The sequence below is a fragment of the Dyadobacter pollutisoli genome, from assembly GCF_026625565.1.
GTDB classification, from domain to species: Bacteria; Bacteroidota; Bacteroidia; order Cytophagales; family Spirosomataceae; genus Dyadobacter; species Dyadobacter pollutisoli.
The window spans coordinates 6,400,857-6,516,199 of record NZ_CP112998.1 but is presented as its reverse complement, the minus strand read 5'-3'; the positions used below and the strand labels follow the sequence as shown (position 1 = coordinate 6,516,199).

Below are 115,343 nucleotides of genomic sequence, written 5' to 3'. Positions count from 1 at the left end.
AGCCCTCTCGCCATGTAAACATTTCCTATCAACCCGTCACGCAAGTGTTTTACAGCCTCTTTTAACGCTTCTGAACTTCTCAATTGCACCCCGTGCTGCACCACTCTCTTGTATTTGTGTGCCGCCTCTACCAGCTTTCTGCCTTCGTGTAAATTATGGGAACCTGGTTTTTCGACATACACATCCTTCCCAGCCTGGCAAGCCCAGATAGCAGCCAGCGCGTGCCAATGGTTTGGCGTAGCTATACTAACCGCATCAATCGATTTATCTTCAAAAACCTTACGCAAGTCATTCTCAGTCTTCACTTTCTTGCCGGTTTTTTCTTCAAATTCTTTGGCCCGTTTCTGAACAATGTTGTTGTCGGGGTCGCAAAAAGTAGCTACTTCAACATTACTTAAATTATTAAAACCTTTGATATGGTCCTGTCCGCGCCCATTCACACCCAATACCGCTACACGGACCCTATCATTGGCACCGAATGCCTGAGCAGGAATAATGTAGGGAATGGAAAGCGCGACTGCCGCACCTGTTGAGTTCTTGATAAAGTCCCTTCTCGAAACTTCGTTTGGTTTTTGCATAAGAATAAGATTTAGGATTTCAGACTGGGGTTGATCATAGCTTTGGTCTGCAATCAGTTAGACGATAATTGTTACAAATGCCCTTATTGCCCCGTATTAAAAAATACTACTAAATTGCCTTTAAGTACTATACCGCTTTATATAATTTGTACAAGCCCATAGCCGCTGACAACAAGAATGGAGGCCACGCTGAACCAAAAAAACAAATCATATGTCGCTGAGGGAGAAAGCAAAACGGGTAGTTCGCGATAGCGGAACACCAGGGAAACGTAAACGATCAGGATCAATAAAATAGAGGTGGCGATTCCGCCCATAATAACCATCATGACCGGTGCCTGCAAAAACAGGAATAGAATGCACCAGACTGCCGGAAGAACCCACGAAAGTATTGCGATTGCCTTTCGCTGCTCGGCCGGCGTATCAAATTTCATCCACCCGAGCTGGCCAAACGCATCGCCCCAAACCCTCGCCCAGCTTGCCGTAGCGGTAAATAACGTGGAGTACAACACAAAAAACGCCCCTACCAGAAACAACGTCTTCGCCCAGGGACCCAATGTTTCAGTAAAAATGCGCGACAGCACTTCCACCATATGGTAACCTTCCGGCACACTTCCTCCACCATGTAAAACAGCCGCGCCCAGCAAATAAAATGCCGCAGTAACGATGGTATATACGACCATAGAAAGCACCGCATCCAGGTACATTACTTTAAACCAACCTTTTGCCCGCTCAGCCCATTGCAAGCTGCCGTCATTTGGTCCCGCATAAGCCGCATACCCCTTTTCAATGCACCAGTAATTGTAGTACATAATCTCGTCGCCGCCCACACCGGTAATGCCAAATGCGCCAAAAGCCATGGCCACCATACCCACCGGCAGTGAAAATTGCAGGCCCGTTTTCAGCTGGTCCCAGTGAATAGCGTATTTCGTTTCCTGCAAGAGCAGCAATGAGAGCAGAATGACCACTGTAAACAGAATAATCATTACCAGAGCCCCCTTTTCAATGGGCCCATAGTTACCGCGATATACCAGAAAAGATGTTACAAGTACGGCGATAATCGCCCAGATATTGACAGAAATAAACGGGAAACCCATATTCAGTACGATGGCTACTCCCCCAACGATACCGCCTACCTGCAACAATTTCAACCCTTGTAAAGACAGCCACAGCCAAATGCTCCAATGTGATTTTCCCCATTTTCCGCCAGGCAGCTGATTGAAATTATGCATGATAAAAGTGCCTGTATAAATGGCATTTTTACCGAATTCCAGCTGTAATGCCACTTTCGCAAGGCAGCTTACTATGATTAGCCAAAACATAACAAAACCTGCTTTGGCACCTAAGGCAGTAGTAGCGATGAGTTCCCCCGAACCTACAACGGCGGCGGAGAGAATAAAGCCAGGACCAAGGTAACGGATTCTTTCTGAGATGGTTGAGGGAGGTGTCAGTATCTGAGCCATGGAGAAATGATTTATAGCCAAAAGCCATTTCTCCGTCGGGGTTACTGTCTGGGGATTTGTTTTTCATTCCAATTCCCCAGACAGCTAAATCTCAAAGATTCCCTACTGCCTGATGGATCTGCTTGACAGTATCCACGTAATTATCTTCACTAGGCAGACCAAAAAGTGACTTTTCTTTAATGATCTGGGCTACATTTTCGGGTACGAGTTTTTCCCAGCCGGGCTCCCCTCTTTTTATTTTTTCAAGCACACTGTCGGTCGTAATGTGCATGTGCTCTTTGTTATAATTCACAATATCCTCGATTTTGTCATTAATGATCAGATATTGAAACAATGGCCGCAGGTGATCAGGTACAATGAAGTTTTCACAACTGTAAACCGATCCGTCAGGCTGCAATGTAGGGTAAATGAACAACTTTACCTTCCGGCTGAACAAAGTTGCAAAGGATTCAAGGATACCTCCCGGAAGAAATTCATAATGCTTTTCTTCAAAAATATCCTGCAAACTCGGGCTGCCAAGCAAAAGGCCCGCTTTCAACTTGGTCAATCTCGACAGATAGGCCACCAGACGGTAATATTCGTGGTGGTTGGAGATCATTACCATGTGCCCGAGCGAGCACAGAATGTCCACACGGTCCAGAAAATCCTTTTCGTCAATATCCCGGTCACCGCCTTTCAGATTGTGCAAAGTAAGCTCCGAGATCAGTACAACTTTGGATTCATCAACATCGGGCTCTGCCAGAAATTGCTTCTGTCCATTGCTGATCAGGTCAATGTGCACATTGGTGATCGGCCTCAGGCGGCCACGCAACATGAGAATGTGCTTTTTGTACAATGCCTCCGAAGGTTGCAGCACCCCACCGTCACTACCAAACAATGCAGCATCCGTAAAACCGTTTTTCACCAATCTCAGGCTCATCAGACGGTTGTCCACTTTCGAGAAATCCGGCCCGCTGAAACGTACCATATCAATTTCAATCCGGTCGGTCGTCAGGTTATCCATGAGCGACAGCAACAGAACCTCAGGTGATTTATAGTAGAAAAAGCAGCCATACATCAGATTGACCCCGATAATACCAAGTGCCTGCTGCTGAAGAACATTCTCATCGTCACGCATTCGCACGTGGATCACCATATAATTGGTAGGCCCCATCGGTGTGAGCTGAAACTGCAACCCGATCCATCCGTGAGACTCATTGGTCTTCTGAAAATTGAGCGCAACAACTGTATTGGCAAAGGCAAAAAATTGACTGTCAGCGCCCCGCTTTTCCGAAAGTCGCTTTTCAACCAGATTATATTCCCGGTTCAACATTTTCATCAACCGGGACTCCACTACATATCTTCCTCCCTCTTCGGTCCCATATATTGCATCACTGAACGTCATGTCATAGGCAGACATCGTTTTGGCAACTGTACCAGACGCCCCGCCGGCCTTAAAAAAGTACGCAGCTGTTTCCTGTCCCGCGCCTATCTCAGCGAATGACCCGTAAATCCTGCGATCTAAGTTAATTCTCAACGCTTTCTGTGTTGTACCAAGGTTCTTTTCGTACATAACTTTATATTAGTAAGTTGAAAAGCTTTACATGTAAATATAAGAAAAATACACTTATCACATAAGCACATCTACCTCTCTTCTGGTAGAAGAATGGAAAAGTTCTATAATTTATTACTATAAACAATTTGCCTTACAGCTTCGTTACCATGACTTCCGATCCTTGCTATTTATTTACTTATGGCACGTTAATGCGGGGATTCAGCAACCCTTTCGCTGAAAAACTGCATGCGCTTTCCTCCTACGAAGGCAAGGGTTATTTCAATGGTCTTTTGTACCGGATTACCTGGTACCCCGGCGCCATTTATGAAGAAAAATCTGACAGTAAAGTGTACGGGGAGATTTATCGGCTCACACCAGGTACCGAACTGATCAAAGATCTGGATGAATATGAGGATGTTTTTGAAGACGAAGCAGCGAGCTTGTATGTTCGCCGGGTCGTTCCGGTAACCACGGAATCGAAGTCCGTCATTCCTTGCTGGGTTTATTTATACAATCAGCCGGTTAAAGATTGTGCATTGCTCAGCGACGGCCTTTTTCGCGGCTAGCCTCTGATACTTTCTCCAATCACGCGCAGCCCGTCGAGCGTCAGTTTTCTGTCTATTTCAACAAATTCATCCCGCAATGTGTCGATAATGGAGGACAGCCCACCCGTGGCGACTGCGATGCATTCACCGCCAAGCTCAGTTCGGATGCGATGCAGCAATGATTTCACCAAACCTTCATATCCTAATAAAATACCAGCCTGAATGGCCTCTGTCGTGTTTTTCCCAATAGCCGAAGAAGGAAGTTCCAGAGGCACCTCGGGCAGTTGCGCGGTGTTGGCAAACAATGCTTTTACCGCCGTAATCAGGCCCGGCAGAATGGCAACTCCCAATATTTTCCGGTCCTTCGAAATCGTTGTGAAAGTAAGTGCCGTACCAAAATCAACCACGACGCAATTTTCTTGGTAACGGTTCATAACGGCTACTGCATTGGCGATCAGGTCCGCGCCGATTTCATGCGGATGGTCTATCGCGATGGAGAGGCCCGGGTAAATGTCCGGCCCGACTACGATAATATCCTCTCCGAAAAGTGACCGGAGCATTTTTAGTATTGCCGGGGTCAATGCCGGTACTACGCTACTCAGCACAACCGTCTCCACGTCACCGAACCAAAGTCCTGCTTCCAGAAAATGCAGCCTCAGTTTGGATTCATAATGTACCTCATTCTCTTGTACAAGCGATCTGGTGCGCCAAATATAATCCCAGTCACCGGATTGATATAGCCCAAAAACAGTATCTGTGTTTCCAACGTCGACGGCTAAAAGCATAATGAAGAATTTACATCCGCAAGCAAAATAAAGGCATTATTCAAATAAAACTTCATGATGATATTGATTTACATCTGTTTCTTTTTGATTATCCATAATTTTAACAAAAAAATGAAGCCGCAGATAAGACCTGCTAATTCATGTCGATCGCTAAATATCTGTTATCAAGAAGTTATATGCACCTTTCCATTCGTTATGGGTCTATTTTACTGAGTTTCTTACTTGCTTATCTTCCTTTCAAAGGTCATGCTCAGGCTATTCCGGAGTGGCAGGACCCGCAGGCGATCAGTATCAATACGGAAAAACCGCGAGCTGATTTCACTCCATACCCCAGTGAAAAAGCGGCGCTGCTCATGGATAAAAAGACCCCATATGTACGCTCATTGAATGGTACATGGAAATTCAAATGGGCATCGCATCCTTCCAAAGCACAGCTTAATTTCTACGATCCCAAGGTTTCGGATGCCAACTGGGAAACTATTCCGGTACCGTCCAACTGGCAGGTCTTTGGTGCCAGGGAAGGCCGTAATTACGACCGTCCGATATTTACCAACATCAAACATCCATTTAAAGCCAATCCTCCCCGCATTACCGCCGATACCAACTCGGTAGGGATGTACAGAACTTCGTTTACAGTTGGTGAAGACGCAAAGGAAAAGCAGATCTTTTTACAGTTTGGAGGAGTTCAGTCTGCCTGTTATGTGTGGCTCAATGGTGAGGCGATCGGCTACCACGAGGACGGAATGACCCCGTTTGAGTTTGATGTAACTGCGGATATTAAGCCTGGGATTAATCAGCTGGCAGTGGAAGTGATCAACTGGTCGGACGGAAGCTACCTCGAAGACCAGGATTACTGGCGGTTATCGGGCATTTTCAGGGATGTTAACCTGCTTGTCCGGCCGAAAGTAATATTGACAGACTATTCGGTAAGGACCATCCTGGATGCAAATCATGAGCACGCAACATTGAAATTAAGTGCTTTTGTGAAAAATTACGGAGCCGAAGCCATTCATGCACACCAGGTCTTATTTACACTTTATGACGCTAATAAATCAGTTGTAGCAACTCCGGTAAGTCAGATGCTGGGAACTTTGGAACCATCCAGGGAGGGATCTGTGCGGGTAGAAATACCGGTTTCCAATCCAGCCAAATGGAGTGCGGAGATACCAAACCTGTATACCCTCTCGATCCAGCTTATGAATTCAGATGGTAAGGTGATCGAAGCAGCGAGCCAGCGCGTAGGGTTCAGGGATGTGAGGGTCAAGGGCGGGCAGCTGCTCGTTAATGGAAAAGCGATTACCATTAAAGGCGTAAACCGCCACGAATTCGACCCGGAAACGGGCAGGGTGATCAGCCGCGAATCCATGATCCGGGACATTACATTGATGAAGCAAAATAACATTAACGCCGTACGGACGTCACATTATCCCAACACCTCGGAATGGTACGATCTCTGTGACCAGTACGGCCTTTACGTAATCGATGAAGCCAACATTGAAAGTCACGAACTATGGAGCCGCAACGTGATCCTGGCCGACAATCCGCAATGGCGGTCGGCGTTTCTCACACGTGGAAATGCAATGGTGGAGCGGGATAAAAACCATCCTTCGGTGATTATCTGGTCTTTGGGGAATGAATCGGGAATGGGGCAGAATTTTGCTGATATGGGTGATTTTATCCGTCTCGCCGACCCTACCCGACCTATTCACTACGAAGGTAGAAAGGATTACAAACCCACTACATTGAGCAGTTTCGACATTATTTCGGTCATGTATCCTTCCACACAGGATATGATCGAGTTAGTGAAAAAAGATAAAACGCGGCCATTGATCGTGTGCGAATATGCGCATGGGATGGGTAATAGCATCGGTAATCTGAAAGAATACTGGGACATAATCGAAAAGTACCCGACTATGCAGGGCGGCTTCATCTGGGACTGGGTGGATCAGGGGTTGAAATTGAAAAAAGCAGACGGCAGCACTTATTGGGATTATTTCAATTACATCGACGGCGCCAATGCAGGTGACGGACTGGTAAATCCCGACCGTACTCCTCAACCCGAGCTGAATGAAGTTAAAAAGGTGTATCAATATGTAAAATTCGAGGCTGCTGACACATTAAAGCCCGGCCAGAAACAGATCACCATTCATAATACCTTCGACTTTCAGACTTTACAGGGTTACGAGCTGGTGTGGACATTGCAGGAAAACGGCAAGGCGGTGGGCAAAGGAGGTACCATTGCAAATCTTAACATTCCGGCAAAACAAAAACAGCAGATCACCATTCCTTACGAACTGCCAGCCAATGGCAAACCACACGGTGAGTATTTTCTTAATCTGAGTTTAAGATTAAAAGACGCTAATCTCTGGGCGCCAAAAGGGCATGAAGTCGCCTGGCACCAGATACCAGTTGTTAAACCTTCTACACCGCTGCCTAACCTGAGCCTATACAGCGAAAAACCGCTCCGGGTTGCTCAGATTAGTTCGGGAAAAGTTCAGATCAGCGGGCAGGATTTTTCTGTAACGTTTGACAAAAGTGCCGGAAGAATGATCTCTTTCAAAAATAAGAAGGAGGAAATGCTTGAAAAAGGCCCTTTCCCTAATTTCTGGCGGGTACCTACTGATAACGATGAAGGCGGCGGAGCCAAAAGTTACGCAACGCGCTGGCGTGAAGCGGGTCTGGACACATTGGAAATAGCTTCGTCCGATATTAAAACACAAAGACTGACTGCCCAGATTTACAGAGTTACTCTTAACCAGACATTGAAGAGCCTGAAAGGACAACTGGAAGTCGTTTCGGAGTATATGGTTTACGCCTCCGGCGACATTTACGTAAAAAATAGCCTTACACCGACTGGTGAATGGCCGGTACTTGCCAAAGCCGGCATGCAGTTTCAAATGCCTGCTACTTTCAACAAAACACAATGGTACGGCAATGGTCCGCACGAGACCTACGCTGACCGGAAAACCAGCGGAAGAATAGGCCTGTACCTAGGCTCGGTGGCAGATCAGCATTTCCCGTACATTACACCACAGGAAAACGGCAACAAGACCAATGTCCGCTGGGCAACCGTCACCAATCAGGAGGGGCTTGGATTAATGGCGATCAGTGACTCGGTATTCAACTTCAACGTTCATGACTATACGGATAAGGATTTGCTTGCTGCCAAAAAACGCGGCGCAACGCTTAGCCGGGGCACCGCCACAACCGTGAACATTGACATGGCACAAATGGGGCTTGGCGGAGACGACAGCTGGTCACCGCGTGTACATGAGGCTTACTTGTTACCCGCCAAAACATACTCTTACGCATTCAGATTGAGGGCCATTGAAAGTACCAGCAATATTGATCAGCTGGCCGGGACGAAGCTTCCTTACACCAGCAAAACTTCCTCCGGTGAAACGGTAAGCGCGGACAATGATGCGACTGCGGTTACCGAAGAGGAGCTTGCCGAAGAGGAGGAAGTGAAAGCGCCTGTTAGGAAAACAACTGTCAGAAAGGCTCCTGTTCGTAAAAAAGTGGTTAAGAAGAAGTCTTCTCGCAGGCGCCGCCGGAGATAATAAAAAGACTTGCCAAGTCTTGGAGACGGGGTCGCCTAGACTTGATAAGTCTCGTTCCTTTCGCTTTACTTTTTATAGGGAGTCAGCACGTAATTCGCTTTCACGCTGATCACCTGTGCAATTTTCACAAAAACAACACTGGGAACTTCGATATTGTGGTCAACCAGCGCCACATTGAAGTCAGAAGTAATGGAGATCTTACCTCCTTCGATCTTCATTTTACCATTGATCGTCCTTTCTTTCGTCACGCCATGAACGGTGAATTTGCCGGTCGCGGAGAGATCATATTGCCCGTCTTTGGTATAATCCGGTGCCTTATCGACCTTCCCGCTGAATGTTGCCGTCGGATATTTCACCGATTCAATGTAGTTTTCATTGAAATGCTCCTGCATCAGCTTATTGGGAAATACAAAATCACGCATGTTCATCCTGATCGCAATCTCATTGTTCGCGGTGTTCAGTATGGCCTGCGACTTTTTATTCTCTGCCTCGATATTTTCCAAAGGCGTCGATGCCGAGAAACGGGTACTCCCTGCGGTAGTTGCGAACATGCCTCCCTGCGCCGAAACCTGAACTGAATGCAAAGTGATACCTAGCAGGGTTGCGAAAACCATGCGAAAGAAATACGTTTTCATAGTATGTTATTCGTGAGTTGGCTTCTTTTTATTCTTTTTGTCAAAACTGAAAGTCCGGGAAATATTAAACCCGTAGTGGATATCCCCTTTGCCCCAGGTACCGGCTGTTTCGCCAATAAACTGTTTTTCGATCATCCCGAGGGAATTGGTAAAATGAAGCTGAAAAACGTGGCCGCCGGTCTCTATATCCACTCCAAAAGACATTGAATCGTAGTAGGGAGCATTCACAGTGTTTTTCTCCCGGGCAGTATAAAAGTACTCTCCGTTGAGGGAAACACGTTTTGAAAGCTTAAACCTGCCTCCTATGCCTACCGCCAGCAACACTTTTTCATCGCCGGTCACATCCGGGTGATTGCGGTGCAAGTAGGTTGGCGACAATTGCAGGGAAAGCCTTTCGCCAAATTTCCGTGCGATCAGGACTTGGGCCGTATAATAAAGTTTGTCCTGAAATTCCAGCTCTTTATTCACCGTCGTGATACCCATTCCTCCAAACAGCGTGACCGAAACAGGTATGTTCCTGGCGCCGCTGCTTTGTTTCAGCAATTTATATTTACCAAAAAAGTCATAGACTTTCTGAGATGTACTTCGTCCCACGCCGATCATCAGATCGTCGGTGAGCCCGTATTCAAATCCCATACGCATGGAAGCCTGGTCGAGGCCGAAGAACTGATAAGCTCCTGAATTAAGCTTTCCAAAACGGTGAGATATTCGGAAATCAAGATGCTTTTTCTTCATCGTTTCAACCGACTGCCCATTGACCACCCTGGTGGATTTGAACGTGGCCGTCACCGGGATCGTTTGAGCGCTATCCTGCTTGGAAAGCTCGCCCAGCAAATCATCCTGGGCATAGAGTATGGTTGAAGTTGAACAAATCAACATCATTACGAGGCGGAGAATTTTCATAATAATAGGTGACTAGGCCTTCACTGTCAATGTTTTTCCGTCGGCGGAAAGGGTTACGGTATAAGTTTTAAGGGGTGCCGGGGCCGGGCCCTGAGTCACAGTTCCTGTAATCGAATATTCAGAGCCGTGGGTTGGACACATAATGTCGTTCGAGGACTTTCTGTATTGCACCGGATTTCCCTCATGCGTGCATATCTTGGTCAGGGCAACATATGTACTATTCGTAGTAAATGCAACCAGAACGTCTCCGAATATCTTATATTCTCCCGCTGTTTTGAGTGAAGAATTGATCGTGAGGTCCACAGTAAAATTAATTGAGCCGCCCGTGGTAGTGCCCGTTACGCCTGTTCCTCCTCCCGGATTTGGGTTCGGATCGACTGGATCGGGATCGTCGTCTTTGGAGCCGCAGGCTGTCATAGTGGTTCCGAGGCAGTAAAATGCCATTAATGTTGAGGTGCTCAGCCCAAGGCTTCTCAGGAACTGGCCTCTTTTCATTTTGTCTTGCGTTGTAGTCTCCATAGTGAACAATGAATGGTAAAAAAATTAGCAGATATAATTCGGCAATCGGATTGCGCCAATCGGATTGCGGCAATCGCATTGCGGCAATCGCATTGCGGGATTATCTAAAAGCAGGCGTGTAGCGCAGGGATAGCCACATACCGGTAGTAATGAGGTTGACTTTACCGTAGCCAACACCTTTCAAGGGAATTCGAATGTACGGCTCGGCAAGGATAGAAAGTTTTCTGGTAATCGTTCGTTCATAACCGACCGAAGCATTTAAATGACTAAAAAGGGACCAGCCGGTATTCTTATCTTCCCATCCGTGTTTCTGGCCATAAACATATTTCTTATATCGGTATGCATACTTTTCTTTTTGAAAATAGTAAGACGAAAATCCGGTACCTGCGAACCACCTTGAATGGGCCTTTTGAACAAAATCGTAGCGAAATCCTAGTGGCACTTCTATCATCGTGCAAGTTCCATCTACGCCATAGGGTGTATTGATCTGAGTGACATATGAACTCAGTTCGTATTCGCTGCCTAATGCATAATAGTCTTTCACACTCCTGGCTACTCCCGTCTGGAGATACAGTTTTTTTGAGATGCCATATTCAAACAACAGCGAAAAAGCGGATCCGGGCTTAACGAGGTTTTTAAATCCAACCGAAGTCAAATCGGGGGAATAGCCAAGCCTTACAGCCCATTTAGGAGATTCTACAATCTCATCCTCTTTCGATTTCTCCGCATATGCGTCTTTCAATGCTTCATCCCGGACTGGCAGTGCGATAATCGCCGGATATGGAATCGTGTTGTCCAATTTCAACGCCCTGTTATTCAGGTTCGCTGCGGAAATCAATGTTCTTTCATTTTGCTCCACATTGGTAACCCCATTGGAACCAATAGCCTGCCTTGCCCCAAGTTCGGAGGCACTGGTTCCGCTGGAGTCATTTTTGCGAACCTTATTAGTTACTTCGAGTGAAAGAGCCCCGTCGCCTCCTTCCACCTTTGAGCGGTTAGGCTCTAAGTACACTCCGCCTGCCTTAGATAGGCTCCGGGGCAATAATGTCCTGCTTTTTTTAACAGCAGCCTTTAAATCTGATTCTGAGGAGGATTCCGGAGTACGGTTGTCCTTTGCAATTATTCTTTTACGCGTTACTTTCTCTGTTAAAGTTGCTTTTTCAAGATTCGAGGTGGCATTTTTCAAATCTGAAACCTTGCTTTCCTCTGCAATAATGTCACTGCTTACCGGCTGCTCTTCGCTGGCAATAGCTGTTCCTTTTTCCGGTAAAACTTTTTCTTCTGCCTCCGAAGGAATGTCCTCATCCTGACTTGCTATTTTCTGGCCATGTTTTTCTACATCCGCCAGTTTCGGCTCAGTCAGCCCGGAAACCGTTTCGATCTTATTTTTCGCTTCACTCTCACCATCATTACCCAGCAAATAATAGGATGCGATACCGCCAGGGATCATTAGCAGCAGTAGCCCCAACGGCCACCACTTCCTGAACCACGCGGCCGGAGTCCTTCCATCCGTCTCATCCAGACGTTTTTTCAGGTTATTCCAATCTTCCGGATCAAATTGTGGATCAAACTCTTCTGATGACTTTCTGAAGAGTTTATCCAGTTCGTCATCTGGTAACTCTATCATAATTGTCAATATTAATTTTGGACAACATCTCTCTCAATTTTTCCCTTGCACGCGACAAATTTGATTTTGACGCCCCCACTGAAATGTTCAACTGTTCTGCAATTTCTTCGTGTGTATAGCCGTCAATCACAGATAAACTAAAAACAATCCGGTAAGAGGGTGTAAGTCTTTGAATCAAAGACATCAGCTCATCATGTGAAAGCTTGGCTATCACGGTTTCGTCCACAGAAACCTGTTCCGCTACTTCCACGTCGTCAAAAACGTCTCTGCGAACTTCCTGTCTGTAATGGTCCAGCGCTGTGTTAATCATAATTCTTCCCAACCAGGTTTTAAAAGAACGGCTTGAATCAAAACTTTCCAGTTTTGTAAAAACCTTCATAAATCCATCGTTGAGAATCTCTTTTCCCTCTTCCCTGCTCCGTGTATAGCGTAAACAAATGCTCATAGCATAGCCGTAAAACTGTTTATACAACAGCTCCTGACTGCGGCGGTTTCTCTGTAAACAGCCGTCGAGTAGTTCAATAAGAACGGCGGAGTTATACTCGGGCATGCTATTTGCTTTTTTACCCTAATACGACTGAATTAAAAACAGGGTTGCTTGAAAACACAAGAATTTTAAAATATTTTATAATCTCCTGATTTTTTGTTCATAACGCAATGCGCAAACCGAAAAAACTCAAAATCTGACCGGCGGAAAAGTGGGCCAGTTATTCCGGAGTCGGAGGGAAAGTTGATATTATATTCAGCGGATCCAATTTAATCCAAACCGTCCAACCGGCCCTGAATGTACACACACACAACTACCGACTTTCAAAAAAAAGCACCTGCCAGGCTTCATGAATTAGATGCACTTAGAGGTATCTCAGCGTTCAGCGTTATGCTTTTCCATTTTACGATCAACGCGAACAAACAAAAGCTTGGGTGGGCATTCAACTCCGGCGTCACAGGGGTAGATATTTTCTTTATGATCAGCGGATTTGTCGTATTTCTTTCAATTTCAAAAATTAAAAATTGGCAAGACTTTGTAGTCAAGCGATTTGCCCGATTATACCCGGCATTCTGGTCTTGCTTACTGATCACTGTTTCCTTTGTCCTGCTCTTTGAACCAGAGAACATCAACGCGTTCAGTGTGCTTGCCAATGCGACGATGGTACCTTCCTATTTTAGTGTGGAAGATCTGGACGGCTCGTACTGGACGCTTGTGATCGAACTTACCTTCTATTTCTGGATATTGATTATTCATATTTTCAAAGGAATAAATCGCATTGAGTACATTGGTTTCTTCACGATTTGGGCTGTGATTGCCTTTCACGAATTTACATTGTTTTATCCCAATAGCTATCTCTCAGTAACCCAAAAAGTCCAGTTAGTCAATCATTTTCCCCTATTCTATTCCGGAATATTGTTTTACAACATGAAAAACAAGCCGAATTGGCAAAGGTATATTCCCCTGATACTTTGTAGCCTATTTGCTTCATTCTATCTGCACGACAAAGGCGGCAGGTCGCAATATATAGTGTCAGCCCATTTGCACTATCTCCTGATCACTTTGTTTCACCTGATTTTTGCCCTTTTCTGCCTGGACAAGCTTCGTTTCTTAAAATTTCCGCCACTCTTATTTTTGGGCAAAATTTCCTACTGCCTGTATCTCATCCACCAGTATGTCGGACTCCGGCTAATTTCAACATTCACGGATGATTTTCGCATCAACATTTACTTCTCACTCTCTCTAAGTATCACGATATGCATTTCGATAGCCTATCTGGTCAACCGTTTCGTTGAGAAGCCTTGCAATCGGCTCATCAGAAACTATTATAGTAAAAAGTTTGCGGACAACATTCGAGAAAACAATATCAAAGAAATGCGTTTGCCGCCGGGATGCGCATGACGCCGCACATCCTTACCTACTCACTTGTTTGAGTTAATTGTCTATTTTTACCTTCAGATTCTTGTGAAGTCCACACAATTGGACCAGCAAATACAATATTGATCTCGAATGGCCAACAGTGAAAATGACAGTGATCGGATTTCTCCTTTAAAAATAAGGAAAATGAGCTGGCAAGGGTTGAAAATCACCCTAGACCTTTTTAAATACCTGAGACCTTACAGAGGTACATTCATTGTAGGGCTAATATTTCTGGCCCTTTCGACCGGTACTTCACTCGCTTTTCCAAAACTCGTCGGCAGCATTATTGAGGTCATCGAGGGAAAGTCGAAATACACGATCAACCAGATCACCCTCTTGCTTTTTGTAATCCTGATCTGCCAGGCCGTATTCTCCTATTTCCGGATTTATTTGTTCACCAAAGTCAGCGAGCTGGCGATGAACAATATCCGTTCTGATGTTTTTAGTAAAATCATCACATTACCCATTTCATTTCTGGAACAGCGTCGTGTCGGGGAACTCACAAGCCGCATTACTTCCGACGTTTCGCAGCTACAAGGCCTGCTATCATTCACATTGGCTGAAATATTCCGCCAGGTAGCGACATTAATTGTCGGAATATCGATCCTGTTTTACACTTCCTGGAAACTTACGCTTTTCATGCTTGCTACCTTCCCTGTACTGGTGGTAGCCTCGGTATTTTTCGGGAGGCATATGAGAAAGCTTTCCCGCAAGGCGCAGGACGAGCTCGCAGCCGCCAATGTGGTGGTCGAGGAAACATTACAATCTGTGAATGTCGTAAAGGCATTTACCAACGAACCTCTCGAAATAAACCGTTACAAAACTATTCTTCAACGCGTGGTGGACTTGTCGCTCTACGCGGCTACATTCCGGGGAGGTTTCGTTTCATTTATCATTTTTGCATTGTTTGGCGGTATCGTCGGGGTGGTATGGTACGGCGCCGCGTTGGTTCAGGCGGGGGAATTCGGTCTTTCGGATCTTTTTACTTTTATCCTGTATACCACATTCATAGGCGCATCCATTAGCGGAATGGGCGATTTGTACGCACAGATCAACAAAACCATCGGAGCGTCGGAACGTATTTTCGAGATCCTGGAAGAAACACCCGAGATTTCCGTCGAGGAAGCATTGAATGCACAGCCCAGCCTCATCGAAGGAAATATTACTTACGACAACATCCACTTCTCTTACCCATCGCGGGCCGATCTGCCGGTACTGAAGGGAATATCGTTTCACATTAATGCAGGAGAAAAAATAGCGCTGGTAGGATACAGTGGCGCAGGTAAGTCGACAATCATCCAGCTGCTCATGCGTTTTTATGACTACCAGTCTGGTGAAATCCTCGTCGACGGCAAGTCGATTCATGACTATGGAATTTCCGAGCTGCGGAAAAACATTGCCATTGTTCCACAGGAAGTAATGCTTTTTGGAGGGACTATCTACGAAAACATTGCCTACGGAAAACCCACAGCTTCCCGGGAAGAGATTCATGACGCGGCCCGAAGAGCGCACGCATCCGAATTCATCAACACATTTCCCGAAAAATATGAAACCATTGTGGGCGAGCGGGGGATCAAGTTATCAGGCGGTCAGCGCCAGCGCATTGCCATTGCGAGGGCGATCCTCAAAGACCCCAAAATCCTTATTTTAGACGAAGCCACAAGCTCTCTTGACGCAGAATCAGAAAAACTGGTACAAATTGCGCTCGACGAGCTTATGAAAAACCGTACAACCATTGTCATAGCACACCGGCTGGCCACTATCCGCAAGGTGGACACTATTTATGTTATCCGGGAAGGACGTATTGCAGAGTCAGGTTCACATCAGGAATTAACGCTTTTGGATAACGGTTTATATGCAAACCTGATCAAATTGCAGTTTGAAACCGCTGAAAGTAATTAATGGAAAATAAATCAGATTCAATTTCTTCAAAGCAATTCTTTGAAACCGAGCTTCAAAAGGCTGGCATAGCAGAGACCGAAGCCCATAAAAAATTTAATATGCTCGCGATTGCCCGGCTTTCGGTATTTGCCGGAATGCTGGTTGTGGGCTGGCTTTGGAATAAAACCGGTCAGCCGTGGTTTGCAGTAGCGATTTTTATTTTGCTTGTCGCATTCCTCGTCCTGATGCGTCGCCAGCAGGCTGCCAAAAGAAAAAGGGATTTCCAAAGAAACCTGCAGTCCGTGAATGAGGACGAGCTGGAAAGGCTTGCATTTCGATTCAAAAGGCCGGATACAGGCATTCAGTTTCAGGAAAAAGACCATGCTTACGCCTCCGACCTGGACATATTCGGTGAATACTCGCTCTACAAACTTCTGAACCGTACCCGAACCGCCGAGGGAAGCCGCAGGTTATCAAACTGGCTAAAAAATCACGCAACACCAGAGGAAGTATCGTCTCGCCAGGCTGCCGCAGCGGATTTCAAAAAACATCCTGAACTTATCCAGGAGTGGGAAGCGACTGCGCTGTTACACGAACACGCAGCTGCGCAGGTAGGAGCGTTCCGTGCGTGGGCAACCGAAGTGCTTCCCGCCAACCTTACATCCACATTACGCTTGCGATGGCTCCCGCTGGCAACGCTGGCGGTTGGCATACTGGTACTGGCCAAAATGGTCCCAGGTTATCTCTTTTTACTCGGGCTTGGCGTTCATCTGATCATTCTCAAACGATTTCAGGCCGAAATACAATCCATTACCAATCGCACGACATCACTCGGCCAAACACTGGTTGCATATTCTGACCTTTTGCAAAACGCTGAATCGGCACCTTATGATAGCCCCTGGTGGCAGCAAAGAAAAGCATCCATTCACGGTTCCGCGCAGGCATTAAGCAAAGCCGGAAGCCTTTTTGAAAAACTCGATTACCGTAATAATCCATTCTTTTCACTTTTTGTAGGCATACCCACGCTTTGGGACGTACATTGCCTGGCCGGACTGGAAAGCTGGAAAAAGGCCAACCATGCAAAGTTGGCCGACTGGCTGAATGCTTTGGCTGATACCGAAGCCATGAACAGTCTCGCCGGACATGCTTTTGCTAATCAGGATTATGTGATACCAAATGTCGTTTCTCAAAACGATACATGGATAGAGGCCAACATCATGGGACATCCGCTGATCCCGTCCGAAAAACGGGTCAGCAACAGTTTTGCCATGAATGGTACAGGTCATACGATTCTGGTTACGGGTTCCAATATGTCAGGTAAAAGTACATTTTTAAGAACGATCGGCTTGAATATGGTGCTCGCGCAGATGGGCGCCGTAGTGAGTGCGGCAAGTTTTACGTGTTCGCCTATGCGTGTGTTCAGCAGCATGCGTACGCAAGACTCGCTGGAAGAAAGTACTTCATCATTTTACGCAGAACTGAAAAGGCTTCGAAAACTTCTGGAACTGGCCGATGAGCATACCGACGCACCGGTTTTCTATTTGCTGGATGAGATTTTGAAAGGTACCAATTCCTCTGACCGTCACCGCGGGGCCGAAGCACTGATCCGACAGCTGCATTCCAAAAATGCATCCGGGCTGGTATCGACACATGACCTGGAATTGGGTGAATGGGGTGCTACTGAAAATTATGTGCACAACTACCACTTCCGCTCGGATGTAGAAAACGGTCAGCTGCACTTTGACTATCGGCTGCATGAAGGAATTTGCAGGAGCTTTAATGCTTCCGAATTGATGCGTATGATGGGCATTGACATTGATTTACCTAATAAAAATGCACTGGCTTAGTCTAAACAGGCATTTTTAATGATATAACAGGATTTACGTAACTTTACTGATTACATTTACGTTTTCAATGCTGAGTAAAGTGACTGCGGCGAAGATGAATGACATGAGTGCCCGAAAAATAAACCAATAACGATTACAAAAACCTGGATGGAAGTATTAATAATGGCAGGACAGCTCATTCTGGGCTTGTCAATTTTGGTAGGATTGCATGAGTGGGGCCATATGGCTACCGCAAAGATGTTTGGAATGAGGGTTGAAAAATACTTCATAGGTTTCCCCCCAAAAATATTCAGTATCCAGAGAGGTGAAACAGAATATGGAATAGGTGCAATCCCGTTAGGAGGGTTTGTCAAAATATCAGGGATGATCGACGAATCCATGGACACTGCGGCGATGAGCCAGGAACCACAACCGTGGGAATTCCGCTCAAAACCAGCCTGGCAGCGTCTAATCGTGATGTTAGGGGGTATTATCGTCAATGTCATTGTAGGGATCTTCATTTTTATAGTGATTGCTTACAACGAAGGCGACAAATTCCTTTCGATGAACGAGGTAAATAAGTACGGAATTGTGGCGGGTGATATGGCTGGTGAAATTGGCCTAAAGACCGGCGATAAGATCGTTAAAGTGAACGGTAAACCGATTAAAAACTTCAATGAAGTGATCAGTTCGGAGGTTTTCCTGGGCAGCAACAGCTCTTACACCGTGAACCGTGACGGAAAAGATGTTGAAATAGACATTCCTAATAATTTTATTGAAAAGCTTTCTGATCCTGAAGAAAAGGGAAATTTCATCCGTCCGCTCGAACCATTTGTGATTGGCGAACTGGTACCGTCATCTCCTGCGCAAAAAGCGGGCATGCTGACCGGCGACAAAGTAGTATCTATCGATGGCAAGCCCGTTCACTTCTTCCATCAGCTTCAGGAAGAACTGCAGCGTCTGAAAAACAAGAAGACGACCCTGATCGTACAACGTGGTTCTCAGGAAAAAACATTGACCCCGACCATTTCGGAAGATGGGACATTGGGTTTTTACCCAAAAAGCCTTCTGAATTACACCGCGGTGGAATATACCCTGGGTCAAGCGATTGTAGTGGGGACCGAGGATGCATTCGGAGTGGTGTTTAACTATGTAAAAGGATTTGGCAAGATATTCCGTGGCGAAGTATCTGCGTCAAAAGCATTGAGCGGCCCTATCGGTATTGCGAGAATGTTCGGCGGCGTTTGGGACTGGGGACGGTTCTGGAGCCTGACTGGCTTACTTTCCATTGTACTCGCATTCATGAATGCGCTTCCTATTCCTGCACTGGACGGCGGTCACGCGGTAATTCTTTCTTACGAAATAGTTTCGGGCAGAAAACCATCTGATAAATTCCTTGAAAATGCGCAGAAAGTCGGTATGGTACTGTTACTGGGACTAATGGCTTTTGCAATTTTCAATGATGTTTGGAAAGCAGTATTTTGAGTGATTTGAAAGGGAGAATGAAAATAGGAACCAAGGGATTGATGTTAAAGCCGGGACATTTTGGTCTTTTCAGGCGGGTATCACCCTATTTCTTATTTGCATTCTCCCTTCTTCTTTTTTCGGCAGCGCCAAAGCATGACTACCATGTAAGTGTCACGCAAATGCAATATAATCCGGCGCTCAAATCTTTCGAGATCAGTATCCGGCTATTTACTGACGATCTCGAAAAGGGTTTGTCACACAGTAATGGCATGCAACGTATCGTTATAAAAAACGGCGATAAGAACGATGCATTGATAGAGCAATATATCCGAAAATCATTTGTACTTACGGATAGCCAGAAAAAACCGGCCAGCATACATTATATCGGGAAGGAACAAGAGGAGGATGCAACGTGGGTTTACCTGGAAGTGCCAATACACGGCCCCTGGGATGGTTACAGGCTGCAAAATAGCACTTTGATGGAAGTATTTGATGACCAGGTCAACATGACCAATGTAAAATACGCTTCTGAAAAAAAGACTTTCCTCTTCAAAAAAGGGCAAACCGTTCAAAATATTTAGACGTTTGTCCATTAACTAAATGGGCCTGACACGCTGATTGTGGCATGGCTATTTTGTTATATATTCCCTTTCTTTTGAAAGTCATTATTTATATATTGGGAAAAGATTATCTGTCAAATTGACAGAATGCCTATGAAATTTGAACCTTCTGACTTGTATAGTCGGCTTCTCATGTCTGATTCAGATATGGACAGCCTTGAAATTGTCCCTCTCGGTGGCCCTGATGGCTCCGATGAACCTTTTGAACTTCCAAATGAACTTGCGATACTGCCTATCAGGCAAACAGTGCTCTTTCCCGGAATGGTTATCCCCGTTACGGTAGTACGTCAGAAAGCCATCCGTTTAGTAAAAAAAATATACCGGAATTCAGACATAAACCAGCGTATCCTGGGTGCAGTAACCCAGGCCATCCCCAATAAAGAGGACCCTACGGCCGAAGACCTTTATAATATAGGAACCGTTGCCCAGATCCTTAAAATGATCACGCTGCCTGACGGAAATGTGACGATCATCGTGCAGGGAAGGCAGCGTTTTGAGATTAAGGCCATCATTAGCGAAGAACCTTATCTCACCGCGGAAGTGCGTGCGATCGAGGATACTTTTGTGGGACCTACCAAAAAGGAATCCAAGGCACTATTGCAGTCACTACGCGACGGTGCGCACAAGATCATGCGGCTGAACCCGGAAATTCCCCAGGAAGCCCGGATCGCCCTTGATAACATTGAAAGCCCTATTTTCCTGATCCACTTTTTGTCTTCCAACATTAATGTTGAAGTGGCTGACAAGCAAAAACTGCTGGAAGAAAGAAATGGTCATAGGCAGGCCACGCTTTTGCTTCAGTACATGATGCGGGAGATTGAAATGCTGGAATTGAAAAGAGAAATCCAGACCAAAGCCAGTTCGGATATAGACCAGCAGCAGCGCGATTATTTCCTTCGCCAGCAAATCAAAGTGTTACACGATGAACTGGGAATGGATAGTCCTGAGCGTGATCTGGATGAAATCCGCTTGAAAGCAAGTCAGAAAAAATGGTCTGACAGCGTGCGCAGCCATTTTGACAAAGAACTGAATAAATTACAGCGCATTAATCCAATGGCACCGGAGTATCCCGTGACCATGAACTATCTGGAAACATTAGTGGATTTGCCCTGGGGCCAGTATACGAAAGATAATTTTGACCTGATAAGAGCGCAAAAAGTACTTGATGCCGACCATTTCGGACTCGAAAAGGTAAAAGAACGCATTATCGAATACCTGGCTGTCCTTAAACTGAAAGGTAATCTCAAAGCTCCGATTCTTTGCCTTTATGGCCCTCCCGGTGTTGGTAAAACATCATTGGGGAAATCCATAGCAAAAGCATTGAACCGTGAATATATCCGTATGGCATTGGGCGGTGTTCATGACGAAGCGGAAATCCGCGGGCACCGCAAAACCTACATTGGTGCTATGCCCGGAAAAATAATTCAGAATATCAAAAAAGCTGGTTTTGCTAATCCCGTCTTCATTCTCGATGAGATCGACAAAGTAAGCTCCGACTATCGCGGTGATCCTTCTTCTGCATTGCTCGAAGTACTGGATCCTGAACAAAATTCTTCATTTACAGACAATTACCTGGAAGTAGAATACGATCTTTCAAAAGTATTGTTTGTAGCCACCGCCAATGCATTGGATACCATTCATCCCGCTCTGCGCGACCGGATGGAGATCATTGAAATGACTGGTTACACCATTGAAGAGAAGTTGCAAATCGCCAAGCGTTATCTGGTTCCGAAGCAACGGAAAGACCACGGACTAAAATCAACTGACATTAAAATCGATGATTCTGCCCTTTTGCGGATTATTGAAGGATATACAAGAGAATCAGGTGTAAGAAACCTGGAACAAAAAGTAGGCAGCGTTGTCCGTAAAATTGCCAAATCAGTGGCAATGGAGCAGGATTACCCCAAAACGGTAAAACCCGAACACATTGAAAAATACCTGGGAGCAGAAATTTTTGACAAAGACCTGTACCAGGATAACGACTTCGCAGGTGTAGTAACGGGCCTGGCCTGGACCTCGGTTGGAGGAGAAATCCTGTTCATTGAAACCAGCCTGAGCCGTGGCAAAGGAGGTCTGACGTTGTCTGGCCAGCTTGGCGATGTGATGAAAGAATCGGCCGTGGCGGCATTATCCTACCTGAAAGCGAATGCCGATCGTATGGGTATCGACTACCGGATTTTCAATCATTATGACCTGCACGTTCACGTACCGGCAGGTGCCGTTCCCAAAGACGGTCCTTCGGCAGGTGTAACTATGGTAACTTCCATGGCATCTATTTTCACACAGCGGCGTGTGAAACCATTCATCGCTATGACGGGTGAGATAACCTTGCGCGGAAAAGTGTTGCCGGTTGGAGGTGTAAAAGAAAAGATCCTTGCCGCCCGCCGCGCTGGTGTGAAAGAAATTATTCTTTGTGTTAAAAACCGCAAGGATGTGGAAGAAGTACCGGCCAATTATATCAGGGACCTTACATTCCATTATGTGGATCAGATCGATGAGGTACTGGCGATTGCGTTGCTACCCGAAAAAGTGAAAAATGCGACTACCTTCATTTTCCCGAAAGAAGAGAAAGAAAAAGAAGAGAGCGGTTTTGTTACTTTGAGTGTGTAACTATTTCCATTTTACGATATTTCCAAAAGAGACGCTCGACGGCGTCTCTTTTTAATTAAGGGTTTCGATTTCAAAATTGCGTCATAAATGGTGAACATATCATCTACTAAAATGTCTTTACCGCTGCTCTCCCCCACTCTTCTGAACGAACGTTCAGAACTTTTGCCGAATCATCAGCAACTTCTCGCATTGCCGGAAAAAATCATCCAGTTTGGTACCGGTGTACTGCTGCGCGGCTTGCCCGATTATTTTGTCAACAAAGCAAATCAGCAGGGTGTATTCAATGGCAGGATCGTGGTTGTGAAATCTACAAACACCGGCGGTACTGATGCCTTTGCAGATCAGCAAAACATTTTTTCACACAGTATCCGTGGTATCGAAAATGGCAGCCAGGTTGATGATTTCGTCATTAACAGCTCCATCAGCCGCACGCTTTCCGCCGCAGGAAACTGGGCCGACATTCTGCAATGTGCCCATAATCCAGAGCTGCGAATTGTAATTTCAAATACAACCGAAGTTGGAATCCAACTGACCGACGACGATATATTTGCCTCACCCCCTGCCTCATTCCCTGGTAAGTTAACCGCTTACCTGTACGAACGCTACACTGCATTCAATGGCTCAGAAGCCTCAGGAATGGTCATAGTACCTACCGAACTGATCGTTGGTAATGGTCCAAAACTCAAATCGATAGTGATCGAGCAGGCTCGCCGACACAATCTGGCTGAGAACTTTATCCAATGGTTACAGGAAGCAAACCATTTCTGCAGTTCGCTGGTAGACAGGATCGTCCCCGGTAAACCAGACGCGGAAACCATTCATGCGCTTTCTGAAAAACAAGGTTTTCGTGATGACCTTCTGATCGTGTCCGAGGTGTACCGGTTGTGGGCAATTGAGGGAGATTCTTATGTGCGCTCTGTACTTAGCTTTGCGGATGCCGACAAAGGAGTGGTCATTGAACCGAATATTGACCTTTTCAGGGAATTGAAGCTGCGCTTACTGAATGGTACGCACACGCTCGCATCAGGACTTTGCTTTCTGCATGGCCTTGATACTGTGAGTGAAAGTATGGAAAACCAGGAAACGGCGGAGTTTATTGCCAACATTATGCTTAGCGAACTGGCGCCTGCCATTCCTTACAATGTGGATCCAAAACAAGCCCAGGAGTTCGGTAATCAGGTACTTGACCGTTTTCGTAATCCATTCATCCGGCATCAGCTGATCGACATTACGGTTCAGTATACTGCCAAAATGAAAATGCGTAACATTCCTACATTATTAAGTCATTATCAAAAAACGGAGGATGTACCGGTGCTTTTTGCAAAAGGTTTTGCTGCGTTTTTAACATTCATGAAGCCGGTCGTTCATAAAGACGGAGCATTTTACGGCGAGCGCAATGGTCAACCTTACTCGATCCGTTGCGATTCCGCCGCCTATTTTGATGAAAAATGGAAGAATGCAGCCTCGCCAATTGATCTGGCCAACCAGGTACTAAGCGACGTTACGCTTTGGGGCACAGACCTGACGTTACTACCAGGATTTGCGGATGCCGTGAAGGAGAATATGGTCGCGTTAGTAGCTAGCGGGACATCCACGCTTTAATTTTGTTATACAGCTCTGGCGAAGAGATTTCGTCGGAGCTGTAATATATTTCATCCGTTTTGGTCTTGATCAGCAAAAACGGATCTGCTTTTTTATTGACAAAAAGTTTGATCGTCCGGCCATCTTTGGTCTTAAAGCTTCCTTTTGAAAAGTCGCCCGCAGCAAATCCATTTGACTTGAAAGAGATCGGCGGTATGTCTGCAACAACGTCGATTTCCGCAACATCGGCTTTTTTCAAACTCAATCCGTAAATACCCTTTATTTCCAGTTTGTTGTCTGTCAGGAGTATTTCGCTATTCCTGAAACTGCTGTACAGCTGAATTCCCACAGCAACCGCAACAACAAGTATAATCGACATACCCACATACGTCCCTGCCCTCTGCCCCTTTGTTCCTTTATAAAACTTATTTCCCTTCGCGATCAGGAAAACGTACGCCAGCAGCGGGTACATGATCATGAAAGTTCCGGCCCAGTTCATGTTGAAGGAACTTAGTACCAGGTACCCGGCGATCAATGTAACCCCCAAAGTAATATGGAATTTCTTGAAGAACCTCAGGTAACCCTCAATATCCATTTTCGCCCGATCTGCCTCGGACATGGTATTGTATCCTGACAAAATATACTTGGCATTGCCGCTGGTTACAACAAAACCAAGCGAAGTAAATACGACTGATAATATGATTGCGGCAGTAAGCATTTAAGTCAAAGAAATGTACCCCAAAAGTTACAACAGATATCGCTAAACATTGCATTCCTGGTAGTTATTTTATGCCTCTGGGCCGTTTACTCATTGATACACCCCGGACGCTGGTTGAATGACATTAAGCTGATCTTGTGTCTATATTTAAATAATAAATTCAGCCATGATGATTCCGTTAAACATGCCGGTACACAAATTCCTTAACGACGAAGAATTGATAGCATTTAGCGTCGCTAATCCCGAATTGTCGATAGAGCGAGACGAAGAAGGGCAGTTATTCATCAACATGACACCTGCTTTCGCAATAAGCAGCTCCAATAACAGTGAATTGATCACCGAACTCGGGATCTGGAACCGTAAATATAAGGCAGGTAGGGTTTTAGAATCTAATGGCGGTTTCTTTCTGGCCGACTCGTCCATGCGGCTTCCTGACGTAGCATGGATAAAACTGGAACGCTGGGATGCATTGAGCATGTCCGAAAAAAAGTCTTTTCCGCACCTGGCGCCTGATTTTGTAATTGAGCTGAAATCTGAGACCGACGGTGTTGCAGATCTGCAATCCAAAATGAGTAAATGGATCGAGAATGGTGTAAGGCTTGCCTGGCTAATATGTACTGATCAACAAATGACCTACATATTCGAACCAGGCAAACCCACTTTTACAATGAAATTTGAAGAGACGCTATCGGGCGGAACGGTGCTGAATCATTTCTCCGTCCGCCTGAGTGATATATTGGAATACTAATCAGCTATTTTGTCTGAATTCCTTTACCAAATTGATGCTTTCAGCAACTTTTTGTTCGATCCAGGAATAGTTGCCTTCGGCAATCACATCTTTCGGAAACAGGTTTGAGCCAAGTCCTACTGCGTAAGCTCCTGCGCCGAACCATTCACCGATACTTTCACGGGTTGGCTGAACACCTCCCGTCACCATGATTTTTACCTTTGGCATAGGTCCGCGAATCGCCCTCACAAATTTGGATCCTACTACTTCCCCGGGGAAAAGTTTCACAACTTCGGCCCCTGCTTGTTGTGCATTATAAATCTCTGTGAGCGTGGAAATACCTGGTATCCAGGGAATATTTGCTATTGAACAAGCGCGGCCTACTTCCGGATTCAGGCATGGCGTTACAATAAAATCGGTTCCGGCATCAATAAATTTCTGAGCCGTTTCCACATCATAGATCGTCCCGATCCCTAATGAAAGTCCTGGCAGGCTTTCTTTTACGTGCGCCAAAAGCTCAGTGAATACATTGAATGCATTTTCTCCGCGATTTGTAAATTCAAATGCCCGGGCACCGCCTCTGTAACTGGCGTTGATCACTTCCTTTGCGATCTCTATATCTGCATGATAAAAAAGTGGCAAAATCCCCACTTCATTCAAAAGCACTAATGTTGTTTCTTTGTCCATAGTTTTTGAGCTGTTAGCTTTGAGCTATTAGCATTTAGCTTTTGTTAGTTATAGGAGTTTAATTCACTCCTACTCAATTACAATTACCGCTTGATTCTTCCAGAGGTCTCTCCCTGCCTGATCGCCTCCACTTCTGCAATCGTTGAAATCAGGGCATCTCCTTCAATAGTATGTTTCAATGCAGACGCCGCTACCCCGAATTCCAATGCCCTTTGCTGGTCATCAAAACTGATCAGACCGTGGATCAAGCCGGCGATAAATGCATCGCCTCCGCCTACCCTGTCAATAATCGGGTTAATTTCGGTATCCGCAGTTTCAAGCAATTCTTTACCATTCCAAAGATAGGCTCTCAACAGGTTGTGAGACGCGCTGAGAGAGGTCCTTTTGGTATCCACCACCGTACTTACCTGTGGATAAGCCTTTTGTAAATTGACGCAGGATTCCTTAAAATCGTTTCCTCCAATGCCAAAAATCTCTTTTATATTTTCGCTGTTAGCAATCACAATATCGGTCCCGGCCGTTAGTTCAGGCAGGATTTCGGAAGGCTTCTTACCATATTTCCACAAATTAGCCCTGTAAAAAATATCTCCTGATACCGTAATACCTCTCTTCCTGGAAGCGTTAATTCCGTCGAGCAACGCATCCGCAGCGCCCTGCGAAAGTGCGGGGGTAATGCCCGCCCAGTGAAACCATTTTGCATCTTTTAAAATCTCATCCCAATCGATTTCCTTCGGATCAATCTCCGCCAGGGAGGAATTCGCTCTGTCGTACACGATCTGGCTTCCCCGCAATGCCGCTCCTGTTTCCAGATAGTAAACAGCCATACGCGGCCCTCCATAGATAATATGTGAAATATCCACGCCATGAAAGCGAAGGTACTGAGCCGCCGCCCTTCCAATCGGAGAATCGGGAAAACGGGTTACGTGGGCAGTGTGATGACCCCAATAAGCGAGCGCGGTAGAAACATTTGCTTCGCCGCCAGCATAGGTCACATTCAATTGCCGGGCTTGTTCAAAACGGGAAAAACCGGGAGTAGAAAGTCGCATAAGGACTTCTCCGAAAGAAACAATCTGAGCCATATTTTAAACTGATGCCCGTATACCAAAGAATCGTCTTCTCCGGGGGCTTTTGATAAAATTAATAAACAGTCAAAAGTAAGTATTAAACATTAAAATAGCCCACAACCTAAAAAGTCTGGGCTATTCTTTTCTTTAATATCAGTGAAATATAAACCTACCTCAAAAACCAAAATAATTATTTGCATTGTTGTAGGAGATGTCCTCCACCAGTTTCCCCAGCCAGGGAATATCATTGGGCAGCTCTCCGTTTTCCACATCGTTCCCGATCAGGTTGCAGAGGATCCTGCGGAAATATTCGTGCCGCGGATATGACAAAAAGCTCCTTGAATCCGTCAGCATACCCACAAAACGGCTCAGCAGCCCCATGTTGGAAAGTGCATTCATCTGCCGCTCCATTCCGTCTTTCTGATCCAGGAACCACCAGCCGGAGCCAAATTGCATTTTACCGGCAACGGTACCGTCATTATAATTCCCGGTCATCGTCGCCAATACTTCATTGTCGGCCGGATTGAGGTTGTAAAGTATTGTTTTGGCCAATTGATTGGTAGAATCCAGCTTATTGAAAAACTTGGACAATGCCTGTGCCTGGCTGTAATCACCTATTGAATCCCAGCCAGTATCAGGGCCTAGTTCGCGCAGCATGCGTTCGTTATTGTTACGCAATGCGCCCAGGTGAAACTGTTGCGTCCATGATTTTGCATGATCCAGTTTTGCCAGATCAAAAAGCAATACCGATTTGAAAGCGCTTCGCTGTTCTGCTGTTGCAATTTCATCATTCAATGTCAAAGCAAAAGCTTCCTTCGCCAGTTTTTCATCAAAATCGGAATAGATATGTTCAAGACCGTGATCGGAAAGTCTCCCGCCCATTGACGCAAAAAAGTCATGACGGCTTCCTAAAACAGCTAGCAGTTCTTCATAAGTACCAATTGTGCCACTACCCGATACCTCGGATAATTTGGCGAGATATTGTTTAAATTCTTCGGGAGAATCGATCAATAGCATTGATTTGTCAGGACGGAAAGTGGGTAACACTTTTATACCTAACCCACTTTTACTGATCTGCTGGTGGTAATGCAATGAGTCCGTCGGGTCGTCAGTAGTACAAATAACCTTGACATTCATTCGTTTGAGCAAGCTTTTTACAGAGAAATCAGGCTGTTTCAGTTTTGCATTACATTCTTCGTAAATCTCTCTCGCCGAGTCTTTATTCAGCAAAATATCAATGTCGAAATACCGCAGCAGTTCCAGGTGCGTCCAGTGGTACAATGGATTACGCATGGTGTAAGGCACCGTGGCTGCCCATTGCTCAAACTTTTCCCAGTCGCTGCCATTGCCGGTACAATATTTCTCATTGATACCGTTCGCACGCATCGCCCGCCATTTGTAGTGGTCGCCATACAGCCAGATCTGAGTCAGGTTTTCAAACTGCTTGTCCTCCGCGATCTGATCGGGCGGCAAATGGCAATGGTAGTCGATAATAGGCATTTCCTTGGCGTAGTCGTGGTAAAGAATACGCGCGGTCTCTGAGCGCAGCAGGAAATCTTCTGTAATAAAAGTCTTTTGTACGGTGGTGCTTGTTGTTGTCATTAGTAGGTGAGCTTCAAATTGATATTGCTCTGTTAAAATTCAAGGGTTACTCCTCTCAATTCCGTATTCCAGTCCGCGCAATTCAGCCAGTCCGCGAAGACGTCCAATGGCCGTGTAGCCCGGGTTGGTCCTTTTGGTAGCCGAAAGGTCGTCAAGCATGCGATGTCCGTGATCAGGACGGAAAGGCATTCTCAGATCTGTTCGTCCTTCATTCCTTCTTCTTTTTTGTTCCGAAAGCAATGCCTTCATTACACCATACATATCCACATCTCCATCGAGGTGATCGGCCTCGTAAAAACTTCCGTCATGCTCTCTTTTGGTGGCACGTAAATGGATAAAATGAATGCGGTCACCCAGTCTTCTCACCATTCCGCTCAGGTCATTGTCCGGTCTCACACCGTAGGAACCGGTGCAAAAACAAATTCCATTGGTCTGATGATCATAGGCTTCCAGCAAAAGCAATGCGTCATTTTCAGTACTTACCACGCGCGGCAGGCCAAGGATCGGATACGGAGGATCGTCCGGATGTATCGCCAGCCTGATACCCGCCTCTTCAGCCACAGGGCCGATCGCCTGAATGAACTGATAAAGATGCGTTCTCAGTTCAAGATCACCCACATGTTGATAAGTAGCCAGTACTTTTCTGAATTGTTCTATCGTAAAACTTTCTTCCGAGCCGGGTAAGCCCGCAATAATGTTGCGTACAAGTCGCTGAACACTTTCCTCGGAAGCATTGTCCAGCCAGTTTTTGGCCTTTTGCTTTTGTTCTTCCGAATACAATTCCTGCGCCTCAGGCCTGTCTAAAAGATAAAGGTCAAATGCAGCGAAATGTGTTGCATCAAACCGTAATCCGGTAGAACCGTCTTTCATCGGAGCGTCCAGATCCGTGCGCGTCCAGTCCAGGATCGGCATAAAATTATAGCAAACCGTATCAATGCCGGATTGGCCGAGATTGATGAGGCTTTGCTGATAATTTCTAATGTATTTTTCAAAATCGCCTGTACGAGTCTTGATCGCTTCGTGCACAGGCACACTTTCTACCACCGACCAGGTAAGGCCGGCCTCTTCGATCAGGGCCTTCCGTTTCTGAATTTCTTCCGTGGTCCAGATCTCCCCGTTCGGAATGTGATGTAATGCTGTTACAATTCCTGTTGCTCCGGCCTGGCGGATATCCTGTAATGAAACCGGATCGGCAGGCCCGAACCAACGCCATGTTTGTTCTAATGCCATTGTTTTATGGCTGTCGGCTATCGGCTGTCGGCTGTCGGCAATGCCGTCAGCTCGATCCCGCTGGCTTCAAGCAATTTTATGGTTTGTTACTAAAAAATCTAAAAAAAGCTGACAGCCGAAAGCCGACTGCCGAAGTAAATCAAGCCACCAACCTATGCTCCGGTACGCGCTCGCGCAATACCTTCAATGCACGGCTCATTTGAGTTTCTACCGTTTTGACAGAAATTGCAAGCTTTTCAGCAATGTCGCGGTACCGTAGACCTTCTTCTCTGCTCAGCCTGAAAATGATCTGGCATTGCCGCGGCAGCGCCTGAATGCAGCCTTCCACATGTTCGTAAAATTCATTGAATGACATTTCCTCAGCCGGTGAAAAATGATCCGCGTGGGTCATATTCCATTGCACCGATTCCAGTGATTCACGCTCGTTCTGACGGTGGACTCTCAGTTTAAGATAGTCCAGGGCCTGATTTCGCACTGCTCTGTAAATGTAAGCCTGAAATGAAGTGTGCACCTCTATTTGCTCACGATTTTTCCAAAGTTTCACGAATACATCGGAAACAACCTCCTCAGCAATTTCACGGGTAACTACCACGCGCATGGCATAGTTGCAGAGCGACCTGTAATGGTGCGTAAATAACTCGCGGAAAGCATGGTAATCTCCGGTAGTAACCACTCTGCCAAACAAATTTTCCAAAACATTTTTCTGGGAATAAACAGATGGTAATGCGTTGGTAAATGATCTTGCTTCCATTTAAAATTTGAGCTAGGTAAATTATAGAAAAATTCCTGGATATGTAGTGGTGTAAGGTATACTGACCTCGTCAACAATTAACCTAGTTTAAACATTGATTCGGTGATACACAAAAATAAATCTTGAAAAAAAGCTATAAATCTACGCAACCGTTCCCGGAACCGTTCCCGATAGCGCAAAATTTCCCGGAACCAGAGTCGATTTTTAGTAACTTGTGCAACGATTCACATTTGGTGCATTTCCTAGAAAATATAATAACATTGCATTATTCTCATATTATCCCATGAAAAAGGTATCCATCACGATTAAGGAAATTGCCAGGCAGCTCAATGTCTCGAAATCCACGGTCTCAAGAGCGCTCAGGGACAGCAGCGAGATCAGTGAGGAAACCAAGAAAAAAGTCATAGACCTGGCTGAGCAGCTGAACTATTATCCTAACCCGATCGCGATAAGCCTTCTAAAGAACCGCACACAGACGATCGGGGTGATCGTACCGGACATTGCCAACAGGTTTTACTCCTCCGCGATCGGGGGTGTAGAGGACATCGCGTATAGCCGAGGTTATCACACGATGATTTACCAAAGCCATGAGCAGCTTGAACGCGAACGCTCAGCATCCAGGCACATTGCTTCCCGCAGGGTCGACGGACTGGTCGTGGCTATTTCAAGCCAGTCTATTAATATTGATCATTTTGTATCTCTTCAGGAACAAGGCATTCCAGTTGTTTTCTTCGACCGTGTAAGCGACGCCATGCAGACGCATAAGGTACGTGTGGATGATTACAAGGGAGCTTTTGAGGCTACGGAGCATCTCATTAAAAGGGGATGTAAGCGAATCGCGCACATTGCCGGCCCTAAACCGGTATCAATCACCCGGTTCAGGCTGGAAGGCTACAAAGATGCATTAAGGAAACACAACATTGATTTCCAGGACGAATGGGTACTCCACAGCGAAATCACGCAGCAGGGCGGAACGGAACGTACTTATCAGCTGATGGCGCTGCGCGAGCGGCCTGACGCTATTTTCGGGGCAAGTGACCGAATTACGATGGGTATACATTGGGCGCTCAGGCAGCTGGGCTACCGCATGCCCGACGATGTGGCGGTAGTAGGGTTCTGCGACCTGGCCATGTCATCGCTCCTCGACCCACCCGTCAGCTCAGTGACCCAGCCTTCTTTTGAAATGGGGCAACAGGCGACATCATTGCTGCTGGATCTCATTGAAAGCAAAAATACCCCGGCCGAATTTGAGACCAGGGTATTGCAATCGAATCTTGTTATCAATAAGTCCTCATTGAGGTGACGTAGTTAGCCGGTAATCGTTTTCAGTTTTCTCTCAAATTCCGAAAGGATACGCTCTTTCATCTGCACCTTGCGTTTCTGAATGTTGATACGACCTGCGGCTTGTTTGTCCACCTCAGGATCGCCGGTCGCGGTTCTGTCAAATTCCAGTATAGCGAATTCCAGATCGCTTTTTTCTCTTTTGGCAAGCCATTCGAGTTCACGATATTTAGTTCTCAACTGTTCTTCCTGACTTTTAAGATCAAATGCCGGGTACTTACGGCTGATCACACGGGCCAGGTAGCTTAGTTCAAATATTTTATCACACACCATCCGGAAACGTTCTGCCAGTTCCTTGTCCGCCATTTTGAAGGGAATTTTGATCTCCTTCCATTTGCTAAGCAAAACCTTGGCTTCCTGCGAAGCTTCTACAATATCCTGTTGTCTTAAAAGTACTTCCGCCTGCTGAAGCAATTTCTGCTGCTCTACGATACGCGGGTCAACACGTACTTTCGGCTCGATTCCTTTGGCGAGATTATACTTGTCATAAAAAAGCTTCAGAAAATGCCTGTAAGCTTTATTGACTTTGAAAAAGCGCTTCGGAGGGACTTCACCCACATTGTTCCATGCATTGCGCACATCCCTTGCTTTCGCATATGCATCATCCAGGTCACGAGAGTAGCTAAGCGTCTTGGTGATCTTGATCAGCTTCTCATACTCCTCTATACGATGCTGGTTAATTTTATTCTGTTCATCAAAATAATCACGGCGACGCTGGAAGAAATCGTCCAGGATCTGTTGGAAAGTAGTTTCCACTTCATCCTGAAATTCTTTTTCGACCGGACCCGTCCTGATCCATTTTGCTTTAATCTCCTGTATCTGGTCTGTTGCCGTCGTGTAATCATCAACGGCAGCAGCAACTTTCACGTCTTCAATAAGCGCGCGTTTGATTTCAAGGTTTTTCAATTGATTAACCTCGATCAATCCTTTCAGATATTCCTCTTTCTCTTCCAGTCTCCGCAAAAGTGGGACAAAATCCCCCAGTGCATCAAAACCTTTCAGCTTACGTTGCAATTGAATCAGCTTGGTCAGATAGGAGCCCTTATTAAGTGCTTCATCTATTTCCTGTTCCAGTTGTTCCACCTTGTTAAGGACAATGTTAAAACGATTCTTGAAATAATCTATCGCTTCCTGCTCTGTCCTTTTTACTTCTCCAATTTGCCGGTCGGGGAATTCCAAATACCCCTTTAAAAATACTTTGCTGTCTTTAACGTAGCCGTATTCATCATTCAATGTGGCATTTTCCATTCTTTCAATTTTTTTATCTGCTAAGTGTAGGGATATATAACGATATTTGTTACGCACAAATTAAACAAAAAATGAGTAACGAAACCATTATTTTCTCAATGTCGGGGGTTAACAAAATCATTCCTCCCAACCGGCATATTATTAAAAACATCTATTTATCCTTTTTCTATGGTGCTAAAATCGGGGTTTTAGGTTTAAACGGTTCAGGTAAATCAACACTTTTGCGCGTAATAGCAGGCATTGATAAGGATATTCAGGGTGACGTAGTTTTTTCTCCCGGGTATTCTGTAGGTATGTTGGAACAGGAACCCAAGCTGGATCCTAACAAAACCGTACGAGAAGTTGTAGAAGAAGGCGTTCAGGAAATTGTCAATCTTTTAAAGGAATTTGACCAGATCAATGAGGCTTTCGGAGAAGAGGATGCAGATTTTGACAAATTACTGGAACGGCAAGGCGAAGTTCAGGAGCAACTGGACGCCTCTGACGCGTGGAATCTCGACAACCGGCTCGAAGTAGCTATGGATGCACTTCGCTGCCCACCTTCTGATTCATTGGTATCGACATTATCAGGAGGGGAAAAACGCAGGGTTGCCTTGTGCCGCCTTCTGCTTCGTCAGCCGGACGTGTTGCTGCTCGATGAGCCCACCAACCACCTGGACGCCGAGTCGGTACTCTGGCTGGAAGAGCATTTGAGACAATATAAAGGAACCGTCATTGCCGTAACCCACGATCGTTATTTCCTTGACAATGTGGCTGGCTGGATCCTCGAACTGGATCGTGGCGAAGGAATTCCGTGGAAAGGCAACTATACTTCCTGGCTGGAACAAAAGCAGGAACGTTTGAAAAAAGAAGAAAAAACCGAATCGAAACGTCAGAAGACATTACAGCGTGAGCTGGAATGGGTACGAATGGGCACGAAGGGCCGACAGGCAAAATCCAAGGCGCGTTTGGGTGCATATGAGAGACTTCTGGGTGAAGAAGGAAGGGAGAAGGAGGACAAATTGGAAATCTTTATTCCGGCTGGACCAAGGCTTGGCAGCAAAGTGATAGAAGCACATAATGTGTCCATGGGCTTCGGTGACCGGTTACTATACGAAAACCTGAGTTTTGCATTGCCTCCTAATGGCATTGTGGGAATTATCGGGCCCAATGGTGCCGGAAAGACGACACTTTTCAAACTGATTACAGGACAATTAAAGCCGCTTACCGGCCATTTTGATGTAGGCGAAACAGTTCAGCTGGCATATGTTGATCAGGAACACGACAACCTCGACCCTGTAAAAACGGTATACCAAAGTATTGCCGACGGTAATGACTGGATCATGATCGCCGGGAAACAATCCAATGCAAGGGCGTATGTCAGTCGGTTTAACTTCGGCGGCGGCGATCAGGAAAAGAAAGTGGGAACGCTTTCGGGTGGAGAGCGGAACCGGGTACACCTTGCCATGACATTGAAAGAGGGTGGAAACCTTCTTCTGCTGGATGAGCCTACCAATGATCTCGACATTAATACATTACGTGCTTTGGAAGAAGGTCTGGAAAATTTCGCTGGCTGTGCCGTGATCATTTCCCACGACCGCTGGTTCCTGGACCGCGTTGCTACCCACATTCTCGCCTTCGAAGGCGACTCACAGGTTTATTGGTTTGAAGGTAACTTCTCGGAGTACGAAGAAAACCGTAAAAAACGCCTGGGAACAGAAGCAACTCCAAAAAGGATCAAGTACAAAAAACTAGCGTAGCAACTATTCTAGTATAATATCTACAAAAAAAGCGTGTTTGCTCGCATAGCAAACACGCTTTTTTTGCATTACAGACTCGAATTGCTTCTCAATTTCTTGCAATATAATTTTATTATAATACCTTTCTACCAAATTATCTTGCTTTAATGATGTTTTTGATCCCACGGGCTTGAATTTCGAATTTAAATTCTGACATTGGAGTTTCTCAACTACCTCCTGTACTTCTCTCTCAAAACATTCCCAGAAAGCACGTCTGCGAAACGGGAAAGTCGCGTTCAAAAATTTCTACATTTTAATATAGTACATCTACTACATTTTTGTAGTAGTTTTAGAATCCGAAATTTATATGCAACAGAAAAAAAAGTCTATGCACTTCGAACACTGTCTACCAGTTTACACAAGAGAGATTTTTAATTTTAAGCGTTTATCAACCCATTTAGCCCTTTTAATGGCCTGCATGCTTTCCATTCAGGTTTTCGGGCAAAGGGAAATTGTTTTGAATACCACCGGATATGGCTTTGATGCCACCGCAGCAAACGGAATCAATCCCGGTCAATGGGACTACATCAAGAAATTCGCAACCCTGAAATATAACGGAAAAGACGCCAGTGTAACGGCAGTTCGGCTGCACGTACAGTGGGAACAGTACGAGCCTACACTTGGCAATTACCAGCGCCAGAAGATGGCCCTCGCTGTAAAAGCCATTCTTGATCTGAACCCTAATATTAAAGTTGCCCTCCACTTTTCTTACCTCCGCCCCGGCTACTGGAATGATGCTTATCTGTCCACTGTCGACATTGCACAAACCTCGGGCGGAGTACTCGTTCGTGACGCTATCGCACACACCAGTCCGTCAGTATTTTCTGAATACACGACTGGCCGGTTCCTATCATTTGTAAACGATGCATTATCTCAGATTGGAGGCTATTCTTCGAGGATCTTGTATGTTGCGATGGGCAACAACGGTTCCGAAGAGTTTTACATGCCCAGAAAAATCATCAATGATATCAGCTACTCCGGTATGTTCGAGACAAAGGCGCTGGCTGCGTGGCGTACCAAATTCCTACCGCTGCAATTTCCGAACCAGGCTAATGCTACCTGGGGCCGCCAAAGCTATCCTATCGGCTCCGCACCACAGCCTACTGATGGCAACTACAATTCAGAAATGGGCCGCGACCTGCACCGGTTTGCAGGATGGGGCCTTTTGAAGCTTTTTAAGGGATTTTACGATACCGTAAAAAGCCGTAATTCTTCCATTAAGGTACTGCATTTCGTTTCTGATTTTGGCTCGGTACAAGGCAATAACTGGCATTTACACAGCAGCACATTATTGCTGGCCCTGGAACTGTCCGATGGAATGTACCATACTGACGGTACTGACCAGTTTGATCTCTGGAAAAAGATCATGGGTATTGATGTGATCAAAGGCACTTACGGCAACAAAATAGCCGCCCTGGAATTTGACCCGATCGACCTCGGTCAGCCCAATGGTGGATCTGGTATCAACGGGGCAATTCCCGCCGAATGGTTTCCGAGGGCATTCAAGCATGGTACCAATTATCTGCATCTCGCCATGCATTTCAACGACAATGAGATCCAGCTGGTGGCCCCTGCCATTGCTGCCTGCAAAGAATTGTACCTTAAACCGGATTATCAGCCACCTGCGCGTTCGGCCCCGGTGACCGTCAATATTTTCCCAAATGTGTTCACCAGTCAGTTTCTTTTCGAGCCGTGGAAGCAAATAGGCGGACAGAATTTTGCCGTTACAGATTTACAGCCCAAATCCATTAAAATGACGGACCTTGGGTATTGGGACAAAGTATGGAATACCTCGAATTACCTGCCCTGTAATTTTTCTGTCAGCGCGAATACTTCACAACCCAAGCCGGTTACAGGGAGTCCCGTCACGTTAAGCGTTAACTGCGCCGGTCAGGAATGTGATGCTGCCGGTTTTACATGGAGTGGCCCGGGCATCATTAATCAAACATCTAAGTCATTTAATATCAGCGCTCCGGCAACGGCAGGTACATACACTTATTCCGTAACCTCCAACCGAAGCGGCTGCAGCCCGAAATCTTCTTCCGTAGCAATAGAAGCGACACCATCGCTACCTGTTAAGCTGATCAGTTTTAAGGTAGTCAAAGAAAACACTACTGCATTGCTCAGTTGGGCGACTTCTGAGGAAGTAAACAGTGAAAGTTTTAAAATAGAGCATAGCACGGAAGGCAAAAAATGGCGGACCATCGGAACGGTAGCAGCGAGCGGTGAGACCAAAAACGCCACAACGTACTATGCATACACCGACATTTATCCTGCCAAAGGGCAAAATCTTTACCGGTTGAAAATGGTGGATCGCGCGGCGAACCGTCGCGACCAGCGTTTTGCGTACAGCCGGATCGTTAGCATTAATTTCAATTCCGAGGCCATGGTGACGACCTATCCGAACCCCGCGACGGACAAGATTACCATCACGGCCAATGACTGGGAAGATGTAAAATCTGTACGGATCGTGAACGTTTCGGGAATCACAGTTTATCATTCTGACCGCCCCGAAACTGAAATTAATGTCCAGAATCTTTCGTCCGGTTCATATGTCATTGGTCTTACCCGCACCAATGGAGAGCAGGAAAATGTCAAGTTTGTGAAAGAGGGCAGCCGATAAAGAAAAAAGCCCGTCAGGTGTAATTTGCCCGAAGATCAATTCTTGCTAACTTTCGCACAGAATCAGTTAATTTTTATCAATGAGCCAAATTTCATCTTTGCATAAAATACATTTTATATCGATAGGTGGCAGTGTGATGCACAATCTTGCCATTGAACTTCATTTAAAGGGATTCGTAATAACCGGGTCTGACGACGAAATATACGAGCCATCATCTAGCCGTCTCGCTAAATATGAGCTCTTGCCAGCCATTTCGGGATGGTTCCCAGAAAAAATCACTGCTGATCTTGACGCCGTAATTCTTGGAATGCATGCGCGTCAGGATAATCCGGAACTGGCCAAAGCGAGGGAATTGGGCATTAAGGTGTATTCCTATCCCGAATATATTTTTGAGCAAAGCCAGAATAAACAGCGTGTAGTGATTGCCGGAAGTCATGGTAAAACCACCATTACTTCGATGATCCTACATGTGCTGAAATATAATAACCGTATTTTTAACTACCTGGTAGGAGCGCAGATCGAGGGCTTCGATAACATGGTGAAACTTTCGGAGAATGCCCCGTTGATCATTATAGAGGGTGATGAATATTTTACGTCGCCTATCGATCCTACACCCAAATTCATGCATTACCAGCCACACATTGCGCTGATCAGTGGTATCGCCTGGGATCATTTTAATGTATTTCCAACCTGGGAATCTTACGTAAAGCAATTTGAGCTCCTGGCCGATTCTCTCCCCAAAGCCGGATCCATTATATTCGATGAAACAGATGATATGCTGGATGTAATCGGCCAAAAAGAAAGGACAGACGTGGTAAATACTCCATACAGCGCCCACCCGAGCGAAATCGTCGATGGCAAGACCATACTGATTACGGCCGAGCAGGGTGAAATTCCGGTGTTGGTATTTGGAAACCATAACATGAAAAATATCAGCGGTGCCCGGGCAGTATGCGAAAGGTTAGGGATTACTGACGAGGAATTTTATCAGGCCATTCAATCATTTAAAGGCGCGTCCAAGCGGCTGGAATTGCTGGGGAGTAACGATTCTGTCAATATTTATCGTGATTTTGCCCACGCTCCTTCCAAAGTAGAAGCGACGACAGCTGCATTAAAAGAACAATTTCCTAACCGCACATTGGTCGCCTGCGCAGAATTGCATACATTCAGTAGCCTTAACAAAGCATTTTTGAAACAATACCGAAGAAAGCTGAAAGCGGCGGATATTGCTGTTGTTTACTACAATCCGCTGACCATTGAGCACAAACGGCTGGAACCTATCACGGCAGAAGATATCCGCGAGGCATTCAAAAGGGACGACCTGAAAATATTCACCGATTCCGACGAGCTGGCTACATTTTTGAAGTCTTTCGAATGGACAGACAGCAATCTGTTGTTGATGAGTTCAGGGACATTTGGCGGTCTGGACCTGAAAGGCCTGGCTGAGACTGTTCTTAGCTGAAACAAAGTGATTCTAACACCACACATTTTATTAAATCATATTTCCAATGCAATCCATCGTTGTTTACTGCGGTTCTAATCCAGGTAAAAAAGCCCTTTATGCGGAGGCAGCCTATGCTCTCGGAGGGGAACTGGCTAAGAGAAATATCAAGCTTATTTACGGCGGAGGTAACATGGGCCTGATGGGGCGCGTGGCCGACGGCGCCATTGATAACAATGGATTTGTGACCGGGATCATCCCGAATTTTCTGGCCAAACTGGAAGTTGCGCACAAAACGTTGTCCGAGCTTCATTTTGTCGATACCATGCACGAACGAAAAGCGAAAATGGTATCCATGTCCAGCGGTGTTATTGCATTACCGGGCGGTTATGGAACATTTGACGAGCTTTTCGAAATCCTGACATGGGCACAGCTGCAAATTTTTGTTGGTCCCGTCGGCTTGCTTAATGTCAATGGCTTTTATGATCTGCTGCTTTTACAATTAGATAAAATGGTCGAAGAAGGCTTTTTGAGATCTGAAAACCGTGATCTGCTGATCGTCGCTGACAGCGCACAGGAGCTTTTAGATAAAATGGAAACATTCAGGCAGCAAAATCCGGAAAATAAGCCACTGGATAGGTCGTTATATGTAGATAATAACTAGTCACCCTTCCGGAAAGCAATGCGTATTTCATTACTTTTAATGGTCACCTTTTCCGTTTCATTCTCGGCCTCTGCCCAGTTGGAAAATCTTGGAAAAACGGTCAATACCGAATATAACGAAATCAGCCCCATCATTTCTCCTGATGGGAAAACGATCTATTTTTCAAGGGTAAGCCATCCCCAGAATACGCGGGGGCCAAAAGGGAGCCAGGATATCTGGTTTTCTGAATTGAAAAATGATAAATGGACGATGGCCAGGCGCCTGCCCGCTCCGATCAACAAAGAAGATTACAACAGTCTTTACAGCATTACTCCCGACGGTAACACGCTGCTGATCAAGGGAGCATACAAAAACGGGGTGTACGAAACACGGGGTTTTTCTACCAGTAAAAAGACTACGAGGGGCTGGACTGCGCCCAACAAGCTGGATATTCCGGGTTATGCCAAAATCAGTAAAGGACAGTTTGACTGTGGTTACTTATCTACCGATGGCAAGGTGCTGGTAATGTCTTTCAGCGAAAAGAAGAACAGCAAGACGGACGATATGTATGTCAGTTTTAAGCAAAAAAACGGTACCTGGTCCAAGCCATTGAACCTTGGTACGGAGATCAATACAGAAGAATTTACTGAAACCACTCCTTTTTTAGCACCAGATGGCGTGACACTTTATTTTTCAAGTGATCGCAAGGGTGGACAAGGCAGTAATGACATTTATTACAGCAAACGCATTGACAAATCCTGGAAACGATGGAGCAGGCCTGTAAATCTTGGTCCAGCTATCAATTCGGATGGTTATGATGCTTATTATACGATTTCAGCGCTCGGTGATTTTGCATATATGGTTTCATTCAAGGATACCGAAGGCAAAGGTGATATCGTGCGGTTTAACCTGCAACCCAAGCCGGCTGTTGGCGATACTACCGAGGCCCCTGTTGCATCCCTGCCTTCCGCAGACCCCGTCGTGATGATCAGCGGGAAGGTGATCGATTCCAAAACGGGTAAACCGGTAGAGGCTACGATCATTTATGAGGATCTGGCCGACGGGGAGGAAATTGGGACTGCTACCACCAATCCAACTACCGGCGAGTACAAAATTATCTTACCTTACGGGCACAAATACAGCATGCGTGCGGTCGCTCCCGACTTTATTGCGGAAGGTGAAAATATTGATCTGACTGATTCTACGGCCAATGGCAAGGGAAAGAGCTTTAAAGAAATTACAAACAAATCCTTAAAGCTCATCCCCATCGAAGAAGGGCAGATCGTACGGTTGAACAATATTTTCTTTGCCACGGGAAAATCAACGCTGAATAATGAGTCATTTCCCGAGCTCAATCGCATTGCCATTTCGATGACGGAAAATAAGACGCTGGCCATTGAACTCGGCGGGCATACCGACAATACCGGTAGCGCTGAATTTAACCTCAAATTATCACAGGACAGGGCGGATACCGTACGAGAATATCTGATTGGAAAGGGTATCGAACCAGATCGCGTGGGTAGCAAAGGTTATGGAGAGACAGTCCCTGTCGCTAAAAACGATACTCCCGAAGGTCAGCAGATGAACCGTCGTGTTGAATTCAGGATTCTAAAGAAATAGCCGCTTCCGAAAACATTCGAAGAAATCCTGCTGAAAGTCAAAAACTGATTTGTAAACATTTCAATGATGAGCTGTTCACAAGTAAAGTTTGACTAGTAGAGTAGTATCAGGAAGACAAAAACTACCAGCCAGAGCGCGCCGGTAAAATGCCAGTAACGGGTGAAAAGCTTGATCCGAAGCCGATTAGGCGGGTTAACACTGTAAACAAAAGAATCAACATATGTCCTGTTCCTGACGGCCTTTCTGAAAAGGTAAATCAGGTATCCAACGCCTACGAGAATGTGCAGTAAGTGCAGGCCTGTCAACAAATAGATAAATCCCTCGGAAGTATTAATCCCGCTGAAAATACCGGTATTGATCATTTCCATCCATCCGCCGGCTTGTAGCAGGATGAACATGAAACCCAGCAGCAGCGTTGCGCCCAGAAACACCCTGTAATGTAGAAACCGTTCATTTGTAAAGGCCAGATTTGCCTCGTGCAAAGTGATGCTGCTAAACAGAATAACCAATGTACTCAGCCAGAACATGTCAGGTAATGCAATCAAATGTCCTGTTTCTCTGTGCGTGCGCACCAGAAAAATAACGAAGATGGAAGTAAAAAGAAGTGAGCTTCCGGCCACGGCAAGCCAAAGCATGAAGCCTAACGGTTCACGTCGCTTGGTAAAAGGATTTTCCTTTAATTTCGTGGTATGCTTTGGACTCATTTCCCTGTCTTCAATTCTAATCAAAAACGCGCATTAAAAGCAATAGGTGAATATAACGACTATTTCCGACCTTCACGCACATTCGGAAACATTAAATTTAGTCCAGAAAACCCTGCCAGACTTTATAATTTCTGAAATTTTCTTTCAGATTTTTTTCCTCATCGAAAATCCCATACAACGTTGATCCCGAGCCACTCATCGAAGCATAGAATGCTCCAAGGTTGTATAAATTGTTTTTAATTGTCTCTAATAGAGGGTATTTTACAAAAAGTGTTGCTTCGAAATCATTTTTAATTTGATCGCGCCAGGAAGCAACAGGTTCCTTTAAAACAGTACGCAAATCTTTGCCACTTCGTTTCGCCTGAACTCCGGAATACGCCTCGACTGTGGATATATGTACCCCTGGGTTGACCATTACAATCCATTTCCCGGCCAGACTAAGGGACACATCCTCGAACTCATCTCCCCTATGAAAACAATAAGCAGGTTTGTTGAGAATAAAAAAAGCACAGTCGCTCCCTAATCTACGTGCATAGCTGAGCTGTTTTTCATGGGAAATTTGAAGATTAAACTGCTGATTCAGTGCTTTAATCGTAAAAGCTGCATCGGCAGATCCTCCTCCCAACCCAGCGCCTATGGGTATCGCCTTCAACAAATGTATTTTCACGGGAGGTAAATCGTAATCGACAGCCAACATTTGATACGCTTTCGCGCACAGGTTGTCATTCCCATTTCCTGGAATAGCAATTCCGTCTGACTGAAATGTAAACTGGCCTGCTGGCGTTATTTCCAGCGCATCTGTCCATCCGACAGGATAAAAGCAGGACTCAATGTTGTGAAAGCCGTCGACACGCTTTTCAACGATGTTAAGCCCCAGGTTGATTTTAGCATTTGGAAAAACAAGCATTATAAACTGTTATTAAGTCTTGTCCGGGATACACGCACCTCTCGGAGTCACTTCCTATCTTTCGGGAAACTAACTCGTTACTGTTCCCAGCGCCACTCCTGACCAATCACCAATTCTTCTTTCAGCCCCTGTGAAATCAGGAAATCGCGTGTTTTCTGATCCGAAAGTTTCTTTACAGCAATATTCTCAGCATTGGCCAGCGCATATAAGTACATAGACCCTATACGAACGGTATTTTCAAACTGCTCTTTGTTGACCAGACTAAAATCGTCGCAATCTGCGTGGTAGCATTGCAGAACACCGGGATCCAGATGTCCCGACAAACCTGCTATGGGCACGCCTTCCAACATAAATGGCTGATGATCGCTGTGAAGGCCTGCCCGATTGGTAGTTTCATTTTTAAAAGTTTCGTCCACATGGTGAATCGCATTCCCAACCCCTGCGAAGAACTCGTTCATTTCCTCTCTTCCGAATGCATTCACGCCCTTGGGATCATTGGTCATATCCAGGTTCATCATATAGGCTATCTTGTCAATACTTCCAGACTTTTTAAGTTCACTGACAAAATGCTTTGAGCCTAGCAAGCCCTGCTCCTCTCCCATGAATAAGACGAACTGGATTGTACGCTCAGGTTTAAGTTTAAGTGCCTTGAACGTTCTCGCAATATCCATCACCGCAAAAGATCCGATTCCATTATCAATGGCACCGGTTGCAAGGTCCCATGAATCCAAATGGCCCCCGATGATCACTTTCTCGTCTGATTTACCTTTCAATGTCGCAATAACATTCCTTGCTTTGATCGGTTTTGAGATATTGTGCATATCAATATGCGCTTCCAATGGGCCTTCTTCCTTGATCCATTTTCTCACTTCATTGCCACTGTCGTTCGAAATACAAACAGCCGGAATGGAGATAATAGCGCCGGTTACCGAGGCCGTTCCAGTCAGCAATATCTTGCCCGGGGCACCATTAACCATAATCACGCCGCGAGCGCCGTACTTAATGGCAAGGGCCGTTTTTTCCGACCTGTGAAGGTTTTTCTTACCGGTAACACCGACCAGATTTATATTGGCAAGGGCTACTTTACCCTTTACCTTTTCTTTCATTAATTCAAAATCCTCTTCCAGTCCATTGCCCACATCTACAATCTGCCCTTGCAGGTTCGATTCGACAGGCGAGTGCGCCAATGATACAACGGGGACATCTCTGAAATTGTCGCTGCTGCCTGGTGCAATGGATAGTGTCACGGTATCACGCATCCAGGCTTCCACTTCAAAAGGCTGGTAAACCACATCGGTAAAACCGTAGCTTTTCAACAGTTTGAAAGCATACTCTTCCGCTTTTTCACCGTTCACACTTCCCGTTAAGCGGTGCCCGATTGACTTTGTAGCATCGCCTAGAGTTTGATAGGCTCTACTATTTTTCCTTACCTCATTGTCCAAACGAGAAAACGGCTTTTCCCATTTTTTGTCATTAGCACGAAATCCTGCAAACAAAACAACAAAACCACCAATCAATACAACTTGTACAACTTTTCTCATAGTTCCTGATAAAGGATGTCATTAATACCGGCTTAAATATCCGTAGAGACATTTAAGCGACGCAAGTTAAACACAAATTAGACCTTAAATAGATTCCAACAGATTCAATATCTTTCTCAAAATACAGAATTTTTTCTACACAAAACTTCTTTCTTAGCCACTGGTTCAAAATCACGTAAATTCCTGAGTTTACATTAAGTGTGAATATTACACTTAATAAACTTCTTTTCTAAAATTTATTTGAACATTTTTGTACTTCCTAGCACTTATATTTAATCGGTTAAAGCATTTCAATCAAAATAAACAAAGCAAAATGTATTTCCTTGGATTCGATTTAGGCAGTTCATCCGTCAAAGCATGTTTGATTCACGCAGATTCGGGGGCCGTCGCTGCCTCAGCATTTTATCCTGAACGGGAAATGACCATTGCCGCACCAAAGCCTGGCTTTGCGGAGCAGCAGCCGGAAATGTGGTGGGAAAATGCGTGCCTCGCTTCGCAGGCTGTCATCAAAACCGCTGGAATTTCCCCTGAGGAAGTTGGTGCTATCGGGATTTCATATCAAATGCATGGATTGGTTGTTGTTGATAAAGACATGAATGTGTTGCGACCATCCATCATCTGGTGTGACAGCCGCGCCGTAGAGGTCGGTAACAAAGCAATGGATTCATTGGGAGAGGAATATGTACTGCCTCACCTGCTCAATTCCCCAGGTAATTTTACCGCTTCCAAACTGGGTTGGGTAAAACAAAACGAACCGGAGGTATACGCAAAAGTTCACAAATTCATGCTTCCAGGAGATTATCTCGCTGCCCGAATGACCGGCGAAATTGTAACCACTCCATCGGGGTTGTCCGAAGGTATCTTCTGGGATTTTGTCAATGAACGCCCTGCTGATTTCCTTTTCGACTACTTCGGTTTTGATCAGGAAATACTCCCTGCCGTGCTTCCAACTTTTGCTGAGCAAGGTAAAGTTTCTGCTTCTGCCGCTGCTGAATTAGGCCTTAGCGCCGGAATCCCGGTTACTTACCGTGCAGGTGATCAGCCTAATAATGCATTCTCACTGAATGTGCTTGAACCTGGCGAAGTGGCCGCGACCGCAGGCACATCCGGCGTAGTCTACGGGGTTAGCGATCAGATCAAATTTGACCCAAAATCAAGAGTTAACACATTCCTCCATGTTAACCCTATCGCAAAATCGTCACGTTACGGCGTGTTGCTCTGCGTCAACGGAACCGGTAGCCTGAATGGCTGGCTTCGCAATTCACTTTTCCAGGGCAATATATCCTACCCTGAAATGAACGCTCTCGCTGCAAAAGCACCTGTTGGCTCAGACGGGCTATTCTGTCTTCCATTTGGTAACGGTGCCGAGCGAATGCTGGAAAACCAAGATCCGGGAAGCACATTCAAAGGGCTTCAGTTTAGCAGACACGGCCTCAATCATTACACACGGGCATCGCAGGAAGGTATTGTTTTTGCGTTGTACTACGGAATGGAAATCATGGAAACGGTTGGAGTTTCACTGAAAAATATCCGTGCCGGAGAAGCCAACATGTTCCTGAGCCCTGTTTTCCGGGAGACATTTGCAAATGTCTCAGGCGCTACCGTCGAACTTTATAATACCGATGGAGCACAGGGAGCAGCGCGCGCCGCTGGCTTCGGTCTTGGTTATTATAAGACCCGTCAGGAAGCGTTCGTGGGACTGACAGCCCTTAGAACCATCGAGCCTGATGCCAGCGTGACAGAAGCAACAAAAGAAGCATACGGCAACTGGAAACTTGCCCTCGAAAAAAGTCTATAAAGTACTCCTGGTCTCTATAATCTTCTCTCTGATCAAGGCAAGATGATAGAGACCAGGCAATACTAATCCGCAATTTGCAGGCAGGCCTTCAAATGTATCACGAAACATTACTGTAATACATTTGCCTCCTGGTTTTTGATAACCTCCTCGACTTTAAAAGCCACGACCTCGGCGACCCGAACCGTTTGATTCTCTTTATTCTGGAACTGGCGGTAATTAAGGCGACCTTCCACGGACACCATTTTCCCCTTTTCAACCAATGTTTCGCAGCGCTGCGCAAGTTGTCCCCAAGCCACTATGGTATGCCAATGCGTATTTTTGACTTCTTCCTTGTTCTTATTGATATACGTCTCATTGGTTGCCAGCGAGAAGCTGACCACTCTACCCCCATCGAATTCTTTTACGCTGATATCACGTCCTACATTGCCGATTAATTTAACTGAGTTCATGTTCTTCAATAGTTAAATGATGAATGATTTTATTTGAGTCGCTCATCAGAAACGACATTGCAAATGTGCAGGATCGACAAAATGTAATTCGGTTATTTACCACTTACAGTCATATAAAAACGTTTACAACCGCTTGCAAACGGAAAATTGCTTTTGCATCACCTACAAATGAATTTTGCTATATTGCGCAACGAGTTCATATACACACTGAATCAGGTTCGCTAATCACGGATTTGAGCTAAATCAAACATAGAATGAAGAATTGCCTGGAATGCGGGAAACCTCTGATGGGAAGGGTAGATAAGAAATTCTGCTCGGATATGTGCCGGAACAGCTACAACAACCGGCTGAATTCAGATTCCTACAACATTGTAAGGAATATGAACAATCAACTCCGCAAAAACCGCAGGATACTGGAAGAACTTTGTCCCGACGAGAAATCAAAGACAACCAAGATCGCCCTGGCTGGCAAAGGATTTGACTTTAACCTGATCACGAGTATCCGCCCGACACTGAAAGGCAGTATCTATCATTTTGTCTATGATTATGGCTATCTCGAACTCGAAAACGATTTTTATCTGATCGTAAAAGATAAGCGATTAGATAAATAAATATTTTTGCACCGAATTCAAACAGCCACAGCATGAAAAAAGTTAGCCTTAGTGATTCCGGGCCCAAAGTATCAGAAGCGATTTACGGTTTCTGGAGATGGACGGACGAAGGTGCGGTTACCACTTCGCAGATTGAGAAAACAGTTAATTTATGTCTCGAACTGGGCATTAATACTTTTGATCATGCCGACGTATACGGGGATTTTACCATTGAAGAACATTTTGGTAAGATCATTAAAAATAAGTCTTTCAAGAGGGAGGACATTGTTCTGTTCAGCAAATGCGGTATCAGGAAGTCTGATGACAAGTACCTGACTTATTATGACACTTCCAGGGACCACATTGTGAATAGCATCAATGGTTCGCTGAAAAGGCTCAATACCGACCATCTGGATATTTTTCTTTTGCACCAAAGCGATTTTCTGTCTGATCCCGAAGAAACTGCTACTGCACTGGCAGAAATCGTGAAAGCAGGGAAAACGAAGCATATCGGTGTGGCGAACTTTACAGTTTTCCAGCATCAGCTACTGGCTTCATATCTGAGAATCCCGATCGTTACCAACCATATCGAGCTGAACCTGATGAACACTTCGGCGATTGAGGATGGCCGGATCGATTTTATCAAACAGAGTTTCAGCAAACCGCTGGCATGGGCGCCGCTCGCAGGTGGAAAAATCCTGAACGGTACCGACGAAAAGGCTGTGAGGCTAAGAAGCAAGCTGGAAGAAATTGGCAAAAAATATGACGCTAATATCGAGCAGACTGCTGTCGCCTGGCTGATGAAATTGGGTACATTGCCTATAATCGGCTCATTATCGGAAACGCGGATCAGAAATGGCGCGAGTGCATCTGATATCAAACTAAGCCACCAGGACTGGTACGAAATATATCAGGTTGTGGGGAAACAATAGATTACGATGGAGTATTGTTTGCTATTTTGTCAAAACAATACTCCATTCATTTCCACTGAAAACCTTATATTTCTCTGAGAAACTTCCCATGTTGACTCCGAGAGAAAAATTGAGCAGGCTATTAAAGTAGCCCACATTCTCCCCTTCTTTTACCTCTCCAAAGGTGTTTACATACCGCACCTTGCCTTCGTAAATTTTATTTTTCAGGTGAAAAACCTGCACATGAACGTCATCCCCGATTTTGACATTTAGTTTATTGAAAACCTCTTTGTCAATATTAGTCCACACATTACCGTACTGAATGTCCAAAATAGGGATTCCACCTGACACTTCGCCATTTTCAAAAGACGGCTTCTGATAGGCAATGGATTCGATTTTGCCAGGCAACTTCGGCCCTACCTGAGAAAGGGAAATCACCTTCGCAGCAAGCCGCGCTCCGGTAAACGCATACACATCGCGACCGTGAAAAGTATAGGATTCGTTCGAGTTTTTACGTCTGTTAACCGCTTCATCTATTTCATGAACCTCCTCTATACCAAGCTGTTCAGCTACCAATGTGAGTGTACCATTGTCGGGCGTGACAAAGTAGTGCCCTGATTTGGTCAGCAATACCACAGATTTTCTTTCAGTACCTACTCCCGGATCTACTACGGAAACAAAAACGGTGCCTTTTGGCCAGTAGGGCGCGGTTTGCACCAATCGATACGATGCCTCCCAAATATTGTAAGCCGGTATCTCATGGGTCACGTCGAATATCCTGAGTTCCGGCGAGACTCCCATTGCCACGCCTTTCATTGCCGAAACGGCACCATCTTTCAAGCCGAAATCTGACTGAAAGACGAGCATATTGTTTTGTGCAAATGCATTGGATATGGCCATCATCACAGCCGCAACTGCTACCAGATAGCTTTTGAATACCTTTTTATTGAAACCAGAATACTGAACCCTTTTCATAAAAACCCCTTTCTTATTGTTGATATGATTTAATCCTTCAATTGCTTGGCGTCTAGTTTTCTAATGATCTCTTTTTTGTTAAAAAGTAGCCTCCAAACAGCAAACGGTATTTCCTGACCCTTCATACAGGTTTTGCAAACATCGCTTTCGGCCGAAACGGGTGCATTGTAAACCAATAATGTGTCACTCAGTTGTTGCAGGTTATCGCTCGCAACTGACTTATTTTTGGCACTATACAAATATGCATCGAGTATCTCTCTTTCCTTTACCGCCAGGTCCTGGTTTTTAAGGTCAGCAACTCCCAGAAGTTCCACTTTAACACCGTATTCTTTTTGTAAAGCCGCGATTACAGGGATTGCTCCTACATTCTTACAAAGCTCTCCTGCTTTTTCAGGGTTCTTTTTCAGCTCGCTTTTCAATGACTTTTCAGCTATCTGGGCAATTTTCTTTCCCCATTCATCTGCCGAATAAATCAGCTGCGTATTGGTAACCCGCTTGATTTGCGTCGCCTTGATCTCCTTGTTTAATTCTTTGGTATTTTCTACGCGGTTTCCCAGATCACATCCGGTCATTAAAATCACCATGATGCCGCAGTACAGTATTTTTTTCATTTTCTGATCAATTAACAATTCTTCCACACCATTCAACCGGTTGATGTTCACAAGTTACGCCGAACGTTTGAAAAACATTCATTTGCCTAAAATGCGTATCTTTGTGCCCCGAATGAGTCGTGCCAAAGATATTCAATAAAAATGATCGATAAATTAGAAGCCATAAAAGAACGTTTCGAAGAAGTTTCGCAACAAATCATACAACCGGAAATTGTGTCGGATTCTACCCGTTATTCCAAAATCAGCAAGGAATATAAGGATCTGGGCCGGATTGTGGAGCAATATGCATTGTATCTGAAACTTCAAAAAGATATCGCTGGCACGAAAGAACTGATCGCGACTGAAAAGGATGAGGAACTGAGAGAAATGGCGAAGGAGGAGCTCGACGAGCTAGGCCCGAAACTGGAAGAACTCGAACAAACGATCAAGGAATTGCTCATTCCAAAAGATCCTAACGACAGCCGTAACATTATCCTCGAAGTAAGAGGCGGAACCGGTGGCGACGAAGCTGCGATTTTTGCCGGAGACCTATTCCGTATGTATCAGCGTTTCTTTGAGAAAATGGGCTGGCGCGCTTCTATTATGGACTTTACCGAAGGTTCCAATGGCGGATATAAAGAGATTATCTGCAAAGTCGAAGGCGAAGACGTTTATGGAAAAATGAAGTTTGAATCGGGTGTACACCGGGTTCAGCGCGTACCGCAAACGGAATCCCAGGGCCGAATCCATACATCGGCAGCATCAGTAGCAGTATTACCGGAAGCGGAAGAAGTGGATGTGCAGATCAATATGAATGACGTGCGTGTGGATACTTTCCAATCGTCAGGTGCGGGAGGACAGTCGGTTAACACGACTTATTCTGCGGTGAGGCTGACCCACATTCCGTCGGGACTGGTGGTAAGTTGCCAGGACGAGCGTTCTCAGCTCAAAAACAAGGACCGTGCGCTAAGCGTTTTACGGTCAAGACTCTATGAGATCAAATTGAAGGAACATAACGATGCTATCAGTTCGCAACGCAAGTCAATGGTGGGAAGTGGCGACCGTTCTGATAAAATCCGTACTTATAATTATCCACAAAGCCGCATTACCGATCACCGCATTGGTTACACGGTTTATAACCTTCCGGCTGTTATGGAGGGCGATATCGGAGAATTTATCGAAAGACTAAGAATCGCTGAAAACGCAGAGCGGATGCAGGAGGGGGAAACGGTTTAGATTATTAAGTCCCGTTTAATAACAATGTCTTCCATCTGGTAAGTGAAATGTTGATCCTTAAACGAAAGATTGACTACTTCTAAAATATTCGTTTTCAAATCTTCAAAATCGTCTCCCTCTGTTCCAATAAACTTACCCTGAATCAAAGTATGGGCACTGTATCCAATGTCCTCTTTGATAATGTTCATTGTAATCACCGGTCTTTTCATCGGTTAGTTATTTTGAGGGATACAACCCAGCATAAGTCTTGGATTTGTAGGTGTCGAAATCCTCTTTTTTGTGATAATCTTCCCCGATGAATGTGATCACCTGGTGAAATTCTTTGGCTTTCATATAGCCGGGCAGTGGCTGGATCATATTGAATTGATCGTCAAGGAAAACGGTCGTGGGGTAGCTGGGCTGATTATTGGTGAGCGCCAATGCTATTTCATTAATCCCTCTTCCGCCCTCAGCCAGGTATTTGAATTTTTTATCTCCCAATGTAATGGCTTCTTTCTGTTCTGCGTCCAGCTTTACCGCGTAAAATTTTCTGTTCACGTACTCAACTACTGCTTTGTTTTTGAACGTCTCCCGGTCCATTACTTTGCACCATCCGCACCAGTCCGTGTAAACATCAATTAGTACCTTCCGCGGCTCCTTCTGAATTTTCGCATAAGCTTCTTCAATGGTCAGCCACTGAATTCCTTCGGCCGGACGATTGCCAGAGTCTGCTTTGAAGCCGGTAGACACCGCTAGCAGCGTCAGAACAAGAAGTGAAGAAGTTATGAATTGTTTCATGATTTTTTTGATTTCTCTTGGGAAACAAATTTCAGCATAAAAAAATTGTTTATCTGCTTTTGGCAAAAGAAACCAATATCCCTCCGATCACTATCAGCATCATTCCGGTAATCGTCGAGAGCGACGGAATGGATTCCCCCATCAAAAATCCGATCAGGACTGAAAAAAGAATATTGGAATAACCGACGGCTGCCACTCTTCCGGCTTTATCAAATGTGAATGATTGTGTCAGCATTTTCTGGCCCATTAATGCGGTTAATCCCAGCGCCAGAAAGCCCAGCCACTGCCATACATTTTCAGGCCATTTGAATGTACCTATCAAAAAATCAAGATGTTCCATCGGGTAGTAAGTCCCTACCAACATGGATAGTATTGGCATGATGATCCCGCTCAGCATAAAGGACAGAATAATCGCCCGGGTATCGTACACCACACCCAATTGACGGATCGACAGATATGAAATGGCGGTGAGCAACGCATTACCCAGCCCCAGTGCATTGTCCCGCATGGAAATGGACAGATCGGGACGAAAGACGAAGAGTATCCCGGTGAAACCGACAAATATAGCTGCCCATTCCTTGGAATTGAGCGTTTCTCCGATCAACAGCCAAGAAAACAAAGCCAGAAAAATAGGATAGGTATACTGATAGGTAGAAGCGCGGCCCAGTCCCAGCGTCTGAATTGCGTAGAAAAGCATATAAAGCGACAATGTTCCAACTACTCCCCTGAAAATCAGCAGTCCCAATTTACCTCCTTCTTGTCGCATCGGCCGTCGCCATACGCTGGTAATGATGAAAACTACACCGACAATATTTCTAAAAAACACAAGTTGTACAATGTGAAACTCCTTACCCAGCCATTTAGAAATCGCGGAGGTCAATGCAAAGAAAAAGGCCGCTCCCAGCATGAGATAAATGCCTTTAAAGGAAGCGGTTGCAGGGAGGTTGTCAGTAGTAGCGGCCAAAAACAAACGGATTTGCCCCAAATATAGCGCATATCCTACACAGTCGAAAGTCCTTCCAATTGCTTATCTTTGTGGCGTTTGGTGCCATAGCGCTGCCTCAGCAGCAATTAGGCTTAATAGGGAATTCCGTGGTAAACCGGAAGCTGTCCCCGCAACTGTAAGTCTGTTCCAATTGATCCAATCTTCGTGGCCACTGTAAAACGGGAAGGCCGGGGATCAAAAGACGAGCCAGGAGACCTGCCATAATGATTCTAAACTTTTGTTTTCGGTGGAAAAACAAAGGGATATTTGCCCAATTCATCCATTTGCCCAGGTGATCATTGACCGGTGGTTTTTCATGGCCGTTACTGTATCCATTTGCATTTTTCTTTCGGAGAATCTTTTGGCACAGAAAGATAGCGTGCAACTGGAACCGGTAACTGTGAAAGGATTTGTTCCTGAGAGATTCATGAGCGGCCTCAAAATACAGAAAATAGATTCTGCTACATTGACACAATTCCGGTTTGGCAACATCAGCGACCTGCTTTCACTCTATACACCCATTGCATTTAAAAATTACGGCCCCGGCCAGCTGAACACCGCTTCCTTTCGGGGAACATCGGCTAATCATACGGCAGTGTTATGGAACGGGCTGAACATTAATTCGCCGATACTTGGCCAAAGTGACTTTTCCACCATTCCTGTTGCCGGTTTTGACCAATTGTCTGTTCAATATGGCTCATCTGCGAGCGTAGTAGGCAGTGATGCAGTCGGCGGCAGCATTTTATTGAATAGTAATGCAATCCATGAAGGTATGCACCAATCCTTTGGCAGACTGCAGGAAAGCTTCGGTAATCACCAAATGCAATACACAGGCCGGTATGCAGCAGCCATAAACGACAAATGGAATTTTTCCGGGAAAACCAATTTGTACTTCGGCCGGATGAATAACGATTTCCCGTATTCAGAGCGAAGAAAATATACATTGCTACCATCTGAAAGCTCACAGAAAGGTATCGTTCAGGATCTGTTTTTTCAATCCAAAAATGACCAGGAAATATCCGTACATGTGTGGCTAACGTCTAACCGGTTAACCCTCACACCTGATGACCAGGCAGGTAGGGAGCTTACGCAGACGGAGGCCTATCGTACAATGCTGCGTTACCGGATCAAAGATCTGACTTTCAGAACTGCCTGGGTGCGGGACGTGATTGACTATGCGAAAGGCGACTATGCCTTGCTCGACCATGCTGTGGCAGACAAGTTTTCCAGCCGGGTTGAGAAGGATTTTCAATGGGATTTAAGGAAGTCGGGAAGTAACATTCAAATGAAGGTCGGAGGCGAATGGACCCATTACCGGGCACAAGTGGCTGGTTATGGAAAATCGCTCATTACCGAAAACCGGGGTGACCTCTATGTCCTCACACGCTGGCAGGCTACGCCTCACTGGCTGGTGTCCGCCAATATGCGCCAGGCATTTATGACGCGTTTCAATCCACCATTCACACCATCAGTTGGTACTGAATATCAGCTTCTTCAGAACATTAATTACAGCTTAAAAATGAAGGGTTCTGTTGGAAGAAGCTACCGTGTACCCACATTGAATGAAAGATACTGGAAAGAACTTGGCAACCCGGACATTAAACCGGAAAGTGGCTGGAACAAGGAGATAGGCTTGGAACAGAGCTACCTCGCCGGTATTAATCAAACATTCACCACTTCACTTACCGCTTATCATAACCGGGTCAGGGACTGGACTTACTGGAATCCTTCCAAAAGTTATCACGTGGAGAATTTGCAGCAGGTACTGGCGCGGGGAATTGAACTGCAACTGGGATGGAGAAATCATTTTCAAAGCTGGAAATCCGGGATCAATTTGGGATATGCATTGAACAAAAGCTCGCAGGAGAAAGCTTATGATGCTTATTCCGTCGACATTGTCGGCAAGCAGCTGGTTTTCGTCCCGATGCATTCAGGTAATGGGAATGCATTTATCCAATATAAAAATACCAGGATCACAGGCCAGGTACAGACCATCAGCAAGCGGTTCAGCACTTTTGATAATTCGCAGTTCCTGAACGGTTACACCTTGGCTAACTTACTGGCCGAAACGACAATTTCTTTGAATAAAATAAAAATGCGTTTTCAGGGGCAGGTCAACAATATTACCAATACATTTTACCTAAATGTCAGAAACAATGCGATGCCGGGAAGGAGTTTTGCGTTAAGTTTGACCATGAGTTACGATTCGAAGACCAAATTCTTTCAATAAATAAAACAAAAATGAAAAAACAGTTAACCAGATTAGTAGCAGTAACATCCTTATCTATTTTAGCCTGGTCGTGTAACCAAAGCGATCCAGCTCCAAAAGGCGATTATATACAAGGTGTATTTGTGATCAATGAAGGTAATTTTTCACAGAACAATGGAGCTATTTCTTTCTTTGTAAGAGAGCAAACTGTTTCGGAGGCTGATATTTTTTCCAAAGTGAATGGTACTGCATTGAAAGGCGGCGTACAGGGTTATGCCGCGGTGGGCGAAAAAGGTCTGATACTGGTTGATAATTCAGCTGCCGGCCTTGATAAGGTTGAGATCATTAATAGCAATACATTTAAATCGGAAGCGACTATTGGCGCGCCGGACATAGAAAACCCCCGCGAAGTTGTGATCGGAAGCAACAATACCGCTTACGTTTCATGCTGGGGCACCAATGCTAGCTATACCTTCAAAACGGGCTACATCGCTGTCATTGACCTGAACACCAACAAAGTGACCCGGAAAATTGATATTGCAGCCGGCCCTGAGAATATGGTTTTCAATGCAGGAAAGCTTTTCGTAGGAACCACTTCGTTCGGTACCGACAAGAACCTGTATGTTATCAACACCGGGACAAACATTATTGAGAAGTCTGTTCCTTTGGACATCGCACCTAACCCGATCGGTATTGATGCCAACGGAAAGCTTTGGGTCAATACTGGTATCAAAGCATTGAAATTGAATGCGGATACTTATGTCACGGAGGCAACACTGACAATTGGTACTAACGCTACCAAAATAGCTTCAAATTTTGCATTCAGCTCTGATCGCAAAACCGTTTTCTTCGTATTGTCTTATTTTGACGCAAATTATTTGAGCCACGGAGAAACATACAAGTTCGGTGTCAATGATGCTCAGATCAATGTAACGACTCCATTTATCAAACGCAATTTCACTGGCCTGACGGTTGATCCATCTCAGGGACTGATCTATGCGGGGGTAACGCCTTCATTCGCGCAGGCGGGATATGCAGTCCGCTACCGTGCCGACGGGAGCTTGGTTGACTCTGTTAAGGTGGGCGTAGCCCCTACTGGCTTCTTTTTCAAATAAAAAATAAGGGTGCCCGAATTTTCGGGCACCCTTTGCATATCATTAAGCTAAAATTCCTATTTGAAAAATCCTTGCGGATCAGGCATTTTGGCTTTTAACAATTCTACGAAATCAAGGTTCATTTGCGACAGGTCCAACGTTCGGCCTTTATGAAGGTGCTCCCAGGACTTATCCAGCTCGTTGAGATTGTAATGCAACAGAGCCAGGTTATATTGCCCCAAAGCATATGTAGAATCCAACGCTACTGCGTGCTTCAACAATTCACCCGCCTCATCCAATTCCTCTTTCCGGCTCGTGATCGCGTATAGTTTCAGATCCACGGTAGACAAATCGACCAGCAAAGGCACATTTGTTCCCTGTAACCCGATACCACGGCTCAACATTCGCTTGGCATCCACCCAGTTTTCACGCTGATAGGACACTACGCCCAGGCCCCAATAAGCCTCCACATTTTTATCATTCAATAAATGGGCGAGGTTGAAACGATAGCAGGCTGTATCCAGTGATCCTTCCTGAAGATATTCCCAGGCACGCGTTGCGAAAAAACTGCTCGCTTCAGTACGGCTTGTAAACGATTTGTCGCATTCACTCAGGAACCGGATTTCTTCGTCAATCTGCTCTGAGGTCTTGCTAATTTCCCCGAACAAAGGAAGTACGCGTCTTTCTTTTAACTCTAACGGCCGCTTTTGGGCAACGTTCGTATCCGTGTTTGGGCCAGCGCTCGCAAGATGGGTATTTTGAGCATAGCCAAATACAGGTACTAAAAAAGCAAGCCAAATAACAACAGATTCTTTCATAAATAACTTAAATAGAGAACAGGTTTTCTATTGTCCAAGTTAAACGGATTTATTGGAATTGTATTGCATTATCTTCGTTTACTTCTTCCTGGCGAACTTCTTCTGCCTTGCGCACCCTTTGCTAAGGGTTTAGAAGTAGGTCTGTACACCTTCTTTTTCTCATGGAATGCCCCTAAAAATGTCGGGTCTTCTTTCCTTTTCTGGTTATCGATTTCTCTGAGCATATCTTGTCGCTCCAATGTTGGAGTTGACGCTATTTCGAGATCTTCCGGCAATTCCTTTCGCGGAATTTCCATGCGGATCATGTTCTCAATTTTCCGAATGTGATATTCATCGGCCATTGTCATGAATGTAATAGCCTGCCCGATATGGTTTGCCCTGCCCGTCCGGCCAATGCGGTGAACATAGTCCTCATAAATCAACGGCACGTCAAAATTGATCACGTGGCTTACCTCTGTGATATCAATGCCTCTTGCTACTACATCCGTCGCAACCATTACCCTTACTGAGCCCTCCCGGAATGCATCCATTGCATTCGTACGCGTATTTTGTCCTTTATTAGCATGGATTACCCTTAGTTCCTCCTCTCGTACTACTCGCCCCAGCAAATTTTGATGGACAAGTCCGGCTACTTCCCTGCTTCTCGTAAAAACCAGCACACGGTTAAACGTTTCACGGTCCTGTAATAAGTGGGTCAGCAAGGCTATTTTAGTCCGAAAGTTAGGTACCTCGTACAGCGACTGAGCCACCATTTCGGCGGTAGTAGCCTGCGGAGTTACTTCAATACGGGTCGGAAATTCAAGGAATTCGTGGGAAAGCTTTTCCACTTTTTCGGAGAATGTGGCTGAAAAGAGCATGTTCTGTCTCTTTCGGGGAATAATTTCCAGCAACTTGCGGATTTGAGGCATAAAACCCATATCCATCATTTTATCCGCCTCGTCCAGGATCATTACGTTCAGGTGTTTTACGATCACCTCCTCCTGAAAATAAAGGTCCATAAACCTGCCAGGTGTGGCCACAATAATGTCGACACCTTTTCTTAAATTCTCGATTTGTGTTTTGGGCCCAACTCCGCCGAAGAGTACCACAGTACGGATATCGGTATATTTTCCAAGCTGGATAATTGCTTCTGAAATCTGCATCGCCAGCTCCCGGGTAGGGGCCATGATCAGCGCCCGCGGATGTTCGCCCTGAGCGTATTTGATGCGCATTAATAAAGGTAATGTATAAGCTGCGGTCTTCCCGGTACCGGTTTGGGCAATGCCAAGAATGTCCTGTCCTGACAATGCCAGCGGTATCGCCTGCTCCTGAATTGGCGTCGGCTCGGTATAGCCCGCTTCCTCAATGGCATTGAGTAATTGACGGTTAAGCTTGAACTGCTCGAATTTGTTTTGCGTAGTCTGCATCCGGCAAAGGTACGAAAACTAACACTGCAACGGGTGATCAGCTCTTCACAACATCATCAACCATGGCCGAGGAGCCAATGTAAATCGGCGAGCGCTGGTGAAATGACGTGGGTATAATGTCGAGGATGCGACCAAAACCATCGGTTGCTTTTCCTCCCGACTTTTCTGCGATAAATGCCAACGGGTAACATTCATATAGCAGGCGCAGCTTGCCTTTCGGATCTTTTTTCGTGGAAGGATAAAGGTAAATGCCGCCTTTCAGCAGATTTCGGTGAAAATCCCCCACCAGTGAACCAATGTACCTGCCGCTGTAATTTTTTGTTTTGCAATGATTGATATAATTCTGAACAAATGCCGGATAGGTGTTGTAATGCCCTTCATTCACAGAGTAAATGCTTCCATGCTTGGGCGAACGGATGTTTTTATGTGACAAAATAAATTCACCCAATGAATGATCGTAAGTAAACCCATTCACTCCATCACCGGTCGAGTAAACCAGCATGGTGGACGAGCCGTACAAAATATAACCTGCCGCGATCTGCTTGCTGCCGCCTTGGAGAAAATCCTCAATAGACGCCGGCCCGTTGATCGGCGTTACCCGGCGGTAGATCGAAAAAATGGTCCCGATCGAAACATTCACGTCAATATTGGACGAACCATCCAGCGGGTCCATGGCTACTACATACTTCCCGTGGTTATTACCGGTGTGAATAATGTCCTCGTCCTCTTCCGAGAGAATGGCGCAAACCTCACCACCATTTTTCAAAGCCCTGATAAAGCGAATGTTAGCTACAATGTCTAGCTTTTGCTGGTTTTCTCCCTGCACATTCTCGGTACCGTTTCCACCGGCCACATCCACCAATCCGGCGCGGTTAATTTCTCTGTTAATGATCTTTCCCGCGAGGGCAATGTCGCGCAAAAGTTGGGACAATTCACCTGTCGCGTAGGGAAATGCACTTTGGCTATGCATAATGAAGCGATCTAATGTAACACCGACCGGTAGCGCGAGTTCTTGTGCAGTTTTTGTAGCCATGACCATTGAGATTGTGATAAGTCGGGGAAATTTACGCCTTCATTTTTCATATTTCCAAACAGTTTCAGCTAATAAAATTTTTTAATAATTAATATAATTTTAGCTCAATAAAATAATCAATTAATCCTAAGGGTGAATAAGTTAAGAGGTCGTCGTGTTGCACTTTTTAAATGTCTGGCTGACATGAAATTGTACCTGAAAAACAGAGAGCGCAGGACGTGGGCCCTGCGCTCTCTGGAAATCAAATGAAAGTATATTCTTAGTTCAATCTTGCCAATGCTTCTCTCAATGTTTCCATTTTCGATTCCGCATCCGCCTGTTTTTGTCGTTCTTTTTCAACCACATCGCCTTTGGCATTCTGTACAAAACGCTCGTTGGACAACTTCTTCATCACCGAATCCAGGAAGCCTTGGGTGTATTCCAGTTCCCTTTGAAGGTTTTCCTTTTCACTTTCCACATCCAGCTCGTCGGCCAGGTTTACAAAAAACTCATCCGATTTCACCCTGAATGATGTTCCTTCGGCCTCCTCGGTCACAAACTGAATAGCTTCCACATTAGCCAGCTTGCGGATCAATGGTTCCAGTCCCAGATAACGTTCCTTCGTTTCTGAGCGAATGGCCAGTGGAAGTTCGATTTTGGGGCTGATATTTTTTGCATTGCGCAGATTCCTGATCGATGAAACCAGTTCAAAAAGAATTTCAAAGTCATTCAATAACGATTGCTCTACATCCTTAGCCAGAGGGAAGTTGGCAATGCATATCGAATCATTCTCCTCTCTCTGGATAATGTTCTGCCAGATTTCTTCCGAAATAAAAGGCATAAATGGATGCAAAAGACGCATCAACCGGTCAAAGAAATCCAATGTGGAATCGTAGGTTTCCAAATCAATCGGCTGCTCGAAACCAGGCTTGATCATTTCCAGGTACTGAGCGCAGAAATCGTCCCAGATCAGTTTGTAAACCGAATTCAATGCATCCGAAATACGGAATTTCGTGAAATGATCCTGTACCTCAGTGATCGTTTCGTTCAGCTTGCTTTCAAACCACTGTACTGCCAGTTTGGAACCATCCGGTGCGCCGATTTCACTATCAACGGTCCAGCCTTTCACCAACCTGAATGCGTTCCATATCTTATTTCCAAAATTTCTTCCCTGCTCAATCAGCTTATCGTCGTAAGGAAGGTCATTACCCGCCTGCGAGCTAAAAAGCATCCCCGATCGGATACTATCCGCCCCATACTGATCGATCAGGTCGATCGGATCGGGGGAATTGCCCAGTGACTTGGACATTTTTCTGCCCTGCTTATCACGAACAATACCAGTGAGATATACATTCTTGAAGGGATATTTTCCTCTGTACTCATATCCCGCAATGATCATACGCGCCACCCAGAAAAACAGGATTTCCGGAGCAGTTACCAGATCATTGGTTGGGTAATAATAGTTTACCTCTTCATTATCAGGCTCTTTGATCCCATTAAAAACAGAAATCGGCCACAACCAGGACGAAAACCATGTATCCAGTACATCGGGGTCCTGAGTAATGTCTTCCTCTGTCAATGCAAACAGCTGGTACTCGTGCTGCGCTTTACGCAACGCCTCCCGTTTCGATTTCGCAATGATAATGGTCCCGTCATTAAGGTAATACGCTGGAATCCGGTGGCCCCACCAAAGCTGGCGGCTAATGTTCCAGTCGCGGACATTCTCCATCCAGTGACGATAAGTATTTTTGAATTTTGGCGGTATCAGCTGAACAGTATCGTTCATCACATTCTCAAATGCAGGCTTGCTGATCTTCTCCATTTTCAGGAACCATTGCTCCGAAATCCTTGGTTCGATCACCGCATTGCTACGCTCGGAATGACCTACATTGGACTTATATTCTTCTGTTTTAACCAGGTTACCCGATTCTTCCAGCAGCTTGATGATTTTCTTGCGGGCAATAAAACGATCTTCACCTACCAGAATCTGCGCCTTTTCATTCAATGTACCGTCTTCATTCAGCAGATCAATCACGGGCAGATCGTGTCTTTTACCCAACACATAATCGTTCGCATCATGCGCCGGCGTAACTTTCAGACAGCCCGTTCCGAACTCCATTTCCACATATTCGTCCGCAATGATCGGGATCGCGCGGTTGATCAACGGAATAGAAACTTGCTTGCCGATTAAATGCTTATAGCGCTCGTCATGCGGGTTCACACAAATGGCCACATCGGCCATGATCGTCTCAGGACGCGTGGTGGCAATGATGACCGCTTCGTCGGTAAGTGCTTCTCCTATTTCGTCTACGAGCGGATATTTAAGGTAAACCAATTTCTGGTTCACCTCTTTCATGATCACTTCTTCGTCCGAAACGGTTGTACGCGCCTGCGGGTCCCAGTTCACCATGCGGTGACCTCGGTATATTTCCCCTTTATTATATAGGTCAATAAAAACGTCGATAACGGAATCGTAAAGGTCCGGTTCCATCGTAAAGCGCGTACGGTCCCAGTCGCAGGAAGCGCCCAGCTTGCGAAGTTGTTTCAGGATAATACCGCCGTATTTGTGCGTCCATTCCCAGCAATATTCAAGGAATTCGTCACGGGTAAGGTCGCGTTTGTTGATACCCCGCTCTTTCAACATTGCTACTACTTTCGCTTCTGTGGCAATGGATGCGTGGTCGGTACCTGGCACCCAGCAAGCTTCCTTGCCTTCCATGCGGGCTTTCCGGATCAGGATATCCTGAATCGTATTGTTAAGCATATGCCCCATGTGCAGCACGCCCGTGACGTTCGGTGGCGGGATCACAATGGTATAGGGTTCTTTGTCAGGATTAGGTTTGGATTGAAAAAATTTGTTTTCGATCCAGTAGGAATACCATTTATCCTCTATCTCCTGGGGGGCATAAGTTTTGGAAATCATTTTGCAGTCAGAAATTTACCGTAACAGGCAGTAGGCCATCTTAAAAAGACGGCAAGTTAGGATTTGCAGACGAAATTTCTAAACTATTGTTTCCTCTTTGCGGATAGGCAGCCAAACTGTAAATGTACTTCCTTCGCCCGGCTTACTGTGAACGCGGACGGTTCCTTCATGTGCTTCCACCATCTTTTTGACATAGCTCAGCCCGAGGCCAAAACCTTTCACGTCATGCACATTGCCGGTAGGTACTCGGTAAAATGTATCGAAAATGCGCTGTTGCTGCTCTCTGCTCATTCCGATACCCTGGTCCGCGATCGAAATGGCTATGCCGTCATTTTCGTTCCAGGTCTTAATGTTAATGTGCAGTTTTTCAGGTGAGTATTTAATGGCGTTGTCAATGAGGTTGTTCAATATATTGGAAACGTGTACCTCGTCGGCAGCAACGATTTCGTTCACCGCTTCAAATTCCATATCTACCTCACCTTCCTGCTGTTCGATCTGCACACTCTGGCCATTTAATGCTTTCCCGATCAGATCATGGATATTGGCGTCACTGATCTTCAATTTCACATGACCTTTGTCCAAAAGTGCCATCTGCAGTACCTTTTCAACATGTGTTCCGAGACGCTTATTTTCTTCCCGGATAATGCCCAGGTACCGGTGAAGCCGTGATCCCGGGCTTACCTGAGATAACATAGCCGAATTCTCCTGCGCCATTTCCGCTGCCAGTGCAATGGTCGAAATGGGTGTTTTGAATTCGTGCGTCATATTGTTGATAAAATCATTTTTAATGTCTGACAGTTTTTTCTGGCGCAAAATGGTAGTGACAGCCATGTAAAAGCAAGCCATGATTACAATGATCAGGATACCCGAGCCGCCGAACATCACACCCATATTGCTCAAAATATACCGTTTTTGGTCAGGGAAATAGACATACAATGCATTTTGGCTGCTCAATGTTTCATTCGGGAATAATGATGCCTTGTACGACCTTGCTTCCCAATCTCTGGGTTTCAGGCTGGCTGTCGAAAAAATCAGACTATCGGCAGACTGTCCGCGAACTGCAAACTCATAGGGTAGCGTAATACCATTCTGTATCAACTCCTTTTTTAGCAAAGTATCCAGCAGAAAACGGTTAACCCGCTGCTCAATGGGTCTTTTGGTATAAATAAAATCTTTCATGACCTCTTTCAGAAGGTCGGCACGGTCAGGGTCGCCGGAGCTGATCAAAGCCCGAGCCTTTTTGCGGCCATTTTTTGCATCCGGCATTGCGACCTTACGATTTGCAAAATTCCGTGACGAAGAATCCCGCATCACTCCATTCGTCCCATTCCTTTTGTTTTCGGCTTCGGCTACTCCACGAAATGCATTCCCCAGCCGCCTTTCATCGTCCAGCCGTCTCCGCATAAACTCGTCGATGCCGGCCAAACCATATTGCTGCGCCTGAAAAAATTCTTCGATGATACGTTGCTGATGATCCACCATAACCCGGAAATTAGGGCTGAGCACGTCGGTAGGCACGGCTTCGGTAATGATCTGGTAATGGATTTCTTCCCCGTTTGGCCCGATCGCAATTTCCATTTTGGGCTGTGAATGTACATTGGCTTCTCGAACAGCCTCAGGCTTTCTGGGCGCGGTACGTTTCACGGGCATATTACTGAGCTGCGTAATGCGGTCCAGTTTGCTCTTCTGTTGTTCTGTTTCAATTCTTCTTTGCAGCAGGTACATCATTTCCTGCTTTTCAAGGCGATGTACCACTTCCTGTACCGACTCGGAGACTTTTTGATTGAACTGATCATTGCGGATAGCAATCGCCTCCCTGATCCAGTACCATTGAAATCCAATGAGCCCTATCAATGCAAGGCACATCAGACCGACTATAATTTGAATTTTCCTCTTTGTCATAAATTTTCATTTCTCCGGTGCAACGCCACTATCCATTTCACCGACATTCTTGCTGATAACAAATTTAACGCATACGGCCCGGCAGATTATGTTTTTAACATTATTTAACAACGGCAGGAAAACGATAATAATATTTTTGTAATCCATTCATACACATAACCCAAAGTCCATATGAAAGCTCTTGATTTTTACAAGCCGGCCTTGTTTGCAATGCTACTTTCAGCGTCGGTACTGCCCAATTTAGCGACTGCGCAATCAAATAAAAAGCCAAAATCTGAGGGGAAAGAACAAAAAGCCAGCATTCGGATCAAAGTGATGGAGGATGAAGATGGCAAAACCAAAAACATCGAAAAAAGCTATCAGGTAGGCGCTATGTCGGACGACGAACGTGACAAGTTTGTGGAGAAGGTACTCGATTCATTAGGCGTGGACAAGAAGAAAAAACAGATGATTTCGATCACGGTCGACGATGGAGATGAAGATATCATTGCCAAAAAACGTAGAAAAGTCATCATTGACCATCGCGACAATGACGATGCACTGGCGTATCACTGGAAAAATGATATTTCAGCGGACTGGGACGTTAATACCGAAAAATTCCGCCGGAACATGAAGGACTTTGAAAGGGAATTTAAGCCAAAAGCCAAAATATTCATGCATGACATGGAAAAATTCGGTGACCACATGGGTGAGTTCTGGGACAAAGAAGTGATGAAACCGGCCAATGTGCGCTCATTGAATGTGTATTCCAATAACCCCGACAATGGAATGCTCAACCTTAGATTCAGCGTTCCTGACAAAGGCGATGTGACGATAACAGTGACCGACATTAAAGGCAAAGAGGTTGGGAAAAAGGAAATTAAAGATTTTGAAGGAGAATTTGTGGGGCAGATAGAATTGAAGAAAAACACAAAAGGGACCTTGTTTGTAACCGTTGTACAAAATGAGGACGGGACTGTGAAACGGGTGGTTGTACCCTGATTTTAAACAAGCCCTTTTGCCCAATCCCCTTGATTAGAAATAATGAAGGGGATTTTTTTATTGTAAAAAATATAGCACAATGACGCTGGCATTTAGTAAGAATTGTAAATTTGCCGAAATTCACCTATCTACTGCGACATCAATTTTCAATGCAACTATGCTGAATCTTATACTGTTTGGCCCTCCTGGTGCAGGGAAAGGCACCCAAAGTGAAAAAATTATTGCCCAATACAAACTCATTCACCTCTCGACCGGTGACCTGTTGCGCTCCGAAATTCAGGCAGGATCCGAACTGGGAATGAAGGCCAAAACATTGATGGATCAGGGAATATTAGTACCTGATGAAGTAGTGATTGGAATGATTGATAACAAGCTGAAAGACCACAGGGACGCTCCTGGCTTTATTTTCGATGGTTTTCCGCGTACAGTAAAACAGGCCGAAGCTTTGGACAACCTGCTTGCCAGCTACAATGAAAGTATTTCTGTGATGGTCGCCCTGGTAGTAGATGATCAGGAATTGCTGACCCGTTTGCTAAACAGAGGAAAAACTTCCGGACGTCCTGACGATCAGAATGAAGAACTGATCAGCAAGCGCATTCAAGAGTACAATAGCAAAACAAAACCGGTTGCAGACTACTACCAGGAACAGGATAAGTTTGTCGCAATAAACGGTATCGGGGAAATTGATTTTATCTTTGGAGAAATTACCAAAGCAATTTCCAAATAACCGTTGCCTTAAATCATATATACACTATACAGCACATGGCCTCCTCTAACTTTATTGATTACGTTAAAATTAATGTTCGTTCCGGCGCTGGCGGAGCGGGTTCCCTGCATTTCAGGCGTGAAAAACACGTTGAAAAAGGTGGCCCTGACGGTGGCGACGGTGGACGTGGAGGGCATGTGATCCTGAAAGGAAATTCGCAACTCTGGACGCTTCTTCACTTAAAATACACCAAGCACCTCAAAGCTTTTGACGGTAAGGGTGGAGAAGGAGGAAGAAGGTCTGGTGCTATTGGTAAAGACATTATCGTTGAAGTTCCGCTTGGAACTATTGCCAAAAATGCCGAAACCGGCGAGCAGCTTTTCGAGATTACCGAGGACGGCCAGGAGCTGATCCTTTTGCGTGGCGGACGTGGGGGAATGGGTAACGACCATTTCAAATCGGCTACCAACCAGACTCCCCAGCATGCTCAAACGGGTGAAGCTGGCTTGGAAGCTTGGGTTATCCTCGAACTGAAAGTGCTTGCTGATGTAGGGCTAGTTGGATTTCCGAATGCCGGGAAATCCACTCTTTTGTCGGTCGTGTCTGCCGCAAGACCCGAAATCGCCGATTATCCGTTTACCACCCTGGTCCCCAACCTTGGTGTAGTGTCCTATCGTGACTACAAATCATTTGTTATGGCCGATATCCCTGGAATTATTGAAGGGGCATCACAAGGAAAGGGCCTCGGCCTTCGTTTCTTGAGGCATATCGAACGAAATTCAATATTGCTTTTTATGGTACCTGCTGATAGTGAAGACATCAATGCTGAGTATCAGACACTTGTAGAAGAACTACGTATTTACAATCCCTCCCTCCTCGATAAAAGCCGCATTCTGGCAATTTCCAAAATTGATGTTCTTTCAGAAGAACAACGCGTTAGCTTACAAAAAACCTTACCCCAAAATATTCCAAGTCTTTTATTTTCAGCAATATCACAAGAAGGCATTGAACAATTGAAAGATGCAGTATGGCAACTGATTAATTCGCCGTTTTCCGTAAAATAAAAATTTCTTGAAAGAGGCAACCTTTTGATGCATCTTGTGTGTCCCAGGAGTTACTTTAATGAATTTTCAGTTACTATGAAACACTATCTACCATACTTGTTTTGGGTAGGATTGAGCGTTATTTCAATAAAATCATTCGGCCAGATCAGCATTGATTACCCTACTGATCGCGCTGTCTTTCAACGTGATAGAAACAATTCCGCTACAATATATATATCTGGCAGTTACAGCAAGGTCACCGACCGCATTGAGGCGAAATTAAACCCCATGAATGGCGGTGAGCCCATTGACTGGAGAGTCATTCAGGACAATCCTCAAGGTGGTTTTTTCTCCGGTAGTCTTAATGATGCCAAAGGCGGATGGTATAATCTGGAAGTCAGGGCCATACGCGGTGATCAGGTTATTGATTCCTATCAGGTACCTCATGTCGGTGTAGGAGAGGTTTTTATGATTGCTGGGCAATCCAATGGTCAGGGCTTTCCAGCAGAACCCAAATTTGGCCAACAGGGTGCTCAGGATGACCGGGTTAACAGTGTTAATCATAACAAGACTGAGGTTCCGCAGCTTTATCAAGACCTTCCAAGTAATCCACAATTTACTCATTTGAATGCCGATTCTCATATTTCTCCTAGGGGATATTCTGCATGGGCCTGGGGCAAATTGGGGGATAAATTAGTCGAAAAGCTCAATGTACCCGTTTTGTTCTATAATGTTGCCTGGTATGGCACCTCTGTTATGGCATGGCGCGAAAGCATAAATGGGACCGGCAAGTCGGTGTATACCGGAGTTCCGATAGAGCCAAGCGGAATGCCTTACGGCAACATGCGAGATGTCATCCAACGCTACACTCCGATTACCGGTTTGAGGGGTATCCTATGGATCCAGGGCGAGGCTGACAATGACTTCAATACAGGAGGTGATCGTTATTTCAATGATTTGAAAACAGTTATTGAAACCAGCAGAAACGACGCTGGCAAAAACATACCCTGGATGGTATCTATCACTTCTTATAACAATAGGAACGGAACTGATAAGCAGATTACTGACGCGCAACAACGGGTAATCAATGAGGTTTTTAATGTATTTCAAGGACCTCTCACGGACTTGATTCAGATCCCGAGACAGGACGAAGACGGTGTCCACTTTAAGAATGAGGGTCTAACCCAACTCGGAGAAGCATGGAGCCAACAACTCAATGACAACTTTTTTGCTAACTCAGATCCACTTCAAGCAGTAAGCCCTTTAAGAATCTCCGCATCCTGTGCGGGAAATGGCAATCTGAACCTGACCGTCACTAATGATGGAATGTCATCATTTAATTGGAATAATGGACAAAACTCAAATAGTATCCAGGTTGGAAACGGTACCTACCGCGTTTCTGCTCGTGACGGGAGAGGTAATGTTATATTTTCCCCTGAAATACGGATCAATGGCCAAATCCAGCCAAACCAACCTACGATCAGAATCGATGGCAGCAACCCGGTATGTCTTGGTAACACTGCTACCTTAGTTTCAAGCACTTCTGAAAATGTAAGGTGGAACACTGGCTCCACCAGCGATCACCTTCCTGTCACTGCGGGTGGTGAATATTTCGTTACTACAAGAAATGCCTATGGCTGTGAGTCTACTTCCGAAAAAGTAGTCATGAGGGTCGTAACTTCACCATTGCCAGCTACACCGAAAGTAACTGCATCGGGCGTACTTGAATTTTGTGACGGTGGAGAGGTAAAACTAACATCTGATTCAAAGGAAAAAAATGTCTGGTCAAATGGTGAGGGAACCCCGACTATCACAGTAAGAAGTTCTGGTGACTTCCGTGTAAGAGCCCTCGATAACGAAGGTTGCTACTCCCCTGAATCGGATGTTGTAAAAGTAAAAGTGAATGCACTGCCTCAGAAACCGGTTATCGGACTGAGCGGCTCGACCGAATTCTGCGACGGAGGAAGTGTAACATTGACTTCGAACTACGAAACAGGCAACATTTGGAGCAATGCAGCTACTACCAAAGCGATCTCGATTGCAGCAACCGGGCAGTTCAGCCTGATGCAGCGTGATGGCAACGGTTGCGAGTCCACATCCGACGTGGTGAATGTGAAAGTAAACCCGCTACCCGCTACGCCGACCATTACCTCATTGCGGCCAACCACGTTTTGTTTGCGTGATTATACCACGTTACAAAGCAGTGAAGCATTTTCTTATGTGTGGAGCAATGGCGAAACGAGCAGGGAAATTGAAATTCGCAGTTCGGGAAATTTTACCATCGCATCGAAAGACGAAAAGGGCTGTGTTTCTCCTGTTTCACCGGTAGTTCAGGTCGTGGCAAATCCGCTTCCCGTGAAGCCAACAATTACGGCTGACGGACCACTGGTTTTCTGTGCGGATCTGAGTGTTAACCTCAGTTCGAGTGAGGCTGTTGGATTTTTGTGGAGCAACGGCGCTGCTTCGCAAACTTTAAAAGTTACTACTGCCGGCACCTATTCTGTTCAGACTATCAACGAATTTCAATGCTACTCTGACCCGAGTAACCAAATCACTACTCAGACATTAGCGTTACCTCCCTCGCCTATCATTCAGGCATCGAGTGCTACTACTTTTTGTGACGGAGATACAGTGATACTGAAAGCTACAAGAGGAAACGATTTTTATTGGAACGAAGGTACAGCAAGTGACATGCTTAGCGTATTTGCCTCTGGGACTTATTCCGCCAGGGCAAAAGACGAAAAGGGATGCTACTCACCATACTCCGCAGAGATTCCGGTAGATGTGAAACCTTCTCCTTCCGCTCCGACCATCAGGCAGATCGGTACTTTTACTTTGCTGGCCGAAAATAACCTCAATGCCGGTAATCATGTCTGGAAACTGAATAATGTCCAACTAGTCGACACAACGGCCACTCTTAAAGCAATACGCTCAGGCTCCTACGTCGTAAATAATACCATTGTATACAGTCCGACGCTTACTTGCTATTCCGATTTTTCACAACCATTCACATTCTATATTGACACTGACAACCCAGGCTTTGTAGCCTATCCTAACCCGGTAGCGACGGGCCGGGTAACCGTCGAAACTTTGCAAAACCTTACTAACGCGCAAGTACAGATCATCGACAGCCGCGGCGTCATTCATAAGACTTTCACAGTCAAAAAGTTTGATCGACAGCACTTCTTCAGTTTGTCCGGACTTTCGAGCGGTATATACGTTATTCGTGTCTCGTCCCCATCATTCAGTGCCACTCAGAAGCTCATAATTGTTCAGTAAATGGACGAGAGCGGCTGTGTCTAATCAAAAAAACGGAATAGTGATATTTTAGCAAAAATATTCATTTACATTTGTGACCGTTTTGTAATGAATACTTTAACAAAACCCAAACCGACGTTACACATACAAAAACTTTACCCTGTATCAGTTTACAAATGCGTTATAGAATTATTCTTCCGGTAGTGGCAAAGGCATTGCTGTTGGTTTGTGCCATCTCATCAACGGTATTTTCTCAAATTAAAATTACTTCTCCTACTTTCCAGGCTGTTTATCAACAAGATCTTACAGGCCAGAGAGAAATTACCGTCTCCGGTACTTTTACAGTTCCAATGGACAAAGTAGAAATTCGGGCTGTGCCGGTAGCCCAAGGTCAGGGCTTTGAGCTGCCATGGCAGGATTTGCAGGTTGCACCGAAAGGAGGCGTTTTTGCAGGTAATATTAAGCTTTTGGGAGGATGGTATACATTGGAAGTGAGAGCGGTTTCTGACGGTAAAATTGTAGGAAGAGATGTTCTCGCCAGAATGGGCGTGGGAGAGGTTTTTATCATTGCCGGACAATCCAATGCGCAGGGACTTAAGAAATATCCGGGGCCTGGCGCCAATGACGACAGGGTCATTTATATTTCAAACTATGAAAATGACGAGCTCGGTCAATATAACGACTTATTAACAGACCCGGTCCCACCTGTTTTTTCGAAAATTACCGACGGATTGAAAACAATGTCGCCCCGGGGTCAAACTCCCTGGTGCTGGGGGCTTTTGGGAGATATGCTAGTCGCCAAACTAAACGTTCCCGTAGTATTTATCAATGTTGCATGGGAAGGGACAGCAATTGAAAACTGGTCTTACAGCGCACAGGGCAAAACTACCAAGAACAAATACGGAGGCTTCACGTATGTGCCTCAGATGCCCTATGCCAATCTTCGTATAGCAGCTCGAAACTATGGAAATCAGTATGGGTTAAGAGCCATTTTGTGGATGCAAGGTGAAGCAGATTCAAGGTTTAATACCCCTGCTGCTTTTTACCGTGACCAGCTTCAGTTAATCATTAATAAGTTATCGACTGAAACCAACAAGAGAATTACCTGGGTGATCGCCCGTACCAGCAGAACATCGCCTGATACAATACAACCAGCCAGAGTAAACCCGGAAATCATTGCAGCCCAAAATGCTGTTTTGGATACAAAGTTCAATCCGACCTATCCTGGTCCCGAAACCGATCCGCTTGACCCATTAAGACCAGTAGATAAAACTCACTTCATTGGTTTACAAGCATTAACTATACTAGCTAATGCTTGGAATGAAAGCCTTGATGCCAATTTCTTCTCTACCGTACCTCCGGCCGGCCCAGCACCAATTCCTACTATCACAGCGGCGTGTGTAACCGAAAATAATGCAGTTTCCATAACACTTCCAGCAGGCTATGCGTCCTACGAATGGAGCACAGGAGAAAGAACCAATACCATAAAGGTTTCAGGAGCCGGCACATATCGCGCAACGGTTCGCGATGACGTAGGCAACTCTATCCTTACATCAGTAGTCGTACTCGACAACGGTGCGAAACCTGTTCAGCCTAGTATTTTACAGCAGGGACAGCAACAGGCTTGCGCGGATTCGTCATTTCAGTTTGCAGTAGCGGAAGGCAGTGACATTTACACCTGGTACAAAGAAGGCAGTACTACTGCCCTTGCAACCGGCGCAACAGCTAAAATCAGCCAAACTGGCAACTATTTCGTAAAAGCTCAGAATATTTTTGGTTGTGTATCCGAGAATTCACCCGTATCCTCTTTGGTGATTCGGCCTAAAATCTCGAAACCAGTTATCGCAGCTTCCGGGCCTTTCAGCATTACTGCCAGCATCACAGAACCAGGCCTTAACGAGCAGTTTTTGTGGAGAAGACCCGGATCTGAAACTGATACGACCGCAGCGATCATCAAGATTTTAAAGACAGGTACTTATTCAACAAAAGCAAAAGTTGTGTTCACCATAGGCGACAATGCTCTTACCTGTTACTCCGATACTGCCGCCCACGATTTCAAAACAAACGAACAGAATGAGGTAGTGATCTATCCAAATCCAAGCCAGGGAAGCTTTGTTTACATTGAATCAAGAGACAATATTCAGGATGCAGTAGTGACACTTTTCGATATTTTCGGAAGAGTGATCAAAACTACAACCCCCCGGTTGTTGAACAGCCGTTTACAAATTGAGGTAGGCCACCTGCCGACGGGCAAATATATCCTCCGAGTAACCGGTCAGGGGCAGAGCCTTACCAAGCAAATTGTAATCAGATAAACATTCCATCTTGGTTTTTTACTAAATAGGCCCCGGACACCCGGGGCTTATTTAGTATGATACTAATTAGGCAAAAGAAAAAGTAAAGAATTTGATTGATAAATTTGCAAAGGCTAATTTTGAGAAACGGGAAGAAAGTAACCGTTTACAACTATTGAAAGCAGACCTAGCAGATTATAATTGGATCATATATCAATGAAAAACACTTATTTCCCTTCCGATTATCTACCCATTTTAGTCCAATTCTTACTGGCTGCGGGATTCATTGGCGGAACCATGATCGTAACACACCTCATTGGTCCCAGCCGTAAAAGCAAACTGAAAGATGATCCGTTCGAATGCGGTATCGAATCAGTAGGTGATGCCCGGACACCGATATCAGTAAAATACTTTTTGGTTGCAATCCTTTTTGTCCTTTTTGATGTCGAGGTGATATTTATGTATCCATGGGCTGTTAATTTTAAGGACCTAGGAATGTTTGGTTTCGTTGAAATGTTATTGTTTATGGCTTTGCTGCTTTCTGGTTTCTACTACGTAATCCGCAAGGGTGTACTAAACTGGGAAGAGTAAGCTTCAAACATTGAAATACGGAGAAATTATGAAAGAAGTAACGATAGTGGAGGCTCCGCAAGGACATAGCGGATCTGGTTTTTTTGCAACTTCATTTGATGAAGCGATCGGTCTGGCCCGCAGTTATTCGCTGTGGCCTTTGCCTTTTGCCACTTCCTGCTGTGGAATCGAATTCATGGCTACTATGGGAGCACATTACGATATATCACGTTTCGGTTCTGAAAGACCAAGCTTTTCCCCACGCCAGGCTGACTTGTTGATGGTAATGGGAACGATAGCGAAGAAAATGGCGCCTGTTGTGAAGCAAGTGTACCTTCAAATGGCTGAACCCCGCTGGGTAATGGCTGTTGGTGCTTGCGCATCCAGCGGCGGGATCTTCGATACTTACAGCGTTTTGCAGGGTATCGACAGAATTATACCTGTGGATGTATACGTACCCGGCTGCCCGCCCAGGCCTGAGCAGATCATTGACGGTTTGATGCAGATACAATATCTCGCTCAAAATGAGAAACTTCGCCGCCGGAACACCGACGAATATCAGGAATTATTAGCATCATATAATATTCAATAACCCCCTATGCTAAGTAACCAGGAGGTAGCCGAAGCGCTTTTGGAAAAATTTGGTGATCAGGTTTTTGACTTTGAAGAACCATACGGACTTCTGACATTGTCGACAACCCGTGAAGAGATCCTTCCGATTCTTGAATATTTGCGCGATCACAAAACTTATCAGGTCATTTTTTTGACAGACCTGACAGGCGTGCAGTATCCCGATAATACCGGCAAAGAGTTCATGGTAGTTTATCACATGCACAGCTTCGTGCATAATTTCCGCATCAGGATTAAAGTATCCATTTCTGAGGCTGACATTCACATTCCGACTGCGACGGGTTTATTTGCTTGCGCCAACTGGATGGAAAGAGAAACATACGACTTTTTTGGTATCTTGTTTGACGGACATCCGAACCTGACACGTATCCTCAACATTGAAGAAATGGATTATTTCCCGATGAGAAAAGAGTATCCGCTCGAAGATGCTACCCGCGAAGATAAAATAGATGCCCTTTTTGGCCGATGACCCTATACTGAGTAAGATATGGCAGATATTGAATTATTACCGCATAACGTTCCTTCTAAAACCGAGTTGCCTGAACTGGTTGAAGAACTGACCACCCTCAACCTCGGCCCGACGCACCCTGCTACCCATGGAATTTTTCAGAATATCCTTAAAATGGATGGAGAGAAGATCGTTTCCGGCGAGCAGACCATTGGATATATACACCGCGCATTTGAAAAAATCGCCGAAAGAAGACCATACTATCAGATCACAACGCTTACCGATCGCATGAACTACTGTTCATCCCCGATTAATAACCTGGGATGGCACATGACAATGGAGAAGTTTCTGGGCGTAGAAGTTCCAAAAAGAGCGCAATATATCCGCGTGATCATGATGGAGCTCGCCAGGATCACAGACCACATTATCTGTAATAGTATTTTGGGTGTGGATACCGGTGCTTTTACCGGGTTTTTGTATGTAATGCAGAAACGTGAAGAGGTCTACGAAATCTACGAAGAAGTGTGCGGTGCGCGTCTTACTACCAATATGGGACGTTTGGGGGGTATGGAGCGGGATCTTTCCAGCACGGCTATCCGCAAGATACACGAATTTATCAAGTCATTCCCTCCGGTATTACGCGAGCTTGAAAAACTTTTAAACCGTAACCGCATCTTTATGGACCGTACGATCAATGTAGGTCCGATATCATTGGAAAGAGCATTGTCTTACGGTTTTACAGGCCCGAACCTTCGCGCGGCAGGACTCGACTACGATGTGCGGGTAATGAATCCTTACTCTTCTTACGAAGACTTCGATTTTACAATTCCAATTGGTCAGAATGGTGATACCTATGACCGCTATATGGTGCGTAACGAGGAAATGTGGCAAAGCCTGAAAATTGTTGAACAAGCAATCAACAATTTACCCGAAGGCCCATACTACGCTGACGCACCCGAATATTATCTTCCTCCGAAAAAAGAGGTTTACAGCAATATGGAGGCGCTAATTTACCATTTCAAAATTGTAATGGGCGAAATAGACGCTCCGGCTGGCGAAGTTTATCATGCAGTGGAAGGAGGAAATGGTGAGCTGGGCTTTTACCTGATCAGCGACGGTGGAAGAGCTCCATATCGTCTCCATTTCCGCAGACCAAGCTTTATTTATTATCAGGCTTACCCTGAAATGTGTAAAGGCAGTACCTTATCTGATGCAATCCTGACGATGAGTAGCCTTAATGTAATTGCAGGAGAGCTGGACGCTTAGAGTTTGTTTAAAGACCCTATTTAGAAATGACCGAAACACCAAATCTCGTTGCGTTCACGCCGGAACGACTTGAGAAAGTAAAAGAAATCATAGCACGTTATCCGGAGGGCCGCCAGAAATCGGCTCTTTTACCTGTTTTGCACGTAGCCCAGGAACAATGGGGCTGGCTAAGCAGCGAAGTAATGGATTATGTAGCGGGCATTTTAAGCATCGAGCCTGTGGAAGTGTATGAAGTAGCTACTTTTTACACGATGTACCATCTCGATCCTGTCGGCAAACATGTGATTGAATATTGCCGTACCGGACCTTGCTGCCTCATGGGTGGTGAAGATGTGTACGGTCACCTTAAAAAGAAATTGGGCATCGACGCCGGTCAGACTACTACTGACGGACTTTTCACATTAAAAGAAGTGGAATGTCTTGCAGCTTGTGGCTGGGGCCCCGTTTTTCAGATTCGTGAGCAATTTTACATGAACCTTACGAATGACAAAGTCGATGAAATCATAGAAGAGTTAAGCAAATAAGCCACTGGCTGAAAATATTATCCTCAAATGGCTAGAAAAATATTAACGGAGCATATTAATGTCCCTGGTATTGAAACCTTCGACGTTTATCGTAAGCAAGGAGGCTATACTGCCGTTGAAAAAGCTATAAAAACCATGACTCCGGAAGCAGTTGTGGAAGAAGCAAAAAAATCAGGTGTGCGCGGACGTGGTGGTGCTGGCTTCCCGATGGGAATGAAATGGGGCTTTCTGGCCAAGCCGGAAGGTGTTCCCCGTTATCTGGTCTGCAATGCGGATGAATCGGAGCCCGGTACATTCAAAGATCATCACCTGATGAAGTCAATTCCTCACTTGCTTATCGAGGGAATGATCATTTCAAGTTTTGCATTAGGTGCCAACAAATCCTTTATATATGTGCGCGGTGAGCTGATGTACGTGATCCGTATATTGGAAAAAGCCATTGAAGAAGCGAAAGCGAAGGGTTTTCTTGGTAAAAATATATTGGGCTCAGGTTACGATCTGGAACTGGTTGTACAACCTGGTGGAGGCGCCTACATATGCGGGGAAGAAACTGCATTACTGGAATCTCTCGAAGGAAAAAGAGGTAACCCGAGAAATAAACCACCATTTCCAGCTGTAAAGGGACTTTACCAAAGTCCTACCGTTGTCAATAACGTGGAGTCAATAGCTAACATGTCCTGGATTATCAACAATGGAGGAGATGCTTATGCAGCCATTGGAATAGGTCGCAGCACAGGCACCAAGCTCATTTCAGCATCAGGCCACATTCAGAAGCCAGGTGTTTATGAAATTGAATTGGGAGTAAGCGTTGAAGAATTTCTTAATTCTGACGAATACTGCGGTGGCATCAGAAAAGGTCATCATTTGAAAGCATTGGTAGCAGGAGGTTCTTCTGTCCCCATCTTGCCGGCGAACCTGATTATGAAAACGGCAGCCGGCGAAGATCGCCTGATGTCTTACGAATCATTGTCGGACGGCGGATTTGCTACGGGTACCATGCTTGGTTCAGGCGGATTTATCGTTTTTGATGAAACAGCATGCATTGTCAGAAACACCTGGAATTTCTCACGTTTTTATCACCACGAATCCTGCGGACAATGCAGTCCTTGCCGCGAAGGAACGGGATGGATGGAGAAAGTTTTGCACCGGATCGAACATGGTCACGGTAGCATGCACGATATTGATCTTTTGGTTGATATTTCCAAAAAAATAGAAGGTAATACTATTTGTCCTTTGGGAGATGCTGCGGCCTGGCCGGTTGCCAGCGCTATTCGCCATTTCCGGGATGAATTTATGTGGCATATCACAAACCCTCAGGAAGCGTCGCAACCGGGAGCGGTATATCAGGGCGAAATGGCGCTGGTATAAGCAAATCAACGAAGAATAATGTACATGATTTGGCATGGAAGAAATTAAACCTCAATTGATAAAAATCACATTCGACGGAATTGAAGTCGAGGTGGAACCTGGTACAACCATTATGCAGGCTGCACGTAAAATTGCAGAAGCTGATGAAAGCCAGGCCGCTCTCGTGCCGCCAGCAATGTGTTTCTATAAACCTCTCTCGGCTTCGGGAGGAAAATGCAGGGCTTGTCTCGTGCGTGTGGCGCAAGGTTCTGCAAAAGATCCGCGACCAATGCCGAAACTCGTTCCGTCCTGTATTACACAGGTTCAGGAAGGAATGGTTGTTGAAAATACGACCAATCAGAATGTACTGGATACCCGTAAAAGCATTGTTGAGTTTTTATTGATCAACCACCCGCTCGACTGCCCTATCTGCGATCAGGCTGGTGAATGTCATTTGCAGGATTTCGCATTTGAGCACGGTTCTGCAAAAACGCGCTACGAGGAAGAAAGAAGGACTTTTGATAAAATTGATATCGGTCCGCACGTACAGCTACACATGACGCGCTGCATTTTGTGCTACCGCTGCGTGTACACTGCCGATCAGATTACTAATAAGCGCGTGCATGGTGTCATGAACCGAGGGGATGCTTCTGAGATCAGTACCTACATTGAAAAAGCGATCGATAATGACTTCTCAGGTAATGTAATTGATGTTTGTCCCGTAGGTGCACTCACAGATAAAACATTCCGTTTCAAAAACCGGGTGTGGTTTACCAAGCCGGAAGATGCTCACCGCGATTGCGATAAATGCTCCGGCAAAGTTACACTTTGGTATCGTGGAGATGAAGTGATCCGCGTTACTGCCCGGAAAAATACCTGGGGCGAGGTGAATGACTTTATCTGCAACACCTGCCGTTTTGATAAAAAGAAAACAAGTGACTGGGTATTGGAAGGACCTTCGAAGGTTAAACGCAGCTCTGTGATTTCGGCTAACAAATACCGTGCTGATCTGGTTAAAAAGCCTGATTTTGCATTGAAGCTGGCTTCTACGCAGTTCAAGCCTATCGACGATTCACGTCCTTATACTACGGACGAAGAAACAATCCGTCATCAGAGTATAGAAAATAATGACAAGGCGAACCATCGTTCGTTACTGGCAAAAAATAATTAATAATTAGTTGATAGAGACTAATTTAACCTTGCTTACAAAATGGATTTAACGGAGTTTCTCACTAAAACTGCAGTCATATTCGCTGTTTTTGCCCTGACATTGGTCATCGCCATGTACTCGACCTGGGCAGAGCGTAAAGTGGCCGGTTTTATTCAGGACCGGATGGGGCCTAACCGGGCTGGCTGGGGCGGACTTTTGCAACCGCTTGCTGATGCTGGTAAAATGTTTTTCAAAGAAGACTTTATCCCCGCGCTGGCAAACAAATGGCTTTTTATTGCAGGTCCAAGTTTGGCAATGCTTACCGCCTTGCTGGCTAGCGCAGTAATTCCGTTTGGAAGTACATTTCGTATCAATGGGCATGAAATTGCGCTGCAAGGCGTCGAATCCAACATTGGTATCTTGTATGTTTTTGGGGTAGTCGCACTGGGAGTTTACGGAATCATGGTTGGAGGCTGGGCTTCCAATAACAAATTTTCGTTGCTTGGTGCGATCCGTGCAGCTTCTCAAAACATCAGTTATGAGGTTGCTATGGGTTTGTCACTTATTGCGATTTTGATGATGAGCAGCTCACTTTCATTGGGTGAGATCGTGTCGCAGCAGCATGGCGGTAACTGGAATATCTTTTATCAGCCACTTGGCTTTATCATTTTCATTACCTGCTCATTTGCTGAATGTAACCGCGTTCCTTTCGATCTTCCCGAATGTGAAACTGAATTGGTAGGAGGTTACCATACCGAATATGGTAGTATGAAGCTGGGTTTTTACCTGTTTGCTGAATATATCAACATGTTCGTTTCTTCCGCGATCATTTCTGTTCTGTATTTCGGTGGATATAATTATCCCGGAATGGATTGGGTTTATAGCCAGCTGACCAGCGCTTTGGGAACTGAAACTGGCCATAACATTGCAACATTGATTGGAACGGCAGTATTTTTTGGTAAAGCCCTGTTCTTTATATTCTTTTATATGTGGGTTCGCTGGACTATCCCTCGTTTCCGTTACGACCAATTGATGAACCTGGGTTGGAAAAAACTGATCCCTCTTGCTATTTTTAATATTATTATCACTGGTGCGGCCGTGCTTTTCTTGAAGCCTGTCATTACTGCGTGGTTGAATTAATTCCAAAATCGTATTGCCATGCAATTGACAAATCGCTCCAAGCAAGTAAGCAATAAAGAAATGACGCTGATGGAACGCGCCTACCTGCCGGCTATTGCAACAGGTTTGGCGATTACGATCAAGCACTTTTTCGCTAAGAAAGTAACCATTGAATACCCGGAAGTTAAAAGATATCTTGGACCGGTATTCAGGGGACGACATATTTTAAAGAGAGACGAAGACGGCCGTGAGCGTTGTACAGCCTGCGGTCTATGCGCGGTAGCATGTCCGGCAGAAGCTATTTCAATGGTAGCAGCTGAACGTGAGAAAGGGGAAGAAACATTGTATCGCGAAGAGAAATACGCGGCTGTTTACGAAGTGAACATGCTGAGGTGTATTTTCTGCGGCTTATGTGAGGAAGCTTGCCCAAAACAAGCTGTTTACCTGCGTCACGACGAGTTTATCCCCGTTTTTACAGAACGTGATCAGGTAATTTGGGGAAAAGATCTTTTGGTGGAGGATATGAACAACCGCTATACCCGCGAAGCCTGGACCAAAGAAGAGGCGCGTGCACTGGACTTGAAAAGGGCTGGTGGAGAAGTTACCAATGTCGTTCCAAGAGCTATTCCCTGAACGGATTAAACCAGACTGTCAGCAGCTATTATATTATGAATTCAACAGTATCATTTTTTTACTTCCTTTCATTTCTGACCATTCTCAGCGCAGTAATGGTAGTGGTTTCGCGTAACCCGATTCACAGCGTTCTGTATCTGATCCTTACATTCTTCACATTGTCAGGACATTATATCTTGCTGAACGCGCAGTTTCTGGCGGCTGTAAACATCATTGTTTATGCCGGGGCGATCATGGTACTCTTTCTGTTTGTGATCATGTTCCTCAATATGAAGCAGGATCACGAGGAATCGAAAACTAATTTGACCAAAGTCGCAGCCACCATTGTTGGTGGTACCGTATTCGTCATCCTTTTCGGGGCTTATCGCAAAAGCGTTATTCCATCTTACAATCCCGACCAGTTTGATTCACAAGTTGGGATGATTGAAAATCTGGGACATTTGCTTTTTCGTGACTACCTGTTGCCCTTCGAGCTGGCTTCTATTTTGCTCTTGGTAGCAATGGTCGGTGCGGTAATGTTGGGAAAAAGAGAGATCGGAGAAAGACATTTCTAAGGTGGACAAAATCAGTCTCTAAGATATTTTACAATAAGAAAGGGGAGAAACTCAACGCGAGCTTCTCCCCTTTCTTATGACATTTGGTCTATCTTAACTCGCTTCTACTTCTGTGTATGCTTCCACAGGAATGCAAGAGCAAATCAGGTTACGGTCTCCGTAAGCACTATCAACACGGCTTACGCTTGGCCAGAACTTGTTGAAACGCAAATGAGGCAGCGGGAATGCAGCTTTCTCACGGCTATACGACCGGCTCCATTCGTCACTCAATAATATCCGTGAAGTATGAGGTGCGTTTTTAAGAACATTGTCTGTACGATCAGCGGTACCTTCTTCTACTTCGCGAATCTCGTTACGGATCGCGATCATCGTATCGCAGAACCTGTCCAGTTCAGCTTTTGATTCCGATTCCGTAGGTTCGATCATTAATGTTCCTGCAACCGGGAATGACAATGTAGGTGCATGGAAACCATAGTCCATCAATCTTTTTGCAAGATCCTCTGCTTCCACACCCGCAGCTTTGAACGAGCGGCAGTCCAGGATCATTTCGTGCGCACAACGCCCGTTTGTACCCGTGTAAAGAACGTCATAATGTCCGCTTAAACGCTCCTTGATATAGTTAGCATTCAAAATAGCGTATTTCGTAGCATTGGTAAGCCCCTCGCCGCCCATCATTGCAATGTATGCGTAAGAGATCGTGAGGATACTCGCGCTGCCGTAAGGAGCTGCTGACACCGCACCAGCTACACCGGCAGGCAAATGTTCAGGCTGCGCATTGAAATTAACGTGTCCTGGCAAGAATGGCATCAAATGTTCTGCCACACCGATAGGTCCTACACCAGGTCCGCCACCTCCGTGAGGGATACAGAATGTTTTATGCAAATTCAAATGGCAAACGTCTGCTCCAATTGTAGCAGGGCTTGTTAACCCTACCTGCGCATTCATATTGGCGCCATCCATATACACCTGGCCGCCGTGAGAATGGATCATTTCACAGATATCAATGATGCTTTCTTCGTATACCCCGTGTGTCGATGGATACGTCACCATCAGGCAAGACAGATCGTTGCTATATTGCTCTGCCTTGGCTTTCAAATCCGCTACATCGATGTTGCCCCTTTCATCCGTTTTCGTAACAACAACCTTCATTCCGGCCATTACGGCGGAAGCAGGGTTTGTTCCATGTGCAGACTGAGGAATCAGCGCGACATTTCTGTGGTGATCGCCGCGGCTTTCGTGGTATGCACGGATCGCCATTAAACCTGCATATTCACCCTGCGCACCAGAGTTGGGCTGGAATGACATTGCAGCAAAACCAGTGATCTCACAAAGCCAAATATTCAATTCGCTAACGAGCTGTGCATAACCGCCAACCTGATTGGTCGGCGCAAATGGATGGATCGCTCCAAATTCCGGCCAGGTAAGCGGGATCATTTCTGCCGTAGCATTCAATTTCATCGTACAGCTACCCAACGAAATCATGGAATGAACCAGTGAAAGGTCCTTATTCTCCAAAGATTTCATGTAACGCAGCATTTCATGTTCTGTATGATGCGTATTAAACACAGGATGTGTCAGGTAGTCAGACTGGCGCGCCAGATTTTCGGGGAATGCGAATTCCAGTTCCTCATCGATCACCATTTCTCCCTGAAACCCGGAAACCTCGGCAAATACATTCAAAATCGCGATTACGTCTTCAAATGTCTTCGCTTCATCGAATGAAACCGTTACGCTTTCTTCTTTATTATATTTCAAATTGATACCCCATTTCACCGACGTCTCTCTCAGTTTCCTGGTCAGATTAGTCTGGATGGTAACAGTATCAAAATAATTTTCAGTGATCACTTCATAGTTGAACTTCCTGATTGTATCAACAAAAAGTCTTGTAAGTCCGTGGACACGTGAAGCAATGGTCTTAATTCCCTCAGGTCCGTGGTAAACAGCATATGCACCTGCGATCACAGCAAGCAATACCTGCGCAGTACAAATATTAGAAGTTGCTTTTTCGCGACGAATGTGCTGCTCACGGGTCTGTAAAGCCATTCTTAAAGCTCTGTTCCCCTCGGCGTCAACAGATACCCCGATGATACGGCCTGGAATATGACGTTTGAAAGCATCTTTTGTTGCAAAAAAGGCTGCATGCGGTCCGCCGTAACCCATTGGCACTCCAAAACGCTGAGAAGATCCCACTACCACATCAGCACCCATTTCTCCTGGTGATTTCAGCAATGCAAGCGCGAGCAGATCCGTGGCAACTGCTACAGAAAGATTCAATTCGTGTGCGGCTGCGATGAAATCGGTATAATCTATTACTTCTCCGTCCGTAGCAGGGTATTGAACCAAAACACCATACAGACTTTCATCTGCAAGATCCACAGTAGCGTGATTGCCAACCACTACATCAATACCGACAGGCTTAGCCCGCGTGTAGATCAGGTCTATCGTTTGTGGGTGGCAGAGTTCTGAGACAAAGAATGTATTTGCTTTTTTTCTCGCTGCCGGACGAAGGCTGTAAAGCATTGTCATCGCCTCAGCCGCCGCAGTTGCTTCATCCAATAAAGAAGCATTCGCGATTTCCATTCCGGTCAAATCAGTAACGACCGTCTGGAAATTGAGTAACATTTCAAGTCTTCCCTGTGCTATTTCCGCCTGGTAAGGCGTATAAGCCGTATACCACGCCGGATTTTCGAGAATATTCCTGAGAATTACATTCGGTGTAATGGTATCGTAGTAGCCTGTTCCTATATAAGATTTAAGAACTGCATTTTTGCTGGCTATCTTTTTAATGCCCTGCAAAAATTCCTGCTCTGATCTCGGTCTTGGTAAATTCAGTGGTTTCGGCAGACGGATCGCTGATGGAAGCGTCTGATCTATTAGTTCGTCAAGTGATGCCGCTCCTATGGTCTCCAACATTTCCTGCAATTCCTGTGCATCCTTACCGTGGTGACGGTTTTCAAATTTATCCTGGTTTCGAAGATTAACTTTCATTCAACTTGGGCTGAGAGTGCCGTTAATAGGTGGTTTTAAAATACAAAAGTAAGCAAATCCAACCAAATCTTTTAGAGAATGATGGCAATGCTTACTCTTGAATATGTACAATATGTTGACGCAGGAAGTTCCTAGTGGTTTGGGCAGCCACAATCCGTTTTTCGCTTGAAGATCCCAAGGAATTTTTTTGATTTAGGCTTTTTGTAACCTTTATATTTCTTTTTCTTACCAAACAACTCCATTTTAGAAGCTGCTGGCTTCGCGCTCAGGGTTTCTACGCCCGATATTCCGCAAACCAGTGCGAATACAAGAAGCCAGGGAGTAATTTTTTTCATCATCTTACGGTTTCAGGTTGCCTACTTAACATTGAACGCATTAACTTCCTTAAAATTTTATGCTTTCACTAGTTCCAGGATCGTTATTTCCGGCAAGATACCTACACGTCCTGGGTAGCCCAGATAGCCGAATCCCCTGTTGACATATAAATACTGGTCGTTTTGCTCGTATAACCCTGCCCATTGTTTGTAACGGTATTGTACCGGGCTCCATCTCAATTTACCGATTTCCACACCAAACTGCATTCCGTGCGTATGGCCGGCCAGCGCGAGGTCAATGTCTTTGTATTTCGGCAAAACCTGCGCTTCCCAGTGACTAGGGTCATGTGAAAGCAATATTTTAACCGGATAGTCATCAGTATGTTGATAAGCTTTTTCCAGGTTCCCGTATTTGGCAAAATTACCTGCGCCCCAGTTCTGAATACCGATCAGCCCGATTTCCTCGCCATCCACTTTAATGGCCTTGTGCTCATCCAGCATGAGGTTCCAGCCCAGTCCTTCGTGCGCCTTTTTCAGATCAGCCAGATTCCTGGTTTTCGCATTGACGTCCGCCCATTGAAAATAATCGCCATAGTCATGATTTCCTAAAATAGAATGTACTCCGAGCGGTGCCTTAACTTTATCAAAGATGTTCATGTAATCCCTTACCTCAACCGCCCGGTCATTGACCAGGTCCCCTGTAAAAAATGCAATATCCGGTTTCTCCTTCAGCAACATTTCCACGCCACCTTTCACGGCAGTTTTGTTAAAAAAGCTACCCGAGTGAATGTCCGACAACTGGGCGATTTTCATCCCGTGGAAAGCCCTGGGAAGGTTTTTTAGCGGCACTTTCACGCGTCTGATACGGTAATCGTGTGCTCCCGATAATATCCCAAATGCAAAAGTGCCCATCAGACCGGCTCCTGCCACCACAGCCGTAGTAGCCAGAAACTGCGATCTCGGAATTGTCGGCTCGCCTGTTTCAGGTGAAATGGGTGCCGCAGAAGGGAAAACAAAACTGGTAATCCATTGAAAAAGCCTCCGAACGTCATCCACCAGCAATATTAGCACTGCAAACAATTTCGATAAATAAGGAATAGCGATAAATGCCACGATGAAAGTACGGGTGGTGCTTTTGAAATAATCGGGCGGCAAAAGCTGCATTCCAACATATGCGATAAGCGTTGCGAGCGTTACTCCCCAGTATGCTCCTCCAATCCACCGTTGTGTGAGAGGCGCCAGGTTACGAATAGCTAATCGGAGACCTTGCCAAACGTACCAGTCAATAGCAATGAGAATGAATGTTAAGAATATAAAAAAGAAGGTTCTGTTCATTTTAAACGACAATTATCATATCCACTTCAAACAGCGCTCATGGTTTTCTCGTTCGGTACCGCAAACAGATTATGAAACAATGTACAGCAATGGAGATTTTAATGCTTTTGAAGGCAAATTTTAACAGCTAAACGGTTTTTGGTAAATTTGAAAATATTTAAAATGATGTTTTATGCCAACCTACGATTTTAAAAGATTTCACATACGCTCCATGAATGCGGGTACGGATGAAGAAAGGGCGCAAATCAATCAGGAATTGAAGGATTTGTATGCGTCGCTGCCGGAAGAAGATAAAAAGATATTTAACGAGGAGCTACAACACTTTCTGACCAAAGAAGTAGGCCGTATCAAGTCTGATTATGAATCTGTCAATGGCTTCGGTCAGTCTAACTAGCTGCAAATAAGCAATTTGTTAGTTTAAGCGGGGATCTATCGGGTAATGTGCAATCGAACGATACTCACCTCCCATGTTCCGAAGAATTTCACGCCAGAAATTATCCGGCGGGGTTGTAAACAGAAAATCAGAGTTGGTATTTGAAATGATCCAGGAATCCTGGCTGATCTCGTCGTCCAGCTGCCCGCCGCTCCATCCCGAATAACCTATAAAAAAACGCACATCATCCTGTTTGAGCGTATTCAGGTTCAAAAGGGTTTTTACGCCCGTAAAATCACCGCCCCAGAATACATTCTTCATAATCTCCGACCCGCCGGTGATCAGGTCAGGCCGCCGGTGAATGAAATGTAGCGTGTTTTTTTCAACCGGTCCACCCAAATGCAGGGTAATGTCCTGATAGATCGTATCGTCCAGTACATCTCCCAAAAAAAGATCCGTCATTTGATTGAGGACAAAGCCGAAGCTGCCCTGCTCATTGTGCTCACACATCAGGATAACGCCCCGCTCGAAATTCGGATCGCCAAGAAACGGCTTGGCAATTAACAGGCTCCCTTTTGAAACTTTCATAGCTGATGATGGCATATCCTGACAGATAAGATTAATTCATAAACGAAATATATTTATTTTTCTTCAACAATTTGGTGGCAAAGAACAAAAGGAAATTTGCTTTTAGCTATTTTCCGAATTTAAAACCGGATATTGACGAAAATATAATAAAAATAAGATTATGGCACTTATAAAATCTGTTCGCGGGCATCATCCTTCTTTCGGTGATAGCTGCTGGTTTGCAGAGAACGCAACAATTGTCGGTGATGTGGTAATGGGCGGAAATTGTACAGTTTGGTTTAATGCCGTTATCCGTGGAGATGTTAACAGTATCCGTATAGGTGATTATTCTAATGTGCAGGACGGGGCCGTTATACATTGTACCTACCAGCGTTTTGCCACCACCATTGGAAGCTACGTGTCGGTAGCGCATAATGCCATTGTACACGGCTGTACCATTGAAGATCACGTGCTGATTGGCATGGGGGCGATCGTGATGGATGGCGCGGTAGTTGGAGAGGGATCGATTGTCGCTGCCGGGGCCATTGTGACACAAGGCACTAAAATTCCTCCTGGAACCATATATGCCGGAAACCCTGCAAAATACCTGAAAGACGTTTCACCCGAATTAAACGCAGCCATCGACAGGACAGCTAATAACTACATCACTTACTCGGGTTGGTTTAAGGAAGAGGAACAGGCTTGATCAGCCCATTTCTTTACGGGCGTTCAGATATCCTTTGATTACAGTGAAAGTAGTGATCGCGAGGAAGAAGATAATAATGTACTGAACATAGTCGACGATCCAGGGAAAGCGCTCACCGAAAAGAAAACCACCGCCCGTCAATGCACCGATCCATATTGCCCCACCTACTACATTATTGATCAAAAAGGACGGGAAGCTCATTTTTACCAAGCCCGCCAAAATAGGTGCGAAAGTACGGACTACCGGTAAAAACCTGCTGATAATCAATGTACGGCTTCCGTATTTTTCAAAATATTTACGGGTAGTTTCAATGTGTTTTTTCTTGAAAAAGAGGGAATCAGGCCTGTTTTCAAACATATCTCCAAAATATTTGCCGAAGATATACCCAACCAGCGAGCCCAGAACCGCCGCCGTGAACATGCATAATAGCAGAATGACAATCGGAACGTCCAGGATTCCAGTGCCGCAAAACACTCCTGCCAGAAAAACGAGGTAGTCCCCAGGCAGAAAAAAAGCAAAAAACAGCCCGTTTTCGGCGAAAACAATGAATGTGATAACCAACAATCCTCCCGTGCGGATCAGCTCCTCTGAATTAAGTATGTATTGAAAAAACTCGACAATTGAATTCATACGAAAGCATTAGTAGGATTGAGCTTAACTCAATCCCAAATTATCATTTCTAAAATTATGCATTTTCCGAGAGTTCAAGCCAGCGCATTTCCTTATTGGCCTGACTATCGGTTATTTCTTCGATCTGCTTGGACCATTGTGCAAGTTCGGCGTGCGACCCTCCATTATTCAGATTTTCAACCAGCTGGTTCTTTTTCTTTTCCAAATCCGCTATCTCTGATTCCAGCTGCTCCATTTCCTTTTGCTCCTTAAAGCTTAGCTTCCTCTTTGTAGCAACAACCACAGGCGCAGCTTCTTTCACAGGTTGTGGAGGAGGAGCGAGTACATTCTTGGTACTGCCTCCGGCCTTTTTCTCAACTTCCTGCTCATCCTGATAATCCCTTAGTTCGGTATAATTTCCAGGAAAATCACTGATCTTACCTTCGCCTTCGAAAACAAATATATGCTGTACCAGCCTGTCCAGGAAGTACCTGTCGTGAGACACAATGACCAGACAGCCCGGGAAATTCAGAAGAAATTCTTCCAATACATTTAAGCTGGCAATGTCCAGATCGTTCGTTGGCTCATCGAGGATCAGGAAGTTAGGCTGCTTGATCAGAATTAACAGAAGCTGCAACCTGCGCTTTTCTCCTCCGCTTAGCTTTGATATAAAATCATACTGCTTGGATGGAGAGAATAAAAATGCCTGCAATAAATGACCAACCGTTACAGTTTCCCCTGTTCCCAGCTGTACCACCTCGGCGACATCTTTTACAATATCAATTACTCTTTGATTTTCGTTAAAAACCAGATCTGACTGCCGGTAGTAGCCAAACTGAACCGTTTCTCCTTTCACGATCTGCCCTTTATCAGGAAGCAGCTCGCCGGTGATCATATTCAGCAATGTGGATTTCCCCATACCATTCTGTCCCACAATACCAATCCTGTCCCCGCGGCGGAAGGTGTATTCAAAGTTTTTAATGAGCTGGCGGCCGTCAAATCCCTTGCTGACATTTTCCAGTTCGATGATCTTGCTGCCCAACCGTGAAGTTCGGACATTCAGCTCCATTTGCGTATCGAATTTCTTCTGGCTGGCTTTTTCTTTCAGCTCTTCAAATGCATCAACGCGGTATTTTGCTTTGGTACCACGGGCTTTGGGTTGTCTGCGAATCCAATCCAGCTCCTTCCGCATCAGGTTCCGCGCCTTATCGATACCCGCCGCTTCAATTTCTTCCCTTTCTGCCTTTTTTTCCAGAAAATATGAATAGTTGCCTTTGTAGCTGTAAGCTGAACCAAAAGAAAGTTCCAGCATTTGATTGCAAACTGTGTCCAGGAAATAGCGGTCGTGGGTTACGACTAGCAGCGTAGTATTGGAGGTATTAAGATAATTTTCGAGCCATTCGACAGTATCAAGGTCCAAATGGTTGGTCGGCTCATCCAGGATCAACAAGTCTGGATCTTCCAGCAAGACTTTCGCCATAGCTACCCTTTTACGCTGGCCGCCGGATAATGTCCCAAAGAGGCTGTCAGTATGATGAATGCCCAGCCTTCCGAGGATTTCTTTGGTACGGTATTCAAAATCCCACGCATTGAATTTGTCCATATCCTCCATTACCTCCGCGAGTTCATCGTGGTTGTCGGTTTCAATGGCATGCTCATATCGTTTTACAACCTGAGCGACGGGGTTATTGGAGGAAAAAATTACTTCGAGAACGGGAAGGTTTTCATCAAACGCGGGGCTTTGATCCAGGTACCCTACCCGAATATCCTTACGGATGCTAACCTCGCCTTCGTCCGCCGGAATTTTTCCTGTTAGTATGTTCAAAAACGTGGTTTTTCCAGTGCCGTTAGTACCGATAAGCGCTACTTTGTCTCCCCTGCTTATCCCGAAATTGATATTTTTAAAAAGCCATTGATCACCAAATGACTTTGCTATATTTTCTGCTGAAAGGTAATTCATGATAAATTGTAAAATTCAATATCTGCAAAGTTAGGACAGATATTAAACAACAAAGAAAAAATTCGTTTTCATTGGGTAAATAGGCTAATATTGCCGCTTATATTCAGTTAGATGGTTCCATAGAACACGTTTTTTATCATGTCCAAAAAATTTCTTTACCTAATCCCAGCCGTTTTCATTTGTTTGAATGCCATTGCGCAAGACAGTAATTTTAAGAGTTATACACAAAAAATCGGAGGCAGCCCGCAAGTTTATGACATGGTTGCAATTCCCGGAGGAGAATTTACAATGGGCAGCCCTGCCACAGAGAAGGGACGACGCGCTGACGAAGGCCCTCAGCACAAGGTTAAAATCGAACCTTTCTGGATGGGAAAAACTGAGGTGATATGGGACATTTATGACTTGTACGCCTTCAAAAATATGGAGAAGGAAATGGCAGCACGTCACCCTGATCCTGAAAAAAGCGTTCAAAAAACAGACGCCAGTACTCGCCCAAGTCCTCCTTATGTTGATATGTCATTCGGAATGGGCCGCTCAGGATACCCGGCGATCAATATGACGCAGTATGCAGCGATCCATTTTTGCAAATGGCTTTACGAAAAAACAGGCATTTTTTACAGACTTCCCACCGAAGCTGAATGGGAATATGCTTGCCGCGCAGGATCAAAAACAGCATATTCTTTTGGTGACGAATCTAAAATAGATGAATACGCGTGGTATCGTAAAAACAGTGATGCTGCTTATAAGAAAATCGGTACCAAAAAACCTAATGCATGGGGACTTCACGACATGCACGGAAATGTAATGGAATGGACATTGGACCAATACATTCCTGATTATTATGCCAAACAACCAAAGGGAGAAGCTTACGCACCAGTTACAGAGCTTTATCCGACAGCGGTTCGTGGTGGTTCATGGGACGACGAGCCTGCCGATTTGCGTAGTGCCGCCAGAACTGCTTCCAAGCCGGAATGGAAAATACTTGACCCGCAATTGCCAAAAAGCGAATGGTGGATGACCAGCGCATCCTTTGTTGGGTTCAGAGTGGTAAGACCGCTTAAAACACCTTCTGCTGAGGAAATAAAAGCCTATTACAGCCCAAAATTGATTGAAGATTACTGATCATATTAAACTCTTAATTCTTAAAAAATGGAACAAAATAGACGTAATTTTTTGAAAGCATCAGGCCTGATTGCGGGAGGTGCTATACTGAAACCAATGTCAGGCTACGGCTCCAATAGCGCCGTAGGAGAAACCATTAAAGTGGCCCTTATTGGCTGCGGCGGAAGAGGTACTGGCGCGGCGGCTCAGGCTTTGAGCACTACTCAGAATGTACAGATCGTTGCGATGGCTGACGCTTTCAAAGATCGCCTGGACGATGCTTATAAAAACCTGACTGCTAAGAAATACAAAAACGCCGCTGGTGCGCTGGTAGACACAAAGACGAAAATCGATGTTCCTGATGATCGTAAATTCGTAGGTTTTGATGCATTCAAAAAGGCAATTGCGCTTAAAGATGTTGATGTTGTAATATTGGCAACCCCTCCGGGTTTCCGTCCTTCTCATTTCGAGGAAGCGGTTAAAAACGACAAACATATATTTATGGAAAAACCAGTTGCTACTGATGCTCCTGGTATCCGCAAAGTGTTGGAACTTGCTGAAGAAGCGAAGAAAAAGAAACTGAATGTAGTGGTTGGTTTACAGCGTCACTACCAGGCCAACTATCGTGAGGCTATCAAAAGAATTCACGATGGCGCTATTGGTGATATCGTTGGCGGACAGGTTTACTGGGTTGGAAGCAGCCCTTGGATGAAGGAACGTCAGCCAAGCCAAACCGAAATGGAGTACCAAATGAGAAACTGGTATTACTTCAACTGGCTTTGTGGTGACCACATTTCAGAGCAGCACGTCCACAATATTGATGTTGCCAACTGGGTGAAAAAAGGTTATCCTGTGCAAATTCAAGGAACAGGCGGACGCGAAGTACGTACCGGCAAAGCTTACGGTGAGATCTTTGACCACCACACATTGGATCTGATCTATGCTGACGGAACGGTTATTTCAAGCCAATGCCGCCAGTTTGAAGGGACCTGGAACCGTGTCGATGAAGCTTTCGTAGGAACAAAAGGACGTATCGATAGTTTCGACGGCAAAAAAACTATCCTGAAAGACTATAAAGGCGGTGTGATTTATCAACATGATGACAAAGGTGACAGAAACCCTTATCAGGTAGAACACGACGAACTGTTTGCAGCTATCGCAAAAGGTGAATACAAATTTGCTGACGCTGAAAATGGTGCAAAAAGTACTATGACCGCTATTATGGGTCGTATGGCAACATATTCAGGCAAAATGATTGCCTGGGATGAGGCTTTGAAGTCAGACATCAATCTTTTCCCTGACAAATTAGCTTGGGATGCTTCGCCGAAAATCCTTCCAGGACCAGACGGCCTGTATCCAGTGGCTGTTCCGGGAAAGACACAAGTGATATAATGATTTAGGTTGTAAACAAAAAATGGCTCATACTGAGCCATTTTTTGTTTACGAGAATAGCATTCCTTAAAGGGAATTTATATATTCGGTAACAGAATTTGCATAACGAAATATATTGTGGAACGAACTATCTAGTTAGTGAAACTAAGTTTACGAAACGCTGCACTTCTTCTCCTGGCTGGTATGCTTTTACTGGCCACAGGTTCGTTTTTAAACTCCACCAGAACCCAGCTGAGCAATCCCATCATATTAAGCGGGCTGGTCATAGAATTCCTGGGAACAATTTGGCTTGTCCTCAGTCTGAACCAAAGGCGTAAGAAGCACAAGTTTTAAACGCGGCTTGACTTATTGCGTAGATAGAAATCAGCCAGTACCAATGCTGCCATTGCCTCCACAATAGGCACCGCACGTGGAACCACGCAGGGGTCATGCCTTCCCTTGCCTTGCACAATCGCCACATCGCCATGCTGATCAATGCTCTCCTGATCCTGCATAATGGTCGCCACCGGTTTGAATGCTACTTTGAAATAAATATCTTCTCCATTGGAAATCCCACCCTGTATTCCACCTGAATGGTTGGTACGGGTATGTACCTTTTCGTTGTCGTCAATATAAAACGCATCATTGTGCTGCGATCCCAGCAATGTCACCCCCTCAAACCCACTTCCGTATTCAAAGCCTTTTACGGCATTGATGCTTAGCATTGCTTTCCCAAGCTCCGCATGCAGCTTGTCAAAGACCGGTTCACCCCAGCCAGCCGGTGTACCTTTAATCACACAATTCACGACACCACCAACGGAATCTCCCAATTTCCGCACACTGTCAATGTAGTCGAACATTTGTTGCGCCATAACCGGATCCGGGCAGCGTACAGCGTTATTTTCGGTTTCTGTTAAATCCAGTTCATCATAGGACTTTTCGAGCTTCATAGCTCCTACCTGCGACACATATGCCTGGACGTTAACACCGAGCTCCGCAAGAAGTAGCTTCGCCAATGCCCCTGCTGCAACTCTGGCTGCCGTTTCGCGCGCCGAACTTCTGCCACCACCGCGGTAATCCCTTACACCATACTTTACCTGGTACGTATAATCCGCATGTGACGGCCTGAATTGTGCTGCAATGTGAGAATAATCCTTACTGCGCTGATCTTCGTTTCGAATGATCAATGCGATGGGTGTACCGGTTGTTTTACCTTCAAATACCCCCGACAGTACCTCAAATTCGTCTGCCTCTTTTCGCTGCGTCGTAATCCGCGATTGCCCTGGTTTTCGCCGGGTCAATTCACTTTGAATAAAATCTGTGTCAAATGTCACGCCGGCCGGACAGCCTTCGATCACTACCCCAATCCCCACGCCATGGGACTCCCCAAACGTCGCGATCTTGAAAATTTTTCCGTATGTACTTCCCATTAAATGTTACTTTCTGAATACCCAAATCATTGTGATCAGTAAAATGACTACAATAGCATTGGTTGCGTCCTTTAAGATTTGTTTATAATTAATGCTTTCATTGCTGCTGTCAAGGCTTTCCAAATTGTCGTACAAACCCGCTGAGCCGCTTAATGACAGATTTGCGAGTCGATAATCCTCTCCCTTTACTTCAAGGGTCCTGGACGATCGCAGCGTATCATATTTCTGTTTGGTCGAATCAAAATAAATCCATTGAAAATACCGCGCGAGGGCAAATGTGCCATCCTTTCTTGGCACAACAAAGTAATCAAAAGTTTTCTCCCCGATCACACCTTGATAACTTCTTTTAATTACCTGGCTCTTTTCAGGTGGATAAATATCGAAAGAAGAACTTGCCTGTGTGACAGGGTCGGGAATAGCCGCAATGTTTCCGACACCTTCCACTTTAAACATATACCGGATACTTTCTCCGGGATAGACCAGCTTGCTGGACAGATTTTCCTTTAAACTGTATTGGCCGACCGCTACCTGATCTCTTAGCGGATGGTCGGGAAGCTGCCTTACCGATATCTTTGTAGGCCGCGACATAAAAGCCCTGACGACTTTCCTGTCTACATTTACCGCCCCATTATTATCCGTTACCAGCATGTTCAGTGTAATCGACGGAAATACAATATCCTCCGAGGTTATCGGGAAAAGTCGGGCCTGATACATGTTGTATTCCGTGTATTTCCTTTTCCGTATCGTTACTCTCCGTTTTACTATTTCTTCAATGCCAACATTCTCCTCCCAGCAATTGACAGGTCTCAGTTTCTTCAAAATAGATTGAAGCTGTTCATTAAACCTATAAAATTCCATCTCTACCGGGGCATTTTCTGCGATATAGAGAGATATTCTTAATGCAAAGCCCTGTCGGATGTATACATCTTTTTTATCGGTCTGCACGGAAAGAAAGATATCCCGATCATTATCTCCAAGATCCTGTTCCAATATCGAATTGCCAGCTGGCTCGGCATTGGTTTCAGCTGCAATCGCACCCTGAGAAAACACGGCCATTGTTTCTTCCGAGCGCAGCTTTACCCCATTAATAATCATTGTAAACTCCGGGATCAGATAATTCCCGGGCTTAACTGCGTAGTATTCTTGTGTGATAGTTTGTATAACGACCTTTTTCCCATCAACGGTACTGATCGAACTGGTAGCGGATTTACTCCGCTTCTCCAAGTCTTTAATTTCCGGAAAAATGACAGCGGGCCTTGTCTCAGCATCCCGGAGCACAACTGAAATCAGCAAGGGTTGATCCAATGAAAGGTTTTTAGAGCCAAATTCAATGGTTGCGGCATCATTTATCACTTGTGCACAAAGTGTACCAGAAAAACACAAAAAAATATTTAATAACGCATATAATTTCATGAATTATTTTCGTTAACTTTATTAGGAATTGCTGTAACCTTACGCTTCTGCTGATTCCCATCCCATATTTTACACGTCCCTAAACCACAAAACTACATAATACTATGGCCTCGATGCTTGAATACATCAAAATTATTCTGCAAAAAGTTAGCTTCGACCGCAGATTGTTTGAAAAAGAATTGAGAAAAGCGATACGTATGTTGATGCCAGCTGAGGTAAAACGTTTAAGACAGTGGTGCTATGATCATTATGCTACTGTTCACTTACCAGTCTTGAATACTTGTTTTGCACGTTTGTCTTCCCTAGGCTAAAGATATTTCCATTTTTATTTATAAATAGAATAGCCGCCCGGATTTTCCAGGCGGCTATTCTATTTATAAGCAAGTATCCCTATTTCTTCTTAGGTGCAGCAGGAGCAGCTTTTGTCGCAGGTTGTGCGGCTGGTGCCACAGCAATTCCCAATGCTTCCTTAGCAGACGCATTGTCCGGATCTATTTTTAACAATTTTTCCCAATACTCCTTCGCCTTAGCCTGGTCTTTCAATGTAGTCTGGTTGTAATACGCCAGGTAGCCGTAAGCCAATTTCAGATAAGACTTGTACTTAGAAGGATCTGGATCCTTCTCGGCAAGCTCTGTCAGCTTCTGGTAGTATGGAGCAGAAATACCTTTATCAATGTTTTCCTGTCTGTCGTAAGCATTGTAGAGTGTACTAGCTCTCCAATAGTAACCATAAGGCCAATCTGGCAGCTTTTGTGTTACCGTCGCGAAAATAGAATCCGCTCTCAGGAACAATTCCTTTCTGATAGCCGCAATCTTCGCGCTGTCAGCATAATTAGAATCGCTTGCTATTGGCAACGCATAACTTGTAGCAGTTTGAAAGTTGGCCAACCCCTGGTAGTAGTAGTCGTTAGCTGTTGCTTTGGCAGTATCCAAAGCGATACCTTTTGCGAACGCAGCAGCTGCATTAGGATAGTCCTTCGCTGTGTAGTACAATGTCGCTACTTCTTTATAAGTCGTAGCAGCCTCAGCTTTGCTAGTATCCAAATCAGCACCTTTCAACATGTATAGGACACCTGTTGAATCATAACCTTTACCGTTGGTCGCTTTCTGATTATATGCACGGCCAAGATATTTGTAGTCATCACCAATTACTTTGTCCGGCGCAACCTTCATGAACTCATTCAGATTTTCAATCGCTTTGTCAGGTTCATTGGTTTTGAAATAAGACCATCCATACATACGCAATGTGATCGGATTATTGATCTTACCTTTTATTTCCTCCAAAAGTTTTAGCGACTTAGCATAGTCGTCAGCAGTAAATGCAAACTGGGCAGCGCGTAACTTCATTTCAGGATCCGTAGTACCACTTTTCTGAATGTAAAGGTCAAAGTTCTCAGCAGCTTGCTTGTATTTCTGAGCGAAGAAGTACAATTCAGCCAGATCTTTATATGCAGGAGCAAAGTTAGCGTCTGCTTCGATTGCCTTTTTGTAGTTTTCAAGAGCCAGGTTATAGTTTTTACCTCTCAGGAAAATCTGACCAATTGCATTATAGGCCACCGGGTAATTTGGTTTTGCAGTCAATGCATACTCATAAGCAGTAGCAGCATTACCACCTTCGTTACGTAGCATTAATGCGTCGCCCTTTGCGATATAAGCATCTGCCAGGTTTTTGTCCCTTTTAATAGCTGCGTCCAAAAGGCGGATCGCCTCAGCAGGATCATTTTGCTTTTCGAAAAGCGTATATGCCTCTCCCATTCTGAACAAAACTTCTGCATCTTTACCCTTTTTCTTCTCGGCAGTTTCAAACAGTTCTTTTGCTTTTGCACGATCGCCTTTTGCAAGCGCGATAGTACCCAAACCTACCTGATTCAAATACGATTTTTCGTCAAGCTGAATACCTTTTTCAAAAGCTTTTTGAGCTTCATCCAACTGATTGGTTTTTATATAGTAATAACCAAGGTAATACTGGTTATCGGCAGAAGGAGTACTTTCTGCAAGTTTCTTGAATAATTCACCTGCTTCATTGTAACGTTCTCCATGGATCAATGCAAGCCCGTCCTGCGTCGTTTGTGCGTGTAAGTTAACAAACGCTAATAAACCAAATACCAGTGCTACTAATTTCATTCTCATGTTTCTGTTCATTTTTTACCCGGTTAAAATAATGATAAAAAATTTGGCTTTTCAATAACAAGTCCCAAATCTATTAAATTGTTTACGTTCACTAAAAGTTTTTCCCGGTGGTTATTTCCAGTTCTCTCGGGTAAGGCACCGTTGGTAGCAATCCCATTTTCTGAATAATCAATCCGCCTACATCCCGTGCGATATACGTCATTAACCCTCCGCCCAGTCCGGAATATCCTTCCCGGCTAATAATGTAAAGATCCCTGAACAAAGGATATCTTTTAAATTCCAGCCCTCCTTGAAACGGCTGAATGTACTCTGACAATGAATCCGGGTTCGCATTTTTTGCGACACCCATTACAAAAATACCCTTTGAAAGCTCTTCTGATGCAAGTGAATGCCCGTCGCTGATCCAATTAACCCCGATAAATCCGAGATGCAATGGATTTGCCCTGACATCATCAATCACTTTCTCATTGGAGCCCGATGAAATAATACGCAAACGTTGAATATCCTTTATCTCAAATTTCTTCAGTATAAAGTTCAGATTACTTGCATTTGCATTATCAAAAACCAGCGTAATAAGCCCTTTCTGGTTACCTCCCTTCAACTGTGACCAGTCGGTGATCTTACCTTCCAGGATACCTTTGATTTCAGGCATTGTAATCAGGCTGTCGGTATTGGATTTGCTTACTACCAACGCCAGGCCGTCCGTCGCGATATGCTGAAACTTTTGAGTCCCTTTTTGCTGCTTAATGATGTCCTGCTCCTTCTGATTTAATTGCCGGGTTGCAAAAATAATCCTGGCACTGTCCTGAAGAAGCTGACGGATTGCCTCTTGCTCCGGCTTGTAGTCGATTTGAAAATGCGTATTAGGATAAATTCCTTCGTATGCATTCGTCAGCGCATTTACCAGCGGTTTAAAAGACTCATCAGATGCAATTGTAATACTGCCTTGTCTTGGATTATCCAGTTCACCGTTTGAAGATTTGCATCCCATTAAGTTGAATACCCCCAGTGATGCAGCAAATAATAATCCGGCTAACCTAAATTTCATGACTCATCCTGATTTCTTCTTTTCCAAACTCTATAGCCTCGGTAAGCCCCATACAAAATAAGTGTGCCAGCAAAGGCATATCTGGGCAAACTGCCAATAGGTAACAATTTAAAAGACAAGGAGGAGAGGATCAAAAAGACCCCTCCTCCTATGTATGTCAGAGCCATTAACACAGAGGTTAGATCACCGATCTTCTCATGCAATGGTTTTTCCCTCATGAGTTACTCCAGTTGGAAATTGATTGGCAGGTTGTATTTAACACGAACCGCACGTCCTGATTGCTTTCCTGGTTTCCACTTAGGCATTGCTTTCACAACACGCATCGCTTCTTCATCGCAACCAAAACCCAATCCCTTTAAAACAGCCACATCCTGGATACTACCGTCAACGTTTACAACGAATGACATGAAAACCCTTCCTGATACGTTGGCTCGGGACGCTGCACTTGGATACTTGATATTTTTACCTAAGTATTTGTACATCTCCGCAGTACCTCCCGGGAATTCCGGCTGTTGCTCAACGACTGTAAAAATCTTCTCCGGTTCCGGAGCCGCTTCTACTACTGTACCTTTGCTAGGCGCCGCTACAGCTTCGGGGGCAACGATGATCTCATTCGCATTTGGATCACCTTCAACTGTTTTATCCGCAACAACAGCTTCTTTAATTTCTTCTACTGTTGGTGGTGGTACCTCTTCTGGAACCTCTTCATCTTTTTTAACCTCGGGCGGTAAGAACTTCACCGTGTTCACCTTAGGTTGTTCTACCGGAGGCGGTGGTGGCGGTGGTGGTTCTGCCGGGTCAATTGGCGGCGGTGGTATTTTCATTAGATCCACCTCAACCATTGCAGCTTCTTCCTCTTTCCCTGCCGTCAATTTATTAATAATTGACGGTGTAAACATTGCGAGAATAAAGAGAGCAGCACCGATTAAAGTAGCCTTCGTCACATCTGCACGATATCCCTGACGAAGTGAAAATGCTCCGTACGCCTTATTACGATCCGCAAACACTATATCATCCAGTGTTGCATTCGGGCCTATTTCTGCCATGGCGCTTTGAAATTAGATTTGATTAAAAATTAATTTTTAACTTCGACTTTGTCCCCCAAGAGCTTCTTTTCTGCGTCAGTAAGAGTCTCCACGAGTGCATATCGTTTTGATTTTGTAATCGCCATTTCATCCAATACGTCCACCATGTTCTTATAGGTAGACACTGCTGTTGGCTTAATTACGACCACAAAAGGTTCGTTTCCTTTTTCATCCTTTGGATTCGCTGCATTGATTCTTTTGGCAGAAGCAAAAATTACACTTCTCAAATCAAACCCGTAGCGGGTTGTTTTCAAAGATGCCTCTGCTTTGTCATCATCAGCCGCTACCCCATCCAGATAATACACCTCATCATTTGCACCCATAAACAAGGTCAAAACTTTGGATGCTTTCAACGGTTCTGTTTTTTCCTGATCTTCCTCATCAGTTTTATCAGGCACAGCCAACGTCATGGATGTTGGCTTTGACATGGTTGTCGCAAGCATAAAAAAGGTAATGAGCAAAAAGCCTAAGTCCACCATGGGAGTCATATCCACACGGGTAGACATCTTCTTGGCCCGAACCTTACCGTCGCCTTTGCCATGCCCACCACCCGATTCTTCAATTGCTGCCATTTTTTCTCTTTAATTAAATGATATCTTACTAAATGTTACTAATCATTTGTATAGCCGGCAGGGGCTTGCTCACTTCCTGTGATCAGGTTGAACTTGTTAATGTTCTGCGACTGCAAATTAGCCAGTACATCCTTAAATACAGGGAACTTCGAAAGGTTGTCTCCTTTTAAAGCAATCCGTAACTGGTTGTTGGCCTTACGTGCTGCATAAACCCAGTCAGCTAATTCGCTGGCTCCCGTTGAATCTACAGGGATACCAGGTTGCTTAACCTGTGGCATTTGTTCCTTTGGCATATTCAACCAGGGTTTCAACTGATTCAAAGGAAATCCAAAACTGCTTTGCAACGCGAATTTTGCTTTTTCAGTGTCAGTGAACGTAATCCCTTTAGCTTGCCCAATGTTTTCAAGCATTGCTGCTCTAACTGGTTTTGCATCCACTCCAAAGAATACCTTGCCCGCTTTGTCTATACTAATGATCATAATATCATCATCAGGAACCTTGATCTGCGAAATAGAAGACGGAGTTGTAATCTCCGCATCATTCGACTTGAACGTGGCCGTCATGATAAAGAACGTCAGTAGTAAGAACGCTACGTCAGTCATCGCTGTCATATCCGTATGCGGCGCGTGCTTCTTAGGTCTTACCTTTCCCATAGCAAATATATAAGTTTTTTTTATATTAACGAAACTTTCATATTAATAGTTTAAAAAACTATTAATAATGCGCAGCAAAGTTTGACTGGAGGCTCATGCCAATTTCGTCAATGCTGTAAGTAAGATCGTCAACACGGCTGTTCAGGTAAGCGTATGAGATAGTCGCGATAGCCGAAGTACCGATACCAAGAGCTGTATTGATAAGGGCCTCAGAGATACCAGTCGCAAGAGCAGCAGAGTCAGGAGAACCTGATGTACCAAGTGCCGCGAACGCTTTGATCATACCGATTACCGTTCCAAGAAGTGCCAAAAGAGTAGATGCACCCGCAAGTGTAGCGATGATGGTAAGGTTTTTCTGAAGCATTGGAAGTTCAAGCGTAGTAGCTTCTTCGATTTCCTTCTGAAGAGCCGCCAGTTTTTGTTCTTTGTCAAGAGCAGTTTCTGTAGTCAACTGCTTATATTTCAAAAGGCCTGCTTTTACTACATTACCAACAGATCCTTTTTGTCTATCACATTCTTTGATAGCTTCTTCGATTTGATTTTTGTCAAGAAGGGTTCTCAACTTGCGTACAAACGCATCAATGCTGCCTGAACCTGAGGCTTTGTTCAAAGTAATCAGACGCTCGATTGTAAATGTTAACACGATCAGGAAACAAGTCATCAAAATTGGTACGATAGGACCTCCTTTGTAAACGATTCCGTAGTAATCACCATCGATTGGGCCTTTTGCGTGATCGCCATCTTTAAAGTGTTCCGGAGCTCCCAGAACGAAAATGTAAACACATAATGCAATCGCAAATAGTAGAGGGATTACCAATGCCGGGTTCAAACCGCCTTTGCCTTTTGTTGCTGCCGCAGCAGGCTTTGGAGCTGGTGCCGGACTTGTAGCTTTCTTTTCCATCAGACTTACTTTTAAAGGTTAAATTGAGATTTTGGTTGTGAATTAAATAAAACTTTTGGTTAAAACTGGTTTTGGTAAAATAAAATTTCGATTGCTTTTTAATTTATCGACTTCTACAAAAGTATGAGTTTTCCTTTTAAAAAAAAGCAAGCATTTCCTCAGTTTTTTTCTCTGATTTTTTGCCTGAACAATTACAAATTGCATATTTTAAAGAAACCTATCCCACCTATTTTCTTACAAAATCTGGGTTTAATGCTCATTAGTAAGCGAATATGCATCTTATACAAGGTTATATATAATTGTACTCTTTATGCGATTCCCTGTCAACATGTTTTTTAAACCCGATAATTGTATTTCAAAATATTTCAAGATTACCTTAGAAAAGCAAATTTTATTTTTCTCCTACTATGTGTCTAAACAACAATTTTAAATTTCGGGTAAGCAAAATTTACATCGCCGCCCATAATTTGACAAAATCGCTTCCTCAAAGTTTGTTACCAGCAGGAGAAATCTGGTACCCCACCTACAATTTACCGCCCCGCCTGAAAACAGAATCGCAAAAATCAGGTAATTTTGAATTTCATTTACACCCAGGAGCTAACTTAACAAATTCTTAATACCATGAAAATCGATCATGACTCCCTCAAAAAAATCGCCCATCTAGCCCGGCTGGAGATCAAACCGGAAGAAGAGGCGGCCCTGTTGAAGAGCATGGACTCGGTGCTGACCTGGATGGACCAGTTGAATGAAATCGATACGGAAGGAGTTGAGCCACTCACCCACATTATGGACGAAGTGAACAACTGGCGAGAAGATGTAGCGGTGAATAATCTCGACAGAAAAGACGCGTTACACAACGCTCCGTCGAAAAACGACTCCTATATAATGGTACCTAAGGTAATTGAGTAAGTCTGGGACAAACTGTCTGGGACACATTGTCCCATGGTTCATCAAACTATTTCAAAACTGTCGGAATCGGAAAGTGCCGGGAAGCTTTGACGGTATTGATCAAGTTCTGTTTTTGAGAACCGGACGATTTTTTCTGTTTCGATGCTGCCCAGCATAGTCGCGGGTTCGCCAAGATAATCCAGCGCAACCGAATCGCCATGATAACTCAACCCATTCCCGTCCATTCCTACCCTGTTCACGCCTACCAGGTAACTTTGATTTTCGATGGCCCGGGCCATTAGCAATGTCTTCCAGGCATGGGCGCGCCGCGAAGGCCAGTTCGCCACATATATAAGAAGATCGTAGGGATCAGAGGCTGTGTTCCGGCTCCATACGGGGAACCGCAGATCATAGCAGATCAAAGGGCAAATTTTCCAGCCTTTCCATATACAGATCAACCTGGATTCTCCCGCTGTGTACGTCAGATGCTCCTCACCCATTGTAAAAAGATGCCGCTTGTCGTAAGATGCGCAGGTACCGTCCGGTTTGACGCAGAGCAGCCGGTTGTAAAATCTTCTACCTTCCTTCACTGTGAAACTGCCAATGAGTAATGACGACGTTTGAGCCGCCATTTGTTTCATCCATTTGGTAGTAGTAAGATTCATTGGCTCAGCCACCGAAATGTTCATCGTGAAACCGGTGTTGAACATTTCAGGCAACACGATCACGTCGACTTCCTCTGGTAAAGCTGCTATTTTTTCTTCGAGGGAGGACAGATTGGCCGTTGTGTCTTCCCAATAAAGATCAGTCTGGATCAATGCCAGTGATAATGTTTCTAAGTGACCTTCCGGCATGCTGAAGAATAGATTATTTTGTACCCTTATATATGTACCTATCTGCGATTTGGGAAACGCATACGGTAGTCAGCATCCACATTCCCCTTTGAAATATCGGTCAGCTTCTTTTTGATAAACTGTTTTTTCAAAGTAGGCAGATAGTCAACGAAAAGCTTGCCCAGCAAATGGTCGTACTCATGCTGAATAATGCGGGCGGCCATTCCCGAATACTCTTCCACATATTCATTCCATTCCGTATCCCGGTAGCGGATCCTTAGTTTTTCAGGACGGTATACGTCTCCTCTTATTCCGGGAATGCTCAGGCATCCTTCCTCAAACGCCCATTCCTCACCACTCTCTTCCAGGATCTCAGGATTAATGAATGTCTTTTTAAAATCAACAAGTGACAGATCCGGCTCGTCGTCCTCATCTTCGTCCTTCTCGCTGAAAGGTGTACCATCCACTACAAAAACCCTTATGTTCATTCCAATTTGCGGGGCAGCCAGACCAACGCCATTTGCAGAATGCATGGTTTCGAACATGTCCTCAGAAAGTTTTTTAAGATCCAGTTCACCTTTTTCGATAAATCGGGTCGGTTTTCTAAGAATGGGGTCGCCGTATGCTACTATGGGATAAATCATTGTAATAAAACTTTATTGATTCGTTTTGATAATTAGCTTTCAGTCAGGCTACCTTTTACTTTCCATATAAGACTGCAAAATAATGGTAGCACTGATCTTGTCGATATTGCCTTTTTCTCTTCTATCGCTCTTTTTGGATCCTGCCGCGATCATTGATTGCAAGGCCATTGACGATGTAAATCTTTCGTCATGGGTGTGGACTGGTGTATCAGGGAAGCCTTTTTTCAATTGCTTTATAAATGCCATCACTCTCGCTGCGTTGTCGCTTTCCGTATTGTCCAGCCTTTTAGGCATTCCAATAATAAATGCTTCAATTTCCTCACTGACAGCATATTTTTTCAAAAATTCCAGCAAGTCATGGCTCCGTACCGTTTCCAGCGCGGTGGCAATGATCTGCAATGGATCGGTAACCGCAATTCCGCTCCGTTTTGCTCCGTAATCAATCGCCAGAAGACGTGGCATTTATCTTAAAGTATGTTAATAATTTGTAAAGATAAGACCTTTCAATTAGCTTTTCCTGATTGCGTGGGCGGATAATAGATTTTGATGGGCGCATGACATAATCCGATTATATTTGTTTCATGATTGAAAAGCGCTGGATACACTACCCTGAATTTAATCCTGAACAACAACAAGTTGTCAGCGAGCTCACAGAATCCCTGAAAGTGAGCCCCTCGCTTGCAACGCTTCTGGTACAGCGTGGTATACTCGATTTTGATCAATCCAAACAATTCTTTCGCCCCGATCTTACCTTACTGCACGACCCATTTCTGATGAAGGATATGGATCTTGCCGTCGAGAGGCTGGCCAGGGCGATAGCATCCGGAGAAAAGATCCTTGTTTACGGTGACTATGATGTGGATGGTACTACCTCGGTGGCATTATTCTACGGATTTCTCAAAAAAACATATCCTAACCTCGATTATTATATCCCCGACCGCTACGAGGAAGGCTACGGCGTTTCCTGGCAGAGTATCGACTGGGCATACGAAAATGGCTTTACATTAATCGTCACCCTGGACTGCGGCGTAAAATCGGTAGATAAGGTTACGGCTGCATTAGAAAGAGGAATCGATTTCATCATTTGCGATCACCACCGCCCGGGCGACGAGCTTCCTCCCGCCGTTGCAGTACTTGACCCAAAACGTGACGATTGCCCTTATCCTTATAAAGAGCTGACCGGTTGCGGTGTAGGTTTCAAATTGCTGCAGGCATTTTGTATCAACCAAAATATTGATACACAAACCTTATTTGACAATCTGGACTTACTGGTTGTCAGCATTGCCGCGGACATTGTCCCTATCACAGGAGAAAACAGGATACTTGCATACTACGGCTTGCAAAGGATCAATGCTGCACCAAGAACGGGTATTAAGGCATTAATACAAATAGCAGGGATCACCGGGTCACTCGACATTACCAATGTAGTTTTCGGGTTGAGCCCGAGAATCAATGCGGCCGGCCGGATCAAGCATGCAAAAGAGGCAGTACGGTTATTATTATCCGAGTTCGAGGACGAAGCCTTTGAATTTGCGCAGGAGATCAACAAACATAACAGTGAGCGCCGGACTTTCGATACCAGTATCACCGAGCAGGCATTGTTCATGATTGAAAACGATGATTGGTTTATAGATGCCAAAAGCACAGTACTATATAAGGAAGACTGGCATAAAGGTGTGATCGGCATTGTAGCCAGCCGATGCATTGAAAAATACCATCGCCCTACCATTATCCTGACCCAGTCACACGGCAAAGCAGCTGGATCTGCCCGTTCGGTACCAGGTTTTGATGTATATGAAGCCATTGAAGAATGCGCCGACTTATTGGAACAATATGGCGGACATACATTTGCGGCAGGACTTACCTTGCCACTCGACAATATTGAAGCATTCAAAACCCGTTTCAATGACATTGTCAGCAGCCGCATTCTACCAGATCAGCTGGTACCGATGATCAACATTGATATGTTGCTTGAACTGGATGTAATCACGCCTAAATTCTATAACATTCTGAGGCAGATGGGGCCTTTCGGACCTGGGAATATGACTCCTGTTTTTGAATCAAGGAACGTTACGCTTTCGGGCAGGCCTACTACGATGAAAGAGAAGCACATTAAATTTGATGTAAAACAGAATAATTCGGCCGTTTTTACTGCGGTTGGCTTTGGTCTCGGTCATTTTTATCCAGATTTGGCCAGCGGACGACCGTTTTCGATATGCTACTCACTGGAAGAAAATAACTTTCGCGATAAAAAAACGTTACAACTGTCTTTGAAAGACATCAAACTTCACTGAGCCTGGCCAGGAAGTTGAATTACTAAAACGAACAATGATACTCAGAACCGAAAACCTTGTAAAAAAATACGGGGTTCGTCTTGTTAATAATAATGTCAGTTACCAGGTTGAGCAAGGCGAGATCGTCGGGTTGCTCGGCCCCAATGGAGCCGGAAAAACCACATCTTTCTATATGGCTGTGGGATTGGTGAAACCCAACAGCGGAAAAGTGTTCCTCGACGACAAAGACATTACCAGCCTGCCCATGTACAAGCGTGCACGGCTGGGGCTGGGCTACCTCGCGCAGGAAGCATCGGTTTTCCGTTCATTGACCGTAGAAGAAAACATCCGGGCAGTGCTCGAAATGACGGATCTTTCGCGGGCGGACCAAAAACAAAAAGTTGAAGAGTTACTGGAAGAGTTCCATTTAACCCATGTCCGTAAAAGCAAAGGAATGGTGCTCTCGGGTGGAGAACGTCGCCGGACAGAAATTGCGAGATCGCTGGCGGTGGATCCCAAGTTCATTTTGCTCGACGAACCTTTCGCCGGTGTTGACCCTATCGCAGTAGAGGATATTCAGAGCATTGTAGCGAAGTTGAAACACAAAAACATCGGCATCCTCATCACCGATCACAATGTCAATGAGACGCTGTCCATAACAGACCGTGCTTATTTACTATTTGAAGGAAAAATTCTGAAACAAGGTACAGCGGAAGAACTGGCGGAAGACGAAGTAGTAAGACGGGTTTATCTGGGCCAGAATTTTGAACTTAAAAGAAAGGTATAGTCAGTTCGAAATTTTCCCAGCATAGAAAAGGGAACGCTCGCAGGCACTCCCTCTCTTACAATTATTCACCATGAACTGTATTACTATATATATGTAAGTTAACAGAGCCTATTATTTTTTGGGACACTTTTTGCAGTGCTTTCCTTTCTTCTTATACTTCTCACAACACTTCTTAAATACACATTCCATATTCTCATTACAGGACTTCATCCAGAAATTGCTCTGGCCAGAAAGTGTATCAGGTTCATTCAAGGTAAAGGCGCTCATCCCACATTACTGTTATTAATAGGTCAAAGGTAATAGCTATTTAGAATCATTCAAGCTATCGACTAAAATTATTTTGAATAAATCTAAATAATTGACCAATCAGTTACTAATCACAGCTCGTACATAGTCAGCTCAGGCTACTTTATTTTTTCCCAGATCTCGTGCACAGGTTTACCGTCGCTGCTTTTTCCGCTATGGTCCCATCTGCCGTTTTCTAATTTATAATCAAATTTTAAAGACGAGCCCACCCGATTGTTATCCTTTGAAAAAAACTGGATGTTTTCAGTATACTTCCCATTTTGAACAGTGTATGTACCACCTCCGGTTGCATAAAAACCTTTCACCGCAGGATCGATTGCGAACCATTGAAATCTCGTCTTCGATAAAAGTTTAAGGGTTTTTCTCGTTCCCTCCTGATGAATTTTTACCAACTCACCCTGTCCACCCGAGGCTCGCGCTGTGATATGCCACGCCCCTGCCATCGGAACGTCGGTTGCATCGTCCACCCGCATCCATACCATTGCTTCCTCATACCTTAATGTAAGGATGTCGTCTTTCACCGTGACCGTAAACACAATGGGAATGCCGATTTTTGCAGTGTCCGCAGAATTGAATTCCGGGGTGTAGGTCATCTTATCGCCGCTCATCGTAAATGGCCCACCTTCACTGCGTTCAAAATATTTGTTACCTACACTATATGAAGCAATAGCCAGGTAATTGTCAGCCACAATCAATGTCGATGTACTCCCGGTCGGCTCCTGCGATTTCCAGGCGCCTTTGGGAACCTGCGACAGGCCTGCCTGGCCCAAAGCAAACAATGATATCAATAAAAAGATAGTTGTAAGTATGTGTTTCATTGTGGATCAGTTTTTTAGAGTTGCAATATACGTTATCAAAATTGTGCCAAATGAACGAGATAACCGGGCGGTCAACGCAAAACTTCTCTCAACACCTCCATTGATTTTATTTCTCCCAAGGTTTCCATGTGGATTTTATAGAAGAAAATTAGTTTTTCGAGAATCCGGATACGCCGGGTACGGTCGAGGGGAATGCTTAACCCATAATCGCTGAATAGAAGTTGCTCAATGTTCCGATGTTCAACCAGATCAGGGATTTGAGGATAATGATTACTTTTCAACTCACTTTCGAGGTCATCAACAGTTTCAATTCCAAAACCGAGATAGGAAGCGAGCTGCATCAAAAATTGAATGTGAAAATTTTCAAAATTGGTCTCGGCATCATCCAGGTACAGGATCGATTCTTCGATAAACCTGAAAAGCAGCTCATTACTTTCTTCCTCCCGCAATGTTTTCCCCAAAATCTCCGTAATAAAGAGTGCCAGACTCGATTTTATCACATCAAAAGGGATAGAATGGAAGGGCGCGTAGCATTTAAGCTCCGAAATCCGATGGACGGTATCCTCCTTACTCTTATGATAAACCACCATATCCAGCAAAGTAAGCGGCTGAAACAAGGCGATGCGGTTATTTTTAGACTTGCTACTCCTTACCCCATTCACTATATAAGTCTGAATACCAAAGGCTTCTGTATAAATTTTGGTTATAATGGAAGATTCCCGGTACCGGAGATAACTAAGCCCTATACCACGCGTCTTATGGAGCATATAAATTATTTAAGCCTTTTGATCAAAATTAATTATCTTTCTGTTAGCTAAGTCAAGCCGGTTGTATAAAGATTCGAAGTTTAACTTTTTATTAAATCATATTGGCAGATAAAATTTTCGGACACTGACCCAGGCGAGAAATGGTCTCCTGAAAAATCGGAGAGATTTGAAGTTTTTTAAGCTAAAGGATTCGTACCTTTGCACCACGTAACGAACTAAATAAGATTACAAATTCGTTAAGCTATTATTCAGGGAATACGCTTTGCATACCAGCAAACTTAAATATCTCTAACGCATTACTCTTCTTATGAGCGACGCCATTAAGCATGAGTGCGGCATAGCACTTATCCGTCTTAGAAAGCCTTATCAATACTACATCGACAAGTACGACACACCGCTATACGCCGTGCACAAGCTTTCGGTAATGATGGAAAAACAGGTAAACCGGGGACAGGATGGAGCCGGAGTTGCCAACATAAAGATAGATGTCCCGCCCGGGAAAAGATACATCAGCAGATACAGATCCGTAGAACCTCAGCCACTTACGGACATTTTTTCAAAAATCCACAAGAAATTTCGGAAAGGCCTCAAAAACCACAGGGACCGCTCTACTGATGGCAAATGGCTACAGGAAAATCTAGCCTTTACCGGCGAGGTTTGGTTGGGTCACCTTCGCTATGGTACACACGGCTCGAATGAGGTCGAAAATTGCCATCCAATGCTTCGCCAGAGCAACTGGAGAAGCCGTAACCTGGTGATGGCGGGGAATTTCAACATGACCAATGTGGATGAACTTTTCGGAAAACTGGTTTCTCTGGGACAGCATCCAAAAGAGAAAGTAGATACCGTAACGGTAATGGAAAAAATTGGACATTTCCTGGATGAAGAAAATCAAAGAGTATTTGAACGCTTCAAAGGAATTTACGAAAATCCAACGCTTTCTGACGTAATCGAAGAGAATATCGATCTGCAAAGACTGCTTTACAGATCCTGCCGTGATTTCGACGGAGGATATGCCATGTGCGGTCTGACAGGCTACGGTGCTTCTTTCGTAATTCGTGATCCGGCTGGTATTCGTCCCGCATTTTATTATGCTGATGATGAGGTAGTTGTGGTAGCATCTGAAAAACAAGCGATTAAGGCTGCTTTCAATGTAGATTACAACCAGATTCAGGAAATAACTCCCGGCTCTGCTTTGATCGTGGATAAAAATGGTGAGTACAATGAGTTCCCAATTTTACCTCGTCTGGAAAAACGCTCATGCAGCTTTGAAAGAATCTATTTCTCTCGTGGAACCGATCCGGATATTTATAACGAACGCAAGCAGCTTGGGAAATTATTGATCCCGCAAATATTGAAAGAGGTTAATTACGACCTCGAAAACACGATCTTCTCTTACATTCCGAATACTGCCGAAACGGCGTTTCTGGGTATGATCGAAGGGTTGGAAGAATATCTTGCCAAAAAGCGTAAGCAGGCGATCATGGAAGGGATTCTTTTCGAATCTGATCTCGAAAAAGTATTGTCTTTCCGCCCAAGAATCGAAAAATTGGTGACCAAAGATGTGAAGTCCCGTACATTCATTACTGCGGATGCCTTGCGTGACGATATGGTTTCAAGTGTGTACGATACCACTTTCGAGGTGGTTCGTAAGAATGTAGATACAGTCGTCATTATCGATGACTCCATTGTGAGAGGAACGACGCTGGAAAAAAGCATTCTGACCATGCTGGACCGTCTCAAACCGAAGAAAATAGTCGTTGCGTCTTCTGCTCCTCAGATTCGCTTCCCGGATTGCTATGGTATCGATATGTCGAGAATGAAGGATTTCGTTGCTTTCAGAGCAGTACTTAAATTACTGGAAGAACGTGATCTGGAATACTTACTGGAAGATGTTTACACGCAAAGTGTTACATCGATCGCGACTAAAAATCCATTTCCTACCAATTATGTGAAGGCTTTGTATGAGCCTTTTACAGATCAGGAAATTTCCGATAAAATCGCCGAAATTATTCGTCCGAAAGATCTGAATGCCGAGCTTTCTGTCGTTTTCCAAACTGTTGATAATTTGCATAAAGCTTGCCCACAACATCTTGGGGACTGGTATTTCACTGGGAATTATCCTACTCACGGAGGTAATAAAGTAGTTAACAGAGCATTTGCTAACTCCCACGAAGGTAAATTGGAGAGAGCATATTGATCCTGAATGTTTTTGCTAAAAGCCATCTTGAATTATCAGGATGGCTTTTTATTTTTTCGGTCGGGGCATTTCCTTAACTTGCCTCTTTAAATAAACCTAAATCCAAATGATACAATTCGACAAAAAACAATTGGTGAAAATCTATTCATTTCTCTTCGTTTTTGGCCTACTAGCCATGTCTTCACAGGCTCAGACTACTGTCGTGGGTAAGCTGGCCGACATTAGTTTTCTCGAAGGACATTGGCTTGGAACCTACAACGGAGGACCCATTGAAGCAGGCTGGACAGCTCCTGCAGGCAATAATATCATGGGATATATCAGGATGATCAAAGATGACAAACCTGCACTTTACGAGGTATTTGCTTTTGAACAAACCGAAAAAGGCCCTGTTGCGATGGTAAAACACTTCAAACCAGGCCTCATCGCATTGGAAGAAAAAGCAGTATCAGACCGCTATAATTTTATTGAAGCCAAGAAGAACCAGGCATTGTTCGAAAAGGACGACATTTCGGTAAGGATCATTTACGAAAGACGCTCGCAGAACCAACTGGTGATCCAGAGAGGGAAGCTGGAAGACAACAAATGGGTGTTTATTGATCTTTTTATCTTCAATCGCATTCCTTAACAGATAGATTTTCGAAGAACAAATGCAGCAGTTTCTCCGGGAGCTGCTGTTTTTTTGTGCTAATTTTTCAGGATCAGGTAAACACCTGCTACCAGCAAAACCGCCCCCGCCATCCTCGGTAATGTGATCTGATGGACTGCAAACCCCTGAAAACCATAGTGATCGATCGTCATCGCTGCTATCATCTGTCCAGCCACAACGAGGCAAATCATATTGGCCGGTCCAATGTCCCTAACAATAAAAATCACCGTAATCACATAAAATGCCCCCAGTACCCCACCCATAAAACGGGTCCAGGATACCTGCCGGAAATCGTTGAGCGTCGGAATAGGATTTTGGTTGAAGCATGCGAAGGCAATGGATAAAATGACCAATCCCACAAAGAATGAGGTCATTGCAGCCAGAATAGGGTTGTTGATAGATTCGCGAAGCTGGGTATTCACTCCCGATTGAACTGCATTACTAATCCCAATCAGAAATGCCAAAAATAAGAAAAGCCAGTTCATGCAACTTGTAGGTTAATTTTATTTCTTAAGTTCGCTCACCTTGTCGGGATCAACCGTTTTGAAGCGGCCATAAACACGTAATATGATAGCCAAAGCCACAGTGACTTCCGCCGCGGCAACTACAATGACGAAAAGCGCAAAAAGTTGGCCGCCCAGCCTTTCAGGATCATGACGACTAAAAGCCACAAGATTAATATTCACTGCATTCAGCATCAGCTCGATCCCGAGCAAGATCCCAATAAAATGTCGTTTGGTAATCGCAATGGCCAATCCTATGCTGAACAGTGCCGCGCCTACTATCAAATAATGTTGGATCGGAATGGAGGTCATGGCGTAGGATTACGGTTCATAGCAAGGTAAGCTGCGCCAATTAAGGCAACCAGCAGCAGGACAGCAGCGATTTCGAATGGTAACAGATGGCTTGTCATCAGTTCAACACCTATTGTTTTAATGGTAGACTTACTGTTAATGGAGTCGCCAGCCATTCTGAAATCAGAAGTAAAAATGACTTTCAAGAGAAAAATAAAAAAACCGGTACCAATTAAAAATCCCCAGACCTCCCGCTTTATGAGCACTTCAATTCGATTTGGTTTGGAAGGATCTGCGCTTTTATCGCCCTTTTGAGTGAGCATAATACCGAATATCAACAGTACCAGAATACCTCCCACGTAGATCATTATCTGCGTCACGCCCAGAAAGTCGGCACCCGCCAAAACATACAATGCCCCCACCCCAAGAAATGCTAAAAACAATGCAAAGGCAGCGTAAATAAGGTTTTTTGTAAATAAAATGAAAAGCGCAGACGCGATTGCCAGTGTCGAAAATCCGTAAAATGCCGCTGCTTCCATAGGGTAATGATTAATAATGCTACTTTCTTTGAGGGGGATTCCTACTCTTTCGGAGGTTTGGGTTTCATAGTAGGGCGGAACGCCGGTTTGGGTTTCACTTCTTCGTTCTGCTCAGGTTGCTCCGCCTTGGCAGTTTCCTCCGCCTTAATTTCTGCTTTAACCTCCACTTTCGGTTTCATCGTCGGGCGGAAGGCTGGCTTGGCAGCAACAAGTTTGGGTTCTTCCGCTGCTGGCGTTTCTGAAACTGGTTTTTCAACATTCTCCTCTGAAACAACCTTTGGCTTCATCGTCGGACGAAATGGCGGCTTCGCCGCAACCGGTTTTGTTTCTTCCTGAGCTGGTGTTTCTGAAACTGGCTTTTCAGCATTGTCTTCCGAAACAACCTTTGGTTTCATCGTCGGACGGAATGGTGGTTTCGCCGCAACTGGTTTGGGTTCCTCCTGAGCTGGTGTTTCTGCAGCTGGTTTTTCAATGTTATCCTCTGAAACTTTCGGTTTCAAAGTTGGGCGGAACGCTGGCTTAGCAGCAACAGGTTTTGGTTCGTCCTGTATCGGCGTTTCGGAAACTGGTTTTTCAACGTTTTCGTCAGCCACAACTTTGGGCTTGATACTTGGCTTAAACACTGGACGAGCTGGTGCCGATGGTGTAGGCTCCGAAGCCGTAACAGGTTTACTTGCAGTTTTTAATGCTTCTTTTTCTTTTTGGAACTGATCCAGCAGCCTTCTCTTTTCGTCAGCCTCCTCGGGGGACAAATTCGCATAGCTGTACACCATATCCCGCACATCCAACTCGCTGTAATCAAACGTTTTGGTCATTGTCAGACATTCCGTCGGGCATACCGTTGTGCAAAGGCCGCAGTAGCAGCATTTTGCCATATCAATGTCAAACTTCGCCGCATAAAGTCTTATTGGAGAACCGTCTGAAGCTTTTCCTACTTCTTCAATGGCACGGATAGGTTCAATTTCAATGCAGTCGACGGGACAAACTTTAACGCATTTGTCACACACAATGCAGTCGTCCATTTCATTGTGGAGACGGTATCGACCATTGTCGGGGATGGGAATGGTTTCCAGCGGGTACTGAATCGTCACGATTCCTTCCTGCTGGTCGTAGAAGTTGCCGGAACGGATATCACCGGGCCTGCGCCTCTTACGCGCACTCCACAAATGACGTAACGTAAGACGCATACCTGTAATAGTGGTACTGATCCCTTCCGATATATTTTTAAAATAGGTTGACAAATCCGATCTATATAATTCCAACAGCTACCCTACGGCAAAGATAGAGTAAAGTGTATAAAAAGAACTATCCTTTGCGAAGAGCCAACAGCTGTTCCAGGTATTTTTTTGCCAAAATCTCCCGATCAAAATGCGCCCTCGCAAACTGATAACCATTTTCTCCTTCGGCCTGGCAACGTGTATGGTCATTCTTATATTGCCTGATTTTGAATGCAAAGTCTGCCGGATTTTCAGGTTCAACAAAAATTCCCGCGCTTGCCTCTTCTACCAGCTGCCTTGAAATTCCATCAATCGCCATTAAAACAGGTTTTTTACACGAGAAATAGTCAAAGGTTTTATTGCTGTAAATGGTTTTGAATGTGTCTGCCTTTTTTAAGACCGATGTTCCGGCATCCGCTGCCAAAATGTATTTGAAAATCTCAGCCTTACCTACCGGATCTTGAAATCTAACATTGTTAAGCTGCATTCTGAACGCCTCCTCCATCAATTGTCTCTTTTGCACACCATCACCAATGAGCAGAAAAAGAACATTGGTATCTCTTAAAAGATCAGCCGTTTCCAGAATTTGGATCAGGTGATTTGCAACGCCGTGGGCTCCTACATAGATCACAACAAACTTATTTTCCAGTTTCAATTCACGTCTGAAAGCCTCTCTGGCAAAAGTTTGAAGATAATGCTCCGATAAACTGAAATCAGCCGCATTGGGCACCATGATGATTTTTGAAGGATAAACTTTCTTTTCCTGGATCAAAACCTCTCTGAATGCAGGAGTGAGGACATTAATCAAACGCACACATTTATACAGCTGATTTTCAAGCCAATATGACATTTGGATCAAAAATCTATTTTTCAAAACGCCTGTATCAACAGCCGATTCAGGCCACAAGTCCCTGATTTCCAAAACCAATGGTATTCTTTTCCAACGTGAAATGAACAATCCCGCAATACCGGCCAGCAAGGGCGGAGACGTTACCAGCACTAAATCGTACCTATCCCTCGCGTACAAGATACCACCCAATGTCGCAGATAATGTGAAAGAAAAATACGCCCACAGTCTGCCCGCAAAACCCAAATGGTAACGCCGGGAAACATGGCAACGGATGATTCTAACACTGTTAGAATTTACATTTTGAGCAAAAAACTTTTTTGTTACTCCGGTCTCTTGGTTCATATAATGTCCGGTCCCCGCAACAA

General features: G+C 44.9%; 100 protein-coding genes, 3 pseudogenes and 1 riboswitch (2 of these 104 cut by a window edge). Of the genes and pseudogenes, 47 read left to right on the top strand and 56 right to left on the bottom strand.

What is annotated here, in order from left to right:
* The 3 genes from ON006_RS26975 to ON006_RS26965 form a co-directional block, all read right to left on the bottom strand.
* Positions 1-578, bottom strand: the 5' end (the start) of a protein-coding gene (locus tag ON006_RS26975; protein ID WP_244821294.1) for a Gfo/Idh/MocA family protein. 730 nt of this gene lie to the left of the window's left edge; only the first 578 of its 1,308 coding nucleotides appear in the window; its start codon is at positions 576-578; its stop codon lies beyond the left edge, outside the window.
* A gap of 137 nt (positions 579-715) precedes the next feature.
* Complete coding sequence (locus tag ON006_RS26970; protein ID WP_244821293.1) at positions 716-2,038, bottom strand: Nramp family divalent metal transporter; 1,323 nt, start codon at positions 2,036-2,038, stop codon at positions 716-718.
* Between the two features lie 91 nt (positions 2,039-2,129).
* Positions 2,130-3,590 carry a TonB-dependent receptor gene (locus ON006_RS26965; protein WP_244821292.1) on the bottom strand — a complete coding sequence of 487 codons (1,461 nt, stop codon included), beginning with the start codon at positions 3,588-3,590 and terminating at the stop codon, positions 2,130-2,132.
* Between the two features lie 149 nt (positions 3,591-3,739).
* Here ON006_RS26965 and ON006_RS26960 point away from each other — a divergent pair, with 149 nt between their 5' ends.
* On the top strand, positions 3,740-4,138 hold the full coding sequence (locus ON006_RS26960) for a gamma-glutamylcyclotransferase family protein (RefSeq protein ID WP_244821291.1): 399 nt from the start codon (positions 3,740-3,742) through the stop codon (positions 4,136-4,138).
* Here ON006_RS26960 and ON006_RS26955 read toward each other — a convergent pair.
* The gene (locus tag ON006_RS26955; protein ID WP_244821290.1) at positions 4,135-4,902 is read right to left on the bottom strand and encodes a type III pantothenate kinase; all 768 of its coding nucleotides are present in this window, start codon (positions 4,900-4,902) and stop codon (positions 4,135-4,137) included. The genes ON006_RS26960 and ON006_RS26955 overlap by 4 nt on opposite strands.
* Positions 4,903-5,042: 140 nt before the next feature.
* Between ON006_RS26955 and lacZ the strand changes: the two genes are divergently transcribed.
* Positions 5,043-8,462: a beta-galactosidase, LacZ type gene (gene lacZ / locus ON006_RS26950; RefSeq protein ID WP_244821289.1), complete on the top strand. Its 3,420-nt coding sequence runs from the start codon at positions 5,043-5,045 to the stop codon at positions 8,460-8,462.
* Between the two features lie 65 nt (positions 8,463-8,527).
* Here the strand turns inward: lacZ and ON006_RS26945 are convergent, their stop codons facing one another.
* The 5 genes from ON006_RS26945 to ON006_RS26925 all read right to left on the bottom strand — a co-directional run bounded on the left by ON006_RS26945 (position 8,528) and on the right by ON006_RS26925 (position 12,696).
* Positions 8,528-9,097, bottom strand: coding sequence for a YceI family protein (locus tag ON006_RS26945; RefSeq protein ID WP_244821288.1), 570 nt, complete (start codon positions 9,095-9,097; stop codon positions 8,528-8,530).
* Positions 9,098-9,103: 6 nt separating this feature from the next.
* Complete coding sequence (locus ON006_RS26940; RefSeq protein WP_244821287.1) at positions 9,104-10,000, bottom strand: DUF5777 family beta-barrel protein; 897 nt, start codon at positions 9,998-10,000, stop codon at positions 9,104-9,106.
* Positions 10,001-10,012: 12 nt separating this feature from the next.
* The gene (locus tag ON006_RS26935; protein ID WP_244821286.1) at positions 10,013-10,519 is read right to left on the bottom strand and encodes a QcrA and Rieske domain-containing protein; all 507 of its coding nucleotides are present in this window, start codon (positions 10,517-10,519) and stop codon (positions 10,013-10,015) included.
* Positions 10,520-10,619: 100 nt separating this feature from the next.
* Positions 10,620-12,146 (bottom strand): porin family protein, encoded by a 1,527-nt coding sequence (locus ON006_RS26930; RefSeq protein WP_244821285.1) that lies wholly within the window; start codon positions 12,144-12,146, stop codon positions 10,620-10,622.
* Complete coding sequence (locus ON006_RS26925; protein WP_244821284.1) at positions 12,127-12,696, bottom strand: RNA polymerase sigma factor; 570 nt, start codon at positions 12,694-12,696, stop codon at positions 12,127-12,129. Before ON006_RS26925 ends, ON006_RS26930 begins: the two co-directional genes overlap by 20 nt.
* Positions 12,697-12,930: 234 nt before the next feature.
* Here ON006_RS26925 and ON006_RS26920 point away from each other — a divergent pair, with 234 nt between their 5' ends.
* From ON006_RS26920 to ON006_RS26890, 7 genes are all read left to right on the top strand, one after another.
* Positions 12,931-14,034 (top strand): acyltransferase family protein, encoded by a 1,104-nt coding sequence (locus tag ON006_RS26920; RefSeq protein WP_244821283.1) that lies wholly within the window; start codon positions 12,931-12,933, stop codon positions 14,032-14,034.
* Positions 14,035-14,142: 108 nt separating this feature from the next.
* Positions 14,143-15,954 carry an ABC transporter ATP-binding protein gene (locus tag ON006_RS26915; protein WP_374760220.1) on the top strand — a complete coding sequence of 604 codons (1,812 nt, stop codon included), beginning with the start codon at positions 14,143-14,145 and terminating at the stop codon, positions 15,952-15,954.
* Positions 15,954-17,780, top strand: a complete 1,827-nt coding sequence (locus ON006_RS26910) for a MutS-related protein (RefSeq protein ID WP_244821281.1) — start codon at positions 15,954-15,956, stop codon at positions 17,778-17,780. Before ON006_RS26915 ends, ON006_RS26910 begins: the two co-directional genes overlap by 1 nt.
* 147 nt (positions 17,781-17,927) lie before the next feature.
* Positions 17,928-19,244, top strand: a complete 1,317-nt coding sequence (rseP, locus tag ON006_RS26905) for an RIP metalloprotease RseP (RefSeq protein WP_244821280.1) — start codon at positions 17,928-17,930, stop codon at positions 19,242-19,244.
* Positions 19,245-19,261: 17 nt separating this feature from the next.
* The gene (locus tag ON006_RS26900) at positions 19,262-19,807 is read left to right on the top strand and encodes a DUF6702 family protein (protein WP_244821279.1); all 546 of its coding nucleotides are present in this window, start codon (positions 19,262-19,264) and stop codon (positions 19,805-19,807) included.
* Between the two features lie 132 nt (positions 19,808-19,939).
* Positions 19,940-22,456 (top strand): endopeptidase La, encoded by a 2,517-nt coding sequence (lon, locus tag ON006_RS26895; RefSeq protein ID WP_244821278.1) that lies wholly within the window; start codon positions 19,940-19,942, stop codon positions 22,454-22,456.
* Between the two features lie 87 nt (positions 22,457-22,543).
* Positions 22,544-24,058, top strand: coding sequence for a tagaturonate reductase (locus ON006_RS26890; protein WP_244821277.1), 1,515 nt, complete (start codon positions 22,544-22,546; stop codon positions 24,056-24,058).
* Here ON006_RS26890 and ON006_RS26885 read toward each other — a convergent pair.
* Complete coding sequence (locus ON006_RS26885) at positions 24,036-24,755, bottom strand: DUF3784 domain-containing protein (RefSeq protein ID WP_244821276.1); 720 nt, start codon at positions 24,753-24,755, stop codon at positions 24,036-24,038. The two genes, ON006_RS26890 and ON006_RS26885, sit on opposite strands and share 23 nt — an antisense overlap.
* Before the next feature lie 166 nt (positions 24,756-24,921).
* Here ON006_RS26885 and ON006_RS26880 point away from each other — a divergent pair, with 166 nt between their 5' ends.
* On the top strand, positions 24,922-25,503 hold the full coding sequence (locus ON006_RS26880) for a Uma2 family endonuclease (RefSeq protein WP_244821275.1): 582 nt from the start codon (positions 24,922-24,924) through the stop codon (positions 25,501-25,503).
* On the opposite strand, the gene ON006_RS26875 is transcribed toward ON006_RS26880, so the two are convergent.
* The 5 genes from ON006_RS26875 to ON006_RS26855 form a co-directional block, all read right to left on the bottom strand.
* The gene (locus ON006_RS26875; protein WP_244821274.1) at positions 25,504-26,169 is read right to left on the bottom strand and encodes a bifunctional 4-hydroxy-2-oxoglutarate aldolase/2-dehydro-3-deoxy-phosphogluconate aldolase; all 666 of its coding nucleotides are present in this window, start codon (positions 26,167-26,169) and stop codon (positions 25,504-25,506) included.
* An 83-nt stretch (positions 26,170-26,252) separates the two neighbouring features.
* Positions 26,253-27,248, bottom strand: a complete 996-nt coding sequence (locus ON006_RS26870) for a sugar kinase (protein WP_244821273.1) — start codon at positions 27,246-27,248, stop codon at positions 26,253-26,255.
* A 159-nt stretch (positions 27,249-27,407) separates the two neighbouring features.
* Positions 27,408-28,835 (bottom strand): glucuronate isomerase, encoded by a 1,428-nt coding sequence (uxaC, locus tag ON006_RS26865; RefSeq protein ID WP_244821272.1) that lies wholly within the window; start codon positions 28,833-28,835, stop codon positions 27,408-27,410.
* 39 nt (positions 28,836-28,874) lie between these two features.
* Positions 28,875-30,065, bottom strand: a complete 1,191-nt coding sequence (uxuA, locus tag ON006_RS26860; protein WP_244821271.1) for a mannonate dehydratase — start codon at positions 30,063-30,065, stop codon at positions 28,875-28,877.
* A 139-nt stretch (positions 30,066-30,204) separates the two neighbouring features.
* Positions 30,205-30,816, bottom strand: a complete 612-nt coding sequence (locus ON006_RS26855) for an RNA polymerase sigma-70 factor (RefSeq protein ID WP_244821270.1) — start codon at positions 30,814-30,816, stop codon at positions 30,205-30,207.
* 283 nt (positions 30,817-31,099) lie between these two features.
* On the opposite strand from ON006_RS26855, the gene ON006_RS26850 reads away from it, so the two are divergent.
* Positions 31,100-32,119 (top strand): LacI family DNA-binding transcriptional regulator, encoded by a 1,020-nt coding sequence (locus ON006_RS26850; protein WP_244821269.1) that lies wholly within the window; start codon positions 31,100-31,102, stop codon positions 32,117-32,119.
* Between the two features lie 5 nt (positions 32,120-32,124).
* On the opposite strand, the gene ON006_RS26845 is transcribed toward ON006_RS26850, so the two are convergent.
* On the bottom strand, positions 32,125-33,405 hold the full coding sequence (locus tag ON006_RS26845; protein WP_244821268.1) for a DUF349 domain-containing protein: 1,281 nt from the start codon (positions 33,403-33,405) through the stop codon (positions 32,125-32,127).
* 71 nt (positions 33,406-33,476) lie between these two features.
* On the opposite strand from ON006_RS26845, the gene ettA reads away from it, so the two are divergent.
* The 5 genes from ettA to ON006_RS26820 all read left to right on the top strand — a co-directional run bounded on the left by ettA (position 33,477) and on the right by ON006_RS26820 (position 41,510).
* Complete coding sequence (ettA, locus tag ON006_RS26840) at positions 33,477-35,144, top strand: energy-dependent translational throttle protein EttA (protein WP_244821267.1); 1,668 nt, start codon at positions 33,477-33,479, stop codon at positions 35,142-35,144.
* A 457-nt stretch (positions 35,145-35,601) separates the two neighbouring features.
* Positions 35,602-37,806 (top strand): T9SS type A sorting domain-containing protein, encoded by a 2,205-nt coding sequence (locus ON006_RS26835; protein ID WP_244821266.1) that lies wholly within the window; start codon positions 35,602-35,604, stop codon positions 37,804-37,806.
* Positions 37,807-37,885: 79 nt separating this feature from the next.
* Positions 37,886-39,268, top strand: coding sequence for a UDP-N-acetylmuramate--L-alanine ligase (locus tag ON006_RS26830; RefSeq protein WP_244821265.1), 1,383 nt, complete (start codon positions 37,886-37,888; stop codon positions 39,266-39,268).
* Positions 39,269-39,314: 46 nt separating this feature from the next.
* Complete coding sequence (locus ON006_RS26825) at positions 39,315-39,911, top strand: LOG family protein (protein WP_244821264.1); 597 nt, start codon at positions 39,315-39,317, stop codon at positions 39,909-39,911.
* Between the two features lie 18 nt (positions 39,912-39,929).
* Positions 39,930-41,510, top strand: coding sequence for an OmpA family protein (locus tag ON006_RS26820; RefSeq protein ID WP_244821263.1), 1,581 nt, complete (start codon positions 39,930-39,932; stop codon positions 41,508-41,510).
* A 92-nt stretch (positions 41,511-41,602) separates the two neighbouring features.
* On the opposite strand, the gene ON006_RS26815 is transcribed toward ON006_RS26820, so the two are convergent.
* The 3 genes from ON006_RS26815 to ON006_RS26805 form a co-directional block, all read right to left on the bottom strand.
* Positions 41,603-42,238 carry a cytochrome c oxidase subunit 3 gene (locus tag ON006_RS26815; protein WP_310590202.1) on the bottom strand — a complete coding sequence of 212 codons (636 nt, stop codon included), beginning with the start codon at positions 42,236-42,238 and terminating at the stop codon, positions 41,603-41,605.
* Positions 42,239-42,311: 73 nt separating this feature from the next.
* Positions 42,312-43,121, bottom strand: a complete 810-nt coding sequence (ispE, locus tag ON006_RS26810; RefSeq protein WP_244821262.1) for a 4-(cytidine 5'-diphospho)-2-C-methyl-D-erythritol kinase — start codon at positions 43,119-43,121, stop codon at positions 42,312-42,314.
* Positions 43,122-43,198: 77 nt separating this feature from the next.
* Positions 43,199-44,662: a M28 family peptidase gene (locus ON006_RS26805; protein WP_244821261.1), complete on the bottom strand. Its 1,464-nt coding sequence runs from the start codon at positions 44,660-44,662 to the stop codon at positions 43,199-43,201.
* Positions 44,663-44,975: 313 nt separating this feature from the next.
* Between ON006_RS26805 and ON006_RS26800 the strand changes: the two genes are divergently transcribed.
* On the top strand, positions 44,976-46,460 hold the full coding sequence (locus ON006_RS26800; RefSeq protein ID WP_244821260.1) for a xylulokinase: 1,485 nt from the start codon (positions 44,976-44,978) through the stop codon (positions 46,458-46,460).
* A 107-nt stretch (positions 46,461-46,567) separates the two neighbouring features.
* Here the strand turns inward: ON006_RS26800 and ON006_RS26795 are convergent, their stop codons facing one another.
* The gene (locus tag ON006_RS26795; protein WP_244821259.1) at positions 46,568-46,909 is read right to left on the bottom strand and encodes a single-stranded DNA-binding protein; all 342 of its coding nucleotides are present in this window, start codon (positions 46,907-46,909) and stop codon (positions 46,568-46,570) included.
* Positions 46,910-47,163: 254 nt separating this feature from the next.
* Between ON006_RS26795 and ON006_RS26790 the strand changes: the two genes are divergently transcribed.
* Entirely contained in the window at positions 47,164-47,520 is a 357-nt protein-coding gene (locus tag ON006_RS26790; RefSeq protein ID WP_244821258.1) for a DNA gyrase inhibitor YacG, read from the top strand.
* 32 nt (positions 47,521-47,552) lie between these two features.
* A complete protein-coding gene (locus ON006_RS26785) occupies positions 47,553-48,431 on the top strand; it encodes an aldo/keto reductase (protein ID WP_244821257.1) in 879 nt (292 codons plus the stop codon).
* 21 nt (positions 48,432-48,452) lie between these two features.
* Here ON006_RS26785 and ON006_RS26780 read toward each other — a convergent pair whose 3' ends face one another.
* Positions 48,453-49,385, bottom strand: coding sequence for an SAM hydrolase/SAM-dependent halogenase family protein (locus tag ON006_RS26780; protein WP_244821256.1), 933 nt, complete (start codon positions 49,383-49,385; stop codon positions 48,453-48,455).
* Between the two features lie 29 nt (positions 49,386-49,414).
* Positions 49,415-49,996: a hypothetical protein gene (locus ON006_RS26775; protein WP_244821255.1), complete on the bottom strand. Its 582-nt coding sequence runs from the start codon at positions 49,994-49,996 to the stop codon at positions 49,415-49,417.
* Positions 49,997-50,137: 141 nt separating this feature from the next.
* On the opposite strand from ON006_RS26775, the gene prfA reads away from it, so the two are divergent.
* Positions 50,138-51,211, top strand: a complete 1,074-nt coding sequence (prfA, locus tag ON006_RS26770) for a peptide chain release factor 1 (protein ID WP_244821254.1) — start codon at positions 50,138-50,140, stop codon at positions 51,209-51,211.
* Here the strand turns inward: prfA and ON006_RS26765 are convergent.
* From ON006_RS26765 to ON006_RS26755, 3 genes are read right to left on the bottom strand one after another with little or no spacing between them, the layout of a single operon-like run.
* Positions 51,208-51,420, bottom strand: a complete 213-nt coding sequence (locus tag ON006_RS26765; protein WP_244821253.1) for a hypothetical protein — start codon at positions 51,418-51,420, stop codon at positions 51,208-51,210. The two genes, prfA and ON006_RS26765, sit on opposite strands and share 4 nt — an antisense overlap.
* Positions 51,421-51,427: 7 nt before the next feature.
* Positions 51,428-51,988, bottom strand: coding sequence for a thioredoxin family protein (locus tag ON006_RS26760; protein WP_244821252.1), 561 nt, complete (start codon positions 51,986-51,988; stop codon positions 51,428-51,430).
* 49 nt (positions 51,989-52,037) lie between these two features.
* Positions 52,038-52,952 carry a DMT family transporter gene (locus tag ON006_RS26755; protein ID WP_244821251.1) on the bottom strand — a complete coding sequence of 305 codons (915 nt, stop codon included), beginning with the start codon at positions 52,950-52,952 and terminating at the stop codon, positions 52,038-52,040.
* 62 nt (positions 52,953-53,014) lie between these two features.
* Positions 53,015-53,212, top strand: a riboswitch (cobalamin riboswitch).
* A gap of 8 nt (positions 53,213-53,220) precedes the next feature.
* On the opposite strand from ON006_RS26755, the gene ON006_RS26750 reads away from it, so the two are divergent.
* Positions 53,221-55,203 carry a TonB-dependent receptor plug domain-containing protein gene (locus ON006_RS26750; protein WP_244821250.1) on the top strand — a complete coding sequence of 661 codons (1,983 nt, stop codon included), beginning with the start codon at positions 53,221-53,223 and terminating at the stop codon, positions 55,201-55,203.
* Positions 55,204-55,214: 11 nt separating this feature from the next.
* Positions 55,215-56,297, top strand: coding sequence for a YncE family protein (locus ON006_RS26745; protein ID WP_244821249.1), 1,083 nt, complete (start codon positions 55,215-55,217; stop codon positions 56,295-56,297).
* Positions 56,298-56,353: 56 nt separating this feature from the next.
* Here the strand turns inward: ON006_RS26745 and ON006_RS26740 are convergent, their stop codons facing one another.
* The 5 genes from ON006_RS26740 to ON006_RS26720 all read right to left on the bottom strand — a co-directional run bounded on the left by ON006_RS26740 (position 56,354) and on the right by ON006_RS26720 (position 64,337).
* Positions 56,354-57,094: a tetratricopeptide repeat protein gene (locus tag ON006_RS26740; protein ID WP_244821248.1), complete on the bottom strand. Its 741-nt coding sequence runs from the start codon at positions 57,092-57,094 to the stop codon at positions 56,354-56,356.
* Positions 57,095-57,162: 68 nt separating this feature from the next.
* Entirely contained in the window at positions 57,163-58,500 is a 1,338-nt protein-coding gene (locus tag ON006_RS26735; RefSeq protein ID WP_244821247.1) for a DEAD/DEAH box helicase, read from the bottom strand.
* 37 nt (positions 58,501-58,537) lie between these two features.
* Positions 58,538-59,533 (bottom strand): class 1 fructose-bisphosphatase, encoded by a 996-nt coding sequence (gene fbp / locus ON006_RS26730; RefSeq protein WP_244821246.1) that lies wholly within the window; start codon positions 59,531-59,533, stop codon positions 58,538-58,540.
* 259 nt (positions 59,534-59,792) lie between these two features.
* Positions 59,793-62,435 carry a valine--tRNA ligase gene (locus ON006_RS26725; RefSeq protein ID WP_244821245.1) on the bottom strand — a complete coding sequence of 881 codons (2,643 nt, stop codon included), beginning with the start codon at positions 62,433-62,435 and terminating at the stop codon, positions 59,793-59,795.
* Between the two features lie 78 nt (positions 62,436-62,513).
* Entirely contained in the window at positions 62,514-64,337 is a 1,824-nt protein-coding gene (locus ON006_RS26720) for a sensor histidine kinase (RefSeq protein WP_244821244.1), read from the bottom strand.
* 171 nt (positions 64,338-64,508) lie between these two features.
* Here ON006_RS26720 and ON006_RS26715 point away from each other — a divergent pair, with 171 nt between their 5' ends.
* The 15 genes from ON006_RS26715 (at position 64,509) to ON006_RS26645 (ending at position 80,860) form a co-directional block, all read left to right on the top strand.
* Entirely contained in the window at positions 64,509-65,318 is an 810-nt protein-coding gene (locus ON006_RS26715) for a T9SS type A sorting domain-containing protein (RefSeq protein ID WP_244821243.1), read from the top strand.
* Positions 65,319-65,475: 157 nt separating this feature from the next.
* Positions 65,476-66,045, top strand: coding sequence for an adenylate kinase (locus tag ON006_RS26710; protein ID WP_244821242.1), 570 nt, complete (start codon positions 65,476-65,478; stop codon positions 66,043-66,045).
* A 35-nt stretch (positions 66,046-66,080) separates the two neighbouring features.
* Positions 66,081-67,088, top strand: coding sequence for a GTPase ObgE (obgE, locus tag ON006_RS26705; protein ID WP_244821241.1), 1,008 nt, complete (start codon positions 66,081-66,083; stop codon positions 67,086-67,088).
* A gap of 75 nt (positions 67,089-67,163) precedes the next feature.
* Complete coding sequence (locus tag ON006_RS26700) at positions 67,164-70,346, top strand: T9SS type A sorting domain-containing protein (RefSeq protein ID WP_244821240.1); 3,183 nt, start codon at positions 67,164-67,166, stop codon at positions 70,344-70,346.
* 155 nt (positions 70,347-70,501) lie between these two features.
* A complete protein-coding gene (locus ON006_RS26695) occupies positions 70,502-72,640 on the top strand; it encodes a T9SS type A sorting domain-containing protein (protein WP_244821239.1) in 2,139 nt (712 codons plus the stop codon).
* Positions 72,641-72,835: 195 nt separating this feature from the next.
* Complete coding sequence (locus ON006_RS26690; RefSeq protein ID WP_244821238.1) at positions 72,836-73,210, top strand: NADH-quinone oxidoreductase subunit A; 375 nt, start codon at positions 72,836-72,838, stop codon at positions 73,208-73,210.
* Positions 73,211-73,238: 28 nt separating this feature from the next.
* Positions 73,239-73,781 (top strand): NADH-quinone oxidoreductase subunit B, encoded by a 543-nt coding sequence (locus ON006_RS26685; RefSeq protein ID WP_056279561.1) that lies wholly within the window; start codon positions 73,239-73,241, stop codon positions 73,779-73,781.
* A gap of 6 nt (positions 73,782-73,787) precedes the next feature.
* Positions 73,788-74,288: an NADH-quinone oxidoreductase subunit C gene (locus ON006_RS26680; RefSeq protein WP_244821237.1), complete on the top strand. Its 501-nt coding sequence runs from the start codon at positions 73,788-73,790 to the stop codon at positions 74,286-74,288.
* Between the two features lie 18 nt (positions 74,289-74,306).
* Positions 74,307-75,533 (top strand): NADH dehydrogenase (quinone) subunit D, encoded by a 1,227-nt coding sequence (nuoD, locus tag ON006_RS26675; RefSeq protein WP_244821236.1) that lies wholly within the window; start codon positions 74,307-74,309, stop codon positions 75,531-75,533.
* A gap of 26 nt (positions 75,534-75,559) precedes the next feature.
* Positions 75,560-76,057, top strand: coding sequence for an NADH-quinone oxidoreductase subunit NuoE (gene nuoE / locus ON006_RS26670; RefSeq protein ID WP_244821235.1), 498 nt, complete (start codon positions 75,560-75,562; stop codon positions 76,055-76,057).
* A gap of 27 nt (positions 76,058-76,084) precedes the next feature.
* Positions 76,085-77,425 carry an NADH-quinone oxidoreductase subunit NuoF gene (nuoF, locus tag ON006_RS26665; protein WP_244821234.1) on the top strand — a complete coding sequence of 447 codons (1,341 nt, stop codon included), beginning with the start codon at positions 76,085-76,087 and terminating at the stop codon, positions 77,423-77,425.
* Between the two features lie 34 nt (positions 77,426-77,459).
* On the top strand, positions 77,460-78,575 hold the full coding sequence (locus tag ON006_RS26660; protein ID WP_244821233.1) for an NADH-quinone oxidoreductase subunit G: 1,116 nt from the start codon (positions 77,460-77,462) through the stop codon (positions 78,573-78,575).
* A gap of 39 nt (positions 78,576-78,614) precedes the next feature.
* Positions 78,615-79,694: an NADH-quinone oxidoreductase subunit NuoH gene (nuoH, locus tag ON006_RS26655; RefSeq protein ID WP_244821232.1), complete on the top strand. Its 1,080-nt coding sequence runs from the start codon at positions 78,615-78,617 to the stop codon at positions 79,692-79,694.
* Positions 79,695-79,712: 18 nt separating this feature from the next.
* Positions 79,713-80,306 carry a NuoI/complex I 23 kDa subunit family protein gene (locus ON006_RS26650; protein WP_244821231.1) on the top strand — a complete coding sequence of 198 codons (594 nt, stop codon included), beginning with the start codon at positions 79,713-79,715 and terminating at the stop codon, positions 80,304-80,306.
* Positions 80,307-80,341: 35 nt separating this feature from the next.
* Positions 80,342-80,860 carry an NADH-quinone oxidoreductase subunit J family protein gene (locus ON006_RS26645; RefSeq protein WP_244821230.1) on the top strand — a complete coding sequence of 173 codons (519 nt, stop codon included), beginning with the start codon at positions 80,342-80,344 and terminating at the stop codon, positions 80,858-80,860.
* Positions 80,861-80,953: 93 nt separating this feature from the next.
* On the opposite strand, the gene gcvP is transcribed toward ON006_RS26645, so the two are convergent.
* From gcvP to ON006_RS26630, 3 genes are all read right to left on the bottom strand, one after another.
* Positions 80,954-83,848, bottom strand: coding sequence for an aminomethyl-transferring glycine dehydrogenase (gene gcvP, locus ON006_RS26640; RefSeq protein ID WP_244821229.1), 2,895 nt, complete (start codon positions 83,846-83,848; stop codon positions 80,954-80,956).
* Positions 83,849-83,979: 131 nt separating this feature from the next.
* On the bottom strand, positions 83,980-84,186 hold the full coding sequence (locus ON006_RS26635; protein ID WP_244821228.1) for a hypothetical protein: 207 nt from the start codon (positions 84,184-84,186) through the stop codon (positions 83,980-83,982).
* 54 nt (positions 84,187-84,240) lie between these two features.
* Complete coding sequence (locus ON006_RS26630; protein ID WP_244821227.1) at positions 84,241-85,497, bottom strand: metallophosphoesterase; 1,257 nt, start codon at positions 85,495-85,497, stop codon at positions 84,241-84,243.
* A gap of 172 nt (positions 85,498-85,669) precedes the next feature.
* Here ON006_RS26630 and ON006_RS26625 point away from each other — a divergent pair, with 172 nt between their 5' ends.
* Positions 85,670-85,891, top strand: a complete 222-nt coding sequence (locus ON006_RS26625) for a hypothetical protein (protein WP_244821226.1) — start codon at positions 85,670-85,672, stop codon at positions 85,889-85,891.
* A gap of 18 nt (positions 85,892-85,909) precedes the next feature.
* Here the strand turns inward: ON006_RS26625 and ON006_RS26620 are convergent, their stop codons facing one another.
* Positions 85,910-86,473 carry a YqgE/AlgH family protein gene (locus ON006_RS26620; RefSeq protein WP_244821225.1) on the bottom strand — a complete coding sequence of 188 codons (564 nt, stop codon included), beginning with the start codon at positions 86,471-86,473 and terminating at the stop codon, positions 85,910-85,912.
* A 145-nt stretch (positions 86,474-86,618) separates the two neighbouring features.
* Between ON006_RS26620 and ON006_RS26615 the strand changes: the two genes are divergently transcribed.
* Complete coding sequence (locus tag ON006_RS26615; protein ID WP_244821224.1) at positions 86,619-87,143, top strand: gamma carbonic anhydrase family protein; 525 nt, start codon at positions 86,619-86,621, stop codon at positions 87,141-87,143.
* Here ON006_RS26615 and ON006_RS26610 read toward each other — a convergent pair whose 3' ends face one another.
* From ON006_RS26610 to ON006_RS32450, 4 genes and pseudogenes are all read right to left on the bottom strand, one after another.
* Complete coding sequence (locus ON006_RS26610) at positions 87,144-87,773, bottom strand: DedA family protein (protein WP_244821223.1); 630 nt, start codon at positions 87,771-87,773, stop codon at positions 87,144-87,146. It abuts the gene before it with no gap.
* Between the two features lie 55 nt (positions 87,774-87,828).
* A pseudogene (locus ON006_RS32460) lies at positions 87,829-88,023 on the bottom strand (ABC transporter C-terminal domain-containing protein); the annotation flags it as partial.
* A gap of 363 nt (positions 88,024-88,386) precedes the next feature.
* A pseudogene (locus ON006_RS32455) lies at positions 88,387-88,704 on the bottom strand (ATP-binding cassette domain-containing protein); the annotation flags it as partial.
* A 189-nt stretch (positions 88,705-88,893) separates the two neighbouring features.
* Positions 88,894-89,712, bottom strand: a pseudogene (locus ON006_RS32450) (ABC-F family ATP-binding cassette domain-containing protein); the annotation flags it as partial.
* A gap of 138 nt (positions 89,713-89,850) precedes the next feature.
* Between ON006_RS32450 and ON006_RS26600 the strand changes: the two are divergent.
* Complete coding sequence (locus ON006_RS26600; protein WP_244821221.1) at positions 89,851-90,834, top strand: formylglycine-generating enzyme family protein; 984 nt, start codon at positions 89,851-89,853, stop codon at positions 90,832-90,834.
* Positions 90,835-90,861: 27 nt separating this feature from the next.
* Complete coding sequence (locus tag ON006_RS26595; protein ID WP_244821220.1) at positions 90,862-92,205, top strand: Gfo/Idh/MocA family protein; 1,344 nt, start codon at positions 90,862-90,864, stop codon at positions 92,203-92,205.
* Positions 92,206-92,534: 329 nt separating this feature from the next.
* Here the strand turns inward: ON006_RS26595 and aroC are convergent, their stop codons facing one another.
* Both aroC and ON006_RS26585 read right to left on the bottom strand, forming a co-directional pair.
* Positions 92,535-93,614 carry a chorismate synthase gene (gene aroC, locus ON006_RS26590; protein ID WP_244821219.1) on the bottom strand — a complete coding sequence of 360 codons (1,080 nt, stop codon included), beginning with the start codon at positions 93,612-93,614 and terminating at the stop codon, positions 92,535-92,537.
* A 6-nt stretch (positions 93,615-93,620) separates the two neighbouring features.
* Positions 93,621-94,919 carry a BatD family protein gene (locus ON006_RS26585; protein WP_244821218.1) on the bottom strand — a complete coding sequence of 433 codons (1,299 nt, stop codon included), beginning with the start codon at positions 94,917-94,919 and terminating at the stop codon, positions 93,621-93,623.
* A 212-nt stretch (positions 94,920-95,131) separates the two neighbouring features.
* Here ON006_RS26585 and ON006_RS26580 point away from each other — a divergent pair, with 212 nt between their 5' ends.
* A complete protein-coding gene (locus ON006_RS26580; protein WP_244821217.1) occupies positions 95,132-95,338 on the top strand; it encodes a hypothetical protein in 207 nt (68 codons plus the stop codon).
* A gap of 79 nt (positions 95,339-95,417) precedes the next feature.
* Here the strand turns inward: ON006_RS26580 and ON006_RS26575 are convergent, their stop codons facing one another.
* From ON006_RS26575 to ON006_RS26550, 6 genes are all read right to left on the bottom strand, one after another.
* Positions 95,418-97,169: a tetratricopeptide repeat protein gene (locus ON006_RS26575; RefSeq protein ID WP_244821216.1), complete on the bottom strand. Its 1,752-nt coding sequence runs from the start codon at positions 97,167-97,169 to the stop codon at positions 95,418-95,420.
* 79 nt (positions 97,170-97,248) lie between these two features.
* The gene (locus ON006_RS26570) at positions 97,249-98,205 is read right to left on the bottom strand and encodes a substrate-binding domain-containing protein (protein WP_244821215.1); all 957 of its coding nucleotides are present in this window, start codon (positions 98,203-98,205) and stop codon (positions 97,249-97,251) included.
* Positions 98,206-98,426: 221 nt separating this feature from the next.
* Positions 98,427-99,251 carry an energy transducer TonB gene (locus ON006_RS26565; RefSeq protein WP_244821214.1) on the bottom strand — a complete coding sequence of 275 codons (825 nt, stop codon included), beginning with the start codon at positions 99,249-99,251 and terminating at the stop codon, positions 98,427-98,429.
* A gap of 29 nt (positions 99,252-99,280) precedes the next feature.
* On the bottom strand, positions 99,281-99,862 hold the full coding sequence (locus tag ON006_RS26560) for an ExbD/TolR family protein (protein ID WP_244821213.1): 582 nt from the start codon (positions 99,860-99,862) through the stop codon (positions 99,281-99,283).
* A gap of 38 nt (positions 99,863-99,900) precedes the next feature.
* The gene (locus tag ON006_RS26555; protein WP_244821212.1) at positions 99,901-100,515 is read right to left on the bottom strand and encodes an ExbD/TolR family protein; all 615 of its coding nucleotides are present in this window, start codon (positions 100,513-100,515) and stop codon (positions 99,901-99,903) included.
* A gap of 61 nt (positions 100,516-100,576) precedes the next feature.
* On the bottom strand, positions 100,577-101,416 hold the full coding sequence (locus ON006_RS26550) for a MotA/TolQ/ExbB proton channel family protein (RefSeq protein ID WP_244821211.1): 840 nt from the start codon (positions 101,414-101,416) through the stop codon (positions 100,577-100,579).
* A gap of 621 nt (positions 101,417-102,037) precedes the next feature.
* Between ON006_RS26550 and gatC the strand changes: the two genes are divergently transcribed.
* The gene (gene gatC, locus ON006_RS26545; RefSeq protein ID WP_244821210.1) at positions 102,038-102,325 is read left to right on the top strand and encodes an Asp-tRNA(Asn)/Glu-tRNA(Gln) amidotransferase subunit GatC; all 288 of its coding nucleotides are present in this window, start codon (positions 102,038-102,040) and stop codon (positions 102,323-102,325) included.
* A 41-nt stretch (positions 102,326-102,366) separates the two neighbouring features.
* Here gatC and ON006_RS26540 read toward each other — a convergent pair whose 3' ends face one another.
* Genes ON006_RS26540 through ruvX form a run of 3 tightly spaced genes read right to left on the bottom strand, consistent with a single transcriptional unit; the run spans position 102,367 to position 104,243 of the window.
* On the bottom strand, positions 102,367-103,158 hold the full coding sequence (locus ON006_RS26540; protein ID WP_244821209.1) for an amidohydrolase: 792 nt from the start codon (positions 103,156-103,158) through the stop codon (positions 102,367-102,369).
* A 38-nt stretch (positions 103,159-103,196) separates the two neighbouring features.
* Positions 103,197-103,781, bottom strand: a complete 585-nt coding sequence (def, locus tag ON006_RS26535) for a peptide deformylase (RefSeq protein WP_244821208.1) — start codon at positions 103,779-103,781, stop codon at positions 103,197-103,199.
* Positions 103,782-103,829: 48 nt separating this feature from the next.
* Positions 103,830-104,243, bottom strand: a complete 414-nt coding sequence (ruvX, locus tag ON006_RS26530) for a Holliday junction resolvase RuvX (RefSeq protein ID WP_244821207.1) — start codon at positions 104,241-104,243, stop codon at positions 103,830-103,832.
* Between the two features lie 119 nt (positions 104,244-104,362).
* On the opposite strand from ruvX, the gene recJ reads away from it, so the two are divergent.
* Positions 104,363-106,075: a single-stranded-DNA-specific exonuclease RecJ gene (gene recJ, locus ON006_RS26525; RefSeq protein WP_244821206.1), complete on the top strand. Its 1,713-nt coding sequence runs from the start codon at positions 104,363-104,365 to the stop codon at positions 106,073-106,075.
* A gap of 34 nt (positions 106,076-106,109) precedes the next feature.
* Entirely contained in the window at positions 106,110-106,841 is a 732-nt protein-coding gene (lptB, locus tag ON006_RS26520; protein WP_244821205.1) for an LPS export ABC transporter ATP-binding protein, read from the top strand.
* 404 nt (positions 106,842-107,245) lie between these two features.
* On the opposite strand, the gene ON006_RS26515 is transcribed toward lptB, so the two are convergent.
* Positions 107,246-107,965 (bottom strand): DUF4488 domain-containing protein, encoded by a 720-nt coding sequence (locus ON006_RS26515; protein ID WP_244821204.1) that lies wholly within the window; start codon positions 107,963-107,965, stop codon positions 107,246-107,248.
* Positions 107,966-108,036: 71 nt separating this feature from the next.
* Positions 108,037-108,732 carry a DNA repair protein RecO gene (gene recO / locus ON006_RS26510; protein WP_244821203.1) on the bottom strand — a complete coding sequence of 232 codons (696 nt, stop codon included), beginning with the start codon at positions 108,730-108,732 and terminating at the stop codon, positions 108,037-108,039.
* Positions 108,733-109,039: 307 nt separating this feature from the next.
* On the opposite strand from recO, the gene ON006_RS26505 reads away from it, so the two are divergent.
* Positions 109,040-110,932 carry an amidophosphoribosyltransferase gene (locus ON006_RS26505; RefSeq protein ID WP_244821202.1) on the top strand — a complete coding sequence of 631 codons (1,893 nt, stop codon included), beginning with the start codon at positions 109,040-109,042 and terminating at the stop codon, positions 110,930-110,932.
* A gap of 106 nt (positions 110,933-111,038) precedes the next feature.
* On the top strand, positions 111,039-111,557 hold the full coding sequence (locus ON006_RS26500; protein ID WP_374760219.1) for a DUF6265 family protein: 519 nt from the start codon (positions 111,039-111,041) through the stop codon (positions 111,555-111,557).
* Positions 111,558-111,616: 59 nt separating this feature from the next.
* On the opposite strand, the gene ON006_RS26495 is transcribed toward ON006_RS26500, so the two are convergent.
* The 5 genes from ON006_RS26495 to ON006_RS26475 all read right to left on the bottom strand — a co-directional run.
* A complete protein-coding gene (locus tag ON006_RS26495) occupies positions 111,617-112,063 on the bottom strand; it encodes a DMT family transporter (protein WP_244821201.1) in 447 nt (148 codons plus the stop codon).
* Between the two features lie 18 nt (positions 112,064-112,081).
* Positions 112,082-112,393 carry an NADH-quinone oxidoreductase subunit NuoK gene (nuoK, locus tag ON006_RS26490; protein WP_244821200.1) on the bottom strand — a complete coding sequence of 104 codons (312 nt, stop codon included), beginning with the start codon at positions 112,391-112,393 and terminating at the stop codon, positions 112,082-112,084.
* The gene (locus tag ON006_RS26485) at positions 112,390-112,911 is read right to left on the bottom strand and encodes an NADH-quinone oxidoreductase subunit J family protein (protein WP_244821199.1); all 522 of its coding nucleotides are present in this window, start codon (positions 112,909-112,911) and stop codon (positions 112,390-112,392) included. The genes nuoK and ON006_RS26485 overlap by 4 nt, the downstream gene beginning before the upstream one ends.
* Positions 112,912-112,952: 41 nt before the next feature.
* Positions 112,953-114,152 carry a 4Fe-4S binding protein gene (locus ON006_RS26480; RefSeq protein WP_244821198.1) on the bottom strand — a complete coding sequence of 400 codons (1,200 nt, stop codon included), beginning with the start codon at positions 114,150-114,152 and terminating at the stop codon, positions 112,953-112,955.
* Between the two features lie 64 nt (positions 114,153-114,216).
* Positions 114,217-115,343, bottom strand: partial view of a glycosyltransferase family 4 protein gene (locus ON006_RS26475; protein ID WP_244821197.1) — the 3' portion only. The gene runs 109 nt beyond the window's last position; the window shows 1,127 of its 1,236 coding nt (coding positions 110-1,236); its start codon lies beyond the right edge, outside the window; it ends in the stop codon at positions 114,217-114,219.

Coding starts and splice junctions, on each gene's coding strand:
- lon (WP_244821278.1), top strand. CDS start 19,940: ATGAAATTTGAACCTTCTGACTTGTATAGTCGGCTTCTCATGTCTGAT.
- ON006_RS26540 (WP_244821209.1), bottom strand. CDS start 103,158: ATGCCGGAAGGTCACTTAGAAACATTATCACTGGCATTGATCCAGACT.
- ON006_RS26645 (WP_244821230.1), top strand. CDS start 80,342: ATGAATTCAACAGTATCATTTTTTTACTTCCTTTCATTTCTGACCATT.
- ON006_RS26915 (WP_374760220.1), top strand. CDS start 14,143: ATGGCCAACAGTGAAAATGACAGTGATCGGATTTCTCCTTTAAAAATA.
- ON006_RS26780 (WP_244821256.1), bottom strand. CDS start 49,385: ATGAAAAGGGTTCAGTATTCTGGTTTCAATAAAAAGGTATTCAAAAGC.
- rseP (WP_244821280.1), top strand. CDS start 17,928: ATGGAAGTATTAATAATGGCAGGACAGCTCATTCTGGGCTTGTCAATT.
- ON006_RS26800 (WP_244821260.1), top strand. CDS start 44,976: ATGTATTTCCTTGGATTCGATTTAGGCAGTTCATCCGTCAAAGCATGT.
- ON006_RS26615 (WP_244821224.1), top strand. CDS start 86,619: ATGGCACTTATAAAATCTGTTCGCGGGCATCATCCTTCTTTCGGTGAT.
- ON006_RS26570 (WP_244821215.1), bottom strand. CDS start 98,205: ATGAAATTTAGGTTAGCCGGATTATTATTTGCTGCATCACTGGGGGTA.
- ON006_RS26600 (WP_244821221.1), top strand. CDS start 89,851: ATGTCCAAAAAATTTCTTTACCTAATCCCAGCCGTTTTCATTTGTTTG.
- ON006_RS26610 (WP_244821223.1), bottom strand. CDS start 87,773: ATGAATTCAATTGTCGAGTTTTTTCAATACATACTTAATTCAGAGGAG.
- ON006_RS26700 (WP_244821240.1), top strand. CDS start 67,164: ATGAAACACTATCTACCATACTTGTTTTGGGTAGGATTGAGCGTTATT.
- ON006_RS26875 (WP_244821274.1), bottom strand. CDS start 26,169: ATGGACAAAGAAACAACATTAGTGCTTTTGAATGAAGTGGGGATTTTG.
- ON006_RS26870 (WP_244821273.1), bottom strand. CDS start 27,248: ATGGCTCAGATTGTTTCTTTCGGAGAAGTCCTTATGCGACTTTCTACT.
- recO (WP_244821203.1), bottom strand. CDS start 108,732: ATGCTCCATAAGACGCGTGGTATAGGGCTTAGTTATCTCCGGTACCGG.
- ON006_RS26690 (WP_244821238.1), top strand. CDS start 72,836: ATGAAAAACACTTATTTCCCTTCCGATTATCTACCCATTTTAGTCCAA.
- ettA (WP_244821267.1), top strand. CDS start 33,477: ATGAGTAACGAAACCATTATTTTCTCAATGTCGGGGGTTAACAAAATC.
- ON006_RS26930 (WP_244821285.1), bottom strand. CDS start 12,146: ATGATAGAGTTACCAGATGACGAACTGGATAAACTCTTCAGAAAGTCA.
- ON006_RS26820 (WP_244821263.1), top strand. CDS start 39,930: ATGCGTATTTCATTACTTTTAATGGTCACCTTTTCCGTTTCATTCTCG.
- gcvP (WP_244821229.1), bottom strand. CDS start 83,848: ATGAAAGTTAATCTTCGAAACCAGGATAAATTTGAAAACCGTCACCAC.
- def (WP_244821208.1), bottom strand. CDS start 103,781: ATGATTTATCCCATAGTAGCATACGGCGACCCCATTCTTAGAAAACCG.
- ON006_RS26775 (WP_244821255.1), bottom strand. CDS start 49,996: ATGAAAAAAATACTGTACTGCGGCATCATGGTGATTTTAATGACCGGA.
- ON006_RS26630 (WP_244821227.1), bottom strand. CDS start 85,497: ATGAACAGAACCTTCTTTTTTATATTCTTAACATTCATTCTCATTGCT.
- ON006_RS26745 (WP_244821249.1), top strand. CDS start 55,215: ATGAAAAAACAGTTAACCAGATTAGTAGCAGTAACATCCTTATCTATT.
- ispE (WP_244821262.1), bottom strand. CDS start 43,121: ATGCTTGTTTTTCCAAATGCTAAAATCAACCTGGGGCTTAACATCGTT.
- nuoE (WP_244821235.1), top strand. CDS start 75,560: ATGACCGAAACACCAAATCTCGTTGCGTTCACGCCGGAACGACTTGAG.
- ON006_RS26595 (WP_244821220.1), top strand. CDS start 90,862: ATGGAACAAAATAGACGTAATTTTTTGAAAGCATCAGGCCTGATTGCG.
- ON006_RS26505 (WP_244821202.1), top strand. CDS start 109,040: ATGAGCGACGCCATTAAGCATGAGTGCGGCATAGCACTTATCCGTCTT.
- ON006_RS26970 (WP_244821293.1), bottom strand. CDS start 2,038: ATGGCTCAGATACTGACACCTCCCTCAACCATCTCAGAAAGAATCCGT.
- ON006_RS26880 (WP_244821275.1), top strand. CDS start 24,922: ATGATGATTCCGTTAAACATGCCGGTACACAAATTCCTTAACGACGAA.
- ON006_RS26785 (WP_244821257.1), top strand. CDS start 47,553: ATGAAAAAAGTTAGCCTTAGTGATTCCGGGCCCAAAGTATCAGAAGCG.
- ON006_RS26920 (WP_244821283.1), top strand. CDS start 12,931: ATGTACACACACACAACTACCGACTTTCAAAAAAAAGCACCTGCCAGG.
- ON006_RS26885 (WP_244821276.1), bottom strand. CDS start 24,755: ATGCTTACTGCCGCAATCATATTATCAGTCGTATTTACTTCGCTTGGT.
- ON006_RS26835 (WP_244821266.1), top strand. CDS start 35,602: ATGCTTTCCATTCAGGTTTTCGGGCAAAGGGAAATTGTTTTGAATACC.
- ON006_RS26735 (WP_244821247.1), bottom strand. CDS start 58,500: ATGCAGACTACGCAAAACAAATTCGAGCAGTTCAAGCTTAACCGTCAA.
- ON006_RS26650 (WP_244821231.1), top strand. CDS start 79,713: ATGCAATTGACAAATCGCTCCAAGCAAGTAAGCAATAAAGAAATGACG.
- ON006_RS26805 (WP_244821261.1), bottom strand. CDS start 44,662: ATGAGAAAAGTTGTACAAGTTGTATTGATTGGTGGTTTTGTTGTTTTG.
- ON006_RS26720 (WP_244821244.1), bottom strand. CDS start 64,337: ATGACAAAGAGGAAAATTCAAATTATAGTCGGTCTGATGTGCCTTGCA.
- obgE (WP_244821241.1), top strand. CDS start 66,081: ATGGCCTCCTCTAACTTTATTGATTACGTTAAAATTAATGTTCGTTCC.
- ON006_RS26935 (WP_244821286.1), bottom strand. CDS start 10,519: ATGGAGACTACAACGCAAGACAAAATGAAAAGAGGCCAGTTCCTGAGA.
- ON006_RS26900 (WP_244821279.1), top strand. CDS start 19,262: ATGAAAATAGGAACCAAGGGATTGATGTTAAAGCCGGGACATTTTGGT.
- ON006_RS26495 (WP_244821201.1), bottom strand. CDS start 112,063: ATGAACTGGCTTTTCTTATTTTTGGCATTTCTGATTGGGATTAGTAAT.
- ON006_RS26725 (WP_244821245.1), bottom strand. CDS start 62,435: ATGATTTCCAAAACTTATGCCCCCCAGGAGATAGAGGATAAATGGTAT.
- nuoD (WP_244821236.1), top strand. CDS start 74,307: ATGGCAGATATTGAATTATTACCGCATAACGTTCCTTCTAAAACCGAG.
- ON006_RS26575 (WP_244821216.1), bottom strand. CDS start 97,169: ATGAACAGAAACATGAGAATGAAATTAGTAGCACTGGTATTTGGTTTA.
- ON006_RS26830 (WP_244821265.1), top strand. CDS start 37,886: ATGAGCCAAATTTCATCTTTGCATAAAATACATTTTATATCGATAGGT.
- lptB (WP_244821205.1), top strand. CDS start 106,110: ATGATACTCAGAACCGAAAACCTTGTAAAAAAATACGGGGTTCGTCTT.
- aroC (WP_244821219.1), bottom strand. CDS start 93,614: ATGGGAAGTACATACGGAAAAATTTTCAAGATCGCGACGTTTGGGGAG.
- ON006_RS26855 (WP_244821270.1), bottom strand. CDS start 30,816: ATGGAAGCAAGATCATTTACCAACGCATTACCATCTGTTTATTCCCAG.
- ON006_RS26635 (WP_244821228.1), bottom strand. CDS start 84,186: ATGATGAAAAAAATTACTCCCTGGCTTCTTGTATTCGCACTGGTTTGC.
- ON006_RS26555 (WP_244821212.1), bottom strand. CDS start 100,515: ATGGGAAAGGTAAGACCTAAGAAGCACGCGCCGCATACGGATATGACA.
- ON006_RS26760 (WP_244821252.1), bottom strand. CDS start 51,988: ATGAAACAATTCATAACTTCTTCACTTCTTGTTCTGACGCTGCTAGCG.
- ON006_RS26560 (WP_244821213.1), bottom strand. CDS start 99,862: ATGGCAGCAATTGAAGAATCGGGTGGTGGGCATGGCAAAGGCGACGGT.
- recJ (WP_244821206.1), top strand. CDS start 104,363: ATGATTGAAAAGCGCTGGATACACTACCCTGAATTTAATCCTGAACAA.
- ruvX (WP_244821207.1), bottom strand. CDS start 104,243: ATGCCACGTCTTCTGGCGATTGATTACGGAGCAAAACGGAGCGGAATT.
- ON006_RS26485 (WP_244821199.1), bottom strand. CDS start 112,911: ATGGAAGCAGCGGCATTTTACGGATTTTCGACACTGGCAATCGCGTCT.
- ON006_RS26580 (WP_244821217.1), top strand. CDS start 95,132: ATGGCCTCGATGCTTGAATACATCAAAATTATTCTGCAAAAAGTTAGC.
- ON006_RS26965 (WP_244821292.1), bottom strand. CDS start 3,590: ATGTACGAAAAGAACCTTGGTACAACACAGAAAGCGTTGAGAATTAAC.
- prfA (WP_244821254.1), top strand. CDS start 50,138: ATGATCGATAAATTAGAAGCCATAAAAGAACGTTTCGAAGAAGTTTCG.
- nuoF (WP_244821234.1), top strand. CDS start 76,085: ATGGCTAGAAAAATATTAACGGAGCATATTAATGTCCCTGGTATTGAA.
- ON006_RS26790 (WP_244821258.1), top strand. CDS start 47,164: ATGAAGAATTGCCTGGAATGCGGGAAACCTCTGATGGGAAGGGTAGAT.
- ON006_RS26695 (WP_244821239.1), top strand. CDS start 70,502: ATGCGTTATAGAATTATTCTTCCGGTAGTGGCAAAGGCATTGCTGTTG.
- nuoK (WP_244821200.1), bottom strand. CDS start 112,393: ATGACCTCCATTCCGATCCAACATTATTTGATAGTAGGCGCGGCACTG.
- ON006_RS26620 (WP_244821225.1), bottom strand. CDS start 86,473: ATGCCATCATCAGCTATGAAAGTTTCAAAAGGGAGCCTGTTAATTGCC.
- ON006_RS26740 (WP_244821248.1), bottom strand. CDS start 57,094: ATGAAAGAATCTGTTGTTATTTGGCTTGCTTTTTTAGTACCTGTATTT.
- ON006_RS26500 (WP_374760219.1), top strand. CDS start 111,039: ATGATACAATTCGACAAAAAACAATTGGTGAAAATCTATTCATTTCTC.
- ON006_RS26955 (WP_244821290.1), bottom strand. CDS start 4,902: ATGCTTTTAGCCGTCGACGTTGGAAACACAGATACTGTTTTTGGGCTA.
- ON006_RS26565 (WP_244821214.1), bottom strand. CDS start 99,251: ATGGCAGAAATAGGCCCGAATGCAACACTGGATGATATAGTGTTTGCG.
- ON006_RS26680 (WP_244821237.1), top strand. CDS start 73,788: ATGCTAAGTAACCAGGAGGTAGCCGAAGCGCTTTTGGAAAAATTTGGT.
- ON006_RS26660 (WP_244821233.1), top strand. CDS start 77,460: ATGGAAGAAATTAAACCTCAATTGATAAAAATCACATTCGACGGAATT.
- ON006_RS26625 (WP_244821226.1), top strand. CDS start 85,670: ATGCCAACCTACGATTTTAAAAGATTTCACATACGCTCCATGAATGCG.
- ON006_RS26940 (WP_244821287.1), bottom strand. CDS start 10,000: ATGAAAATTCTCCGCCTCGTAATGATGTTGATTTGTTCAACTTCAACC.
- ON006_RS26945 (WP_244821288.1), bottom strand. CDS start 9,097: ATGAAAACGTATTTCTTTCGCATGGTTTTCGCAACCCTGCTAGGTATC.
- uxuA (WP_244821271.1), bottom strand. CDS start 30,065: ATGGCATTAGAACAAACATGGCGTTGGTTCGGGCCTGCCGATCCGGTT.
- ON006_RS26890 (WP_244821277.1), top strand. CDS start 22,544: ATGGTGAACATATCATCTACTAAAATGTCTTTACCGCTGCTCTCCCCC.
- ON006_RS26515 (WP_244821204.1), bottom strand. CDS start 107,965: ATGAAACACATACTTACAACTATCTTTTTATTGATATCATTGTTTGCT.
- nuoH (WP_244821232.1), top strand. CDS start 78,615: ATGGATTTAACGGAGTTTCTCACTAAAACTGCAGTCATATTCGCTGTT.
- lacZ (WP_244821289.1), top strand. CDS start 5,043: ATGTCGATCGCTAAATATCTGTTATCAAGAAGTTATATGCACCTTTCC.
- ON006_RS26685 (WP_056279561.1), top strand. CDS start 73,239: ATGAAAGAAGTAACGATAGTGGAGGCTCCGCAAGGACATAGCGGATCT.
- ON006_RS26850 (WP_244821269.1), top strand. CDS start 31,100: ATGAAAAAGGTATCCATCACGATTAAGGAAATTGCCAGGCAGCTCAAT.
- ON006_RS26925 (WP_244821284.1), bottom strand. CDS start 12,696: ATGCCCGAGTATAACTCCGCCGTTCTTATTGAACTACTCGACGGCTGT.
- ON006_RS26910 (WP_244821281.1), top strand. CDS start 15,954: ATGGAAAATAAATCAGATTCAATTTCTTCAAAGCAATTCTTTGAAACC.
- ON006_RS26550 (WP_244821211.1), bottom strand. CDS start 101,416: ATGGAAAAGAAAGCTACAAGTCCGGCACCAGCTCCAAAGCCTGCTGCG.
- ON006_RS26960 (WP_244821291.1), top strand. CDS start 3,740: ATGACTTCCGATCCTTGCTATTTATTTACTTATGGCACGTTAATGCGG.
- fbp (WP_244821246.1), bottom strand. CDS start 59,533: ATGGCTACAAAAACTGCACAAGAACTCGCGCTACCGGTCGGTGTTACA.
- ON006_RS26710 (WP_244821242.1), top strand. CDS start 65,476: ATGCTGAATCTTATACTGTTTGGCCCTCCTGGTGCAGGGAAAGGCACC.
- ON006_RS26825 (WP_244821264.1), top strand. CDS start 39,315: ATGCAATCCATCGTTGTTTACTGCGGTTCTAATCCAGGTAAAAAAGCC.
- uxaC (WP_244821272.1), bottom strand. CDS start 28,835: ATGACAACAACAAGCACCACCGTACAAAAGACTTTTATTACAGAAGAT.
- gatC (WP_244821210.1), top strand. CDS start 102,038: ATGAAAATCGATCATGACTCCCTCAAAAAAATCGCCCATCTAGCCCGG.
- ON006_RS26795 (WP_244821259.1), bottom strand. CDS start 46,909: ATGAACTCAGTTAAATTAATCGGCAATGTAGGACGTGATATCAGCGTA.
- ON006_RS26765 (WP_244821253.1), bottom strand. CDS start 51,420: ATGAAAAGACCGGTGATTACAATGAACATTATCAAAGAGGACATTGGA.
- ON006_RS26845 (WP_244821268.1), bottom strand. CDS start 33,405: ATGGAAAATGCCACATTGAATGATGAATACGGCTACGTTAAAGACAGC.
- ON006_RS26715 (WP_244821243.1), top strand. CDS start 64,509: ATGAAAGCTCTTGATTTTTACAAGCCGGCCTTGTTTGCAATGCTACTT.